At 66.0% G+C, this 92,622-nt stretch carries 79 protein-coding genes, 1 tRNA gene, 3 pseudogenes and 1 riboswitch; of the genes and pseudogenes, 41 read left to right on the plus strand and 42 right to left on the minus strand.

What is annotated here, in order from left to right:
* From ACT53M_RS17995 to ACT53M_RS18025, 7 genes and pseudogenes are all read left to right on the plus strand, one after another.
* Nucleotides 1–363: pseudogene (locus ACT53M_RS17995) on the plus strand (methyl-accepting chemotaxis protein); the annotation flags it as partial.
* Nucleotides 360–845, plus strand: a complete 486-nt coding sequence (locus ACT53M_RS18000; RefSeq protein WP_476235142.1) for a chemotaxis protein CheW — start codon at nucleotides 360–362, stop codon at nucleotides 843–845. The pseudogene ACT53M_RS17995 and the gene ACT53M_RS18000, both read left to right, overlap by 4 nt.
* Before the next feature lie 138 nt (nucleotides 846–983).
* Nucleotides 984–1,802, plus strand: coding sequence for a CheR family methyltransferase (locus tag ACT53M_RS18005; protein WP_476235143.1), 819 nt, complete (start codon nucleotides 984–986; stop codon nucleotides 1,800–1,802).
* On the plus strand, nucleotides 1,799–2,887 hold the full coding sequence (locus tag ACT53M_RS18010) for a protein-glutamate methylesterase/protein-glutamine glutaminase (protein WP_476235145.1): 1,089 nt from the start codon (nucleotides 1,799–1,801) through the stop codon (nucleotides 2,885–2,887). Before ACT53M_RS18005 ends, ACT53M_RS18010 begins: the two co-directional genes overlap by 4 nt.
* Before the next feature lie 7 nt (nucleotides 2,888–2,894).
* Nucleotides 2,895–4,634, plus strand: a complete 1,740-nt coding sequence (locus tag ACT53M_RS18015) for a hypothetical protein (protein ID WP_476235146.1) — start codon at nucleotides 2,895–2,897, stop codon at nucleotides 4,632–4,634.
* 108 nt (nucleotides 4,635–4,742) lie between these two features.
* On the plus strand, nucleotides 4,743–5,240 hold the full coding sequence (locus ACT53M_RS18020) for an Lrp/AsnC family transcriptional regulator (protein ID WP_476235148.1): 498 nt from the start codon (nucleotides 4,743–4,745) through the stop codon (nucleotides 5,238–5,240).
* 132 nt (nucleotides 5,241–5,372) lie between these two features.
* On the plus strand, nucleotides 5,373–6,488 hold the full coding sequence (locus ACT53M_RS18025; protein WP_476235150.1) for a PLP-dependent cysteine synthase family protein: 1,116 nt from the start codon (nucleotides 5,373–5,375) through the stop codon (nucleotides 6,486–6,488).
* Nucleotides 6,489–6,558: 70 nt separating this feature from the next.
* On the opposite strand, the gene ACT53M_RS18030 is transcribed toward ACT53M_RS18025, so the two are convergent.
* From ACT53M_RS18030 to ACT53M_RS18140, 23 genes are all read right to left on the minus strand, one after another.
* Entirely contained in the window at nucleotides 6,559–16,341 is a 9,783-nt protein-coding gene (locus ACT53M_RS18030; protein WP_476235152.1) for an autotransporter-associated beta strand repeat-containing protein, read from the minus strand.
* Nucleotides 16,342–16,705: 364 nt separating this feature from the next.
* Complete coding sequence (locus tag ACT53M_RS18035; protein ID WP_476235154.1) at nucleotides 16,706–17,365, minus strand: HAD family hydrolase; 660 nt, start codon at nucleotides 17,363–17,365, stop codon at nucleotides 16,706–16,708.
* Nucleotides 17,362–18,312, minus strand: coding sequence for an ATP-grasp domain-containing protein (locus ACT53M_RS18040; RefSeq protein WP_476235156.1), 951 nt, complete (start codon nucleotides 18,310–18,312; stop codon nucleotides 17,362–17,364). Before ACT53M_RS18040 ends, ACT53M_RS18035 begins: the two co-directional genes overlap by 4 nt.
* Entirely contained in the window at nucleotides 18,309–19,292 is a 984-nt protein-coding gene (locus ACT53M_RS18045) for a hypothetical protein (RefSeq protein WP_476235158.1), read from the minus strand. Before ACT53M_RS18045 ends, ACT53M_RS18040 begins: the two co-directional genes overlap by 4 nt.
* Before the next feature lie 23 nt (nucleotides 19,293–19,315).
* A complete protein-coding gene (locus ACT53M_RS18050) occupies nucleotides 19,316–20,533 on the minus strand; it encodes a DegT/DnrJ/EryC1/StrS family aminotransferase (RefSeq protein ID WP_476235160.1) in 1,218 nt (405 codons plus the stop codon).
* A gap of 122 nt (nucleotides 20,534–20,655) precedes the next feature.
* Nucleotides 20,656–21,264, minus strand: coding sequence for a sugar transferase (locus ACT53M_RS18055; RefSeq protein WP_476235161.1), 609 nt, complete (start codon nucleotides 21,262–21,264; stop codon nucleotides 20,656–20,658).
* Entirely contained in the window at nucleotides 21,261–22,412 is a 1,152-nt protein-coding gene (locus tag ACT53M_RS18060; RefSeq protein WP_476235162.1) for a glycosyltransferase, read from the minus strand. The genes ACT53M_RS18055 and ACT53M_RS18060 overlap by 4 nt, the downstream gene beginning before the upstream one ends.
* The gene (locus tag ACT53M_RS18065) at nucleotides 22,403–23,581 is read right to left on the minus strand and encodes a glycosyltransferase family 4 protein (RefSeq protein WP_476235164.1); all 1,179 of its coding nucleotides are present in this window, start codon (nucleotides 23,579–23,581) and stop codon (nucleotides 22,403–22,405) included. Before ACT53M_RS18065 ends, ACT53M_RS18060 begins: the two co-directional genes overlap by 10 nt.
* Nucleotides 23,578–24,963, minus strand: coding sequence for an O-antigen ligase family protein (locus ACT53M_RS18070; protein ID WP_476235165.1), 1,386 nt, complete (start codon nucleotides 24,961–24,963; stop codon nucleotides 23,578–23,580). The genes ACT53M_RS18065 and ACT53M_RS18070 overlap by 4 nt, the downstream gene beginning before the upstream one ends.
* Nucleotides 24,964–25,009: 46 nt before the next feature.
* Nucleotides 25,010–26,116 (minus strand): glycosyltransferase, encoded by a 1,107-nt coding sequence (locus ACT53M_RS18075; protein ID WP_476235167.1) that lies wholly within the window; start codon nucleotides 26,114–26,116, stop codon nucleotides 25,010–25,012.
* On the minus strand, nucleotides 26,113–27,444 hold the full coding sequence (locus ACT53M_RS18080) for a lipopolysaccharide biosynthesis protein (protein WP_476235169.1): 1,332 nt from the start codon (nucleotides 27,442–27,444) through the stop codon (nucleotides 26,113–26,115). Before ACT53M_RS18080 ends, ACT53M_RS18075 begins: the two co-directional genes overlap by 4 nt.
* A complete protein-coding gene (locus ACT53M_RS18085; protein ID WP_476235170.1) occupies nucleotides 27,441–28,691 on the minus strand; it encodes a glycosyltransferase family 4 protein in 1,251 nt (416 codons plus the stop codon). Before ACT53M_RS18085 ends, ACT53M_RS18080 begins: the two co-directional genes overlap by 4 nt.
* Nucleotides 28,692–28,712: 21 nt before the next feature.
* The gene (wecB, locus tag ACT53M_RS18090; protein WP_476235172.1) at nucleotides 28,713–29,858 is read right to left on the minus strand and encodes a non-hydrolyzing UDP-N-acetylglucosamine 2-epimerase; all 1,146 of its coding nucleotides are present in this window, start codon (nucleotides 29,856–29,858) and stop codon (nucleotides 28,713–28,715) included.
* The gene (locus tag ACT53M_RS18095) at nucleotides 29,855–30,991 is read right to left on the minus strand and encodes a polysaccharide biosynthesis C-terminal domain-containing protein (protein ID WP_476235173.1); all 1,137 of its coding nucleotides are present in this window, start codon (nucleotides 30,989–30,991) and stop codon (nucleotides 29,855–29,857) included. Before ACT53M_RS18095 ends, wecB begins: the two co-directional genes overlap by 4 nt.
* On the minus strand, nucleotides 30,988–32,040 hold the full coding sequence (locus ACT53M_RS18100; RefSeq protein WP_476229198.1) for an SDR family NAD(P)-dependent oxidoreductase: 1,053 nt from the start codon (nucleotides 32,038–32,040) through the stop codon (nucleotides 30,988–30,990). The genes ACT53M_RS18095 and ACT53M_RS18100 overlap by 4 nt, the downstream gene beginning before the upstream one ends.
* Nucleotides 32,041–32,076: 36 nt before the next feature.
* The gene (locus tag ACT53M_RS18105) at nucleotides 32,077–34,068 is read right to left on the minus strand and encodes a polysaccharide biosynthesis protein (protein ID WP_476235175.1); all 1,992 of its coding nucleotides are present in this window, start codon (nucleotides 34,066–34,068) and stop codon (nucleotides 32,077–32,079) included.
* Nucleotides 34,065–35,222 carry a hypothetical protein gene (locus ACT53M_RS18110; protein WP_476235176.1) on the minus strand — a complete coding sequence of 386 codons (1,158 nt, stop codon included), beginning with the start codon at nucleotides 35,220–35,222 and terminating at the stop codon, nucleotides 34,065–34,067. Before ACT53M_RS18110 ends, ACT53M_RS18105 begins: the two co-directional genes overlap by 4 nt.
* A gap of 47 nt (nucleotides 35,223–35,269) precedes the next feature.
* Nucleotides 35,270–37,459, minus strand: a complete 2,190-nt coding sequence (locus ACT53M_RS18115) for a GumC family protein (RefSeq protein ID WP_476235177.1) — start codon at nucleotides 37,457–37,459, stop codon at nucleotides 35,270–35,272.
* A gap of 31 nt (nucleotides 37,460–37,490) precedes the next feature.
* Nucleotides 37,491–38,204 carry a polysaccharide biosynthesis/export family protein gene (locus ACT53M_RS18120; protein ID WP_476235178.1) on the minus strand — a complete coding sequence of 238 codons (714 nt, stop codon included), beginning with the start codon at nucleotides 38,202–38,204 and terminating at the stop codon, nucleotides 37,491–37,493.
* A 12-nt stretch (nucleotides 38,205–38,216) separates the two neighbouring features.
* The gene (locus ACT53M_RS18125; protein ID WP_476235179.1) at nucleotides 38,217–39,635 is read right to left on the minus strand and encodes an O-antigen ligase family protein; all 1,419 of its coding nucleotides are present in this window, start codon (nucleotides 39,633–39,635) and stop codon (nucleotides 38,217–38,219) included.
* Between the two features lie 95 nt (nucleotides 39,636–39,730).
* The gene (nusG, locus tag ACT53M_RS18130; protein ID WP_476235180.1) at nucleotides 39,731–40,228 is read right to left on the minus strand and encodes a transcription termination/antitermination protein NusG; all 498 of its coding nucleotides are present in this window, start codon (nucleotides 40,226–40,228) and stop codon (nucleotides 39,731–39,733) included.
* On the minus strand, nucleotides 40,225–40,692 hold the full coding sequence (locus ACT53M_RS18135) for a hypothetical protein (RefSeq protein ID WP_476235182.1): 468 nt from the start codon (nucleotides 40,690–40,692) through the stop codon (nucleotides 40,225–40,227). Before ACT53M_RS18135 ends, nusG begins: the two co-directional genes overlap by 4 nt.
* A gap of 625 nt (nucleotides 40,693–41,317) precedes the next feature.
* Nucleotides 41,318–42,205 carry a tyrosine-type recombinase/integrase gene (locus ACT53M_RS18140; RefSeq protein WP_476235183.1) on the minus strand — a complete coding sequence of 296 codons (888 nt, stop codon included), beginning with the start codon at nucleotides 42,203–42,205 and terminating at the stop codon, nucleotides 41,318–41,320.
* 147 nt (nucleotides 42,206–42,352) lie between these two features.
* On the opposite strand from ACT53M_RS18140, the gene ACT53M_RS18145 reads away from it, so the two are divergent.
* The 8 genes from ACT53M_RS18145 to ACT53M_RS18180 all read left to right on the plus strand — a co-directional run bounded on the left by ACT53M_RS18145 (nucleotide 42,353) and on the right by ACT53M_RS18180 (nucleotide 49,002).
* A complete protein-coding gene (locus ACT53M_RS18145; protein ID WP_476235184.1) occupies nucleotides 42,353–43,645 on the plus strand; it encodes an EAL domain-containing protein in 1,293 nt (430 codons plus the stop codon).
* Nucleotides 43,632–43,847: a hypothetical protein gene (locus ACT53M_RS18150; RefSeq protein WP_476235186.1), complete on the plus strand. Its 216-nt coding sequence runs from the start codon at nucleotides 43,632–43,634 to the stop codon at nucleotides 43,845–43,847. The genes ACT53M_RS18145 and ACT53M_RS18150 overlap by 14 nt, the downstream gene beginning before the upstream one ends.
* A 57-nt stretch (nucleotides 43,848–43,904) precedes the next feature.
* Nucleotides 43,905–44,714, plus strand: coding sequence for a response regulator transcription factor (locus tag ACT53M_RS18155; protein ID WP_476235188.1), 810 nt, complete (start codon nucleotides 43,905–43,907; stop codon nucleotides 44,712–44,714).
* 18 nt (nucleotides 44,715–44,732) lie between these two features.
* Nucleotides 44,733–44,999, plus strand: a complete 267-nt coding sequence (locus ACT53M_RS18160; RefSeq protein WP_476235189.1) for a hypothetical protein — start codon at nucleotides 44,733–44,735, stop codon at nucleotides 44,997–44,999.
* Nucleotides 45,000–45,057: 58 nt separating this feature from the next.
* A riboswitch (glycine riboswitch) is annotated at nucleotides 45,058–45,146 on the plus strand.
* A gap of 101 nt (nucleotides 45,147–45,247) precedes the next feature.
* Nucleotides 45,248–46,636 (plus strand): L-serine ammonia-lyase, encoded by a 1,389-nt coding sequence (locus ACT53M_RS18165; RefSeq protein WP_476235190.1) that lies wholly within the window; start codon nucleotides 45,248–45,250, stop codon nucleotides 46,634–46,636.
* 46 nt (nucleotides 46,637–46,682) lie between these two features.
* On the plus strand, nucleotides 46,683–47,126 hold the full coding sequence (locus tag ACT53M_RS18170) for a MarR family winged helix-turn-helix transcriptional regulator (RefSeq protein WP_476229213.1): 444 nt from the start codon (nucleotides 46,683–46,685) through the stop codon (nucleotides 47,124–47,126).
* A gap of 70 nt (nucleotides 47,127–47,196) precedes the next feature.
* A complete protein-coding gene (locus tag ACT53M_RS18175) occupies nucleotides 47,197–48,273 on the plus strand; it encodes a Rieske 2Fe-2S domain-containing protein (protein ID WP_476235191.1) in 1,077 nt (358 codons plus the stop codon).
* Between the two features lie 36 nt (nucleotides 48,274–48,309).
* The gene (locus tag ACT53M_RS18180; protein WP_476235192.1) at nucleotides 48,310–49,002 is read left to right on the plus strand and encodes a GntR family transcriptional regulator; all 693 of its coding nucleotides are present in this window, start codon (nucleotides 48,310–48,312) and stop codon (nucleotides 49,000–49,002) included.
* A gap of 6 nt (nucleotides 49,003–49,008) precedes the next feature.
* Here the strand turns inward: ACT53M_RS18180 and ACT53M_RS18185 are convergent, their stop codons facing one another.
* Both ACT53M_RS18185 and ACT53M_RS18190 read right to left on the minus strand, forming a co-directional pair.
* The gene (locus ACT53M_RS18185; protein ID WP_476235194.1) at nucleotides 49,009–49,608 is read right to left on the minus strand and encodes a L,D-transpeptidase; all 600 of its coding nucleotides are present in this window, start codon (nucleotides 49,606–49,608) and stop codon (nucleotides 49,009–49,011) included.
* Nucleotides 49,605–50,213, minus strand: a complete 609-nt coding sequence (locus ACT53M_RS18190) for a PEP-CTERM sorting domain-containing protein (RefSeq protein ID WP_476235195.1) — start codon at nucleotides 50,211–50,213, stop codon at nucleotides 49,605–49,607. The genes ACT53M_RS18185 and ACT53M_RS18190 overlap by 4 nt, the downstream gene beginning before the upstream one ends.
* Before the next feature lie 229 nt (nucleotides 50,214–50,442).
* Between ACT53M_RS18190 and ACT53M_RS18195 the strand changes: the two genes are divergently transcribed.
* The 3 genes from ACT53M_RS18195 to ACT53M_RS18205 all read left to right on the plus strand — a co-directional run bounded on the left by ACT53M_RS18195 (nucleotide 50,443) and on the right by ACT53M_RS18205 (nucleotide 55,764).
* Nucleotides 50,443–52,146, plus strand: coding sequence for a histidine kinase famiy protein (locus ACT53M_RS18195; protein ID WP_476235197.1), 1,704 nt, complete (start codon nucleotides 50,443–50,445; stop codon nucleotides 52,144–52,146).
* 91 nt (nucleotides 52,147–52,237) lie between these two features.
* Nucleotides 52,238–54,847: a PAS domain-containing protein gene (locus ACT53M_RS18200; protein WP_476235199.1), complete on the plus strand. Its 2,610-nt coding sequence runs from the start codon at nucleotides 52,238–52,240 to the stop codon at nucleotides 54,845–54,847.
* 74 nt (nucleotides 54,848–54,921) lie between these two features.
* A complete protein-coding gene (locus tag ACT53M_RS18205) occupies nucleotides 54,922–55,764 on the plus strand; it encodes a fumarylacetoacetate hydrolase family protein (protein WP_476235201.1) in 843 nt (280 codons plus the stop codon).
* 2 nt (nucleotides 55,765–55,766) lie between these two features.
* On the opposite strand, the gene mnmA is transcribed toward ACT53M_RS18205, so the two are convergent.
* Entirely contained in the window at nucleotides 55,767–56,876 is a 1,110-nt protein-coding gene (gene mnmA / locus ACT53M_RS18210; protein ID WP_476235254.1) for a tRNA 2-thiouridine(34) synthase MnmA, read from the minus strand.
* Nucleotides 56,877–57,036: 160 nt separating this feature from the next.
* On the opposite strand from mnmA, the gene ACT53M_RS18215 reads away from it, so the two are divergent.
* The 3 genes from ACT53M_RS18215 to ACT53M_RS18225 all read left to right on the plus strand — a co-directional run bounded on the left by ACT53M_RS18215 (nucleotide 57,037) and on the right by ACT53M_RS18225 (nucleotide 58,122).
* A complete protein-coding gene (locus tag ACT53M_RS18215) occupies nucleotides 57,037–57,264 on the plus strand; it encodes a hypothetical protein (RefSeq protein ID WP_476235202.1) in 228 nt (75 codons plus the stop codon).
* 104 nt (nucleotides 57,265–57,368) lie between these two features.
* The gene (gene sciP / locus ACT53M_RS18220) at nucleotides 57,369–57,668 is read left to right on the plus strand and encodes a CtrA inhibitor SciP (RefSeq protein ID WP_476229224.1); all 300 of its coding nucleotides are present in this window, start codon (nucleotides 57,369–57,371) and stop codon (nucleotides 57,666–57,668) included.
* 196 nt (nucleotides 57,669–57,864) lie between these two features.
* The gene (locus ACT53M_RS18225; protein WP_476229225.1) at nucleotides 57,865–58,122 is read left to right on the plus strand and encodes a GlsB/YeaQ/YmgE family stress response membrane protein; all 258 of its coding nucleotides are present in this window, start codon (nucleotides 57,865–57,867) and stop codon (nucleotides 58,120–58,122) included.
* A gap of 76 nt (nucleotides 58,123–58,198) precedes the next feature.
* Here the strand turns inward: ACT53M_RS18225 and ACT53M_RS18230 are convergent, their stop codons facing one another.
* Entirely contained in the window at nucleotides 58,199–58,930 is a 732-nt protein-coding gene (locus ACT53M_RS18230) for an SIMPL domain-containing protein (protein WP_476235204.1), read from the minus strand.
* 286 nt (nucleotides 58,931–59,216) lie between these two features.
* On the opposite strand from ACT53M_RS18230, the gene ACT53M_RS18235 reads away from it, so the two are divergent.
* The 3 genes from ACT53M_RS18235 to ACT53M_RS18245 all read left to right on the plus strand — a co-directional run bounded on the left by ACT53M_RS18235 (nucleotide 59,217) and on the right by ACT53M_RS18245 (nucleotide 64,975).
* Complete coding sequence (locus ACT53M_RS18235) at nucleotides 59,217–60,404, plus strand: efflux RND transporter periplasmic adaptor subunit (RefSeq protein ID WP_476235205.1); 1,188 nt, start codon at nucleotides 59,217–59,219, stop codon at nucleotides 60,402–60,404.
* An 11-nt stretch (nucleotides 60,405–60,415) separates the two neighbouring features.
* Nucleotides 60,416–63,583, plus strand: coding sequence for an efflux RND transporter permease subunit (locus ACT53M_RS18240; RefSeq protein WP_476235207.1), 3,168 nt, complete (start codon nucleotides 60,416–60,418; stop codon nucleotides 63,581–63,583).
* Nucleotides 63,584–63,769: 186 nt separating this feature from the next.
* Nucleotides 63,770–64,975 carry a DUF445 domain-containing protein gene (locus tag ACT53M_RS18245; RefSeq protein WP_476229399.1) on the plus strand — a complete coding sequence of 402 codons (1,206 nt, stop codon included), beginning with the start codon at nucleotides 63,770–63,772 and terminating at the stop codon, nucleotides 64,973–64,975.
* A gap of 44 nt (nucleotides 64,976–65,019) precedes the next feature.
* Here ACT53M_RS18245 and ACT53M_RS18250 read toward each other — a convergent pair whose 3' ends face one another.
* Nucleotides 65,020–65,691, minus strand: coding sequence for an HAD family hydrolase (locus ACT53M_RS18250; protein ID WP_476235208.1), 672 nt, complete (start codon nucleotides 65,689–65,691; stop codon nucleotides 65,020–65,022).
* Nucleotides 65,692–65,752: 61 nt separating this feature from the next.
* Between ACT53M_RS18250 and ACT53M_RS18255 the strand changes: the two genes are divergently transcribed.
* The 4 genes from ACT53M_RS18255 to ACT53M_RS18270 are packed head-to-tail and all read left to right on the plus strand — an operon-like array spanning nucleotide 65,753 to nucleotide 69,243.
* Nucleotides 65,753–66,862 (plus strand): ABC transporter permease, encoded by a 1,110-nt coding sequence (locus tag ACT53M_RS18255; RefSeq protein ID WP_476235210.1) that lies wholly within the window; start codon nucleotides 65,753–65,755, stop codon nucleotides 66,860–66,862.
* The gene (locus ACT53M_RS18260; RefSeq protein ID WP_476235212.1) at nucleotides 66,859–67,665 is read left to right on the plus strand and encodes an ABC transporter ATP-binding protein; all 807 of its coding nucleotides are present in this window, start codon (nucleotides 66,859–66,861) and stop codon (nucleotides 67,663–67,665) included. Before ACT53M_RS18255 ends, ACT53M_RS18260 begins: the two co-directional genes overlap by 4 nt.
* 7 nt (nucleotides 67,666–67,672) lie before the next feature.
* Nucleotides 67,673–68,638, plus strand: coding sequence for an MlaD family protein (locus tag ACT53M_RS18265; protein WP_476235214.1), 966 nt, complete (start codon nucleotides 67,673–67,675; stop codon nucleotides 68,636–68,638).
* Between the two features lie 8 nt (nucleotides 68,639–68,646).
* Nucleotides 68,647–69,243, plus strand: coding sequence for an ABC-type transport auxiliary lipoprotein family protein (locus tag ACT53M_RS18270; protein ID WP_476235216.1), 597 nt, complete (start codon nucleotides 68,647–68,649; stop codon nucleotides 69,241–69,243).
* Between the two features lie 6 nt (nucleotides 69,244–69,249).
* Here ACT53M_RS18270 and ACT53M_RS18275 read toward each other — a convergent pair whose 3' ends face one another.
* Nucleotides 69,250–70,116, minus strand: a complete 867-nt coding sequence (locus ACT53M_RS18275) for a peptidylprolyl isomerase (RefSeq protein WP_476235218.1) — start codon at nucleotides 70,114–70,116, stop codon at nucleotides 69,250–69,252.
* Between the two features lie 83 nt (nucleotides 70,117–70,199).
* On the opposite strand from ACT53M_RS18275, the gene ACT53M_RS18280 reads away from it, so the two are divergent.
* The 5 genes from ACT53M_RS18280 (at nucleotide 70,200) to ACT53M_RS18300 (ending at nucleotide 72,679) form a co-directional block, all read left to right on the plus strand.
* Nucleotides 70,200–70,290: transfer RNA gene (locus ACT53M_RS18280), tRNA-Ser, on the plus strand.
* A 154-nt stretch (nucleotides 70,291–70,444) separates the two neighbouring features.
* A complete protein-coding gene (locus ACT53M_RS18285; RefSeq protein ID WP_476235220.1) occupies nucleotides 70,445–71,599 on the plus strand; it encodes a tyrosine-type recombinase/integrase in 1,155 nt (384 codons plus the stop codon).
* Nucleotides 71,600–71,731: 132 nt separating this feature from the next.
* A complete protein-coding gene (locus ACT53M_RS18290) occupies nucleotides 71,732–72,070 on the plus strand; it encodes a type II toxin-antitoxin system RelE/ParE family toxin (RefSeq protein WP_476235222.1) in 339 nt (112 codons plus the stop codon).
* 34 nt (nucleotides 72,071–72,104) lie between these two features.
* Nucleotides 72,105–72,398, plus strand: a complete 294-nt coding sequence (locus ACT53M_RS18295) for a helix-turn-helix domain-containing transcriptional regulator (protein ID WP_254772263.1) — start codon at nucleotides 72,105–72,107, stop codon at nucleotides 72,396–72,398.
* Complete coding sequence (locus ACT53M_RS18300; protein ID WP_476235225.1) at nucleotides 72,395–72,679, plus strand: hypothetical protein; 285 nt, start codon at nucleotides 72,395–72,397, stop codon at nucleotides 72,677–72,679. The genes ACT53M_RS18295 and ACT53M_RS18300 overlap by 4 nt, the downstream gene beginning before the upstream one ends.
* Nucleotides 72,680–72,709: 30 nt before the next feature.
* On the opposite strand, the gene ACT53M_RS18305 is transcribed toward ACT53M_RS18300, so the two are convergent.
* From ACT53M_RS18305 to ACT53M_RS18320, 4 genes are all read right to left on the minus strand, one after another.
* Nucleotides 72,710–73,381, minus strand: coding sequence for a hypothetical protein (locus ACT53M_RS18305; protein WP_476235227.1), 672 nt, complete (start codon nucleotides 73,379–73,381; stop codon nucleotides 72,710–72,712).
* On the minus strand, nucleotides 73,378–74,301 hold the full coding sequence (locus ACT53M_RS18310) for a HEPN domain-containing protein (RefSeq protein ID WP_476235228.1): 924 nt from the start codon (nucleotides 74,299–74,301) through the stop codon (nucleotides 73,378–73,380). The genes ACT53M_RS18305 and ACT53M_RS18310 overlap by 4 nt, the downstream gene beginning before the upstream one ends.
* Before the next feature lie 71 nt (nucleotides 74,302–74,372).
* Nucleotides 74,373–74,582, minus strand: a complete 210-nt coding sequence (locus ACT53M_RS18315) for a sigma factor-like helix-turn-helix DNA-binding protein (RefSeq protein ID WP_476235230.1) — start codon at nucleotides 74,580–74,582, stop codon at nucleotides 74,373–74,375.
* Entirely contained in the window at nucleotides 74,579–75,487 is a 909-nt protein-coding gene (locus tag ACT53M_RS18320; RefSeq protein ID WP_476235232.1) for an ArdC family protein, read from the minus strand. The genes ACT53M_RS18315 and ACT53M_RS18320 overlap by 4 nt, the downstream gene beginning before the upstream one ends.
* A gap of 767 nt (nucleotides 75,488–76,254) precedes the next feature.
* Between ACT53M_RS18320 and ACT53M_RS18325 the strand changes: the two genes are divergently transcribed.
* Nucleotides 76,255–76,470 (plus strand): helix-turn-helix transcriptional regulator, encoded by a 216-nt coding sequence (locus tag ACT53M_RS18325; protein WP_476235234.1) that lies wholly within the window; start codon nucleotides 76,255–76,257, stop codon nucleotides 76,468–76,470.
* Nucleotides 76,471–76,591: 121 nt separating this feature from the next.
* On the opposite strand, the gene ACT53M_RS18330 is transcribed toward ACT53M_RS18325, so the two are convergent.
* From ACT53M_RS18330 to ACT53M_RS18340, 3 genes are all read right to left on the minus strand, one after another.
* Nucleotides 76,592–77,182 carry a PIN domain-containing protein gene (locus ACT53M_RS18330; protein ID WP_476235236.1) on the minus strand — a complete coding sequence of 197 codons (591 nt, stop codon included), beginning with the start codon at nucleotides 77,180–77,182 and terminating at the stop codon, nucleotides 76,592–76,594.
* A gap of 2 nt (nucleotides 77,183–77,184) precedes the next feature.
* Entirely contained in the window at nucleotides 77,185–77,640 is a 456-nt protein-coding gene (locus ACT53M_RS18335; RefSeq protein WP_476235238.1) for an excisionase family DNA-binding protein, read from the minus strand.
* 180 nt (nucleotides 77,641–77,820) lie between these two features.
* A complete protein-coding gene (locus ACT53M_RS18340) occupies nucleotides 77,821–78,903 on the minus strand; it encodes an AraC family transcriptional regulator (RefSeq protein WP_476235239.1) in 1,083 nt (360 codons plus the stop codon).
* A gap of 164 nt (nucleotides 78,904–79,067) precedes the next feature.
* Here ACT53M_RS18340 and ACT53M_RS18345 point away from each other — a divergent pair, with 164 nt between their 5' ends.
* From ACT53M_RS18345 to ACT53M_RS18365, 5 genes are all read left to right on the plus strand, one after another.
* Nucleotides 79,068–81,719 carry a TonB-dependent receptor plug domain-containing protein gene (locus ACT53M_RS18345; protein WP_476235240.1) on the plus strand — a complete coding sequence of 884 codons (2,652 nt, stop codon included), beginning with the start codon at nucleotides 79,068–79,070 and terminating at the stop codon, nucleotides 81,717–81,719.
* Between the two features lie 74 nt (nucleotides 81,720–81,793).
* Nucleotides 81,794–83,851, plus strand: coding sequence for an acetoacetate--CoA ligase (locus tag ACT53M_RS18350; protein WP_476235242.1), 2,058 nt, complete (start codon nucleotides 81,794–81,796; stop codon nucleotides 83,849–83,851).
* Nucleotides 83,848–84,699, plus strand: a complete 852-nt coding sequence (locus ACT53M_RS18355; protein WP_476235243.1) for a 3-hydroxyacyl-CoA dehydrogenase family protein — start codon at nucleotides 83,848–83,850, stop codon at nucleotides 84,697–84,699. Before ACT53M_RS18350 ends, ACT53M_RS18355 begins: the two co-directional genes overlap by 4 nt.
* A gap of 24 nt (nucleotides 84,700–84,723) precedes the next feature.
* Nucleotides 84,724–86,043, plus strand: a complete 1,320-nt coding sequence (locus ACT53M_RS18360) for a spinster family MFS transporter (protein ID WP_476235244.1) — start codon at nucleotides 84,724–84,726, stop codon at nucleotides 86,041–86,043.
* A gap of 34 nt (nucleotides 86,044–86,077) precedes the next feature.
* Entirely contained in the window at nucleotides 86,078–87,712 is a 1,635-nt protein-coding gene (locus ACT53M_RS18365) for a tannase/feruloyl esterase family alpha/beta hydrolase (RefSeq protein WP_476235246.1), read from the plus strand.
* 396 nt (nucleotides 87,713–88,108) lie between these two features.
* Here the strand turns inward: ACT53M_RS18365 and ACT53M_RS18370 are convergent, their stop codons facing one another.
* From ACT53M_RS18370 to ACT53M_RS18390, 5 genes are all read right to left on the minus strand, one after another.
* Entirely contained in the window at nucleotides 88,109–88,657 is a 549-nt protein-coding gene (locus ACT53M_RS18370; RefSeq protein WP_476235255.1) for a hypothetical protein, read from the minus strand.
* A complete protein-coding gene (locus ACT53M_RS18375; protein WP_139216606.1) occupies nucleotides 88,645–88,785 on the minus strand; it encodes a hypothetical protein in 141 nt (46 codons plus the stop codon). Before ACT53M_RS18375 ends, ACT53M_RS18370 begins: the two co-directional genes overlap by 13 nt.
* A gap of 70 nt (nucleotides 88,786–88,855) precedes the next feature.
* Nucleotides 88,856–89,365, minus strand: a complete 510-nt coding sequence (locus ACT53M_RS18380; RefSeq protein ID WP_476235248.1) for a Ros/MucR family transcriptional regulator — start codon at nucleotides 89,363–89,365, stop codon at nucleotides 88,856–88,858.
* Between the two features lie 100 nt (nucleotides 89,366–89,465).
* Nucleotides 89,466–89,678: a conjugal transfer protein TraD gene (locus tag ACT53M_RS18385; RefSeq protein WP_476235250.1), complete on the minus strand. Its 213-nt coding sequence runs from the start codon at nucleotides 89,676–89,678 to the stop codon at nucleotides 89,466–89,468.
* A 16-nt stretch (nucleotides 89,679–89,694) separates the two neighbouring features.
* Complete coding sequence (locus ACT53M_RS18390) at nucleotides 89,695–90,018, minus strand: conjugal transfer protein TraD (protein WP_476235251.1); 324 nt, start codon at nucleotides 90,016–90,018, stop codon at nucleotides 89,695–89,697.
* Between the two features lie 171 nt (nucleotides 90,019–90,189).
* Here ACT53M_RS18390 and mobQ point away from each other — a divergent pair.
* Together mobQ and ACT53M_RS18400 are read left to right on the plus strand one after the other, a co-directional pair.
* Nucleotides 90,190–90,777: pseudogene (gene mobQ, locus ACT53M_RS18395) on the plus strand (MobQ family relaxase); the annotation flags it as partial.
* A gap of 303 nt (nucleotides 90,778–91,080) precedes the next feature.
* Nucleotides 91,081–91,443: pseudogene (locus tag ACT53M_RS18400) on the plus strand (IS5 family transposase); the annotation flags it as partial.
* 127 nt (nucleotides 91,444–91,570) lie between these two features.
* On the opposite strand, the gene ACT53M_RS18405 reads toward ACT53M_RS18400, so the two are convergent.
* A protein-coding gene (locus ACT53M_RS18405; protein ID WP_476235252.1) for an IS630 family transposase occupies nucleotides 91,571–92,517 on the minus strand; the annotation gives its coding sequence in 2 pieces (ribosomal slippage) (nucleotides 91,571–92,181 and nucleotides 92,181–92,517; 948 coding nt in all).
* Nucleotides 92,518–92,622 lie beyond the last annotated feature (105 nt).

Consider the following 92,622-nt stretch of genomic DNA (forward strand, 5'->3'; position numbering starts at 1 on the left):
CAGCAGCTCGACCAGGTGACGCAGCAGAACGCCAGCGCCTCCGAGCAGATCAGCGCCACGTCCGAGGAACTCGCCGCCCAGGCCGAGGAGCTTCAGAACAGCATCGCCTATTTCCGGATCGAATCCGCCGCGAACGGCGTACGCAAGAGCACGGCACGTCCGGCGGCATCAGCGCAGCGCAAGGCCACCCCGGCCAAGGCCGCGCCTGCGCGCGCCGCAGCAAAGCCGACCGCCAAGCCGGGTGCGCGTCCCAAGCCCAACTCGATCGCCGACCAGCAGGCACGCGTGAACGGCTTCGCGCTCGAAATGTCGACCGGTGGCCCGGACGCCGACGACGAGGCCTTTGGAGCACAGGCAGCATGAGCGAGGCGCATGACATCCAGGTGGTGACCTTCGGCCTCGGGGCCGAAGTGTTCGCCGTGCCGGTCACGCTGGTGCGCGAAATTCTCGACTATCGCGAGACGTTCCGCATCCCGAACGGCCCGGACTATCTGCTGGGCCTGACCGATATGCGCGGCCAGGGTGTCACGACCATCGACTTCCGGATGCGGCTGGGCCTGCCTCCGTTCGAGGCGACGCCCGGCACCCGCATTCTGGTAGTCGACGTGCCAGTGGCCGACCGCACCCTGATGCTGGGGCTGGTGGTCGATCGCGTGCTGGAGGTCTGCACCTTCCGCAGCGACCAGCTCGAAGCCGCGCCCGATGTCGGGGTACGCTGGCGCTCCGACTATATCGGCGGCGTGGTGAAACGCGCCGACGGGTTCGTCGTCCTTGTCGATATGAGCCGCATCTTCTCTGCCGAGGAAGCGGTGACCCTAGACCAGCCGGCCGCCCGGGCCGCCTGACCGCTACTTCCGCCTGCCACCCCCCGGGCAGGCGGAAGACCTGTTTGCCGCCGCGATCCCGGATCGCGCGAAGTGATGGAGCAACCTTTGTCCGCAGCAGCCGCCCGATCGCTCCCCCCGCAGCCCGGCCAGGATATGATGAGCACGCGCAATTTCACGCGCGTGGCGGCCTATATCTACGAAACCTCAGGCATCAAGATGCCGGCGAGCAAGAAGACGATGCTGGAGGGACGGCTCCGCCGCCGCCTGCGCGCCTGCGACGTCGACACGCTCGACGGCTATTGCGACTTAGTATTTTCCGGCAATCATCTCGACACCGAAGGCCCGCATCTGATCAATGCGGTGACGACCAACAAGACCGACTTCTTCCGCGAGCCGGCGCATTTCGACTTTCTGGTCGAACAGGCGCTGCCCGAACTGGTCGACAGCGGCGTTCGCAGCGTACGGGTGTGGAGCGCCGCCTGCTCGACGGGCCCGGAGCCCTATACGCTGGCGATGGTGCTCGACGACTATGCCGCACACCATGGCGGCCCGAACTACGGCATCCTCGCCACCGATCTGGACACCGAGGTACTGGCCACGGCCCGTGCCGGCATCTATCCCGCCGAGCTGATCGACCCGGTGCCACCGGCACTGCGCCGCGCCTATGTAATGACGCCGAACGATCCCCGGCGTAGCGAGGTGCGCATGGTACCGCGGCTGCGCAGCGCGATCGGCTTCGCCCAGTTGAACCTGATGGACGACCGCTATCCGGTAGGCTCGGCGATGCACCTGATCTTCTGCCGTAACGTGTTGATCTATTTCGACAAACAAACCCAGCGCAAGGTCGTGTCGCAGCTCGTCGACTGCCTCGCACCAGGCGGCTTCCTGTTCCTCGGCCATTCCGAGAGCATCGCCGGACAGGCGCTGCCGCTGACCCAGGTGGCGAACACCGTTTTCCAGAAGGATCGCGTATGAAGAGTGGTAAGATCCGCGTGCTGGTGGTCGACGATTCGGCCAGCGTCCGGCACACCATGACGGCGATCCTTGAGGAGGATCCCGAAATCACGGTGATGGGCACCGCCAACGACCCGTTCACGGCCGCCCGCCGCATCCAGGAGGAAGTGCCCGACGTCATCACGCTCGACGTCGAGATGCCGCGCATGGACGGCATCACCTTCCTGCGCAAGCTGATGACGCAGTGCCCGGTGCCGGTGGTGATGTGCTCGTCGCTGACCGAGGAAGGCTCCGAAACCCTGCTCCAGGCGATGGAAGCGGGCGCGGTCGACGTGATCCTGAAGCCACGGATCGGCGTGGCCGATCACCTTGCCGAGCATCATCTGCAGATCCGCGACGTCGTGAAGGGCGCCGCGCGGGCACGGGTGCAAGGGCGGCCGGCGCAGCGCTCGGTCATCGCCAGCGGTCCGCCGAAGAAGCTGACCGCCGATGCGGTGCTGCCGCCGCCCAGCGGCAAGGCAATGAGCCGCACCACCGAAATGGTGGTGTGCCTGGGCGCCTCCACCGGCGGCACCGAAGCGCTGCGCGAAGTGCTGGAGGCGCTGCCGGCCAATTCGCCGGGCATCGTCGTCGTCCAGCATATGCCGGAAAATTTCACGCGTGCCTTCGCCAACCGGCTCAACACGCTGTGCGAAGTCGATGTGAAGGAAGCCGTGGACGGCGACCCGGTGCTGCGCGGCCATGTGCTGATCGCCCCCGGCGGCAGCAAGCACATGATGCTGGAGCGGCAGGGCGCGCGCTATCACGTCTCGGTGCGCGAAGGGCCGCTGGTATCGCGCCATCGCCCGTCGGTGGACGTGCTGTTCCGATCGGCGGCGCGCGCAGCCGGATCGAACGCGGTTGGCATCATCATGACCGGCATGGGCGACGACGGGGCACGCGGGCTTCTGGAAATGAAGCAGGCCGGCGCACGCACCTTTGCGCAGGACGAAGCGAGCTCCATCGTGTTCGGCATGCCCAAAGAAGCAATTGCACGGGGGGCGGCGGACAAGGTGATTCCGCTCAACCAGATCGCCCGCGAGCTGCTGGCGGCAACGGCGCGATGAGGCCCTGATGTATATTGCTCCCCTCCCCGAGCCCACGCCGGAATCCGAACTGTCGCTGGCGGAAGTCGAATCGACGCTCGATCGCGTCGCCAGCGGCCTCGACGCGCGCTTCGTTGCGGCGGGGCAGGCGCTCGCCCAGGCCTATTCGATCGTCGAAAATCTGGTGACGGCGCTGGAAGGCGTCACCCAGGCGCTCGGCCGCGACGCCGCCGAAGCGGCGGTGGAGAACATGCGCGCGACCGCCGACCGGCTGGAGCGCCTGCCTGCGGTGCAGGCCGACCGCCAGGCGGCGCTGGTGCGCATCCAGCACAGCGCCAAGCCGCTGCGCGACAGCATCGGCCAGGTCAACCGGACGCTCGACTTCCTTCGTATCTGCGGCCTCAACATCAAGGTCGCCGCCGCCGGAGCCAACGGCTTCTCCGCCTTTGCCGACACAATGTTCGCGCGGCTGGACGTGGGCGAAGGCGAAATGTCCGGCATCGCGGGCGAGATCGACCGGCTGATGGCGGGGATTCCCGCCGTGGTCGCGATCGACCGCCAGCTTGCGCAGGAATGCGCCAAGGTGATCCCGCACGTGCCGCGCAAGCTCGCTGCCGACGCTGCCTCGCTGCAGCAGCATCAGGCAGAGGACGCCACCCGCGCCGCGCAGATCGCCACGGTCGCGCGCGATATTCGCACCAAGGTGGCGACCGCGATCGGCGCCATGCAGATCGGCGACATTACCCGCCAGCGGCTGGAACATGTCGCCGACGGGCTGCGCGCGCTCGCGGCCTGGCGCGAGAGTTGCGGCGAGGCAGACGAAGCGGTGGCGATGCAGGTCACCGGACACATGATTGCCCTGCTCGCGTCGCAGGTGGCCGACACGGTCGATGCCTTCAAGGCGGAATCGCGGGTGCTGACCGGCAGCGTGCGCGGCATTGCCCCCAGCGCGGCGGCACTGCTCGAAATCAAGGCCAAGGGCGATAGCGGGGGCGGCAACGCGCGTGCGAACGACAAGGGCGCCTTCCTCGCCGAACTGGAAAAGAGCGTGGGCGAGATCGCGACCGTCACGGCGCGCCTGCGCGAGGCCGATCTGCGCGCGCACCAGCTCGGCGCCTCGATTTCCGATACGGCCGAGCGGCTGGTCCAGCGGCTGAACACGGTGCACCGGGTCAATCAGGACGTGCACCATATGGCCTGGAACACCGATCTGCGCTGCCACCGCATGGGTACCGACGGGCGCGGACTGGCGATGGTCGCCTCCGAAATCCGCGGCTTTGCCAACACGCTGTCGAGCATATCCGCGACGATCCGCGCGGCGGTGGACGATCTGGCGGTTGCCGTGCAGGCGATCCGCGATCCCGATGGCGATGCCGGTGAGGATGTCGGCGAGGCGCTGCTCGCCTCGCTCGCCTGTATCGGCGACGGCGCGCAGCGGATGCGCGACGGACTGACCGGACTCGACCGCGACGCAGCGACCGTTGTGCAGATCCTGCAGGACACAACCAACCAAATCGACTGCGAGGCGGCCTTTGGCGCCGACCTCGATGCGGCGGTTGCGGCGCTGGCGCTGCTGGGTGCGGCCTGCCCCGAACCTGAGGAAGCCGCAGCCATGGCACTCGGCCCGCTGCTCGACCAGATGGCGCACAGCTACACCATGGCGCGCGAGCGCGAAGTCCACCGCACCTTCGCGATCGGCGGCGGCGAAGAAGCCGCAGGTATCGAAACGGGCAGCGACGACGAGGATGACGACGACGGGCTGTTCTGACCTGGACAGCGCCCGGTCCGCAGCAGCGGCCGCTTGACCCGTTTTGCCGGCCGGGCGATGCCCGGTCGCGAAGCGCGCCCAAAGCGTGCGGCAACAAAGGTCTAGCCCATGCTCTCGTCCCGCGACGCAGCCATTCTCGACATATTGCAGCGCGACAGCGACACGCCGCTCAGCGTGCTGGGCGATAAGGTCCATCTTTCCCCCTCAGCCTGCTCGCGGCGCGTCGCGCACCTGCGCGAGGCAGGCTATATCAAGCGCAACGTTGCGGTGCTCGACCGGGCGCTGGTGCGGCTACCGACCACCATTTTCGTCACAGTCAGCGCGCGGGTGCACAGTGCCGAATGGACCGAGCGCTTCCGCACCGCCGTGGCGCAGATACCGGAGATCATCGAAGTCTACCGGCTGACCGGCAGCATCGACTATCTGCTGAAGATCGTGCTGCCCAGCGTCGACGATTATGACCGCGTATATCGCGCGCTGGTCGAGCGGATCGAAATGAATGTGGTGTGCGCTTCTATCGCAATGGAGACGGTGAAGCACTCCGCGGCGCTGCCGCTGGCATTCGCCGAAGGACGTTTGCCGGTGCACGGTACCGACGGGGATTGAGGCACCCCGACATCCAGATTGCACCATTCTTCCATTCTCCGCTTCATATTTGCAGACTGCGGGCTATACGATGAAATTTTGCAAACCTTCTGCATCCTGCACTTGCTATAATGCCCGAAAGGGAGGCAACAGGTGCATCAGGCAAGACATCGGACGCAGGAAGAGGCAAGGGTCCGTAGCGGTACCCCCACCCGCTGGGCCGATTGGGCGATCGCGCGGATCGAGGCGGACTATACCCGGTCGGCCGACACCCACCTCATTCCGGTCGCGCTGCCCGCGCTGCCGCATATCGCGCTCTACCTGAAGGACGAGAGCAGCCATCCCACCGGCAGCCTGAAGCACCGCCTGGCGCGCTCGCTGTTCCTCTATGCACTCTGTAACGGCTGGATCGGCCAGGGCAGCACTGTGGTGGAAGCCTCGTCGGGATCGACCGCCGTTTCGGAAGCCTATTTTGCGCGGATGCTGGGCCTGCCCTTCGTCGCCGTTATTCCGGCGACGACCGCCGCCGAAAAAATCGCCGCGATCGAGGAGCTGGGCGGCAGGTGCCACAGGGTTACCGATCCCTCCACCGTGTATGGTGAAGCCGAACGGCTCGCCCGCACGCTGGGCGGCCATTATCTCGACCAGTTCACCTATGCCGAGCGCGCGACCGACTGGCGCGGCAACAACAATATCGCCGAGAGCATCTTCGCCCAGATGGCGCGCGAGCCTGCGCCGATTCCCGAATGGATCGTGTGCGGCGCAGGCACCGGCGGCACCTCGGCCACGCTCGGCCGGTTCGTGCGCTATCACCGGCACGCCACGCGAATCTGTGTCGCCGATCCCGAGGCGTCGGTCTTCCACCGCCACTGGCACGACCGCAGCGTGACGACGCAGTGCGGAGTGTGCAGCCGCATCGAGGGCATCGGCCGCCCGCGCGTCGAACCGTCTTTCGTGCCGCAGGTGATCGATCGGATGGAAGTGGTGCCGGACACGGCCTCGATCGCTGCTGCGCGGGTGTTGTCGCGGCATCTGGGCCGCAGCGTCGGCGGCTCGACGGGGACCAACCTGATCGCCTGCGCGCGGCTGATCACCGAAATGGCCGAGGCAGGGGCGAGCGGATCGGTCGTCTCGATCCTGTGCGATTCGGGCGAGCGCTATGCCTCGACCTATTACAACCCGGACTGGCTCGCAGCGAACGGCATCGACACCGCCGACGACGAAGCCCGCGTGAAGGCGTTCCTGACCAACGGCCGGCTGCCGGACTGAGCACCCTCCCGAAATGCAAACGGCCCGGCGGAGAAACTCTCCGCCGGGCCGTTCCTGTTTTCGGGGCCGATCAGAAGCTGAAGCGCAGCCCGCCGTTCAGATTGTAGCTGGCGTTGCTGCCGGCCCGCGCGCTGAAATCCAGCTCGAGGTTCGGCGCCAGCGCTTCCTTCAGGCCCAGCCCGGCAGTCACGCGGTCGCGCGCCAGACCCAGATTCTCGATCGTGAAGCGCGTCGTCTCCACCGCGACATTGCCGGCAACCGGGGTCCGCTCGCGACCCATTTCATGGTCGTAACCCAGCGTCGCATAGCCGACCAGTCGCTGGGTCAGGTTGGTGCCCAGGCTGGCGCTGACGCGGCCGACCCATGCCTGGCGCCGGATGTCCCCCAGCTGCATTAGGTCGAGCGTGCTCGTATTGGCACCCGCTGCGGCGGTTTCGGTGAAACCGTGCAGCACCTGCCACATGCCCAGCACTTCGCCCGACATGTCGAACAACAGCTTGCCGCCCTGGTGATAGGCAAGACCCAGCCCATAGGCCGTGGTCTGGCCCTTCACATCGCCGAACGCTGCGCCGCCGCTGTTCGTGGCGCGGGTGCCGTGGCTGCTGTAATCGCCATAGGAGAAATGGCCGATGATGCGCAGGCGCTGGCGGCCATCGACCGGCACCGACAGGCCGGCGATCACCGAGGATCCGATCGTCTTGTCCTGCAGGTTGGCGCCGGTGACGTTGCCGTCGGCATGGCCATATTGCAGGCTCAATTCGCCCAGCCGGAACTGGTGGGCAAAGCCGATCGTCGCCATGGTGTTGCGGAAGCTGTTGGTGGCATAGCCTGCCCCCTTCTGCCCATCCATGCCGCTACGGGCGATATTGCCGATCGCATAGGTGCGGCCCGGCTCGAGCTGCGCATAGCTCGACATATCGGGCAGGCTGTCGAGCGCTGCCAGCTTCATCTGGTCGACGATGCCGGCATAGGCCTCGGGCGACCAGCGGGCAATGACGGCATCGGTCGAGCCGCCCTGCGCCATCGCACCGGTGACATAGCCCATCAGGTTACCGCCATAATATTGGCTGACCCCGCCCGACGAACCGACCATCAGCGCACCCAGGATCGAGCGGGCATTGGCCGTATCGCCTACCGCCGCCGTGAAGCTCGCCGGCGTATTGCTGCCCAGACCGATCGCCGACCCGGTCGCGATATTGTACAGCACGGCGTTGTTGAAGCCGGTGGTGGAAACCGTCCCGAAGCTGCCGGAGACCTTGCCGGCGCCGAACTTGAACAACTGGATCTGCTGACCAAGCTTGAGTTCAAAGCCATTGCCCTGGTTCGACTTGCTGATCGCCAGCGTCGCGCCCGGATTGATCGTCATCGTGCCAGAAATGATGACCTGATCGTTCCCGCCGACCACCCCGGCACCCGCGGCGCCGTCGATCTGCATCTGCGCAGTCGACGACGCGCCCAGCACCAGGTTGGTGACGGTGAGCAGGCCCGGCGAGTTGCCCGGCGCCAGCGTGCCGTTGGAACCGCTGCCTACCGTGACGGTACCATTGATGGCGCCGTTGCCCGTCAGCGAGCCGCCATTGTTGACGACCAGCCCCTGCGTCGTGAGCGTGCCCAGCTGCGCGCCGTTCGCACCGATGTCGATGCCGTTGCCCAGGTGCAGCACGCCGCCGGTGCTGACGGTGGCGCTGCTGGCATTGGCCGAGCCCGCCAGATTGAGCGTGCCGCCGGCAATGTTCAGCGCCGTGGTCGTGACCGAGCCGGTGCCCGCGACATTCACGGTCGAGCCCGGGTCAACGGCGAAGCTGCCGCTGGTGTTCACCGTGTTGCTGAGCTGGAGCGAACCCGAGCTGACGGCAATGCCGCCCGATCCGGTAATGGTGCCCTGGAAGGTGCCGCCATTGGCCAGGGTGAGCGTGTTCGACCCGGTGTTGAGGGCGCCGGTGCCGGTCAGGCTATGGATCGTCTGCGCGGCCTGCAACGTCAACGTGGCGCCGGTAGCGACGCTGACATTGAGCGCCTTGTCCAGCTCGCCCGCGGTGGCGACGATCACCTGGCCGGCATTGATCGCCAGCGCCGAGGGCGAGAAGCTGTCGACGCCGCCGTTCAGCGTCAGCGTCGCCGCGCCATATTTCAGCACGGCGCCGGTGCCGGTAATCGAACCGGAGAAGGTGCCGTCGGCGGTCTGGTTGAGCACATAGGCGCTCGCATTGGCCAGGCGGATGGTACCGCCGCTACCCGATAGCGATCCCGTGGACAGGCCGTTGCTGACGGTAAGCGTGCCGGCATTCTGTACATAGGCGCCGGCGATGTTGACCAGCCCAGAAGCGGTGATGGTGCCGCTGTTGGTGAGCGTGCCGCCGGTGATGTCCGCCGCCGTGAAGCTGCCGCTGTTGTTGAGGGCACCGCTCACCTGCGTGAGCGCGGTGTTGGTGAGCGTGCCGCTATTGGCGAGCGATCCCGCACCGAAGCCGGCCGTCGACAGCGTGCCGCTGTTCACCGCTGCACCGGAAACCAGCGTCACGGCGCTGTTGGCCAGCGTACCGCCGTTGGTCAGCGAGGCCGCGGAGAGCCCGGCCAGCGTGACATTGCCGCTGTTGCTCGCGCCGTTGGCGACGAGCACCGAACCGGTGGTCGACAGCGCACCCGACTTATCGTTGTTCAGCGAACCCGCGCTGATCCCCGACGCAATGATGCCGCCATTGTTATAGACGGCGCCCGCCGCGACGATCGATCCGGCGGCGGTCACGGTGCCGCCGGTGCCGTTGGTAAGGCTGCCGACGGCATTGCTGCTGCCGTTGAGCGTCAGCGTGCCGGTATTGCCGGCATCCCCCGTGACGTTGAGCGCCGGCCACGCCGTCGCCGTACCGGCATTGGCCAGTGCACCAAGCGTGTTGGTGGCGCCGCTGGCAAGCGTCAGCGTACCGCTGGCGGCGTTGGTGAGCGTGCCGGTGACGGTGAACGGCGCGCGGACCGTCATGGTACCGCTGTTGCCGGCATTGCCGTTGACGGTCAGCGCCGTGAACGTGTCGAATGTGCCCGCATTGCTCAGTCTGGCCAGCGTGGTCGTGCCGGTATTGCCGGCGCCGAGCGTCACGGTGCCGCCCGCCTGGTTGGTCAGCGTGCCGCCCACCGACAGCGTCCCGCCCGAGCCGAGCGTGCCGCTGTTGGTGAAGTCGCCGGCGATCTGCCCGGTCGATCCCGAGGCGAAGGCGATGCGCCCCGCATTGGTGACGGCGCCAGTCGTGGTGAGCGATGCCGTCACCAGCGTGCTGCCGCCGGTCTGATTGGCCAGCGTCGCCATCTTCAGCGCCGCGTCGATCTCCACCGTGCCGCTGTTGGTGACGCTGCGGATCGTGTCGTTCGTCGCCAACAGCATGCCGGCGCCATTGGCCACAGTAACATCGAGGGTATCGGCAAGCGTGCCGCCGCCGGTGGTGTCAATCACGCCGGCACTCACCCGCAGCGGACCGGTGAAGCTGCTGGCGCCGGTCAGGACCAGCCTGCCCGCGCCCTGCTTGGTCAGGCCGCCGGCACCGGTGATCACTCCGTCATATTCGCTGTCCCCCGACTGGTTGAGCACCAGCGTATTGGCAACCGCGCCATTGCCGCCGCCCAGATTCAGCACGCCAGCGCCCGAACCGCCCCACAGGCCCGCGGTGTTGATGGTGCGCGTCGCCGGCGCCTCGGGCGTGCCGTTGCCCAGAATGTTGAGCGTACCACCGCCCACCACCGTGTTGGCGCTCAGGTTCGCCGACAGATTGGTCACGGTCTGGCCGCCGACATAGAGCGTGTCGATCGTCTGGTCGGTAAGCAGGTTGAGCGTCGGCGTGGCGCTGTTGCCAATGCCCCAGCCAGACAGAAACATGTTGCTGCTAAGCGCGTTGGCGCTCGCAACGTTCAGCGTGCCGTCCCCTACCCGGAGATAGGCAGCCGAAACGCTGCCGCTACCGCCCGCCAGCGTCAGCGCGGCCGCGCCCTGCTTGTAGATATTGGCGGCGCTGGTGCCGCCCGTCAGCGGCGCGATCGTGCCGCTATAGGTGCCTTCGCTGGTCTGGTTGATCACCCAACGGCTGGCACCGAGCTGCACCGCGCCGCCTGCCCCCGAGAAGCTGCCGGTCGAAAGCGTCAGGCCGTCGTCCAGGCTGAGCGAGCCGGCATTCTGCACATAGGCGCCGGTAACGGTGAAGCCGTCATGGACAGCGATCGTGCCAGTGTTGGTGAGGCTGCCGAACACGGGTACCGATCCGCGGTTGAGCGTCAGCGTGCCGCTGTTGTTCGCATTGCCGAGAATGGCGAGCGTGCCAGTGGCGGTGAAGATGCCGTTATTCACGAGGCTTGCCAGCTGTGTGCTGCCGCCGCCGTTGAGCGTGGTGGTCGCCCCCGCCTCGTTCGTCATCTGCCCGCCGACCAGCAGCACGCCGCCGGAGGTCACCGAACCGCTATTGTCGAACGCCGCATCGAAGGTTGCGCCTGCCTGGGCAGCAACGGTCATCGTACCCGCGTTGCTGGAGGCGCCGGTCGCATGGAGCAGACCGTTGACTTGCACGGTGCCGCTGCTCTGGTTGGTCAGCGTGGTCAGCGTGAGCGCGGCGTTGATGGTCGCGCTGCCTGCATTGCTCAGCGAGCCCACCGTATCGTTGGTGCCAGCGATGAAGGTGCCGCCCGTGCCGGTGGTGATCGCGAGCGTATCGGCCAGCGTGCCGCCGCCGGTTGTGTCGATGCCCCCGGCATTGATTACCAGCGGGCCGGTGAAGCTGTTGGCGCCGGTCAGCGTCAGCCAGCCATTGCCCTGCTTGGTAAGACCGCCGGCGCCGGAGATAACGCCTGCGAAAACCGTGTTGTCGGTCCGCTGGTTGAGCACCAGTGTGTTGGCGATGGTGCCGTCGGTGCCCCCCAGGTTGAGAATGGCGTGCGATCCGCCCGTCAGGCCCGAGGTGGAGATGGTCCGCGTCACCGGAGCTTCGGGGGTGCCGCCGCCCAGGATGTTCAGTGTACCGTCGGTATAGATATAGGCTGCGGTGGTGAGATCGCCCGACAGGTTGGTAACGGTAGCGCGATCCGTGGCAAGCAACGCAATCGACTGGTCTCCGAGCAGGTTGAGCGTCGGCGTGACGCTATTGCCGCTGCCCTGGACGACCATCGTCAAATTACCGCTGAGCGCATTCGCGTCGACGATGTTGAGCGTGCCGTCATTCACCTGGAACTGCGAGGCGGCGACGCTGCCGGCACCGCCGTTCAGCGTCAGCGCCGCGCTGCCATTTTTGTAGATCGTTGCCGCGCTGGTGCTGCCAGTCTGGGCGGCGATAATGCCGCTGAAGGTGCCGTCGCTGGTCTGGTCGATAGTCCAGACCGTGTTGCCCAGCGCCACCGTGCCCCCGCTACCGGACAGGCTGCCCGTGCCGAAACCGGTGGCATCGTCGACGCTCAACGTTCCGGCATTTTGGACATAGGCCCCGCCCACCGCGAGCGAATAATGGACGTTGACGGTGCCGCTGTTGGTCAGGCTGCCAAAATAGGGGCTGGCCCCGCTGTTCCGGTTGAGCGTCAGCGTACCGCTGTTGTTCACATTGCCGTCGACGACGAAGCTGTTGTTCGACGTCAAGGTGCCGGCATTGGCCAGGCTCGCTAGGTGCGTGCTGCCGCCGCTGGCAAGCGTGGTAGTCGCGCCGGCGCTGTTGGTCATCTGCCCGGCGACGGTCAGCGTACCGGCCGAGGTGAGCGTCCCGCTGTTGCCCAGCGCGGCGTCGAACTGGGCGACGCCCGCGCCGGCGACGGTCAGCATGCCCGCGTTGGTGGAAGCACCCGTCGCGCGGATGCCGCCATTGACTGCAGTCGTGCCGCCACTCTGGTTGGTCAGCGTCGTCACCGTCAGAGCAGCGTTAATCGTGGTGGTGCCGCTGTTGGTGAGCGAGCGGATAAGATCGTTGGTCCCCGCCGTCAGCGTCGCACCCGATTCCACCGTGACGTCCAGCGTGTCGGCCAGCGTGCCGCCGCCGGTGGTGTCGATGCCGCCCGCCTTGATGTCGAGCCCGCCGGTGAAGCTGCTGGCGCCGGTCAGTGTCAGCGTTCCAGTGCCCTGTTTGGTCAGCGACCCTGCGCCGACAAAGGTGCCCGCGTAGCTGCTGTTCCCCGACTGGGCGAGCACCAGCGTGTTGCCCGTGGTGCCGTTCACGCCACCCAGGTTCACGACGCCGGTCGCGCCACCGCCAAAGCCGGCGGTAGTGAGGGTGCGCGTGGCCGCCGCTTCCACCCCAGTCGCGGGCGACAGAGCTCCCAGAATGTTGAGCGTGCCATCATTGCTCACGCTGCCGGAAGCGGTGAGATCGGCGAACTGGTCCCAGATGCCGGCATTGCTGACGCTGGCGACGCTGGCATCGGCCAGCTGGATCAGCGTACCGCCGCTCTGATTCGTCACTGCGCCGCTCACGCTGGTAGTGCCGAACAGGCTGAGCGTACCCGAGTTGGTGATCGACGCTGCGTTCAGACCATGATTGCCGAACGTAGCCGTGCCGGCATTAGTAACGGCGCCCGCAGTAACACTGCCTTGCGCGATGAAGCTGCCTTGCGCGGCGATATTGACGCTGGTGAGCAGCTCCGCACCCCCGAGCACCAAACGGCCGCCATTGACCTGCACTGACCCGCCGTTCACGGCATCCATCAGCCGCCCGCTGGCGGTGCCGTTGGTGGTCGAGACGATGCCGGCATTGACGGTGATGCCAGAGAGGCTGTTCTGCGCTCCCAGCAACAACGAGCCGACATAGCCGGAATCGCCAACCGTCAGTGTGCCGTTGCTGATCGCGCCCCGCATCGTCGCATCGAAGCTGGTAATGCCGTCGGCAGTGCTGCCAGCATTGTGATAGACGGCAATCTGCCCGTTATGCGTGCCGAGACTGATGGCGTTGATGAAGGTCACCTTGCCAGTCGCATCAACGGCATCCGATCCGAACACCAGCGTCGAGCCCGTGTTGACAAAGCCGCCGCTACCCCAGGTGAGCGTCGGGCCATTGCCACCGTTGATCGAGCCCAGATTCACGGTCAGCCCGTCGCTGGTTGCAGCGAAGCCACCGCTGCCGTTCCACGAAATGTTGTTTGCCTGGCTGCCGACCGATCGGGCGAAGGTGCCGCCCGTCAGTATAACGCCGGCGGTGTTGAACGACAGGCTCTGGCCGATCGATCCCGACCCGTCGAGCAGGATATGGCTGAACGGATTGATGCCGACGCCGTCCTGCGTCTCCAGCGTGGCACCCGAAATCTCGGTCGTGCCCGAATAGGTATTGGTGCCGAGGAACTGGACGGTGCCGCCGCCGCCGATATGGATCGACGCACCGTTACCGGCCGCGATCGACGCGGTGCCGATGCTCGACGAGCTGTCGTCGGCGATCGAATCGTAGAAGGTGATGGTGTGGCCCTGGCCAGGGTTCAGCGTGACGGTGGAGCCCGTCATCATGAACAGGTCGCCGCCGGCCGCCTGGCCCGCCGCACCGCCATTGGTGCTCGATCCCGCGATCGCCGCGTTGTTCTGGAAGATCGCGTTGCCGTTGATTGTCAGCGCGCCGCCGCTGCGCACGAAGATCGCGCCGCCATAGCCGGAGCCGCCGCCACCGCCGGTGGTTCCGCTGGAGCCGGTGCCACCGCCAAAGCCGGCCGCGCCACCCGCGCCGTTCGCGCCGTCGACGCTCTGGCCGCCATCGCCGCCCTTGCCGCCGACGCCGCCCGAGCCACCACCGGCGCCGAAGCCGCCGGCGCCGCCACTGCCGCCATTGCCACCGGTGCCACCGTCGGTCTGAGAGAGAGCGCCCGCACCGCCCTTGCCGCCGGTACCGCCTGCACCGCCGCCATAATAATCGGAACCGGCCCCGCCATTACCGCCGACGCCCCCGGCGCCGCCATGGGCCACCGTGCCCTGCGAAAGTGCGACATTCCATGCAACCAGCGCCGCCGTATCGTTCGCCAGCGTCACGCCGTCGACCGCCGCACGCGCGATCTTGATTGCTGATTCGGCGAAATTGGGCGTGAACTGGGCGAGCGCAGCCGAAGCCTCGGCGATGTCGAATCCCAGCGTGAGGCCGTCATTGACAACGGCCAGCGTTGCCGAGGCATTGAACGGCACACCATTGCTGCCATTGCCGCCCACGCCGCCATTGCCGCCGGTACCGTTGGTCCCCGCGCCGCCATTATGCCCGTTATTGCCCGCCGAGCCTTCGCCGTCGGTGAAGATGCCCTTGAAGCTGCTGCCGGAGGCGCCGCTCGACCCGGAGGTGCCGGGGGCAGCCGAGGTCGCAAGGCCGTTCATCGAACCGCCCTTGTTCAGGTTGGCAAGCGCAGCGTTCACAACATAGGTGACCGTGTTGTTCGCGCTGTTGATGCCGGTGATGATGGCGTTATCGGGCACGCCCTGGCCGACAAGAAGACTGCCGACGCTGAGCCCCTGGGTGCTACCCAGATAAACGATATGTGCGCCGCTATCGACCTGCAGCACAGGATTGATCGTCACGATCTCCTTGCTGTTGTTGATCGCCGTCACGCCGTTCGATGCGATCGTGTTGCTCAGCGTAATCTGACTGGTGGTGCGATCGATGCTGAGGATGGTGGTGCCGTCGGGAATCCCCGTGCCGGTGATCGTCTGACCGCTCGCGAGCCCCGTAAGCGAGTTGACCTTCAATACGGCATGGCCGCTGTTCGAGATCAGCGGACTGAACGATGCCTTGATCGAATAAGCCTGGGTAACGTCGATCGCGCTGGACAACGTAATCGTGCCCGTTGCCGGATCGATATTGGTCACCGTCGTGCCGGCGGGAACGCCGTTGCCGGTAACGGTCATGCCCACCTGGAAGCCGGACATCGAAGCAACCGGCGTGATGACGGTGCTGTTGCCGGACGTGGCTGCGTGATAGCGAGACACATCGACCTGCGGTACATTTACCGCATACACGCCACCGGTGAAGTTCCTGTCGATCTGGTAGCCCGATACCTTCGGGTTCGACTGATCGGAGGTATCATAAGTGACGGATGTGATCGTAGCGGTCGTGCCATCCGCCAGATAGACGATCTGCCCCTTCTGGAGCAGCGAGGGATCGGCGCCCGAAGACAGGGTGACCTTGTTGGTGCCGTCGGTGATCAGACCTGCCAGAACGTTCGATGCGCTGAGGGTAACGGGTTGGCTGAAGGACACCTTGTTCAGGCTATTGCCGTTCGAATCCTGCCCGACATTGGTGATCGAGGCGATCGTCCCGCTGATCGGGCCGGTGACGGCGCGGCTGCCGTTGAGGCCGGCGACCGAGACATCGGCCCCGGCGGTGATCAGCGAATTGTCGCCGGTCTGGGTGACGCTGAGCAGGCTGAAGGTAACGACCCCGCCGACATTGGTCATCTGCAGATCGGACGCGCCGAGCGTCGGCCGGAAGATCTGCGCTGCCGATCCATCGGCGGTGGTGCCGGTGACGGTGAACGAGATCGGCGCGACCGAGGAGGTAGCGACGCCGCCGCCCGTGCCGCCCTTCACCGTATTGTTGGCGAAGCTGACATTGGTAAGCGTGAGATTGCCGCCATTGTCGACGAAGAAAACGCCGCCCAGGCCGGCGCCGCCGCCCGAACCCGCCCCACCCTGGGTCGCGAAGTTGGTATAGACGGTCTGGCTGTTCGCATTGCCGAGATTGGCGGTGCTGCCGACGACATTGCTGTTCGCCGATGCCAGCCCGGTGTCGCCGGAAACCACGATGCCGGTGCCGCCATTGCCGTTGATCACGGTCGGCTGCGGCGTGCCGTTCTGGGCAAGTGCCGGTGCCGCCCACAAGGTCAGCGTGCTGACTGCCAAAGCCGAAGTCGAAACCAGCAAACCCCGTCGACGCATCATGAGCTCCCCTTCGATATTTCCAACTTGATCCGCCGGCTCGCCCCTCGAGCCCGCGGCAATGATCTGGTCAGCGGAAATCGACCCCGGCCGGACAGGCGCGCGCGGGCAGGCGGCGACCGCCGGAACTCGTCCGTCCCGAACGGCAACCGCATCACGCGCTGCTGTGCTCTGCCTGGTTCTGCTCGCCGCCCCCCGCCATGCGTGCCGAAACGGCACCTCGGCGCGTCGCCTTCCCCCGGCGGCGCACCTTCATTAGCGGGACGGATGCAGTCGAACCGGCGCCGGGCGCCATATGCGCGGCAGCGGATCGGTCGATTTGAACGAATTTGAGAAGATTTGAGAAGATTCCGCCGGGCGCAGGCGCCTAAAGGATCAGCGCATCCAGCGTCGTCACGGTCGCATGCGCGGCGAACGCACCTGCCATCGGGCGCCCGGCATACTCGCCGAGCGGACGTTGGATCCGCACCGTCTGCCAGCCGCGGCGCCGCGGCGTAACGAAATCCTTCAACGGATTGTCAGCGACATACACCATCTGGTCGGGCGCCACCCCGAGCGCCCGTTCCACCGCCTCGAACGGTCGGTCATGGGGCTTGCGGAACGCAACCCCGAAGCTGTCCGACATGACGATGGCAGCAATCCGCCGGTCCAGCCCGAGCGCGCGGATCTTGGCCGACTGGCTGGCGACCGGGCCGTCGGTGATCATGCCCACAGGCCGATCGGCGGGAAGCCGCGCCAGAAATCGCGCTGCATCCGGGCACAGGGCAATCTCAGGCGCATGGGCGCGATATATTTCGACCAGTTCGGCGATCGAAACTGCCGGGGCACCGCCGAGTACCGCATCGAAAACCGTGTTGCGCAGCCCGCCCTCGAACAAGGCCCAGGCCCGCGCGGCGAAATCCTCCATCACCCCGCTTCGGGCAAGGTGCCGGCCCACTGCCGCGAAGCCGGAGCGGACATAGTCGCGTTCCAGATAAAGGGTATCGTCGAGGTCCAGAACCACTGCCTGCGGGAGGGCGACGGTCACTGGAAGACTTCGCTGTCGTATCGCAGTGCCGTCACGTCCGATCGCCAGTCGTCGCTGGCGGTGCGCGCAAGGCCCAGGACTTCCTCGATCAGCCATTGTGCGAAGCGCCCCCCGGCATGATGCGCCAGGGGATAGCCCCCGCCGAACCGCGCGTTGATTTCGAACACGACCGGCCCGCGCGCCGTCCATATCGCCTGAAAGCAGAATACGCCGCGAACGCCATCGGCGCTGCGCCCGATCTGCCGGGCAATGTCGGTAAGGGCGGCATGGCGTTCGGTGCGCCCCTTGGACATTTCGCCCCCGCGCACCTCGAGGCGGAGATGCGGAATTGCCGCGCGGAAATTGCCTTCCGCGTCGTAGAACACGTTCACCGTGTATTCGGGGCCGTCCAGATATTCCTGGACGATCGCATCCGCAGGAAATGCAAACCCGGCCAGATCGGCATCGGCCCTGAGGATGCGGAGCCCGATCGAGGAGCTGCCGCCGCGCGGCTTGACGATCACCGGCAGGTCGATTTCGGCGAGCGGCTGGGGTGGTGCGATGGTCAGCGGTGTGGCGATGCCGGCCGCACGCAGCCGCTCCGCCGTCTGCTGCTTGTCACGCGCCATGCCGACAAAGTCCGGGCTTGCGATCTGGACGCGCACGCCGGCGGCCGCGAACACATCCGCCGCCAATGCCAGCGGCAGCAATTCGGTATCGATCGTCGGCACGACCAGTTGCACGCCCTCGCGCGCGCACAGATCGAGGAGCGCCGGCACATAATCGGGGTCGGTCGCCCGCGGCACTGCATAGGCCGCGTCCGCCAACGCACAGGCGGCGCTCAGCGCCGGCTTCTGATCGGCAGCGATGATCCGCGCCTTGCGCCCCAGCGCCTGCGCTGCATCGCGAAAGGCGTTGCTGAGCCCGACCCGACGGCCCGCCGAGCAGAGTAGAATCGATATGGTCATCGGCAGGCTATCCTGTCTGTCTGATCTGATGGAATGAAGTCGCTACAGCATCGGGCAAGCGCGGTATGCCGCAGTCCATCGGGCACCAGCGCCTGGGCTTCCTCCGCACGGCCAGCACGCCGCAGCCCGTCCGCATATGCCGCCCGCGCCTTTTCCGAATCCGGCGCCAGCGACACGGCAGCGGCAAGGCGCGGCAAGGCGCCATACACTTCACCGGCATCGAGCAGCACTTCGCCGTACCAAAGCTGGGCCAGGAAGTTTTCCGGCACGAGACGCACCGCTGCATCGAATTCGATGCGGGCCGTGACAAGGTCGTGCCGTGTCCAATAGGCAAGGAAGCCGGCAATGCGGTGCGCGTCGGCGTCGCCCGGTACAAGTCCCAGCGCCCGGGCATCGGCAGCACCGGCAAGCGCCAGCGCGGTCGCGGGAGCAGTAGTGCCTAGCATGCACGCGGTCAGATACGCGTCGGCCAGACCGACAAGCGGTTTGCCGGCGTTCGGATACCGGCGCAGAATCTGTTGATAGCGCCCGATCGCACCATCGACACTGGTCGGGCGCTGGGTGGCCCACAGCGCACGCGCGGCGAGATATTGGTCCTGCCAGCGCGGGTCGGCGCCGTCCACGCTTCGCGCAACGTCAGACGCCAGCGCCCCGCGAACCGCGAGCCACGCGCCCAAACCGCCGAGAAGCAAAAGGATCGCGGCCAGTGCGCCCCACGCGTTCCGCCGTGCAGCACGTGACGGCGAGGGCGCGGGTTGCGGGGTGCTGGCTGCGACCGCCGTTTCAGCCGGCGGATTTGCTTCCCGCTGGCGGAGTTGCCAGCCGTCGAGTTCCCCGGGAAAGGCATAGACGGTCGAACCCTTCGCCGCCTGGACGACGGGCAGCCCCTGATCCTTCGCCCAGCGGATCGCCGTGCTTGGTGCCACCCCCAGATAGCCGCCGATCGATTTCCATCCGCGGATGGTGCGCCGGTCGTTCATGGCCAGAAGTCCTTCGGCACGGCTCAGGCGATGGCAGCAGCATCCGCCGGCGCGAGGCTGGCTTGCGCGAGCACCGCGTCCACGGCTTCACCCATTGCCCGGAGTTGCGCCGGCGTGATCCCCGGGTGGACAAGCAGCATGATGCTGGTTTCGCCCAGCACCTGCGCCACGGGCAACCGCGCTTCGGGCCGCCAGCCGGTGCCTTCGAAAGCCCGCTCCAGATAGACTTCGGAGCAGCCGCCCTGATAGCAGGGGACTCCGCGCGCCGTGATCGCCGCGACGATCCGGTCGCGGCTCCAGCCTTCGCGCAGGCGCTCGGGCCGCACATAGGCATAGAATTTGTAGAAGGCATGGATGCCGTCGCCCGCATCCAGCAAGGGCAGGCGCAGGCAGCCTTCAGGGCCGGTATGCGGTGCCATTGCATCCGCGAGTGCCGCCGCATTGGCACGACGTGCCGCTGTCCACTCGCCCATCCGCGCGAGCTGGATGCGGCCGATTGCGCCCTGAATCTCCGTCATCCGCCAGTTGGTGCCGAAGCCTTCGTGCACCCAGCGAAACCCCGCCGGATGGCGCCGCTCGTACACCGCCTCCCACGCCTTGCCATGGTCCTTGAACGACCACATGCGCGACCACAATGCCGGGTCGCTGGTGGTCACCATGCCGCCTTCGCCGCCGGTCGTCATGATCTTGTCCTGGCAGAAGGACCAGGCGCCGACATGGCCGATCGATCCGACGCTGCGTCCCTTGTAACGGGCGCCATGCGCCTGGGCGCAATCCTCGATCACGGCGAAGCCATGGGTTTCGGCGAGCGCCATGATCGGGTCCATGTCGGCAGGCCAGCCGGCCATATGCACGACGATCACGGCGCGCGTAGCCGGCGTCACCTTTTCGGCGATCGTCTCCGCACTGAGATTGCCGCTGTCGGGATCGACATCGGCAAACACCGGAATCGCCCCTGCGTTTACGACACAGGAGGCGGAGGCGATGAAGGTGCGCGGCGTGACGATCACTTCGTCGCCGGCACCGATGCCCAGCCCGTTCAGCGCCAGGTCGAGCGCCACCGTACCGTTGGCGAGCGCAATAGCGTGCGAGGTGCCGCACCAGTCCGCGAATTCACGCTCGAACTGGCGGCACTGGTCGCCGGTCCAGTAATTGACGCGGTTGGAGCGCAGCACGGCGGCGACCGCCTCGATCTCCTCGGGCGTGTAGGCGGGCCAGGGCGGCAGGCTGGTGTCGAGCATGATATCCCCTTGCAAGACGAGGTGCGCTGCGAGTGCGCACAGCGGTACCGGCACGCGCGCGCCGGCGTTGGAATGGCGGAGGTTTCGGGAGCGATCTGGAGGCCGGCGGCAGCACGCCGCGATCAGGCTTGCCGTTCCTGCTCCGGTTCACCCGTGAACACGGGCATTGTCGCGTGGCCGTCGGAAGCGATGCCCTGGCGCAGCAGCACCTTGGCCACCGTCTGCCACAATATCTTGAGGTCGAGCAGGAAGGTCCGATGCGTCACGTACCAGCTGTCGAGCGCGAACTTGGCCTCCCAGCTCAGCGCATTGCGGCCGCTCACCTGCGCCAGCCCGGTAAGCCCCGGCCGCACCGCATGGCGACGCGCCTGTTCGGGGGTGTAGAGCGGCAGATAGTCCATCAGCAGCGGCCTCGGCCCCACCAGGCTCATCTCGCCGCGGACGATGTTGATCAGCTCGGGCAGTTCGTCGAGGCTGGAAGCGCGCAGGAAGCGGCCGAACGGCGTGAGCCGCTGTTCGTCTGGCAGGCGGTTCCCCTCGGCATCGACCGCGTCCAGCATCGTGCGGAACTTGATGATCTCGAACGGCGCGCCGTTACGCCCGGCGCGGATCTGACGGAACAATATCGGCCGGCCGAGCCGGATGCGGACCAGCAGCGCAACCCCCAGCAGGATCGGACTGAACAGCACCAGCGCCGCCAATGCGGCGACAAGGTCGAAGGCACGCTTCATCGCACCGCCCTCCGCGATCCGGAACGTTGCTGAATCAATGCCCATTGCTGGTGCCATTTCTCTTGTGGCGAAGGATAGACGGCGGCGAAGCGGCGATGCCCGGCCTCAACCAGCTGCGTCGCCAGCCCCGGCTCTTCGACCAGCCGGGCGACGGCCGCCGCAAGACTGGCCGCATCGACGGGATCGAAATAGAGCGCTGCCGCGCCGCACGCCTCGTGCGCATAGTCGCGATCCGAGGCGAGTACCGGGCGGGCGGCACAGAACGCCTCGGGAAACACGGCGGTCGAGGATTCGATCAGGCTGGGGCAGAGAATGGCGTTGGCCTTCAGGTAGCGCGCGGCAATGGCGGCATTGTCCACCACGCCGGCAGTCGTGCACATCGCTTCTACGCCAAGTGCCGCCGCCCGTGCCGCAATCCGTCTCCAGCCGGGTCCGCGCGGATCGAGCGTGAAGACGAAGGTCACGTCGGCGCGGCCGATCCGCGCGAGATGCACCGCCGCTTCGGGCACGACATCCAGATTCTTGTGCGGATAATCGGCCGCCGGCACGAAGATGTGGAAACCGCCATCCTCGGGCGGTGCACTGCCCAGCGCGGCGCATTGCCGCAAAAAGGCGGGGCTGTAGCTGTTGCCCACCACGGCGATCCGGTCCTCGGATATGCGCGCGGCCCGGGCGAGCTTGCGGCGCACCGTTTCGGTTTCGACGACGATATGATCGGCATGGTGCCGCAGGCAGAAGAACCAGATCCGGTTCTGCATCCAGTGTCGCAGGCGGGCGACCGGGCCTGCCCCCAGCGACTGGATATCGGGATGGAGCATCAGCCCGCGCGCGAAGCCTTGCAGATTGGGCGTGCGCGAACGCCATAGCGTGGGGCCGAACACCGTGAAGGCGAAGTCCGGCTGCCAGCGTGCTTCCAGCCGACGCATCTGACGGGCCCGCACCCACTGGTTGGCGCTCAGCGTATCGCCCACCACGGCGATGTCGCCGATCTGCTGGCGCTGGCTGTCCGGCAACTGGGCGTGGAGCTGCGCCGAGCTGGCGAGTTGCACATCGATGCCGCTCGTGCGCAGCGCATTGTCGATCACGGCAAGGCCGACCTGGATCCCGCCGCCTACCTGCAGCTGGGTGCAATCCAGCATCAGGCGCATGACGGCGCCCCGTTGTTACCGGCAGCAAAAGCAGCCCCGGCGACCCGCCAGGGCGGGATGGGCGCGGGTGTGCCAAGGTCCGAGCAGGCGAGAATGTCGAGCAGATAGCTGGCGCCCGCCGGCCCGGTCACGCAATGGGCCCAGGAAGCAAGACAGCCGCGCCGCTCCGGCGATTGCTTGCCGCGCGCGACTGCCCAGCGGAGCGCCCGGTACAGGTCGCTGCGGCGGCCTGCGCGGAACAGCGCCGCAGCGCCGCTCGCCAGGGCAATGCCCCCCGCGCCGCAGCAATCGCTGCAGATCACGCCGGTGCCGGCGATCAGCGCTTCGTTGACCACCGCGCCCCAGCCATCGTGCCGGCTGGGGAGAATCAGATAGTCAGCGGCGGCCATGATGGCGGGAATGTCGCCGATCGCCCGCTGGCCCAGCCAGTTTACCCGGCTGCCGAGCCGCGCATGCGCCTGGGCGGACAGGCTGGCCTCGAGCGGGCCGGTGCCCACCACCGTCAGGCGGTAGCGCACGCCGGCAAGCGCGGTGAGGGCGGCGATCAGCAGCGGCAGGCATTTGCGGCGGATCATCTGGCCGACGAACAGAAATTCGATCGTATCGTCTGCCTCGCGCCGCGCGGTATGCGCCCGGGACGAAGGCGGCAGGAAATAGGCGAACTCGAAAATCCGGTCGCCCGGCGCGCCGCAGGAGCGCAGCCAGGCCGGCAGGCGATACCCGGCGGCGAGGAAGCCCTTCACATGCGGCGCCCAGCGCCGGAGCAGCAAATGATAGAGGATCCGTCGGGCCAATCCGCCCAGGCCGCGGTTCTCGACGGTTTCCAGCCAGATCCAGAGCCGGGCGCGGCGTCGGGCCAGTTCGGCAAGCGCAACCGGCAGCAGGCCATTGCCGCGAAGCCCGGAGACGATGTGCACCGCATCCAGCGGACAGGTCGCCGCCGTGCGCTGCATGACTCCGGGGTCGGACGCATCGACGTGGCGGACGGGGTGGAGATCGGGATCCTCCCAGCCCAGCCGCCGGCGATCCGCGTCCATCTGCGCGCACGACACCAGCGTGACTTCGATGCCCCGGCCGGCGAGCTGGCGCATCAGATCGACGGTATGCGGAGAGACATAGCGTTGCCAGAACCAGATGCGCTGGATCGGCTGCGCCGGTTGCGCGGTCATAACGGGGCTACCTTCTTGTGTTCTGTGTGAGGGCGAAGCGAGGGGAAGACTGCGGAGCGGGCCAGCGCCACGGGCGGCGCGAGGAACGGTGCGCGCAGGCGGGCCTGCGCCCAGATCGCCGTCCACAGCACCAGATTGGCGTTCATCGTCCCGAAGAACACGGCGGGTTCGACCATCGACACGACAAAGCCGCACAGGATGACGGGGGCAAAATCATAGCGCGCGCCGGCATCGCCTGCCGTTTCGCCCTGCCGTCGCGGCAACGTGATGGCCGCAAGCCGCGCGGTCAGCAGCGTGAGGGGCAACAGCATCAGCAGCCCGGATTCGGCCAGTAGCCGCAGGAAGACATTGTGGATCTGGAGATAGACGATCGAGTCGAGCCACAGCTTCGCGCCCTCCACGCCCACCCCGAAGGCGGGACTGTCACGCAGGGCCTCCCAGCCGAGCCGGTAGGTATCGAACCGCCCCGAACTGATCGCATCCACCTGCTCGCCGATGCTGTGCCCCTCACCCATGTCGCGCATCAGCTTGTCGGCGATGGCGCCGCTGCTGTCGGCGCTGATCGCACCGACGACGAGCACGCCGATCGCACCGAACAGGCACAGCTTGGCCACAAGCGGTGCGCGCCACTGGGTGACGATGAACAGGATGGTACCGGCCAGGATCGCCATCAGCCCCCCCCGCGCGCCGGTGACGGCGATGCTGAGCACGCCCGCGACCATCGCCAGGAACAGCAGGAACGTCGCCCGGGGGCCGCGGAAGAAGCTGGCGCCGTTCAGCGCCAGCAGCATCATGGTTGCGGTCGATGCCGCAGTGCCCCAGCCGGTCCGCGATCCGGCAAAGCCGCCGGTAAGAACGCTGGCCGCCGTATCGCCAAAGGCCAGGCTCTCATAATCAGGCCTGCCGAACGCCGCCGGCGCAAGCAGATTGGGCAGAACGCCGAGCGCGGCGCCCGCCGGGTAAAGGATGAAGGGCAGGAACAGCCACATCGAGCGGCGGAACAGCACCAGCGCCGGCCCGGTCTGCTCCACGGGAATGCGCGACAGGGCATAGAGCCAGATCAGCGGGCCGATGAACTGGCCCGCGGCAGCATAGGCCCCCTGCCCCCCGGCGACAATCACGCCAGACAGTGCTGCGGCCAGCATGCAGGCGAATACCGGCGTCAGGATGGCCCGGGTGTCGCGGCTCGGCTGGGCCGGCGACAACAGCGCCAGCAGCACGATGCCGCCATAGACAAGGATTTTTGCGGCCGCGATCAGCTCATAGGGCACGCCCGGCACCCAGACGATACCGGACAGAGGCAGATAGAGGGCCACACCATAAAGCTGGAGTTGCGCGACCAGGCGGCCGCGCCCTCCGATCCCGGATACGCTGGGAGACATGGATTTTACTGCCTTGGAGGGAGAAAGGGGTAACGGCCTGAGCCCGTCAGGCGGCCGGTTCTGCGCGGCAGATCGCCGCGACCACTTCAGCCATTTGTTCGGTGTTGTATTTGCGCTCGACGATATCGATCGACGCCGCCGCCATCGCATCCAGCCGCATCGTATCGTCGATCAGCCCGGCGATGGCTGCGGCAAGCCCGGCAGCATCGCCTTCCGGAAAGCTGGCCCCGGTCGACCCCTCCGAGAAGGCCGCGATCTCCGGCATATGCCGATGTCGGTCGTCATGAACGATCGCCGGCAAGCCATAGGCCATGGCGTGAATCAGGCTGAGGCCGACGCCGCCCGGATAGACAAACAGGCGACAGCGATTGGCGATGGCAGCGATCTGCGCCTCTTCGGTAATGCCGCCATGCCAGACGATCCGCCCGCTGACGCCAAGGGCCTCGGCGCGTTGCGCCAGCGCAGCCTGTTCCTCGCCGCCGCCGACCAGTTCCAACACCACGCCTTCCAGCGCAGGATCGGCCAGCGCCGCGAACAGCAACTCGACGTGCGCCTTGGCGGTCAGCCGGCCGATGAACAACAGGTTGCGCGCACGCTCGGCGGCGCGAAAGGGCAACCGCACGGCCTGTACCGGTGCGATGTCGATGCCGTTGTTCAGCGCGTGAATCGGCCGCCGGTCGCGCCACCCCAGCCGGCTGCCGCGATATTCCTCGACCTCGCGATCGGTATAGAACAGCACTTCATCCGCCAGCCGCATCAACAGCAACCGCAGCACATAGCGGTGGAAGCGACTGCTGCTGCTCCACAGATGCGACCACCAGACGATCCGCGCGCCCCGCAGCCGGCCCTTCAGCAACAGGACCAGCGTGGAGAGCGAGCGCGGATTGCCCGACAGCACCAGCACATCGCCGCGTTGTACGCGGATGCCGACCGCCCCCTGCTGCCATTCGATACCAGGTAACAAAGGGCGGATCGAACCGATCTGCCGCGCCCAGCCAGCACGGTTGAGCGCATCGCCCCTGCCTTCCAGCGCAGACGCCGAATAATATACCGCCACCCTGTCGCCCAGCTTGTCCGCGAGGCGCCGGAAGAAATCATAGCGGTAGTGCGGCAGGGCGGGCTGAAGGAACACGACCCCGGACTCACCGCTCATGCCGTCGCCATCCGCGCGTCCGAACCGGCGAAGATACGCGCCGTCATCCAAACGAGCGGGAGCACCGACAGCAAGATGGTGCAGCATGCCAGCACCAGAAACACAGCCTCCGCCCCGATCTGGCGGCCGAACAGCCCGAACAGCGCGGCGCCGGCCACACTGCGTGCGAGAATGGCGATCGATCCGCCGTCAATCTTTTCGAACGCCAGAACGAAGGAATACAGTGCCCGCTCGGCGGCGAGCGCTACGAAATATACCCCAGCCCAGATCAACATTGCCTCCCCCGGCACTATTGCCCCGTGATACCAGATGCGAAAAACCAGTTGCCCGGCCACGCTCAGCACCAGGCAGACGCCGATGCCGATGCCCAAAGTGGCCAATGTCGCGCCCCAGAACTGGCGGCGGATCCAGCGCAGGTCACCGCGCGCCCGGGCATCCGGATACGCGCCAGCGAGCGGCCCATGGATGATGGCGAAGCCCGTGGTGCACAGCACCAGCGCATTCATCAGCGCCGACAGCCGCGCGGCTTCGTCATGCTCCAGCCAGACGCCGAACAGCAGGATCGGCAGCAGATGCGCGAGAAAATGCGACAGCGTGCTGCCCGCAGACATGGCCAGCCCCTCGCGGACCAGATCGCGCATCGTCGCGCGACTGAACCGTCCGCCCAGCAGATCGGGCGTTCCGGCGAGGAACTGGAGCGCGTTGGCGCAGCGGAAGAACAGCAAGGGCGCATAGACCGCGATCAGCAGCAGCGCAGTGGAAGGCGCGAAGCGGGCGACGAGCAGCACCAGCACCGCTGCCGCAAGCGTGCCCGTCATCTGGGCAATATTGGCGCGATGCTGACGCTGAAAGGCGAGTTGCGCCTGTTCGACAATCGTCAGCGGGCTGCTGATGAGGAACAGCGCGACGACGACACCCAGCACCCGCGTCACTTCGCGACCGGCAACGCCCGCCGGTGCCGATGCCACGATGCCGGGCGCTACGAAGAACAACGCCGCGACGACCGCGCCGCACGCCAGCGACAGTATGAGCGTGGTCCACCAGGCCGTGGCGAACAGCATCGCGCTGTCGCCCGCGCGGGATTGCCCGCGGCGATAGGCCATGCGCAGCGCCATCGCCGGGCCAACGCCGATATTGGCCATCATCAGGAAACCGAGCGTCGCCGTCGCCATCGAGAAATGGACGAACCCCGCCGACCCCAGCGCGCGCGCCGCGACAGGCAGGCTGAACAATTGCAGCGCCAGCCCGGCGAACCGGCCGGCGATTGCCGTCGATCGCGCCAGGCTGAGGCTGCGGTCGCGCTGGCGGGCAAGTGCTGCCCCGCTCATGCCGGCATCCCCACCGTTCTTGCGCCATCTGGCGTGCGGGCATGGCGTTCCAGCAGCGCCAGCGTTTCCGCGACGGCATGGTCGAACCCCATATGGCGGCGATAATAGTCCGCCCCCTGCGCGCCCATCGCCGTCCGCTCGGCCGGGGACCGCTGCCCCAGTGCCACCATCGCCTCGGCCAGCGCCGGCACATCGGCGGGCGGGGCCACCAACGCCGCGCCGCTTTCCGTGAGCAGCCGCGCGGCTTCACCGCCGATCCCGGCGACCACGGGCCTGCCGACCGACAGATAATGCTGCAGCTTCGACGGGATCGTCACTTCGAACAACGGATCGTCGGCAAGGTGCAGCGCGAGCACATCGGCTGCCTCGAAAATCCGATCCATCTCCGCGCGCGGCACGGCAGGATGCACCAGCACGGCGCCGTCGGATGCCGCCGCCAGCGCCGCAATCTCGGTCAGGCGAATGCCCTTGCCGAACAGATGGAGGCGCAGCCCCGGTACCCGCGCCGCCGCCAGCCGCGTCGCCGCGACCAGATGCTCGAGCGCCTGGGCGCCGCCGATATTGCCGCCATAGACAAAGTTGATGCGGTCCTCGAACGCCCGTCGAACGGGTTCGGGCAGCGCGGCGGCTTCGCCGGCGGCAGGGTGATAGTTCGACCAGTTGTAGATGCAGCTCGTGCGTTCGCGCGGCACACCGCGCGCGACGATCCGGTCGCGCATCCCCTGCGACTGGCACACGATGTGCGCCGCCCGGCGATAGACGAAGCGGCACGCCCGATCGAGTATGGCGACCATGCGCGGATTGGCCATGCCCGACACGGCAACGCTGTCCGGCCAGAGATCCTGAATTTCGGGCACGAAAGGCACGCGGTGGACCGCACCGGCAAGCGCCGTGGCCAGTGCCGGGGTTATCGGCGGATGATAGACATAGGCGATGTCGTATCGGCGCAGATTCCACAGGCAATAGACGAGCAGCGAGAGGAAAAAGCTCAGATAATTCGCGACCCGTCCCAGCGAGGACTGGTCATGGCTGGGCCAGAGCGGCAGCCGGTCGACGGTAATGCCGTCGATCACGTCGCGCCGGAACGGCCGGATGCGATAGCCGGCATAGAGTTTGCCGCCCGGATAGTTGGGAAAGCCGGTGACGACCCGCACCTCATGCCCCGCATCGGCGAGCGCGCGCGCAAAGGCAGCGCCCTTGAAGGCAGGTTCCGGATCGAACCATTGGGTTACGTACAAAATGCGCATGCTCAACGCTCCGCGCACCGCTCAGACATAGTCGTGGAGACGGATGCCGTCCCATGCGTTGGACAGGCGCGCCGTGCCGAGGATCAGCTTCACCACCCGTTCAGAGGTATTGGTGATCGCATAATCGTCCGGGATGCGCGCTGCGCCGCCGCCCTCGCCATGCATCGCGACCGCGGCGTCAACACCGGACAGGATCGCGTCCGGCTCCACCCCGGTGACGAGGATCGCCCCGGTGTCGAGCGCTTCCGGCCGCTCGATCGCGTCGCGTGGCGTGATTGCAGGAAAGCCAAGGATCGCGCTTTCCTCGGCGATCGTGCCGCTGTCGGAAATCGCGCAGCGGGCATGCAGCTGGAGATGGTTGTAATCGTGAAAGCCGAACGGCGTCAGGTGGCGGACCAGCGGATCGAACGCGCAGTCGGCCATCGCGTCCAGCCGCCGCCGGGTGCGCGGATGCGTCGACAGCACGACCGGCAGCCCGTCGCGCGCCGCCAGCGCATTGAGCGCCGCGACCAGCGCCGCCAGGCGCGGCTTGCTGTCGACATTCTCCTCCCGGTGGAGCGAGGCGATGTAATAGCGCCCCCGTTCGAGCCCGAGCTGGGCGAGAATGTCCGCCCCCTCGATCCGGGCGCGATAATGGTCGAGCACTTCGCGCATCGGCGATCCGGTCAGATAGATGCGGCGGTGCGACAGCCCTTCCGAAAGCAAATGGCGGCGGGCATGTTCGGTATAGACCAGGTTGAAATCGGCGATGTGGTCGATCAGCCGGCGGTTCGTCTCTTCGGGCACATTGCCGTCGAAGCTGCGGTTGCCCGCCTCCATATGGTAGATCGGGATCTTCATCCGCCGCGCCATGATCGCGGCGACGGCACTGTTGGTATCGCCCAGCACGAGCAGCGCGTCGGGCCGTTCGGCGCGGAACAGCTGTTCAACGCCGATCAGGATGCCGCCCAGCACCGTACCGAGGCTGCTGGTGTCGACATTCAGGAAATGGTCCGGCCGGCGCACACCGAGATCGTTGAAGAACACGTCGCTGAGCGCATGGTCCCAGTTCTGACCGGTATGGATCAGCCGGTGATCGGTGCAGGCATCGAGCCGCGCGAGCGTGCGCGACAGGCGAATGATTTCGGGGCGCGTACCGAGCACGGTCGCGATCTTCAGTCTGCTCATCGGGAATTGCCTTCCGCCAGGACCGGATCGGCATAGGTATCGGGCCGGTCGGGATCGAACAGCCGGTGCGACCAGAAATAGGTCACGACATCGGCGTCGCCGTCATTTTCGATATGGTGGGTGTGAAATGGCGGCATGTCGATCGCGACCGGATCGTCGCCGTCCACTGCGAAGGCGTGCACCTCGTCTGTCAGCACCCGGCGGATGCGGATCGTCGCCCGGCCGCGCAGCACGACGAACCGCTCGACCAGATTGCTGTGGAAATGGTCGCCGCGGCGCTGCCCCGGCGGCGTCACCGAGACGAAGCTCTGCGAGCCGCCCATCGCGCGGGCGGTTTCGAACAGCACGCCGCGCGCATCGCGCCGGGGCGCGAGTGGCCGCCGGGCATGGGCCGGAAAGCCGCCGGTGCGATAGCTGTTGAACAGCGCCAGATCGAACGGGTCCGTCAGCGCCGGAAACACGCCGCCGATATAGCTGGCGTGGAAATCGCGCAGCCGGCGGAACAGATCCGTCACGGTGATGTCCTTGCCGGACGGCGCCACCTCGCCTTCGATCCCGTCGAGCACGCAGTCAATGGCCAGTTCGGCGGCGCTGCCGGCGTGGAGCAGCGAAACCTGCCCCGACGGATCGATTTCCGGCACTTCGGCGCGCCACAGCTTGTCGATCAGCGTCGCCGTGACATTGTTGTAATAGGGGCGGGCGCATTCGCCGAAAATGTGCGGCAGCAACAGGTTGGTATAACGGCTGCCCAGCGCCGCCAGAATCTCGCCGGCCCTTCGCTTCGATGCGCCATAGACGGTCGAGGCACGGCTGTGGATGCTGTTGGCATAGACGATGTGCGGATAGGTGCCGACCCGCTCGCACGACGCCAGCAGCGCACAGGCGATGGCGGGATTGCCTTCGCGCACCTCCGCCTCGCTGCCGCGGTTTACGCCGGCGAAGTGAAGGATCGCGTCCGCCCCCTCGATCGCACGGTCACGCGCATCGGCATCGGCAAAGCGTGCACGATCGAGCAGTTCGAGCTCAAATGGCGCCTCCTCGCCCTTGTAGCGCGCTGCGCAATTGGCGGCATGCAGCCGGGCGGCGCTGTGCCAGCCCAGCAACCCGCGGGCGCCGGTGACGACGATCTTCATGCTGCAATCGCCTGTGGCCAGTTCGACAGTTCGGCCTGGATTTCGGGCAGGGTCAGCAGCAGTTGCTGCACACCTGCGACGTCCAGCCGCTCGGTATTGTGCGAGTGGTAATCCTCGCCCTCGGCGGTCTGTTCGGTGCCTTCGCTGAAGAAGCGTGCATAATTGAGGTCGCGCGCGTCGAGCTGCAGCCGCCAATAGGCGCCCATATCCTCGGCCGTGGTCAGTTCCTGTGCGCTGGCCAGCGTCTCGTAGAGCTTCTCGGCATGGCGCCAGCCGATCACGTCGATCGGATGGTCGGGGACGCCGAACAGCTCGATCAGCGCCTGGGCGAGGTCGGCGATAGTCGACGCTGCCGCCTTCTTGATGAACAGATCGCCCTGGCGGGCATGGACAAAGGCAAAGCGGACCAGCGCCACGCTGTCGCGCAGCGGCATCAGGAAGCGCGTCATCGTCGGCTCGGTGATGGTGATAGGGCGGCCCGAGCGGATCTGGCGGATGAACAGCGGGATCACCGATCCGCGCGAGCACATCACATTGCCGTAGCGCACGCAGCTGATGGTCGTCGGTGCGTCCGGGCCGATCTCGCGCGCGGCTGACTGGGCGAGCTTTTCCATCATCGCCTTGGACAGGCCCATCGCGTTGATCGGCAGCACCGCCTTGTCGGTGGAGAGGCAGACGAGGCTGCCGACCCGCTGCTCGATGGCGGCGCGGATGACATTGTCCGACCCGACCACGTTGGTCCGTACTGCCTCCAGCGGGAAGAATTCGCAGCTCGGCACCTGTTTGAGTGCCGCGGCGTGGAACACCGCATCGGCGCCGCGCATCGCGCGGTCGACGCTCGTCCGGTCCCGCACGTCGCCGATGAAAAACTTGACGCGCGGATCGCACAGCTGGGTGCGCAGCGCGTCCTGCTTTTCCTCGTCGCGGCTGAGGATCCGGATCTCGCCCACGCCTTCGCGCAGCAGATCGTAGAGGATCGTCTTGCCGAACGATCCCGTGCCCCCGGTGATGAGCACCGTGGCGTTTGCATCCAATTGTCTGATGGTCATAGCTCGCTCGAAATGCGGGTGGATCGCAACACTCGGTCAGGCCCGCCGCGCCAGGGCGGCGGGGTACAAAAGCAGGTCCGGCTCGGGTTTCAGCGCGATGGCGGGCAGTTGTCCGGCCTCCGCCTCGCCTTCAGCAGCCGCTTCGGCCGCGAGCACCAGGTCATGAACCCGGTCGGCAGGCCGATATTCGGGAACGATCGCGCAGAGCACCGCCCGCGCCGCCGCCGGATCGCGCCGGGCGATGCAGCGCTGCAGCTCGGCCAGCCGCGCCTCCAGCTCCGGCCAGGCCAGGCTGTGTTCGCGCGCCTTGAAGATCAGCGGATGGCGGGTCGGCTCCGGATCGACGCTGATCAGCAGTTCCTCATAGAGCTTCTCGCCCGGGCGCATGCCGATCTCGATGATCTCGATGTCGCCATCGGGGTGCGCCGCATCGCGCACGGTAAGACCGCACAGCCGCACCATGTTGCACGCCAGATCGAAGATGCGGACCGGTTCGCCCATGTCGAGCAGGAACACTTCGCCCGACCGCGCCATCGCGCCGGCCTGGATCACCAGCTGCGCGGCTTCGGGGATGGTCATGAAATAGCGCGTCATGTCGCGATGGGTGACGGTGACCGGCCCGCCCTGCGCGATCTGGCGGCGGAACACCGGCACCACCGATCCGCTGGAGCCCAGCACATTGCCGAACCGCACCATCGAGAAACAGGTGGTGCGCGTCATCCCGGCCCGCGCCTGCAGGATCAGTTCGGCCACGCGCTTGGTGCAGCCCATCACATTGGTCGGCCGCACCGCCTTGTCGGTGCTGATCAGGACGAAATCGGCCACCCCATGCCGTTCCGCCTCCACCACCATCGCGAGCGTACCGAGCACATTGTTGGTGATGCCGTCGAGGCAGTTATGCTCGACCAGCGGCACATGCTTGTAGGCGGCGGCGTGGAAGATGGTCTGCGGCTGCCACGCCGCCAGGATCGAGGCGATGCGCGGCCGGTCGCACACCGAACCCAGTAGCGGCACGATGTCGACATCCGCCGCCTCTGCCATCGCCAGCAACTCGCGGTGGATTTCGTAGAGCGCGAATTCGCCATGTTCGACCAGCAGCAGCGTCGCCGGGCGGCGGCGCAGGATCTGGCGGCACAATTCGCTGCCGATCGACCCGCCAGCGCCGGTCACCAGCACCACCCGACCGGCGATGCGCGCGTCCATCAGCCCCTCGTCCGGCGCGATCATCTCGCGGCCGAGAATGTCGCCGATGTCGATGTCGTGGAGTTGCGCCGCGTCCACCTTGCCGGTCGCGATGTCCGACAGTTCCGGCAGGATGCGCACTTCCACGCCGCGCTGCCGCAGCCGCTCGGCCAGTTCCAGCCGCGCGCGCCGGCGCAGCGCGGTGGGCGCGACCAGCACCTGCGATACCGCATGGCGATCGATCAACGGATCGAGCCGCGCCGGCGGATAGACTTTTTTGCCGTTGAGGGTCCGCCCCCACAGATGACGGTCGCTGTCGACAAACCCCACTACCCGCGTCTGGCGGCGATGCGACAGCGCCAGATCGAGCTGCACACCGTCCTGATCGGCACCATAGATCAGCACCGTCTGGCGCCGCCGCGCCGCGCCCTCGCGCACGCCGCCGCGCAGCACTGCCCCCGCCAGCAGCCGGATCGCGGCGATTGCCGTGAAGAACAGAAAGGCGTGGATGATCCCTAGCGTGCGGGGAATGCCGGGCAGCCAGCCGGCCAGCGTGATCATGCCCGCCACCGCCAGATAATAGAAAAAGGCAGGGAAAAGCTGGGCGAGCGAGGCCCATCCGCTATGGCGCAGCACGGGCATATGCGCGCCGGACAGGCGAAGGGCGATGAGGTAGGTGAGGAAATAGACTGCCACCACCGGCTGGTTGCGGATCAGGTCGCCGGGCAGATATTGCAGTCGCAACGCCATCGCCGCCTCGAAGGCGATCAGGCAGGCAAGATAATCGCACAGGGCGATGACGAGCCGCTTGTGCAGGCGCGGAAGCGCAGTCAGGGACTGGATCATGGCCGTGGGGAAGGTCCAATGGGTTGGATACGGAACCGGGTGATCGCGAGGCCGGTGGCGACGGGTGCGGCCAGCGTCTCGACGGAAAGACTGAGCACGGTCAGCGCACAGCCTGCATTCTGCCAGTCGGCGCTTGCGACGGGTGCCGTCGGGGAAGGGACGAAGCGCCAGCGCGCCGAACGGGCGCTTGCGCCGTCGACCAGACAATCCAGCCGCAGCGTGACCGCGTCGGGCCGCGGGTCTGCTCCGGCGGCGAAAGCGAGCTGCAGGCGGAGCGGCCGCTGCGGCAGCGCCATCAGCCGCGAGGCGAATTCGGTCGCCCCGCCCGGCTGCGCCGCCAGCCGCAGGATATTGCCATCCTCCAGCCGGGCGACGACATCGCCGTCCTCGGAGAGCGACCAGGCAAAGGGCCGCGCGCTCCCCTCTACCGTTGCGGGCGTGAAGCCGGGCTCGGCGAGCAGCGCAGGGCCGTTGGCAACGCCCTTTGCCACCAGCGCCAGCGCTTCGGCCGGATACCCCTGCTCCAGCAAGCCGAGGAGCAAGGGCGTCGCGGGTCCATAATCCCCGCCGGGCGATAGCGGCCCCGCTGCGATCAGTCCGCGTGCGAGCGGCGCCAGATCGAGCTGTCCGCGCACGGCAATATCGACCAATGCCCTCACCCAGGGCCGTCCCTGCCGAATCCGCGCGACGAAGGGGGGCAAAACCCGCCGGTCCTCCAGCGCCGCGGCCAGCAGCGGCGCCAGCCGGTCGCCCAGCTCCGGATGTGTGGTCCATACCCGGTCCAGATGCGCCAGTGCCGCCGGGGCATCACCGGCGGCCGCAGCTTCGGCGAGCAATGCCAGCCCGATCCGTGCATCCCGGCGCGACACTGCCGCACCCAGCGCAAGCCACGCGTGGCGCTCCGGGGCGGGCGCGGCCATCGCCAGCCAGTATAACGCACCCGGATCAAGCGCGCCTGCCCGCAGTCTTGTGCGCGCCGCCACCGCCAGCGCCGCGAGCCGGGCGGGGTCGCGGCGCGCTGCCAGCGGTGCGCGGTCGGCCTCCGCCAGCAGCGCATTCACCTGCCCGTTCTGCCGTGCGGCGACGCCTTCGCCGGCGAGCGCGAGCAGGCCGCACAGCAGCGCGGCGGAGATGGCGATCACATTGCGGGACATGGTTGCTGTCGGGATCGCATGTCCGGGCCGGCCGGCCCCGACGATGCTCAGCCCCGCGCCTCCGCATAGCGCCGGCCATAGCCATAGCCGTACCCATAGCCATAGCCACCATGCCGGATTTCCAGCTTGGTCAGGATCGCGCCGAACAGCCGCGCATGAGCCATCTCCAGCCGCGCCATGGCGGCCCGGATATCCGGCACACCGACGCGGGCAGCCTCGATCACGAACACCGTTCCCTCGACCGTACGGCTGATCAGCGGCGCGTCGGACAGGCCCAGCAGTGCGGGCGCATCGACGATGAGATGGTCATATTCAGCCAGCAGCGCGTCCACCAGCAGCCCCAGCCGCTCCGTACTCAGCAGCTCGGCGGCGCTGGGCGGGATCGGCCCGCTGGTGATGACGCTGAGGCCGGTATCCGGAACCGGATGCACCAGCGCCCGCCAGTCCTCTTGCCCGGCCAGATAGTTGGCCAGGCCGGCGCGGTTGGGGAAATCGAAGAATTTGTGGACGGACGGCGCGCGAAGATCCCCGTCGATCAGGATCGTCCGCTTGCCCGTGCGCGCGAGGCCGGAGGCAAGCGCGAAGGCCGAACTGCTCTTGCCTTCAGCCGCGCGGCTGCTGGTGAGCATCAGCGAACGCGGGAAGCCGTGGCTGGTCGAGAAATCCAGGTTCGAACGAATGCTGAAATAGGCTTCGTACAAATCGGAGGTGGGATCGGCCACTTCCTCGCGGACCGGCCGTTCCACCTTCGGCACCGGACCCAGCATCGGCAGGCCCAGCATAGGCTGAACCTGGTCCGGGTCGCGGATGCCTTCGTCGATCTGTTCGAGCGCGAGCACCAGCACCATGGCCGCCGAGATGCCCAGGATCAGCGCCGTCGCCATGTTTAGCAACAGGTTGGGCGAAGAGGGCTTTCGCGGCACATCGGCCGGATCGATGATGGCGATGTTGTTGACGCCAACGCCCGCCGAAACGCCGATTTCCTTGTAGCGCTGAAGCAGCCCGTCATAGAGTTGGCGGTTGGTATCGGCTTCGCGCTGATAGATATTATACTGGATCGTGTCGTGCTGTTCGCGATCCAGCTTCGACTTCAGCGCCTCGACCTGACGGCGAAGATCGGCTTCGCGGGCGACGGCCTGGCGATATTGCTCGACCAGGCTGCTGCGGATCTGGCCCATTTCGTGCGCCAGCGCTGCATCGAGCGTATCGAGCTGCTTCGCCAGTGCGACGGCGGGAGGATAATCGGCTTTGAACTGCACCCGCACCTTGGCGTACTCGGCCGCGGTCGCCGCACGCATTTGCCGCAGATTGGCGATGGTCGGGTTCGACAGCGCATCCGATGTCACGTCGACCCGGCCGCGTTGCATCCGGCTTTCCGCCTGCACCCGGTCCGCCACGGCGCGCGCCAGTTCCTGGTCGAGCGCCACCAGATCCATCGCCGCAAGCGTGCGGCCGGTCTGGCTCTTGCCGTCATTGCCATGCGTATCTTCCAGCCGGACAATGTCGCGCCCGGTGGCGTAGGACACCGCCTCGCGCTCCGACTGTTCCAGATGCCCCTTCAGCGTCGCCAGCCGCTCCTCCAGAAACCTGCGGGCGTCGGCCGTCGAGGCAAATTCACGGTCGAGGCTGGCGGCGATGAACTGTTCCGCCCAGGCGTTGGCGATCCGCGCGGATAGGCCGGCGTCGCGGCTGGTGTACCGGATGTTGACCAGCCGCGAGTTCTTCACCGGCATGATGGAAACATGCTGAAGGAGAAGCGTGACCGCCCGCTCCTCGCGCTTTGCTGCCTGCCGGGCTGCGCTCAGATTGGCTTCGGTGCCCGTTTGCAGCTTGGCGCCGTGCGCCGCGAAAAACGCGTCGTTTTCGCCCAGCTTGAGCACGCGCGCCACCCGCTCCGCCAGCGTGCGGGCCTTGAGGAGGTTGTACTGCGTTTCGTAGAATTCGAGATCGCGGTCGGCGGCTGCCGACTGGAGCCCCGCGACGTTGGTGACGTTTTTCTGGTTGCGGTCGATCTGGACCTGCGCGGTCGCGCTATATTCGGCGGGGCTCAGAAAGGTGACGATGGCCCCAGCCACCAGAAAGCCGCCTACGACGGCGGCGACGACCCAGCGCCAGCGGAGAAATGCGCGCCAATATTGGACAAGCGCCGGGGGCAGACGGGATTCCGTGCCTGCCGCGGGCGCGATGGAAGCTGCGCCGCCCTGCGGGGCCGCGCTGATGGAAAGTGCATTGTTCATGGTCGGACCTTCCGGTTCCGGCTGCCCGCGCTCATTTGCGCAGCAGGTAGATGACGGGGGCGAGCAGCGGCGAAGCGGTCAGCAGATCCTTGAAGATCTGGCGCCCCTTCGAATGCCCGACGATGACGACGTCCTCCGGATAAAGGACCGGATCCTCGTACACACCGTCGCGGATCCGCTGGACGTCGAAGACCGCCGCCAGCCGTTCGCCATGCACCTCGCGCAGCACGATCACGTTCTTCAGCTTGGCGAACTCCGCCGTGCCGCCCGCGCGGGCGATCGCGCGCAAGAGCGTGATGCGCCCCATCACCGGATAGAGCCCGGGATTGCGAACCTCGCCGTCGACAGTGACGACGTTGCTCACGGCTTCGGAAATGTTCACCGTGACCTGCGGATCCTCGACATAGCGCGCGCTGAGGCGCTCGCGCAGCAAGGCCTCGACTTCGGCCGGGGTCAGCCCGCGAACATCGAGAATGCCGGCCAGCGGGAAAGAAATGCGACCGGTGGAATCTGCCTGGATCTCCTTGTTGCTGAGTTCGGGCACACCGAACACGTCGATCTGCAGCTTGTCGAACGGGCCGATACGATAGACGGGCGTCGCCGCATCGGCGGGATAGCCGTCTGGGGGTGGAAGCCGGGTAAGCGGTGATTTCTGCGCTGCCGTGCCGTTCTGGGCGTGGCCGGGCGCAACAGGCGCCAGCAGAAAAGCCGCCGTGCACAGCAGCGCGGCGCTTAAGCGTTGCATTACTCTACTCTCTTACGCTCGAGGACTGGGCAGTTCGGGGGGATGGGGTATCGCACCGGAAGTGCGGGCGCCGAGCCACAACCAGGCACAGGCAAGCGCAAACAGGCTCGCCAGCGCCGGCGTGCGCAGCGGATAATCGGTAACGCTGCCGAGCAGCAGGATCAGGACGATGGCCAGGCCGCATCGCCGCAGTCGACGCTGGGCGCCAGGCTCGGCCGGGCGATGGGCAAGGTGCCACAGCCGCGCGGCGAGCAGCAGCAACCCCGCCGCCATCCAGAGCACACCGGGCAGGCCCAGCGTCTCGGCAGTCTCCAGCCAGTCGTTATGCGCATGATTGGCATAGTCGGGGGACAGCAGCGCATCGGGCTCCAGCATCCGATACGCCGCGGCGAAACTGCCGGGTCCCGCGCCGATCGGCCAGAACCGGGCAAGCAGCACGGTCGAGCCCTGCCATAGTTCGATCCGCGATCCGTCGACCGCGAGGCTGCCCAGCCGCTCGAGCGTCGTTGCCCGCCCATTGGCGAAGGCGAACGCGATCAACAGCGACATCCCGCCGACCAGGCCGGCCGCCGCAAGCCCGCCGCGCCGCGAGATCCGCCCGACCCGCCGCGAGAACAGGAATGGCAAAGTCAGCAGTGCCGCCACGCTCGCCACCGCGCCGATCCGCGCGCCGCCGACCGCGATCAGCAACAGGATCCAGGCCAGGGCGATTGCCACGGCGGCCCATCCAACGGCGCGAAATACGCGATGATGCGGCAGATGGTCGGGCGCCCAGAGGAACAGCAGCGGGATCAGCAACGCCAGGAACAGCGCGAAATGGTTGCGATTGGCAAAAAAGCCGCAGGCGTCGCCAAAATTGGCGATGGTGTGGATCTGCCAGTTCGAACCGCCGACATGGCTTAATTGCAGGATCGCCAGCCCGACCGAGGTGAGGCCGAAGCCCAGCAACAGGCTCTGGACGCGCGCCTGCGCGGCCGCAGGCATGCCGATGGCGAGCAGAAAGATCGCGCATGGCAGCGGCAGATCCCACAGAAAATCACGACTTGCCGCCGGATCGACCGAAGCCGGCCGGGGCAGTGCGCCGCCAAAGGCGCGGGTATCGATTGCGGCGATCAGCCCATGCCCGGGCAGCGCGTTCGCCATGCCCGAGGGTAAGGGAAGGCAGTAGAGCGACGCCGTCAGAAACAAGGCGGCGATCCAGACGACCGGGGCGCGCGGCACCCTTGTCGCGTCGCCGGTCGCCAGCACCAGCGCGCCAACGAACAGCGCCAGGGCCAGCGGTCGCAGGAGCGGCGTGGTGATCGCATCTGCACGACTGCTGCCGCCCAGCGACAATGCGATGAGCAGCCCGCCCGCCAGCAGCGCGAAGCGAAGCGAGGCATCTGCGGACGGGGCACGCAGGCCGGTGAGGATCGAAGCGGACCGGATCATGAAGGCTACCGCACTCGGCGGGAAGCACCCGCCAAGGGCTGGATTTGTATCGCGCGGTGCAACACCGCAGCCCGAGGCACATGGCCCCGGGCGGATCAGAGCGCTTCGAGTGCGCTCCGCGAGAGGCTGACCGGCGTCACGCCGTTCAGCAATTCCATGAGGATGCGAACGCGATCACGACTTTCGAAGCGTTCGATGGTCGCAACCGTGTCGAGAAAGGGGCCGTCTGCCACGCGAACGCTCTGGCCTACGCGCAGCGGCTGTTCGGGTTCGGCGAGAACGCCGTCGACACAACGCGCGCGCAGTGAGTCGACCACGCCGTCGGGCACCCGCTGCGGGCGGAGCGCCGTCATCTGCACCAGACGCTTGACGCCGTAGCTGCCGTTGATCGACCGCCAGGGCTCCGCATCCAGATCAAGATGCACGAAGAAGTAGCGGGGAAAGACCGGAACAATCGCCGTTTCCAGCTTCCCGCGCCGCCGCGTCCGGCGCGGCAGCAGCGGATTGAAACAGGAAAAGCCCTGGCGCTCGACATTGCGCAACGCGCGCGCCTCCGACGCCGGCTGCGTTTCAACGACATACCAGTGTCTCATGCGTCGACCCGCAAATCTTCGTCGAGCGGTTCGGCCATGTCCTCGACCGGCGCGAGCCGACCGAGCAATTCAAGCACCCGGTAGCGCGCGAGGACGGACAGGCGATAGCCGGTCTTGTACAGCGGCTTGAGCTCGCCTTCGAGGCCAAGGCCGGCAAGGAAGGTGCGCAGGCGCGTCAGATAGACAGCGACGCTGCCGATCGCGCAATCGGCGAAGCGCGCCAGATCCTCCTTGCTGCAATAGCCATCGGGCGTGTTGAGCAACAGGAAGAGCATTTTCGCCAGCGCCGGCCCCGGCGCACCCAGACGCAGGATACGGTCGATCGCATCTTCGGGTGCAGGCACGGGCGGTGCGCCGCGATCATAGCCGCGGAGAAATTCTTCGATATCCTCGAGTATCGAAACGCAATCCTTCCAATAGATTACGCCTTCTTCCGCATTAATCGCAGCTTCCAGACGATGCACCGTCCGTTCCAGGAAACCGTATGTACAGAGCGGATCCATGAACAACGGAACTCCATCTTACGCGACGCCATCAGGACATTCTCGAACGCCCCGCCATTTGCGTTGTATTTAATTTATTTAGCCCGTAAATTTAAGTAACCTTTGACGCCTATACGCTATAGCCCCAAAGAGCTATGCGGCCATGCCCGTGCGGCGACCGCCTTCGCCGAACTCGGCACAGCCATTGCGCATCGCCCTGACGGAGGGGCGCACCTGTAATCATCCGGACGAGGCACTTAAGCCGCCGGTGATCTATGCGCGCATTAATCCGCGCGAGGCATCGCAATGGTTCAGGTGGCCGTCATGCACAGAATGCATGTCAGATTCGGTAATGCGCTTAATGCGCTCGTACATTGGGTGCGGCAGGATGCGCGACGTGACAGCAACGGGGCGGATGCGGATCAAATACGATCAACGCCAGGTCTGCCCTTTGCGGCGGTCTGCCTCAGACCTGCTCGGGCTCTGCTGTCAACACGGAACAGGCGATTGGGTCCGCGCGTAGGCGCAATCTTGATGCCTGCTGTACCTATCACCGGCCCGGGGGGGTCACCGGCGATTGTAAAAGGGGTTCAGGTAACGTGGGAAGTTACCGGACAACGAGGGGGAGAAACTGTATCAAAGAAGGACATTCCATTGATTCATAAGGATTTTTCACGCGACGCTTTAGCCAAAACTGTAACAACGAGCAAGTCAGCATTCGCTTGAGGCGCCCGCCAAGGCCCTTTTCGTAACTTTCTTGCTTAGCGGCAGCGCCTGCGCTTCGGCGCGAGGACACCGCCTTTTCAGGCTTGGACGACCGAATTGGCGACAAGGGAACGACCGCGTCGACAGTATAAGGGCCAAGATCGCCATCCAGATCGATGTTGGACCATAGTCGCCGCTCCCCGGCGGTCGAACTGCTCTCGCCACCGCCCCGCCACATTCTTGCAGCTATTTCACGCTCTTCAGGCCCCATCGCGCCGGTATAGATTGCGGTTGTTTTGATGTTGGCGTGCCCCAGCCAGCGCTGCACGAGCGTTAGTGGCACGCTCGACTGGATCGCCCGCACGCCAAAACCATGGCGCAGCCCTTTTGGCGTCGCGTAACTGCCGCGAATCCCCGCCTCCTCCATCACCTCGCAGATCCGGCGATAGCCCGTCATGCGCGACCAAGGCCATAGAAGATCATCTTCCGATTCTATCGTATCGAACCAACTCTCCAGCAATTTAATCAGTTCCTGTGGAATTGGTATTGCCCTGAACACCCTATCCCCACGCTTTTTCAGACACCTTATCACGATCTGCTTGGATTCGAAATCAATATTTCTGGTCGTCATAGATAAAGCTTCTGAAATTCTACATCCTGTATAAGCCATAGTTAAACAAAATGTTCTAATTTCTATCGGCCTTTTTCGAGATGTTTTCAAAAACATCTCAATTTCATTTGAAGTTAAATATTTCCTTTGTCCCTCCGAATTGTATACGTTCCATGTCATCTGACGGCTCCTTCCAATTTTCGGGTCGGAAGCAGCACCATCTGCGATCGACTCATTACCAAAACGTTTTTTGTCTCGATCTGTTACAGTTTTGGCTAGAGCGTCACACAGTATCCGACCCTGTACTGCGGAACTTTGGGGGGCGTCATGAGCCAGGTAGCCGAGGTGCGAAGCCAGCCCAGATGGGCATCCGGCCCGTCACTGCGCCCACGCGCGGGGGCCATTGATGCATCTGCGCATTCCGTTTCGCTGGCAATCGACAATCTCGCGCCGGTTCGTCAGGCATTTGGTGAATCAGCGGCCCAAGAGGCGATGCAGGGCCTGTGCCGGCTGATCGAGCAATCCTGCGGGCACCCCGGTGGCACGGCTGCGCCCGATGGCGACGGTTCGGTTGTACTACACCTTCCGCATCACAGCTGGCCGCAGGGCGGCGACATGCGCTGGGCAGACAGTTTCTGCCGGCGCCTGCCACGCCACGGTTTCGACACGCAATCGGGCACAATCCATTTCTGGGCGAGCCCCCGTCCAGCGCCAGACGAGCGCACGAGCGCCCCACCCGGCGCGCCCTTCTTTTTCGGCAACACCAATGCCAGCAACTCCGCCTGGGCAGCGCAGTATTGCGCCGATATGGCGGCTGCGGCGCGCCTGCTGCCCCATGCGCCGGAACCGGGCGTGCACGGTGCGCGCGCCAGCGGCCTTGCCTGGCAACCCATATGCGATACCGAGGCGCCAGACACGATACTGTATCAGCAAAGTCTGTTGCGCGTGGCCGGGGCAGACGGCACGCCGCAAAATGCCGGTCCGCTATCGTTCGCCATGGAGCGACTCGGCTTCGCCCGCTGGGTCGACCACCATGTGGTGCTACAGGTAATAGAAGAACTGGTCGCCGCGCCGGACGTGACCCTGGGCGTTCCCTTGTCCGTACAGAGTCTGCGCGCGGATCGCTGGTGGAACACGATCCAGGCACGGCTGGAGGCGACGCCCGGCCTGGCCAGTCGGCTCGTACTGGAAATTACGGAAACCGCGCCGTTAACCGATATATCGCCCGCCGTACAATTTGTGAGCAGCATGCGCCGCCTTGGTTGCCGCTTTGCGCTGGCCGGTTTTGGCGCGGGCCATGCCTCGCTCCGCCAGTTGCTCGCACTCACCCCGGATTTCGCGAAGATCGATCCCCTCTTCGTGCATCGCGCGACCCTGTCAGCGCAGGGAGAGGCGCTGTTGTTCCACCTGATCGGCGCTGCCTCGGCGATCGGTGCGACGGTTATCGTCGACGGCGTTGAGACACCCGAGCAGGCGGCACTGGCGCGCCAGGCGGGCGGGCGCTGGCAGCAGGGCCATCATTGGGGTTGCCCCAGCCTGATCCGCCCCTGGCGCACGCGATTGCCGGTCAGCGTCCGCCCTGGCCTCCATTGCCGGGAGGTGCAGCATGCAGATGCATGAAATCGATCGCGACGCGGGCGCAGCAACCACGCTCGCCTTCCGCACGCCGGCCGAGGATCGCGCGGCGCTCGAGGCGATAACCGTGGCACCCGAAACGGAGGAAGAGCGCGAAACGCCCCCGCCGATTCTGGGTGTTGTGCTGCTGGCTGCCGCGCTGGTCTGGATCATCGCCGGCTGGCTGGTGTGGCGGGCACTGCCATGATGCAGTCCAGTCGCCTGGCCCGCGCCATCCTGCCCCTCTTGCAGCGGTAGAGTCGCCATGCCTTTAGCCAATCTTCTGCTGAAGTCCGATCCCGCGGGCGCCCGGCCGCGGGTAGCGCCGCTCGCCTCGGCGTCAGTCCATTATTTGCGCGGACCTGCCACCGATGCTGGCCGGCGGATTGAATCGGGCAAGGCCGAAGCGGAAATCTGCCTGTTGCTGGCAGATTCAAAGCTCGCCTCCAGAGTGACACGCGCGCTGACGGAGCTGGCCGCCCGAGTGACAGCGTTCGACAACGCTATCGAATTCCAGCAAGCCTGCGAACTGCCCTTCAACGGCGTGGCCATCATCGACGCACGCCTGCCGGGTCTGGACGGCCTGTCACTCTATCGCTGGATGCGCGACCACGGCAGCACCGCCGGCGCGATCTTCATTTCGGCCAAACCCGACGTAGCGTTCACCGTGCAATGTATGAAAGCGGGTGCGGAGAATGTGTTTGCGCTGCCGCTCGACATGAACGAACTCAAGGCATCGGTTCTGTCTGCGCTGGCCAGTGCGCAGCGGCGCTGCGTGGATAACCGGGCCGCCCAGGCCAAGCAGACGGTGCTCGCAAGCCTTACCCCGGCCGAGCGCAAGGTGATGGCGTTGCTGCTCGAAGGCCATCTGACCAAGCAGATCGCGGCAATCCTGGGTCGCAGCGAATATACGATCAAGATCCATCGCGGGCGCATCCTCCGCAAGATGGGCGTTCCATCGACAGCCGCACTGATCAAATTCTTTCTCGACGACGGCTCGGCTGATCCCGGGCGCCTCGCCCTGCCGGGACGCGAAGGCCTACAGGGCAGCCACGATCACTCCATCCCCCGCTGACGAAGATGAGGTTCCACCATGCGTAAAATTGCCGCCGCGGTCACGCTGGGTCTGCTGATATCACCCCCGGTTCTGGCGCAGGCTATCCGCACCACCCCTTCCATGCGACCCCACGGCTCGGCCTATGCGGCGACAATCGGTGGCCCGCTCGGCAACCCGGACGAAGAGAGTGGCAGGCGCCTGCGCAAGCGCAAGCCCGGCTATTGGTGGGCGGGCCTCGCCGTGCTGGCCACCGCAGGCGTGATCGTGGCCGCATCGAGCGGCGGCAGCCCAAAGAGCCCCTGATCCACCGCCGGGGCGGGAAATTTGCTTTGACATGGCTCGCCGGCGCGACGACACATGTCGCGTCGGAACGGGAGAGAATCCGGTTCGCCGGATCGCCGAAGGAGCAACCGCCCCGGAAACTCTCAGGCAAAAGGACCGTCCGCACAACAGATTCTGGAGAGTAGCGCGAAGGCGCTCGCCGACGGGATAGCGATCTCAGGCACAAGGACAGAAGGGGCCCGAATCTCTCTATCGTATTAGGAGCCAGGGTGTCACTGTCGCATGCGGAAAACACGGTCGATCCGCGCATTGGATCGATCAGCATCACCGACGTGTTCAGCATTGGGATCGGGCCGTCGAGCTCGCATACCGTGGGGCCGATGCGCGCTGCCGAGCAGTTCGCGGCCTGGGCGCTGGGCGAAGGCACCGTGGTGTCGGTGGCGTGCGACCTGCACGGCTCGCTCGCGCTGACCGGCAAGGGCCACGCCACCGATCGCGCCGTGATCCTGGGCCTTGCCGGCGAACGCCCCGACGGGGTCGATCCGGATGCCGTGGAGGCGATCGTCGGGAAAGTCGCGGCCGAACAGCAGCTGCTGCTGGGCGGCCGGAGCGCCATTGCCTTCGATCCCGATGCCGATATCCGCTTTCACAAGCGCAGCTTCCTGCCTGCCCATCCCAACGGCATGCACTTCACTGCAACGCTCGACGATGGCAGCGTGCGCGAGCGCATCTATTATTCGATCGGCGGCGGCGCCATCCTGCGCGATGGTGAGGCGGCATCGGTATCGGCGCGCTCCAACCATGGCTTTGGCAGCGCCCGCGACATGCTGGCGCGCTGCGATGAGCTGGGCACCGACATTGCCGGGCTGATGCTGGCCAATGAGGCGGTGTGGCGCCCCGAGGCCGAGACGCTGGCCTTTGTCGATTCGATCCGTGCGGCGATGATGGCGTGCGTCGATCGCGGCATGGCGCAGCAAGGCGTGCTGCCCGGCGGGCTGAACGTCGCCCGGCGCGCCCGCAAGCTGCACCAGGCGCTGCTCGCCCGCGGCCCCCGGATCGAGCCGGCCTCGGTGCTCGAATGGGTCAGCCTGTGGGCGCTCGCGGTGAACGAGGAGAATGCCGCCGGCGGCAAGGTCGTCACCGCCCCCACCAACGGCGCGGCGGGCGTCATCCCGGCCGTGCTGCGATATTATGAGAGCTTTGTCGGCAACGCGACGCCGGAAGGCAGTCGCCGCCTGCTGTTGACGGCGGCGGCAATCGGCATTCTCTACAAGCTGCAGGCGTCGATCTCCGCCGCCGAAATGGGCTGTCAGGGGGAAGTGGGCGTCGCCTGTTCGATGGCGGCGGCGGGGCTCACCGCCGCGCTGGGCGGCAACAACCTCCAGATCGAGAATGCCGCCGAGATCGGCATGGAGCATAATCTGGGCCTGACCTGCGACCCGATCGGGGGGCTGGTGCAGATCCCCTGCATCGAGCGCAACACGATGGGCGCCGTGAAGGCGATCAACGCAGCGATGCTGGCGCTGCATGGCGACGGGTCGCACAAGGTGTCGCTCGACGCCGTAATCGAGACGATGCGCCAGACCGGCCGCGACATGGCCTCCCAATATAAGGAAACCAGCCTCGGCGGGCTCGCCGTAAACGTCGTCGAGTGTTGACGGCGCGCCATTTGCCCGCCCCGGCCGCGCGCGATAAGGTCGTGCGATGACTGACCTTCTGCGCGAACCCGACGGCTTCGTCGAACCCGTCTCCACTCGCCTCGGCTATTTGCTCCGTCGTGCGTCGCTGGTGATGATGGCCGATCTGGGGGCGACGCTGGCCGAACTCGACCTGCGCCCGGTGGAAGCGACGCTGCTGATCCTGATCGGCGCCAATCCGGGTTGCAGCCAGAGCGAGCTGGGGCGGCGGCTGGCAATCAAGAGCGCCAATATGGTGCCACTGATCGCCGGGCTGATCGCCAAGGATCTGGTGCAGCGCAGCCCGCTCGACGGTCGTTCGACCGCGCTGTCGCTGACCCCGGAAGGCGCGCGGATGCGGGACGCCGCCGAAGCCGCGATGGACGCGCACGAAGCGCGCTTTGCCGAGATCGTCCCGCCCGAAGAACGACCGCTGCTTGCCGCAACGCTGAAACGGATCGCCGCGCGCTGACGCTACACCTCCGTTGACGTTGGATACGATTCGTGATGAATTGGATCCAATAGCCATAATGGAGAGGCAGATGAGTCGGATTGCTGGCAGCAGCGCGCCCTGGCCGCGCAACACCTGGTATGTCGCGGCGACGCCCGACGAATTCGCCGACAAGCCGCTCGCGCGCACGATCTGCGGCCAGCCGATGGTTTTCTATCGCGGCGAAGGCGGCGCTGCAGTCGCGCTCGAGGATTTCTGCCCGCATCGCGGTGCCCCGCTCTCGCTGGGCTTCGTCCGCGATGGCGAACTGGTATGCGGCTATCACGGGCTGGTGATGGGCTGCGCCGGCCGCGCCACCTCGATGCCCGGCCAGCGCGTCGACAAATTCTCCACCATCCGCCGCTTCGCCACGATCGAACGCTATGGCTTTATCTGGGTGTGGCCCGGCGCGTTCGAAGACGCCGATCCCGCCCAGCTCCACCATCTCGAATGGGCCGAGAGCCCCGACTGGGCCTATGGCGGCGGCCGCTATCACATCCAGTGCGACTACCGGCTGATGATCGACAATCTGATGGACCTCACGCACGAGACCTATGTCCACAGCACCAGCATCGGCCAGAAGGAAATCGACGAGGCGCCGGTCGAGACGCTGATCGAGGACGATCAGGTCGTCACCCGCCGCTTCATGGAAGGCATTCTCGCGCCGCCCTTCTGGCAGATGGCGCTGCGGGCTGCAGGCCTGCCCGACGACCAGCCGGTCGACCGCTGGCAGATCTGCCGCTTCACCCCGCCCAGCCATGTGCTGATCGAAGTGGGCGTCGCGCTCGCCGGCAAGGGCGGCTACCATGCCGAGGACCGGTACAAGGCCTCCAGCATCGTCGTCGACTTCATCACCCCGGAGACGGAGACCTCGCACCATTATTTCTGGGGCATGGCGCGTCACTTCTCGGTGGACGACGCGGCGCTGACCGACGCAATCCGCACCGGCCAGGGCAAAATCTTCGGCGAGGATCTGGAGATGCTCGAACGCCAGCAGGCCAATCTGCTGCGCTATCCGGACCGCAAGCTGATGAAGCTGAACATCGACGCCGGCGGCGTCCGCTCGCGGCTGATGATCGACCGTATCATCGCCGCCGAACAGGCCGAACCGGAGAGCGTCGCCGCCTGATTCCCAGTCGCGCTTCTTTTGCCTAGAAGGCGGCGCATGGAAGATCGCATCAAGCCCGGCCAGCATGTGCTCGTGACGCTGCGCCGCATGATCGCGGACGGCACGTTCCGGCCGGGCGAGCGCATCGCCGAAATCCCCACGGCGGCAGCGCTGGGGGTGTCGCGGATGCCGGTGCGGACCGCGTTGCGTACGCTGGAACATGAAGGGCTGGTCGAGAAGCTCGGCGCGCGGGGCTATACGCCGCGGGCGGTCAACGCCGCGGCGATCACCGGGGCGATCGAAGTGCGCGGCGTGCTGGAGGGGCTGGCCGCGCGCCGGCTGGCCGAACGCCGCCCCACCCCGGCCGAGGAACAGGCGCTCGCCGCCACCCTGTCCGAAGGCGATGCGATTTTCGCCAAGGGGCATCTGGCGGACGGCGATCTCGATCTCTTCTATCGCTATAACCTCGATTTTCACGACCGGCTGATTGCCGCCAGCGGCAACCCCTCGATCGCGCTGGCGCTGGGGCGCAACAACCATCTGCCCTTCGCCTCGGCGGCGGCGCTGGCGCTCGACTGGGACGATCTGGAAGGCGAGTATCACCATCTGCTGGCCGCCCATCACCAGCACCATGCCGTGTTCGAGGCGATCCGGGTGGGCGATGCCGACCGCGCCGAGCGGCTGATGCGCGCCCATGCCGGCACCGCTGTCGCCAACCGCAAGGCGTTCCGGATGCTGGGGGCGGGCTAGCCGGCGTCAGCGATAAGGCTGGATCACCGCCAGGTCGCCGACCTGCGCCGCCTGAAACAGCAGCCGGGCGAAATCGGGCGGCACGCCGATACAGCCATGCGTCGCCGCGCCTTCGCGGACATTGCTGGCGTGGATGGCTACCCCGTCGCGCGTCAGCCAAAGCGCGTCGGGCATCGGCGCATCGAACGCACGCGACCGATAGGCTTCGCTCTTGCCCAGAATGTGGAACGTGCCGCCGGGCGTCGGGCGGCCATCGGCACCGAACAGCAGCACCGCCGTGCCGATCTCATGCCCTCCGCGAAACACCGACAGCAACTGGCGTGCGGGATCGATCCAGATCCATAACGGCCCCGGCGGCACACCCGCCGTATTCCAGGCGAAGGCACCGTGGTGGAGGCGGCCATGAACGGCGAGCAGGCTTTCGACACGCCTTGTGCTGCCATCCGGCAGACGGAGCGTCGGCGCCGCTGCGGCAGGAAAGCGGACGCGGTCACCCGAGACAACCGTCGCCGGCCGCGTTGCTGGCGGGGGTGCGGCACGCGGCGCGGACCAGCTCCAGGCGAACGGAAGAAGCAGCGCCAGCGCGATGACAGCCTTTCCCGTCATGCCCGGATGGTGGCTGCGCGGCGCTGACGGACCCGGGCGCCGACCAAGGCCGTACCCAACAGCAACAGCGCCCAGCTGAACGGTTCCGGCACCGGCGCACCCGGTGGGCCGGAGGGTCCGCCGGGACTTCCAGGCGGCACGACGCCTACCGGGCCGCCGGGGACCACAATGCCCCCGGGCGTCGGGGAGAACGGCACGGTACTACCAGTACCGGGAGGCCCGGCCCTCTCCGCGATGCCGCCCGGCGAAGGGCTGGCAGCACCGTCAGGAACCAGACCACCGCTGCCGGGCCCCGCAGCAGGGGGGCGCGGTACCCCGGCGGCGTCGGGCGTAATCGACCAGACGGGGTGCCCCGACCCCGAACCGCCATCCGATCCGCTACCCGGAACGCCGCCGCGAATGCCGTTGCGCGCCTTGCTGTCGATGGTAACGGCGCCGCGTGCGCCGGGGGACCGCGCATCCAGCAGCGCGAACAGCGCGGCGACATCGACCTTGCCGGCATGCGCTGCCGCCGGCACCGCCGGGGCCAGCGGCGTACTGACGAGCAGCGCCGGAAGGCAGATACATGCATTTCTGCGCGCGGCACCCTTTACCGGACGCGACATGGCCAGACCTCCCCGGCGCCCGCACCGTTCGGGGCGGTGCGAAAATTACGGTTATCAGATAGATAACTGCGACGACGCGATTTGGTTTCGCGATCAGGGGAGCAACCTGCTTTTCGGCTGAGCCGATCGCTTCCAGAAAATAGCCTCTCGTTACAGAAGGTTCGCAACCGAAACGGGGCCTGCGGATTATGCAGGACGGGGCCGTGCGACCATAAGGAAAGCGAACCGCGTGAACAATGAAGAAGTCGAAGTGCGAGGCGAGGCCACCGGAGAGCCTGCGACCGACCTGAGGGACGACACCTCCTACAGCCCCACCGGAACCCCGCCGCGCAACCACTGGAAACGGTCGACGATCACCAAGCCGGGCCTCGACGATCGCAGCGGCGTGTTCTTTGCCGCGCTGCAGATGACGCGGATGCCGATGATCCTGACCGACCCGCGCCAGCCGGACAATCCCATCGCCTTTGCGAACAAGGCTTTTCTCGATCTGACCGGCTATGAGGAATCGGAAATCATCGGCCGCAACTGCCGCTTCCTCCAGGGCGCGGACACCGACCGCGACACCGTGCGCGAACTGCGCGAGGCGGTGGCGGCGCGCCAGGCAATCTCGCTCGAAATCCTCAATTATCGCCGCGACGGATCGCCCTTCTGGAATGCGGTGTTCATCGCCCCCGTGCACGACGAGAACGACGAGCTCCTCTATTTCTTCGCCAGCCAGCTCGACGTCACGCGGCGGCGCGCGTCCGAACAGGCATTTCGCCAGGCGCAGAAGATGGAAGCGATCGGCCAGCTCACCGCAGGGCTCGCGCATGATTTCAACAACCTGCTGCAGGTCGTCTCCGGCAATATCGACATCGTTCTCGCGCAGGAACAGGACGAGCGGCAGCACCGGCTGCTCGGCAATGCGGCGCGCGCGGCCGAGCGCGGATCGAAGCTGACGCGGCAGTTGCTCGCCTTTGCCCGCAAGACCCGGCTCGAGCCGCGGCTGGTCGACCTCAACCAGTTGGTCCACGATTTTGGCGACCTGCTCGATAATACGGTGGGGGCGCAGATCCGGCTGGTGACGATGCTCGAACGGCGGCTGCCCTCGGTCAATATCGACCCGACCCATCTGGAAATGGCGATCCTCAACGTGCTGATCAATGCGCGCGACGCCATGCCGCGCGGCGGCACCGTCACCATTTCCACCCGGCTGTGGAAGCTGAACGGCGATGCGCCGATGCACCAGTTGCCCGAAGGCGACTATGTCGTGCTGACCGTTCAGGACGAAGGCACCGGCATGCCCGAGGAGGTGCGCCGCCGCGCGACCGAGCCCTTTTTCACCACTAAGGGCGCCGAACGCGGGACCGGGCTGGGGCTGGCGATGGTGCATGGCTTCGTCCAGCAATCACTCGGCCGGCTGGAGATCGACAGCACGCCCGGCAATGGGACCGAGATACGGCTGCTGTTCCCGGCCGCGACAGGCAGCGTCGCCCCCCGGCCAGTCAGCCGGGCGCAGCCGCAACAGGCGGTTACCGGCGGCGCGGAGACGATATTGCTGGTCGAGGACAGCGACGATGTGCGCGCGCTGGCGCAGGAGCAGCTTGGCGCGCTCGGCTACCGCGTAGTCACCGCCGCCAGTGGTGAAGAAGCGCTGCGGCGCGTGGAAAAGGAACCGGTCGACCTGCTTTTTACCGACATTGTCATGCCCGGGGGCATGAGCGGGCTGGAATTGATCGAACAGTTCCGCAAGCTCTATCCCGACACGCCGATTCTGATGACTACCGGGTATAATGAGGATCTGGTTGCAGATATTCCGCGCGGAACCAATCTGGACGTGATAGGCAAGCCGTATCGCCGCGAGGAACTGGCCGACCGGGTCCGAACGGCGCTGGAACGGCGTTCGCCTGCGGAACGGCGGACGGGCTCTCCCTTCGGCGCTGCCGAGGCATAGCAGGCGCCGGGACGACGATCGGCCGCAAGGGGGCTGGCCGGTCGAGCCGTGCGCAGCGTATCTTCCCCCGGTCCCTAGGGAGCCGAGCGATATGGACGAAGCGAGTGCGCAAGGGGAAGAGGCCGACAGGCTTCCCGTCGCGCGCCTGATCGATAACGTCGACTGGGCCGCCAGTCCGCTGGGCCCGCGCGACCGCTGGTCCGCCAATCTGCGCGCATCGCTGGGCCTGATCCTCCCCGCCGCCACCCAGATCGTGCTGTTCTGGGGTCCGGACTTCGCCGCGCTGTACAACGACCCCTATGCGCCGACGATAGGCGAAAAACACCCCCATGCGCTGGGCCGGCCGGCGCGCGAATATTGGGGCGAGCTGTGGGACGATCTGGGACCGCTGCTCGAAAATGTCCGGGCGAGCGGCGAGACCTTTGCCGCGAAGGACCGGCCTTTCTATATCGAGCGGCGGGGCTTCGGCGAAACCGTCTATTTCGACGTATCCTATTCGGCGGTGCCCGATGATGACGGGTCGGTCGGCGGCGTTCTCTGCCTGGTTTCGGAAACCACCGAGCGGGTGCTGGCCGAACGGCGGCTGCGCGAGAGCGAAGCCGCCCTGCGCGCCAGCGAGGCGGTGGCGCGCAGCCAGACGCATCAGCTGGCCGCCATTTATGACGGCTCGCCAGTGGGGCTGGCGGTGCTGGACACCGACCTGCGCTATGTCCGCATCAACGAACTGCTCGCGGCGTGGAACGGCATTCCCGCCGCCGATCATATCGGTCGCCATGTCCGCGAGATCGTGCCCGATCTGGCCGATCAGGCAATCCGCGCGTTCGAGCGGGTACTTGCCGGCGAATCCATTACCGGCCTGGAAATTCGCGGTGTAACGCCGGGGCTGCCGGAAAGTCCCCGCATCTGGCGGCAGAACTGGGTGCCGCTCTATGGCGAGTTTGGCGCGATCACCGGCATCGCCATATCGTGCGAGGACGTGACCGACGAGCGCCGCGACCAGCTTGCGCTTGAAACGCTGAATCGCGTTGGCGCGGCACTGGCCGCCGAACATGCACTCGAACGACTGGTGCAGATGCTGACCGATGCCGGCGTCGAACTGACCGGCGCGCGGCTGGGCGCCTTTTTTCACAACAGTCTCGACGAGGATGGGGAGCGGTTGCATCTGTTCACGCTGTCCGGCGGCGACAGCAGCCATTTCGCTGCGCTGGGGCGTCCCCGTGCGACCGGCGTTTTGGGGCCGATCTTCCGCAATCAGATCATCCGCTCGGACGACATCACCCGCGATCCCCGCTATGGCAAAAACGCGCCGTTCTCGGGCATGCCGCCCGGGCATCCGGCCGTGGTGAGCTATCTCGGCGTGCCGGTCGTCTCGCGCGGCGGCGGGGTACTGGGTGGGCTGTTGTTCGGCCACCCCGAGCCGGGCCGGTTCACCGCGCGGCACGAGGCGCTGGCCGTCAGCCTGGCGGCGCAGGCCGCGGTTGCGATCGACAATGCCCGGCTGCTGGCCGATGTGCGCAGCGCGCGCGATACGCTGGAACGCCGCGTCGAGGAACGCACCGCCGCGCTGAAGGAAGCCGAGGCCGCGCTTCGCCAGAGCCAGAAGATGGAAGCGATGGGCCAGCTGACCGGCGGCGTAGCGCACGACTTCAACAATCTGCTGACGCCGATCATCGGCAGCCTCGACCTGATCCTGCGCAAGGTCGGCGACGATCCCGCGCTGCGGCGGCTGATCGACGGTGCGTTACGCTCAGCAGAACGGGCAAGCACGCTGGTCCAGCGGCTGCTCGCCTTCGCCCGGCGCCAGCCGCTGCAGATTGCGCCGGTGGCGCTGGAGGCGCTGGTCGAGGACATGGTACCGCTGCTCGAAAGCACGCTGGGACCGCAGATTGCACTGGTGGTGGCGCGCGACGAGCCGCTGGCGCCGGCGCGCGCCGACCCCAACCAGATCGAAATGGCGTTGCTCAATCTGGCAGTGAATGCGCGCGATGCCATGCCTACGGGCGGCACACTCACCATTCGCGTTGCGAGCGGTGAGGCCGGTGCGGACACGCCGGAGCTGGCGCCCGGCCCATATGTGCGGCTCGCGGTGGTCGATACCGGGACCGGCATGGACGCGGAAACGCTCGCGCGCGCGGTCGAGCCGTTCTTCTCCACCAAGGGCGTTGGCCGCGGCACCGGGCTGGGCCTGTCGATGGTGCATGGCCTTGCCAGCCAGCTGGGCGGCACAATGACGCTGTCCAGCGTGCCCGGCGAGGGTACGACCGTGGAATTATGGCTGCCGGTCAGCGACGCGCCGGTGCCCGAACGCACCATCCGCCCGTCACGCGATGCTGCGCCAGGATCAGGCCGCGTGCTGCTGGTCGACGACGAGGACGGGGTGCGCGCGACCGCCGCCGAGATGCTGCGCAGCATGGGATATGAAGTCCATCAAGCCGATTCGGCGCTCGCCGCGCTGACTCTGGTCGAGCATGGCCTGAACCCGGACCTGATTGTCAGCGACCATCTGATGCCGGGCATGACGGGCACGGAACTGGCGCGGACGCTGCGCGCCCAATTTCCTTCGGCGCCGGTGCTGATCGTGTCGGGCTATGCCGACCTCGCCGGCCTGTCGAGCGAGTTCGCCCATCTGCCCAAGCCCTTCCGCCATGCCGAACTGGCCAAGGCACTCGACACGCTGGTGCAGAAGCACGCCGCGGCGTGATTTTGCGCGTGACGGCGCCGCATCCAGCCGCCAATAGCCGCACGCATATCCTCCCGTGAAAGGAACATGCGCGCATGAAACTTTGCCGTTTTGGCCAGCCCGGCCAGGAAAAGCCGGGCCTTGTCGATGCGAGCGGACAGGTCCGCGACCTCTCGGGCATCGTGCCTGATATCGGACCGGCGGAGCTGGGCGCCGACAGCCTGGCGGCGCTCGCCGCGATCGATCCCGAGACGCTGCCGCTGGTCGGTACGCCCGAACGGTTCGGCACGCCGGTGGCCGGCACGCGCCAGTTCATCGCCGTGGGCCTCAACTATAGCGACCACGCCGCCGAATCGAAAATGCCGATCCCGGCCGAACCGGTGCTGTTCACCAAGGCAGTAAGCTGCATCCAGGGGCCGAACGACCCCGTCCGCATCCCGCGCGGATCGACCAAGACCGACTGGGAAGTCGAACTGGGCGTCGTGATCGGCAACGAAGCATCCTATGTGTCCGAGGAAGACGCGCTGGCGCATGTCGCCGGCTATTGCGTGATCAACGACGTGTCGGAACGCGAATATCAGCTCGAACGCGGCGGCACCTGGGACAAGGGCAAGGGCTGCCCCACCTTCGGCCCGATCGGCCCCTGGCTTGTCACGAGCGACGAAGTCGGCGATCCGCAGACGCTGGGCATGTGGCTCGATGTCAACGGCACGCGCGTCCAGACCGGCAGTACCGCGACGATGATCTTCGGCGTCGCCCATCTGGTGTCGTATATTTCGCGCTTCGTGACGCTGCTGCCCGGCGACGTGATCACCACCGGCACCCCGCCGGGCGTGGGCATGGGGCAGAAGCCGGCTCCCTGGTATCTGAAGCCGGGCGACACGATTGCGCTGGGCATCGACAAGCTGGGCGAGCAGCACCAGAACGTCGTCGGCTGAACTCAGGCGGCGGCGATTTCGGCCCGTTCGGTTTCCGCGATCCAGCCGCCGCCCAGCACCCGGTCGCCGGCGTATAGCACCGCCGCCTGGCCGGGCGCGACGCCATATTCGGGTACCTCGAACACCACCCGGTCTTCGTCCAGCCGCGCCGGTACCGGTTTGGCGAGGCTGCGTACCTTCACGGTCATCGGCCCGCGATAGTCGCCGCCAAGCCAGTTGATTCCGGTGATCCGCGCGGCCCGCACCGCCAGCGCGCGGCGCGAACCGACGACGACGCGGTGCGTATCCGGCTCCAGACGCAACACATAATAGGGCTCGGCCGCGCCGCCGATCTCCAGCCCGCGCCGCTGGCCCACCGTGAAGTGAATCAGGCCGCGGTGCATGCCCAGCACGCGCCCGCTTTCATCGACGATCTCGCCGCCGGTTTCCGCTTCAGGCCGCAGCTTCTTCACCAGCGAGGCATAATCGCCATCGGGCACGAAGCAGATGTCCTGGCTGTCGGGCTTGGCCGCTACGCCAAGACCGAGTTCGGCGGCGAGCTCGCGCACCTGCGGCTTGGGCAGCCCGCCCAGCGGAAAGCGCAGGAAGTCGAGTTGCGCGGCGGTGGTTGCAAACAGGAAATAGCTCTGGTCGCGTGCGGGATCGGCCGCGCGGTGCAGCTCGGCCCCACCCGCCCCTACCGCGCGGCGAACATAATGGCCGGTCGCCAGGCAATCCGCCCCCAGATCGCGCGCCAGCGCGAACAGATCGGTGAATTTCGGCCCCATATTGCACTTCACGCACGGAATGGGCGTGCGACCCGCCAGATATTCGTCGGCGAAATCGTCGATTACCGTGCTGCGGAAGCTCGATTCATGGTCGAACACATAATGGGCGATGCCCAGCTTGTCGCACACTGCCCGCGCATCGCGAATATCCCGGCCGGCGCAGCAGCTGCCGGCACGGCCCACCGCTTCGCCATGGTCGTAAAGCTGCAACGTGATACCGATCGTCTCGGCACCGCTGCGCGCGGCCAGCGCCGCCACAACCGATGAATCGACGCCGCCCGACATGGCGACGACGATCCGCTTGCCGGCAAGCGGGGCCTCGAGCTGAAAATCACCAGGAACCATCGCCGCCACATAGGGTGGCTTGCGGTGAGGCGCCACCCATAGGGCTACGTCAAGCAATCGGGAACCTAGGTTAAGCTGAGGTTTGCACCGCCTTTACGGGCCTTTCAGCACTCGCCGCTAAAAGAGACATTATAGAGATACGAAGCTTGGGTGCGTGATTGTGGATTTGAGTTTTGCCCGGCTGGATCGCGACGTCACCATAACCGCCCTGCCCACTGGCCTGGCGGTGCTGATGGTCGGCATCGCCACCCGCCAGGCGGCCAGCCCCACCGCGCGCGCCCAGACCCGGCTCTCTATGCCCATTCCGGCAGCCGCGCTGCTGTCCCCTGCCCATGGTGCATTCCACCAGGCGGCAGCGGCGGCGCTCACCCGGTGGGCGCAAAAGTGAAGCGGGCGTTTACCTTGCCATTTTAGCCGATGTTCAAGGCCCGGCGATAATGGTCGTTTTCAGTGATGCGTAACAGGGGCGTCGGCCCCGATCGAGGTTGGTAGATGATTGAGAACCAGAAGATCCGTCCCGCGAAAGTCATCGGCCCGCTTGGCGAACCGCTGACTCTCGAGACGCTGCCGCCGCCGGAAACGACCCGCTGGGTCGTGCGTCGCAAGGCAGAGGTGGTCGCAGCAGTGAATGGCGGGCTTCTGACCGTGGACGAAGTCTGCGAACGCTACAATCTTACCGTCGAGGAATTCGCGGGCTGGCAGCGCGCGATCGATCGCTCAGGCATGCCGGGGCTGCGCGTGACGCGCATCCAGCATTATCGCTCGCTGTACGAACGCCAGCAAAAATACTGATTCGCGCACCCCTTGCGCCCCAACCGCGGCCCGCTTCTCGCACGAGAGGCGGGCCTTTTTGTTGCGTGTCGGCCTAGCGAGAGCAAGTTCCACAAAAGTTCCGGTAAGCAGCGTAAAATCGGTACGGAACCAACATGAGCGTTTGCGGATTTTCGCTTCTGTCGCCCGCCTAGACGGGCAAGAAGAGGAGGGACAGATGGTAGGCTTTATCGTTTGGCTCGTCATCGGCGGCGTCGTCGGTTGGCTCGCGAGCATCATCATGCGGACCGATGCCCAGCAGGGCATCTTCCTGAACATCGTCGTCGGTATTGTCGGCGCGTTTATCGGCGGCCTGTTGTTCGGCGGTAATATCAACAGCGGGATCATCACCCCGACTACCTTCCTGGTGTCGTTGCTGGGTGCCATCATCCTGCTGGCAATCGTCAATCTGGTGCGTCGCGGCGCAGTCCGCTGATTCGCAGGTTACGCTGATCCCCTTGTCAGCGTCGTACGGAAGGGCCGCCCCCAGGGGCGGCCCTTTTACTATCGGCCTATTGCAGCAGGAACCGCACCGTCAGTGTGGCGGTGATGCGCTGTTCCCCCGGCAGAACCGCCGTTTCCGCGGCCGCCTGTGCCCGCGCGACGAACATCGGCATCGGGCGCGGCGGCGCGGTGGCCTCGCCTTCGGAAATTAGCAGGATGCGATCGACCTTGAGGCCGGCCGCCTGCGCATACAGCGCAGCCCGTTCACGGGCGCGCTTCACCGCATCCCGCCGCGCCTCGTCGAGCGCGCCGTCTTCGTCGGCCAGTTCCATGACCGGACCCGAGATGCTGTTAGCACCTTGTGCCACGAGCGTATCGAGGATCGCACCGCTGCGGGCGATGTCGCGAAACCGCACCGTCACCTGATTCGACGCCTGATAACCGGTGATCACCGGCGGCTTGTTGTCCTGCTGACGATATTCGGGATTGAGACTGATCGCGGCGGTCTGGAGGTCGCGCTCCGCCACGCCCGCCTTGCGCAGCGCGGCAAGGACCGCCGCCATGCGCGTTGCGTTCTGCCGCATCGCCTCGGCCGCCGTGGCCGCGCTGGTCACCACCCCGGCCTGGATCGTCGCCATATCCGGAACGCGCGTGGTCGCGCCCTCCGCAACCACGGTCAGCACGGTACCGGTGGCTGGCAGCGCCGGCACTGCGGCCTCCTGCGCCACGGCAGGTACGGTCGACGCCAAGACGGCAGCTATCGTCAGCGGTGCTAGCGCAGGCATGAAGCAGCGGTTCATCGGTTCCTCCTTGTCGTTGCTGCCATCCGGCTGCCAGAGCCGGCCCGAACGGGGGATGAACGTAGCTTCGCGAGAACGCCAGGCCGGCGCTCCAACAAAAGCCGATATTTTGGATTTATTTGCACGGGCTTGCATTATTTCTAAATGAAAACGGTTTCGACTTGCGTAGCGCACGAATTCCCTGCCATGCCGCCTTCCGCAGCGGAATCAGCCCCCTTGTGGCGAGTGATATATTCATATAACACAGTGCCACGGATACGGCGTACTGCCGTGCAAAGGGCGGGCGATGAACTACGAGGCAGGGATGTTGGGACGGCAGGAACGGCTCGGTTACGAGGGCGACACCGCGCGGCGGGGCCGGCGCTGGCTGTGGATCGGGCTTGGTGCCTTCGTCGTCATCCTAGCGGCTGCCTTTTTGATGTTCGGCAAGCCGAAGACCACGGCCGTGCAGGCCGCCAGCGGCAACGGCGACGCAGCCCGCGCGCAAATGTCGACTGTCACCGTTGCCATCCCCGGCCGGACGACGATTTCGACGATCGTGACGGGCACGGGAAGCCTGGCGGCCAAGCGCGAAATGCCGGTCGGCGTGGCCGGCGAAGGCGGCATTGTCACGCGCGTGCTGGTCGATGCCGGCAGCTGGGTGGAAAAGGGCCAGGTGCTCGCCACCGTCGACCGGTCGGTGCAGGCGCAGACCGCCGAGTCGCTGGCAGCGCAGATCCGCGTCGCCGAGGCGGATGCCAAGCTGGCCCAGGCGAATCTCGAGCGCGCGCAGAAACTCGTGTCGAACGGCTTCATCTCGCGCGCCGATATTGACCAAAAGACTGCCGCGCGCGACCAGGCACTGGCGCGCGTTCGCGTTGCCGCTGCCCAGCTCGCCGAAACCCAGGCCCGCAACCGCCGGCTCGACATTCGCGCACCTGAGGCGGGGCTTATCCTCGCCCGCCAGATCGAACCGGGCCAGATCGTCAGCTCGGGCTCGGGCGTGCTGTTCCGCATGGCGATGGGCGGCCAGATGGAGCTGCGCACCCAGCTTTCCGAAAGCGACATCCAGAAACTGCACGTCGGCGCACCTGCCGAAGTGACGCCGGTGGGATCGCAGCAAGCCTTTAAGGGCGAAATCTGGCAGGTTTCGCCGGTGATCGACCCGACCAGCCGGCTTGGCATCGCCCGCGTCGCGCTCGCCTATAATCCGGCGCTGCGTCCGGGCGGCTTTGCCAGCGCGCGCATCGTCGCCGGCGCCGTGACGAGCGTGATACTGCCGCAATCGGCGATCCAGAGCGACCAGCAGGGCAGCTTCGTCTTCATCCTGAACGACCGGAACGAAGCCGTGCGTCGCCCGGTCAAGACCGGCGACGTTTCCGACAATGGCGTGGTGGTGACCGAAGGGCTTTCGGGCAATGAGCGGGTGGTGATGACCGCAGGCGCGTTCCTCAACCCGGGCCAGAAGGTCATTCCCCAGCTCCAGAAAAAGTAAGGTACGGCGCGATGAGCTTTCGCAACATCTCGGCCTGGGCGATCCGCAACCCGGTGCCGCCCATCGTGCTGTTCCTGTTCCTCACCATTGCGGGGCTGGTCAGCTTCAACCGCATGGATGTGAACAACAGCCCGGACATCGACTTTCCGATCGTCTGGATCTCGATCAGCCAGCCCGGCGCCGCGCCGAGCGAGCTGGAGACGCAGATCACGCAGAAGGTCGAAGCCGCCGTCCGCAGCCTGCAGGGCATCGACGAGATCAACTCGACCGTTTCCGAGGGCAATAGCCAGACGGTGGTGCAGCTGGCGATCGGCACCCCGATCGACCGCGCGGTGGAAGATGTCCGCAGCGCAATCCAGCAGATCCGCGGCAACCTGCCCGACGGCATTCTGGAACCGCAGGTTGGCCGTGTTGACAGCGCCAGCAACAACGACGTTGCCAGCTTCACGGCGACCGCCACCGACATGACCGTCGAGCAGCTCTCCTGGTATATCGACAACACCGTCTCCAAGGAGCTGCTGTCGATTTCCGGCATGGCCGCAGTGCAGCGCAACGGCGGGGTGAACCGGGAGGTCAGCGTGGTGCTCGACCCGGTGAAGCTCGCCAGCTTCGGTCTGACCGCCAGCCAAGTGAACCAGCAACTGCGCCAGGTGAACCTTAATGCCGCCGGCGGCCGCGCCCAGATTTCGGGCTTCGAACAGTCACTGCGCGTCGTCGGCAATGCCAAGGACGCCTATTCGCTGGGCCAGACCCAGATCGCGACCGGCACAGGCCGGACGGTACGGCTTGCCGACATCGCCACCGTCAAGGACGGCTTTGCCGAACGGCGCAACTTCGCGCGCTATGACGGGCATCCGGTGATCTCGTTCGACGTCCAGCGTGCCAAGGGCGCCTCCGACGTCACCATTTTCGAAGAGTCGCAAAAGAAGCTGCAGGCGCTCGAAAAGGCCAATCCCAAGGTTCATTTCGAGCTGCTCGACAATTCGAGCAAGTACGCGAAGGAACAGTTCAACACCGCGATGGAAGCGATGATCGAGGGCGCCGTGCTTGCCGTCATCGTGGTTTTCATCTTCCTGCGCGACTGGCGCGCAACGGTTATCTCGGCCCTGGCCATTCCGCTGTCGGCGATCCCCAGCTTCTGGTTCATGGACATGATGAACTTCACGCTGAACCAGATGACGCTGCTTGCGCTCAGCCTGGTCGCGGGCGTGCTGGTCGACGATGCGATCGTGGAAATCGAGAATATCGTCCGCCACATGCGGATGGGAAAATCCGCCTATCAGGCCGCAATCGATGCCGCCGACGAAATCGGGATCGCCGTGCTCGCCACTACCATGTCGATCGTCGCGGTGTTTCTGCCCGTCGGGCTGATGCCGGGCATTTCCGGCCAGTTCTTCAAGAATTTCGGCCTGACGGTGGTGGCCGCCGTGCTGATGTCGCTGGCAGTCGCGCGCATGCTCACGCCGATGATCGCGGCCTATTTCCTGAAAGCGCACGGCCATGCCGAACATGGCGGCGGCCCCGTGATGCGCCTGTACGTCCGCATGCTCGAATGGACGCTGTTGCACCGCTGGGTGGCGATTGTCGGCTATGTGCTGTCGCTGGGGGCAACAATCGCCCTGCTTGTCACCATGCCGCAGACTTTTCAGCCTGCGCAGGACGAGGACAGCGTAACTGCAACGATCGAGATGGTGCCCGGCAGCACACTCGAGCAGACCGACCGCGTCGTCCAGCAGGTCGCGGGCATCCTGCGGGCCGAACCCGGCGTCGAACACACCTATGCGCGCACCCAGGTCGGCAGCGGCCGCGTGATGGCCACACTGGCGGAAAAGAACAGCAGCGCGCGCAAGGAAACGAGCACCGAGTTCGAAAAGCGCGTGGCGCCCAAGCTGCTTGCCATTCCCGATGCGCGGGTGAACTTCCGCTCGCAGTTCGGCTGGGGCTCGTCGGGCCGCGATCTGACGATCACGCTGGGCGGCGAGGATCCGGAACTGCTCAACAAGACGGCGCTGACGCTGGTCAAGCAGATGGAAGGGCTGAAATCGGCAATCGCACCGCGCATTTCGGGTGACCTGCAACGCCCCGAGATCGTGATTGCCCCGCGCCTCGACCTCGCAGCCGATCTGGGCGTGACGACGGCCGCACTTTCCAACGCGATCCGCGTCGCGACACTGGGCGACATCGAACAGAATAGCGCGAAATTCTCGCTTTCCGATCGCCAGATCCCGATCCGCGTGGCGCTCGATCAGGATGCCCGCACCCGGCTGGACACACTCCAGAACATGCGCGTCCAGACCCAGACGGGCGGCTCGGTACCGCTATCGTCGGTGGCGGACATTCGCTTCGCCGCCGGCCCCACCAAGATCGAGCGACTGAACCTGCAGCGCCGGCTGGTAGTCGGCGCCGACCTGGCGATGAACCCGGCGACCGGCAAGCCCTATGTCTCGGGCGACGTGATGAAGGAGATTCACAACCTTCCGATCATGAAGGCCCTGCCGGTCGGCGTATCGGAAATGACCGTTGGCCAGGCCAAATGGCAGAACGAGATGATCAACAACTTCATCATTGCGCTGGCATCGGGCATTTTCCTGGTCTTTGCGGTGCTGGTGTTGCTCTATCGCCGCTTCGTCTCGCCGATCGTCAACATGGGCTCGCTGCTCAATGCGCCGCTGGGCGGGCTGATCGCACTGGCCATGCTCGGTATGCCGGTATCGCTACCCGTCTATATCGGCATGCTGATGCTGTTCGGCATCGTCGCCAAGAACTCGATCCTGCTCGTCGATTTCGCGCTGGAAGAGATGTACAAGGGTGTGCCCAAGGTCGTCGCCATTGTCGATGCCGGCCGCAAGCGCGCCCAGCCGATCGTGATGACCACGATCGCGATGGTTGCAGGCATGGTGCCGACCGCGCTTTCGCTGAACGGCGACACCTCCTTCCGCGCGCCGATGGGCGTGGTGGTGATCGGCGGCCTGATCGTATCGACCGTGCTGACGCTGGTGATCGTGCCGGCATTGTTCAGCCTGGCGGTCGGGCTGGAAGGCTGGCTGGGGCCGCGGTTGTCGCGGCGGCTGCTCACCTATCGCCCCGGCGACGATGGCAGCCGCGTGATCGGCGCGGCGCCCGGCGCAGCAGCGATTGACCACCACCCGGGTGACGACTCCGTCCAGCCGGCGGAATGACCCGCGCCTCCCCCGCTTGCGGGCACAAGCGGAGGAGGGCATGGTCGGGCGCATGACGGCCCGACCGCCCTTCCCCCTTCTTCCCGACCGGCGGCAGGGGAGCGCCGGGCGGCGCACTGCGTTTCTCCGGCGATGATCGCGCCGCTCCTGTCCCCCCGCCCGCCTGTCGCCCCCGGCCTGCGCCGCATGCGGCTGGTTGCCACCGGGCTGTTGCTGCTGATGGCGGGGACCTTCCTGCTGGCTCGCCATTTCGAGCCGGCCCATCCCGCCATTCCCTTTGTCCGCGCCTTTGCCGAGGCGGCGATGGTCGGCGGCCTTGCCGACTGGTTCGCCGTAACCGCGCTGTTCCGCCACCCGCTCCACCTGCCGATCCCGCACACCGCGATCATCCCGCGCAACAAGGACCGGATCGCCGACACGCTGGGCCAGTTCCTCCGCGCCAACTTCCTGATTCCCCGCGTCGTCGCGCGGCGGATGCAGCGGCTGGACGTCGCGGCGGCCGCCGGACGCTGGCTGGCAGCGCCTTCGCCCGGCAATGGCCGCATCGGCGCCGGGGCTTCGCGGCTGGCCGCCTATATCCTCGAATCGCTCGATCAGGAGCGGCTGGGGGGCATGGTCAAAGGCGCGATCGCGAGCCGGTTGCGCGGTATCGACATCGCCCCGCTGTTCGGCCAGGCCCTCGCCGCCGCCATCGCCAACCAGCGCCACCTGCCGCTGCTCGACGCGATGATCCGCTGGACCGCGCGCATCCTCGACGCAAACGAGCATCTGATCCGCGACATGGTCCATGCCCGCGCCGGATCGGTGCTGCGCTGGACGGGGCTAGACGAAACGCTGTCGACCAAGATCATCGAGGGACTGCACCGGCTGATCGCCGAAATGGCCGAGGATCCGCACCATCCCCTGCGGCTGAAGGCCGAAGAGGGGCTGGAACAGCTCGCCGCGCGATTGCAGGACGATCCCGAACTCCGGGCGCGGGTGGAAGCGTTCAAGGCAGAGATGCTGGAGAACCAGGCCTTCCAGCGCTGGATCGACGGCCTGTGGGAACAGAGTCGCAGCGCGATGCTGCGGCTGGCGCGCGATCCCGAGCGCGCACTCGGTGGCCGCATGGGCGAGGCGCTTCGGCAGTTCGGCGGCACGCTGCAGCAGGATGCGCGGCTGGCCGGTACCATCAACCGCTTCGTCCGCCGCACGGCCGTCGGCGCCGCTTCCGACTATGGCGACGGCATCGTCCGGCTGGTATCGGACACGATCCGCGGCTGGGACGCTGATACGGTGACCACGCGGCTGGAGAACGCCGTGGGGCGCGACCTGCAATATATCCGCATCAACGGTACGCTGGTCGGCGGCATGGTCGGCGTAGCGATCCACGCGGTGGATGTGCTGCTCTAATCGGTTTGCAAACACAGTACAGGTTTGTTTGCAAACCCGCGCGCCTATCGCCAGTCGAGCTGCGCCCAGCCCTTTTGCGCTGCCAGCCGCGCCAGCGGGCCATGCGCGTTGACGGCGAAGCCTTCGTCCGCCCAGCCGAGCAACGGTGCATCCGAAACATGGTCCGAATAGGCACGCACGTGCAGTTCCGCGCGCTCCATCCCTTCCGCCGCCAACCATTTTTCGACGCGGTGGAGCTTTACGAGCCCGTAACAGTTCTCGCCGTCGAGATCGGAGAGAATATGGCCCTCCCGCGTGTGCTTCGCATTGGTGGCGATGACGTCGTCGAACCCCAGACGGCGCGCGATAGCGTGCGCGTAATAATGGTGCGAGGCCGTGGCCATAACCAGCCGATAGCCGGCGGCGCGATCCGCAGTGATCTGCGCGCGGGCGCCGTGCAGCACACCCGTTTCCAGTTCAACATCGGCGAAGGCCTCGGCCACCGCCGCCATCTCTTCCGGCGGCAGGGTACGCCCCAGCATCAGCCGCTGTGCCAGCCGCTTGAGTCCCGCACGGTCGATCCACTTCAGGTAATAGCCGATTCCGGCGACACCCAGCACCGGCAGCCAGGCCAGCCGCCACGGCGCACGGGCACGCGCAGCATGGACCAGGAACCGCGTCCAGGTCGGCTTGAGGGTGATCGTCTTGTCCATGTCGTAAATGGCGAGGTGCTGCATTGCGGCATTTAGGCGCGGAGGAGCTTGCCGTTCCAGCCGGAATCGCAGAAAGGTGGCAGCTATGAGCAGCGCTGCCGACTTCGAGATGACCGAAACCGGGAGCGGCCCTGTACTCCGCTTCACCGGCAACCTGTCCCTCGCGTGTCTCGGCGACCTGCCGGACCGGCTGGAACAGCTCGACGGCACCGTAGCGCGAATCGACCTGAGCGATGTCGGGCGGATGGATACGGTGGGCGCCTGGGTGGTCCACCGTTTCGCCCGCGAGCGGGGGGCGGAAGTCGGCGGTCTGGGCCAGGACGAACAGCATCTGTTCGATCAGGTTGTCGCCGCAGAGCATCCCATCCAGCTCCCGCCGCCGCCGCTGGGCACGTTTACGCGCGTGCTGAGCGAAGTGGGCCACGGCGTGATCGTCGCGGGGTATACGCTCTACGGCCTGCTCGGCTTTATGGGCGCGACGCTGACCGCCTTCTGGAACGTCGTCACCCATCCCCGCCGCTTCCGCTTCAATGCGACGGTGCACCGGTTTGAGGTGGTGGGCGTATCGGCACTGAGCATCATCGGCCTGATGAGCTTCCTGATCGGCATCGTTATCGCCCAGCAAGGATCGGTACAACTGCGCCAGTTCGGTGCCGAAATCTACACGATCAACCTGCTCGGCCGCATCACGCTGCGCGAACTCGGCATCCTGATGACCGCGATCATGATCGCCGGCCGCTCGGGCTCTGCCTTTGCCGCGCAGATCGGTACGATGAAGCTGACCGAGGAAATCGACGCGATGCGCACGATCGGCGTGTCGCCGATGGAGGCGCTGGTCCTGCCGCGCGTGCTGGCAGTGGTGTTGATGCTGCCGCTGCTCGGCTTCTATTCCTCGCTCGTCTCGATCCTCGGGGGTGGCCTGCTGTGCTGGGCCAGCCTAGATATTCCGCCGGTGACGTTCATCGCGCGGATCCGCGAAGTCGTGCCGCTCACCGACCTGTGGGTGGGCCTTATCAAGGCGCCGGTATTCGGCGCGATCATCGCCATGGCGGGGTGCTTTCACGGCATGCAGGTGGAAGGCGATGCCGAACAGGTCGGCCAGCGCACGACGACGGCGGTGGTGCAGGCGATCTTCCTGGTGATCGTGCTCGACGCATTCTTCGCGGTGTTCTTCAGCGAGATCGGCTGGATATGAGCCAGACACCCCATGACGACGACGTGCTGATCCGCGTGCGCGGGCTGCGCAACGGATTCGGCGAACAGATCGTCCATGACGAACTCGACCTCGATGTGCGGCGCGGCGAGATTCTGGGCGTTGTCGGCGGATCGGGTACCGGCAAGTCGGTGCTAATGCGTTCGGTCATCGGGCTCCAGACGCCGCTTGCCGGCACCATCGAAGTGTTCGGCGAAAACACGATCGGGCGCGAGGAAACCGAGGCGGTGGAGATCCGCAAGCGCTGGGGCGTGCTGTTCCAGGGCGGCGCGCTGTTTTCGACGCTGACCGTGTCCGAGAATGTGCAGGTGCCGCTCAAGGAATTCTATCCCGGGCTCGACCAGGCGCTGCTCGAGGAAATCGCTGCCTACAAGGTGGTGATGACCGGCCTTCCGCCCGATGCCGCCCCCAAATATCCAGCCGAACTGTCCGGCGGCATGAAGAAGCGTGCAGGCCTTGCCCGCGCCCTGGCGCTCGACCCCGAGTTGCTGTTCCTCGACGAGCCCACCGCCGGGCTGGACCCGATCGGCGCGGCGGCGTTCGACGAACTGACGGCCTCGCTCCAGAAGACGCTGGGGCTAACGGTCTTCCTGATCACGCACGACCTCGACACGCTCTATGCGATTTGCGACCGCGTTGCCGTGCTGGCGGACAAGCGCGTGATCGCTGTGGGAACGATCGACGAACTTCTCGCGCTGGATCACCCCTGGATCCAGGAATATTTCAACGGGCCGCGCGGGCGCGCCGCGGTGGCCGGCGCCGAGCGCGCCGCGCAGAGGACATGACAGGCTGATGGAAACGCGATCAAATCATGTGCTCGTCGGCGCGGTAGTGCTGATCCTGCTCGCGGTGCTGGCGCTGTTCATCGTCTGGCTTGCGCGGCTGGGCGGCGGCGATGAGCGCGAATATGACATCTTCTTCAAGCAATCGGTCGACGGACTGAGCCGCGGTTCGTCGGTCAGCTTTTCCGGCGTGCCGGCAGGGCAGGTGAAGGAGATCGAATTCTGGAAGCCCGATCCCAGCCTGGTGCGCGTGCGCGTCAGCCTGAACCCCGACGTGCCGATCCTCGAAGGCACGACGGCGACCATTCAGGGCAGCTTCACCGGCCCCAGCGCCGTGCAGCTCGACGGCGCCGTGAAGGGCGCGCCGCCGATCCGCTGCCCCGACGACAATCCCCGCGCCGCCTGTCCGCTGGGCGTGCCGGTGATCCCGACCAAGCAGGGTGGCCTGGGCGCGCTGCTCAGCTCGGCCCCGAAGCTGCTCGAACGGCTGACGACGCTGACCGAGCGCGTCTCTGACCTGCTGAATGACAAGAACCAGGCCTCGATTTCGGGCATCCTCGCCAACACCAACCGGCTGACCAAGTCGCTCGCCGATCGCGGGCCGGAGATCGCCGCGACGCTGGCCGAAACGCGCGAGGCGATCGAAAAGGCCGGCACCGCCGCCCAGCAGATCGGCGAACTGGCCGCGACTACCAACGGCATGATGGCAAGCGACATCAAGCCGACCATCGCCAACCTCAACGCCACGATCACCTCCGCACGCAAGAGCGTCGAAACGCTCGACGCCGCGATTGGCGACGCACGGCCGGGGCTGCAGAGCTTCTCGAACAAGACGATGCCCGAGGTCGGGCAGCTGGTGCAGGATCTGCGCGAAATGTCGATCGCGCTCACCAATGTCGCGCGCCGGCTCGACCAGGGCGGCGCATCGAGCCTGATCTCCCCGCCGGCACTGCCGACCTACAAGGCCAAGAAGTGAGAAACCGGATGAAACAGCCAGCGATCGCCGCCATCCTGCTCGCCGCCATCCCGCTGTCGGGCTGCATCTCGTTCGGCGCCAAACCGCCCGCCTCGCTGCTGACGCTGCAGGCGGCGACGGCGCTGCCGGCGGGAGCGGAACAGAAATCCGGCGATGCCAAGGCAGTCTCGATCGCTCCGCTGGGCGCGCCGCAGGAGCTGGCGACGACGCGCGTGCCGGTCCATTCGGGTCCGGACGGGACGACCATCGCCTATCTGAAGGATGCGCAATGGGTGGAAGGGCCCGCCAGCCTGTTCGGCCGGCTGCTCGCCGACACCATTGCCGCACAGACCGGCCGCATCGTGATCAGCCGCCGCCAGTCGCTGACAACGCCCAGCGCAACGCTGGCCGGGGACGTCCGTGCCTTTGGCATTGATGCCGCACAGATGCAGGCGGTCGTGGCGGTCGACATGATGCTCGGCCGCGAGAACGCCACCGGCTTCGAACGTCGGCGTTTCGAAGCGCGCGTGCCTGTATCGCGAATCGATACCCCCGAGGCGGGGCAGGCACTCAACCAGGCCGCGAACCAGGTCGCAGGCGAAATCGCCAGCTGGCTGGGCAAATAGGCCCGATCAGGGCCGTCGCCGCACGCCCACCGGCAAATCGCACACGCTTACCCCGGTAGCCACCGTGGGCGCCGCAGGGTGTTCGCGCATCGCGATCATCGCGGCGTAACGGGGATTGTCCGCGGCGCGATACTGGAAATGCGGCCGCTCGTCCGCCGGCAGCATGCTCGCCAGCCGCACCCAGCTGATCGGCGTGCGCTCCGCAGCGGTGGCATAGACGCCCATCGGCGCGTCGCTGCGCGGCAGCGCCGATAGATACTGCATTCCCTCGATCACGCGGCCGACCACCGTGTAATTGCGGTCCAGCCGGCGCGCCGACTGGCCGATCGGGGTAAACAGCTCGCTGCCGGTGCCGGTGTCGGGCAGCTGGTCGCGCGCCACGCCGACCATGCCATAGCAATGGGTGAGCCAGGCCGCCTTGCCATCGGTGGCGACCGGCCAGCCATCGGCGGTCACGCCGGACGACGTGGAGTAGGAATCCGCCTTGGACAGGCGCTGTACGGGGGTGAAGGCGCCGATTTCGAACTCGGCCGCGGGGCGGGCAAGGATTTCAGGCGGCAGCGGCTTCTTCTCGGTCGGGTCACCCCATTGCGCGACCCAATTTTCCTGCACGCGGTAGATGCTCTCGCCATCCCACCAGCGCGCATCGGCGAGCTTGCGGATATTGCTGACATGGGCTGGCGCAAACCGGGCCGCGAGGCGAATGACCACCTGCCGTCCATCGGCCAGTGTGATGATCAGGATTTCGTCGTCAGGAATATCGTGCCAGTCGCCGGCAGCGGGATCGGACGGCAGCGGCGCAGCCTGGGGCGGCGTCTGGCCAAGCGGCTGGGCGGCGGCGAGCGCAAGCAGCGCGAACGAGGACTTGAGCATGGAAACAAGCTTGGCACGCCCATGCCCGCTTGCCTAGGGGCCGCACAGGCGGTAGGGCACCCCCCTTCCAGGCTCTTTCATGCGGAGCGGTGGCCGAGTGGTCGAAGGCGCTCGCCTGGAAAGTGAGTATACGGCAAAACCGTATCGAGGGTTCGAATCCCTCCCGCTCCGCCACCTGCGCCCTTTTTGGGCCTCCCCAAACCCGCTAAAAACTGCTAGAAAGCCGCAGAAATCAGCGGTTTTTTCGTTCCGCTGCGTTTCACTCAATCCGACACGATCTCACGCGAAGTGTGGGGAAAAGTGTGGGGAAGAATGAGGTGGAGGTGGCATGGGAAAGCTCACTGCGCTCAAGATCCGGTCGCTTACCGAACCCGGTCGCTATTCCGATGGGGATGGCCTGTTCCTCGAAATCAATGGCAAGGGAGCAGCCAGCTGGATCCTCCGGGTGCAGAATAATGGGAAGCGCCAGGATATCGGGCTGGGCTCCTCAAAGGCCGTTTCTCTCAAAGACGCTCGGGAAGCTGCCTTCGCTACCCGCCAGAAGATCGCGCAGGGGATCGATCCTGTCGCCGAAAGGAAGCACGAGCGTCAGGTCATTCCGACGTTTCGCAAGGCCGCCGAAATGGTGCACGAGGAACACGAAAAGGCTTGGAAGAACGGCAAGCATCAGAACCAGTGGATCGCGACGCTTAAAACCTACGCTTTCCCCAAGATGGGCGATCGGTTGGTCAGCGAGATCGAAGGGCCGCTGATCCGCGATGTGCTGGCGCCGATCTGGCTGTCAAAGCCGGAAACTGCGCGCCGCGTCCGGCAGCGCATCGGCACGGTTCTCGACTGGTCCTATGCGCGGGGGTTTCGAGCAACGGAAGCGCCAATGCGCTCGCTCTCCAAGGGACTGCCTCGCCAGCCGAAGAAGGACAACCATTTCGCGGCCCTGCCTTATGCTTCGGTACCGGATTTCATAGAGAAGTTGGCCGCGCGTGAATCCGTGGGCCGCGTAGCGTTGGAAGCGCTGATCCTGACAGCCGCGCGATCAGGCGAAATCCGGGGTGCGACCTGGTCTGAACTTGACCTGGAAGCGGCGTTGTGGACGATCCCGGCCGAACGGATGAAAATGGGGCGAGTGCACGTCGTGCCTTTAGCCCCCCCAGCGGTGGCAGTGTTCGAGCGCGCCAAGAAGTTCAAGGCTGGCGCTAGCGACTTGGTGTTCCCCGGTCAGAACGTGAAGAAGCCGCTCTCGGACATGACACTCCTCAAGATCCTACGGGACATGGATCTCGCGGTGACCGTGCACGGGTTCCGCTCGGCATTCCGTGATTGGGTTGCGGAGCAGACCGACTATTCTGGTGAGATTGCAGAAGCGGCGCTTGCCCACACGGTCTCGAACAAGGTCGAGGCCGCCTATCGCCGGACAGACTTTCTCGACAAGCGAAGGCTGCTCATGCGCGACTGGGCTGCCTTTTGTGCGAAGCCTTCTGTTTGATTCTCTACCAGAATCTCACGCGTCCTCGATCGTCAATGCGATACGACGATTGTTGTTGCGCTCAGTTCGAGGCTGACGGCGACATGGCGCTAGACACATGGTAACGGTTATGTTACCATTACGAGGTGATAAGTGGTCATAGAGGAATATGTTCAGGAGGACGGCGCCTGTCCCTTTCGTTGTTGGTTTGATGGGCTCGATGCGCAAGCGGCCACGAAAGTGGCGACCGCAATGTTGCGAATGGAGCTAGGCAATACGTCCAACATCAAATGGATCGGTGGCAGCCTTGGCGAATATCGAATCGATTGGGGACCAGGCTATCGGCTCTATCTGACCCAGGACGGCAATGAACTCATCGTGCTGTTCGCCGGTGGAACGAAAAGGCGGCAGCAGGCAGATATTGATCGCGCCAGCGATTTGCTGGCTGAATATAAGGCGCGGAAGGCGGCGCAGAAAAAGGCAAAGAGGTAGGACAGTGGCTCTCACTCGGAATTTTAAAGAGACGGTGAAGGAGCGCGCGGGCCGAGATCCTGCCTTTGCGAAGGCGTTGCTCGACGAGGCCGCAACCCTGTTCCTCAACGGAGAGCCGCACACGGCCCGGTTGATCCTGCGTGATCTGGTCAACGCGTCGGTCGGTTTCGAGGCACTGGCCGTTGAGACCAACAAGCCCAGCAAGAGCCTTCATCGGATGTTGTCCGAGAACGGCAACCCGAGCATGGACAATCTCGCGGCGATCTTCGGCGCCGTGCGCAAGCGCCTTGGCGTCGAGATCCAGGCCCATGCAGTCGAGGCGGCATGAGCACACGACAATATCGTTCCATTTTTTCGGGCGTGTTCGGCGCCGACGACAGCGCGAACGCGGCCAACCCGGCTCCGCACCGCGCCAAGTACGGCACAACCGTGGGCGTCATCTGGACGCCGATGGCTGCCTGCTCGGCAATCGTGCAGGGCCCGTCGTTCCAGATCGTCGATCAGCCGGAGAAGCAGGGCACCCTGCTCATCTCGCGGATGATGGTCGGTACCTGCAAGCTGCGGAGCAAGTGCTCCATCGAGCTGCGCACCGCCGCGATCCCGACCTAAGTCGGGCCCAGGGGCCCCCTCGGGAGTCCCCTATTTTTTCTTCTTTGCGACCTCGGCTTCGTATGCTTGCTGCAGTTCTTTAGGGTCAAGACCAACGGTATTCAGGACCGTTTTAACGTAAGATTCAAACGCGACCATTCCGCCCACGAAGGCTCCCAGGAGCGCCAAAAAACCGACGAGGAACCAGATTGGAGACCAATAGTCCTCATCGGCAGATTGTCCCTGTTTCTGGATAAGAGCCATCCCCTTCTTGGGGGAATTGATAGACATTCCCGAAGAATACTTCGTTGATACCCAAAACATACCACTGTCACCCTTGCGTAACAACTGGTAGGTTATCTTGAACCCTTTCCCTTCGCGTTCAATTTTTGGGATCTCCGAATTAACCTTAGACTGCTTCCCATAAGTGACGAGCTCGATTGGCTCGAAGTCACTCCGCACATTGACGGTGAGGTTATCTAAGTCATCGTTGCCGACGTTTTCAATTTGGAGAGGCATCACGCCGTGGGGTCCCGGCTTCTTCCAGAGCGACACCCAATCATCAGTTGGCTCAAACAAGTAGCCCGAAGCGATGTCATAGCTAAGCTGCTGTGCATTCGCCGCCTTCTGGGTGTTGTACCAATCCGTCACCCAGACAGAACCAAGGGCGACTATCAACCCAATCGCGCGCCGAGGCTCCAAGCCTCGGGGCGCGACGATCATGCGGCGGCAGCTTGCTCCAGCGCCGCGATACGTTCTTCGCAGATCACCTGCACCGCCTGTCCCAGCACTTCGACGCGTTCGCCCAGCCAAGCAAGTTCCTCGGCGCTGATGCGGTAGTGCTTTGAATAGCGCGCCTTCACATAGGCTTCCTTCAGCTTCTCGAACCGGGAACGGTCGACGCGCTGGTCACGTGGCCATGCGTCGATCAGCCGCGGATCAATCCGTTCAGCCTGCGTGCGGAGAAAGCCAAGATTATGGGTGTGCGGCGTGTAGAACGTGCAGACCAGCAAGACGCAGTGGTAGAGGCGCTCGGCGGTCTGATGAAGGTCGAATGCCGCATCTTTCAAGAAGCCTTTTGACAGGTCGAAACCGGCAATCTCGAAACGCTTCATCGCAGAGGGAAACCACTCGTCGAAATACTCCCGGGCCATCGCCAGCGCCTGGGGAGGCGTCTTCGGCTTCGGCTGGTGCAGTTCGGTGGGTTCGCTCTCGTACAGCGCGATGCCGTCGCGCGCGACATCCATGAAGAAATAGCGGCCATGCGCCAGCCCGTCGTTCACCTCCTGCATAGTGTGCACGATGAAATTGACCGGCGTGCGCAGCGTCTTGGTGATCGCCAGTTCGCGGTTGAGTCGGTCCTCGGCAGTCGCCCAGAACTCCACCCGATCGGTAAGTTTGTCGTTGTTGACGATCACCAGCAGATCGAAGTCCGACTGATAGCCCTTGGCCGTGTGCGGCTCGTCGACCCAGCCGCCGCGCGCATAGCTGCCGTAGAGGATGACCTTCAGGATGCGCGCCTGCTTCTTCCAATCCGAAGTGGCGATGGCGATCGCGTCGCCAAACTCCTCGAACAGGATCTGGACGACGCGCTCCAGCTCGCGCTGCTTGGCTGGGGGCAGATGGTCGAGGCTGGTCCTCATGGATCGATCCTAACGCGCTGATGCGGCGGCGTACACCTCGCCCGGTTCCCCGGGCGAGGTGTCGCGTTCCCTCACGGCTGTTTGCCCCGCGCTGCACGGTCGAGCGCGATGATTACGCGGGCGACGGTTTGCTCGACCTCCGCTACCGTGCAGCCATGCCGTTGGGCCGTTTCGATGTAGTCCAAGTCGTCGAACCGCACCGATCCGAAGATCGCCCGATCGACCTCGGGAAGCGCATGAAAGGCGCTGCGCATCCGCCGCAGCCGAAGCCAGCGCATCATTGCCCCGCCTCCTCGTCCGAGTTGAACCCGAGCAGGTAATCTGCCGCCTTGCTGGCAGCGCTCGCCGCCCGGAAGATCGCCTTTTCATCCTCGCGCAGCACGGCCAGCCAGCTACCGACATAATCGGCGTGCCGCACTGTCGGCCGGATCGCCAGCGAAGCGCAGGTGAAGGCGCTTGCCATTTCGGCGACCAGTTCCTCCCGGCTGTAGGCAGCGCTGCCGAATGCGCCGGACTGGTTACGGTCGAGGCGGGAGCGATGCCCGGTCCAGTGCCCCAATTCGTGCAGCACGGTGCGATACCAGTTGATGTGATTGTAGAATGCCAGCTGCGGTGGCACCGCGACATAGTCGCCGCCCGGGCTGTAATATGCGTCACCACCGCCGATCCGAATATCCGCGCCACATGCTTCCATCAGCGCATGCGCGGCGGGGATGCGGTCGACCTCCGCTACAGGCTCGCCCTGCGCCACCGCCGTCAACCGCTCGGGCAGCCCCTCGCATTGATCGACGTTGAACACGGTGAACCGCTTGAGAAACGCCAGTTGCCGCGCCTCGCGATCCTCGTCCCGCGCCCGCTCGGCCTCGTCCTTCGGCGTGAAGCGATCCGCATAACAGATGGTCGTCCCCCGCTCGCCGCGCCGCACGCTGCCCCCCACGGCCTGCGCCTGCCGAAAGGTCAGCCAGCGCTGCGAAGCATAGCGCCCCTCGATCACCGCCGCCCAGAGGATCAGCACATTGATCCCCGAATAGCGCCGCCCGGTCACGGCATTGGCCGGCATTGCACAGCCACACGCCGCAGCATCCCAAGGCTGCACCCAGGGCAGCCGCCCCTGCTCCAGCTCGGCTATCACCCGTCCGGTCACCTCGGCATAGAGGCTCGCCCGGTTCTCGCGTCCAACACCCATGGTCCTGCTCCTTCCAAAACACCGCAACCGGCGCCGGAAGGGCGTGGGGAGCGGCAGGAGCGAACCGGCAGTCCTGCCGTCAGAGGCAGGCCGCACCCGGAGGGCCGCAACGAAGTGGAGGAGCCGGGCACCGCCCGGCTTGCGGCATGCCGCGGCAGGACTAGAGGCGAGCGACGCTCCCCCCGCCCTTTCCGCGTGCCGGCGCACCAACGCCGCCGCGCCTCAGCGCGGCGACCATCCTGTCAGCGCAACCGCGCTGCCGGGTGCCACCGGCGCCCGAACCAAACCCGCACCCTTGCAACCGGGCGGGCCCGCGCGGGCGGCGTGCGCGCGCCAGCCCGTGCGCCAGCCGCCGCCCGTGCCTCCCGCCCGGGCAAGTGTGCCACGCGGGCACCAGCAACCCGCGCGCCCTGGTGTCGCCGCAGGCGTGCGCCAGCGCGCGCACCGCACCCGCGTTCCGCTGCCGGCACCTGCCGGCTGCCGGTCCGCAGGATCGGCCAGCGTCCGCGATCAAAACCCGTAGGGCGGAGACGGCCAGGCCGACTCGGCGCCGCGCCAGCGGCGTGCGAGCGCAGTCACGCCGAAGGCGTGAGACGCCCTGGCACGCCTGCCTTGAACCTCAGATGTTTCTTGCTCGACGATAAGGGGGGCGGGAGTCCCCAGGTTGCCCCATCTGAGCCCAACCAGGCTCTTTTCCAGACCCACCACTCGGCGCAACCTTGCCCCGGAGCGCTCCACCAACCCTCACACGATGCAAGGTGATCGCAATGCAATCCCAACACCCAGACCGCATCCTCCGGATCAAGGCTGTCCTGGCACTGACCGGTCTCACCCGCTCCACTCTCTATCGCAAGATGGAAGCCGGCACTTTCCCCAAGAACACCCGGATCAGCACCCGCTGCATGGGCTGGCGCGAGTCCGCGGTCTCTGAATGGCTGGACAGCCTCAAGGCACAGGAGACTGCCGTCCGCCCGCGAGCCTGACGATTCCCTCCCACACGTCCGACTGCACCAATCCTATGAGGTGAAACGGCCTCGGCCCATCGAAAGATCTCCGAGCCCACCGTTTCACCTCACCGCCGCGATCCGCCGGACATGCTCGCCATTACAGCGACAGCACGTGCGCCCGCAGCACGTCGACGGTCTCGGTCAGTCCATCGGCTTCCATATCGAGCAGCAGCACTTCGGCCGTCTTCTCCGGACGCTTGAACCGCTCACGCATCCGTCGAATGGCCGCCACGGCTCTGCCCGGATCGAGCGCAATGGTGTCGGCGATGAACTGATCCGCCGACCGGGCCTCCATGTTCAGGCCGGCAAGAATTGCTTCGGGGAAGTCCTTCAAATTCTCGGTGACGATGGTCGCAGCTTGGGTCTTCAGCGCTGCCGCGACGACATGTGCATCGTTCGGATCGGGCAACCCGACACAAGCACCCAGGAAGACGTCATACTCCTCCACGGCTGCATCTTCGAACGCCGCTTCCATGCTCGCCCGAGCGCGCGCGGCACGATCCTCGGCATCCGCCACGCCCTTGCCGCCGAGGATTCTGGCGATCGCCGCCTCGGTTTCATCCATCACCCGTTCGGACCAGCGGACGCGGAAAAACTCGGCCTCCGCGAGCGTCAGCAACAGATTGCGCTTGAGCGTGCCCGCCAGCGTACAGGCGTCGATGAACGCGGTGTACCGGTTGGCGAACAATTCTACAGGTGCTCCGCGTCCAGCTCGGCGAGCGCCGATAGCGCGCTGCCGCGCTTTTCATCGCGCGCGCGCTTGTAGGCGAACAGATCCTCGGCCCTGATCCGACGATGCCGGCCAACGGTATCGAACGCAATCTCGCCCTTCTCCAGCAACGAAATGAAGAAGGGACGGGAGACGTTCAGGATGTCCGCCGCCTGCTGGGTGGTCAACATCTGACTGACCGGCACCAGCGTCACCGCATCACCCCGTCCGACGTGCCGCAGCAACTCCATCAGCAGCCGCGATAGGCCTGGGGTCAGCGTGATCTCGGTCGAGATCTTGTCATCGTCCAGAACCCTGAGGGTCGCATCGCCGGAGGCGTGCGACGCCAGGATCTGACGAAGCTGATTGGCCGCCGCCTTTTCGCTCGCGGAAGGCAGGCGGCTGCCGAGTTCCTCGGCAAAGGCTGGCATGGTCATGGGGCTCTCCGTTAGCCAATCCGCTATTCGATATTCGCATTAAACGCAATAAGCGAAATAATCGTAAGCGAGATATGTTCCAATCTGTAGAGGCATCATCTCTCAAGCATCGTGCCGCGCTCATTGGCTGCCGAGACAGTGATGGGGGCACGAACATGCACCTCGTGCCTCCTCCGGCGTTCAGGCGGGTTCCGCTTTGCTCGCGCGGATGCCTGCGACGGTCTTGCCGGTCCAGCGCCGGATCGCACGTCGCAGGTTCGCGCCGTCGCTAAAGCCTACCTTCCACGCAACATCGTCGACGCTCATCCGGGTCGTCTGGAGATATTCGATCGCCAATCGGCGGCGGACATCGTCGACGATCGCGCCGTAGCTCGAGTCCTCGGCGGCGAGGCGGCGGCGAAGCGTCCGCTCCTGCAAGCCTAGATGCGCCGCGACCGCTTCCATCGAGGGGAAGCGGCTGGGGGCGTTCAACAGGATCTGGTACACCTCGCCTGAGAGGCCCGAGGATGTCCTGGACTGGCCGATCAGCCGCTCGCAGGTCTCCTCCAGCATGATCCGGGTCAGGCGATTGCCCAGCTCGGGCGTCTGCTCGAGAATGCCGATCCGGTAATGCAGTTCGTTCGCCGCCGCGTCATAGGTGCAGGGGCAGGAAAGTTCGCGTGCGTCTTCCGCGGCATGCGCGTCCCGCGGCAAGGCGAAGAGCGCGCGAACGGGCAGGTTGTCGGTCCCCGCCGTGTCGCGGATGTGCGTGAAAGTCATCTTCATCTGCTGCCGCACGAGGAAGGTGCGAACCTCGCTGCTCATCACGTCACGATAGATCTCGCGGAACTGCCAAACCGCCACGTCGCCGTCCGCCCGCCATTCTAGGCGCACGGTCGGCGTGGCGAGGGGCTGGTAGCGGACGGCGAAGTCGAAGAAGTCGCGCATCGTCGGCGAACACATCAGCGCGTAGCCGTACATGCCATAGGCGGAGAGATGCAGCCGCGCGCCGATCGCGAAGGCGTCGGCCGGCGCTGCGCCGGCAGCAACGATATTCTCGCAGGCGACCAGATATTGGCCGATCGACGTCAGCGTGTGGGGATCGTGCACATCTGCCGGCGTCAGCCCGGTGCGCGCCAGTACCGTCTCCGGCGTCATGCCGCGACGCGCCACCGCATCGATGACCGTCGCGATCTTGAACGGTGCGAAGATGCGCTGGTTGAGCGACGGGAACCCGGCGCGGCCGCTGCGCATCCTGGCCGCATCGTCCTCCTCGACCGGCATGGCTCTCCCTCTCCATTTTCTGCCCGACATGTCCGCTAAAGACACTGCGATGTCCGCCGGTGCGCTTACCCGCCTGTCTTCCAGACCATAAGCAAGGGATCAAGCCGACAAAGTGCGGCAGCGGCGAAGTCCGCATCCAAGAAGAGCCCATGCGGGGAGAGGAAATGATGTCGTATCCAGCAGGATCTGCGCGTTCGCGTGCGCGTCTGTGCCGCCGGTCCGCACTCGTGGCGGTGATGCTCAGTCTGCCGGCGCTTGCGCATGCCCAGAGCACGGAAGCAGCGAATCAGACCGAGGAAGGCAGCAACGAGGCGGAGCCGGTGATCGTGGTCACCGGCACCAGCATCCGCGGCGTTCCGCCGACCGGATCGGGCCTGATCAGCGTGTCGCGGGAAGATGCCAAGATCATCGGCGCGGCGAGCACCCCCGAACTGCTCGCGACGGTGCCGCAGCTCAACAGCTTCAACACCGCCCCGCGCGTGAGCAATGGCGGCCTCGGCTCCTTCGCGCCCGGCCTGCGCGGCCTGCCGAGCGCGGCCACCCTGCCGTTGATGAACGGCCACCGCCTGATTTCCGGCAGCACCCAGCAGACCAACCCCGACTATCCGTTCATCCCCGAACTGGCGATCGAACGGGTCGAGATCGTCGCCGACGGCGCCTCGGCGGTCTACGGGTCGGATGCCGTGGCCGGGGTGGTCAACTTCATCACCCGCACGCGCGTCTCCGGGCTGGAGGCGAACGTCCGCTATGGCATGGCGGACGATTACCACGCGTTCAACGCCGGGGCGATCACGGGCAAGGACTGGGGCAGCGGATCGATCGTCGCCGCCTATCAATATCAGGAAAACAGCAACATCAAAGGCGCGAACCGCGACTATCGCTCGCTCGATTTCCGCGCCGTCGGCGGCGTCGATACGCGCTCTACGGTGTGCCCCGACGCGAACGTCAATTTGTTCACCGGTACGATCTACGCCGCGCCCAGCCTAGCGCCAGGCATCAACACTTGCGATCCGCGCGGGGCAGTCGATCTGCTGCCGGAGAACCGGACGCACAGCGTGCTCGTCTCGGGGCGACAGAAATTGTCGAGCCGCGTCACCGCCTGGGCCGATCTCCTCTATTCGGACCGTCGCGACATCGTGCAGGCGGCGCTGCCCGGACAGACCTTCGTGCTGCTCACCGCCGCCAATCCCTTCTTCCGCGCGCCGCCGGGCACGAATACCCTCTTCGAATATGTCGACTTCCGGCCGGACCGGCTGGTCGGCGCCGACCACTTCGATCAGCGCTTCCGGGTGCGCGCCGGGAACGCGACCGCCGGCATCGACGTCGATCTGCCCGGCGACTTCAAGGCGACCGCCTTCGGCACGATCAACTGGTCCCGCAACGATACCTTCCAGCCCGGGATCAACACGACGGCGCTGACCGCTGCCGCAGCCGGCACCACGACCGCCACGGCGCTCGATCCGTTCGGTACGCGAACGAGCCCCGCCGTTGTGGCGGCGATCCTCGACAATCCCACCGATTTCACCAACCATCAGCGCCTCGAGATCGGCGCGGTGAAGATCGACGGCCCGCTTGCCAGCCTGCCCGGGGGCAAGCTCAAGGTGGCGCTGGGCGCCGAATATCGTCGCGAAACCTATACCCAGCGCGGATCGAGCGGCGGCGTCGGCTTCCCCGAAAACCTGGGGCGGAACGTCCAATCGGTGTTCGGCGAACTCTTCGTGCCGTTGTTCGGCGAGGGCAACGCCGCGCCGCTCGCCCGCAGCCTCACCCTGTCGCTCTCGGGGCGCTACGATCACTATAGCGACTTCGGCTCGACGACCAATCCGAAGCTGGGCGTCACCTGGGAGCCGATCGTCGGCGTGAACCTGCGCGGCAGCTATGGACGATCGTTCCGCGCGCCCGGGCTGCGTGATCTCGGCTCGACCGTCGGCTCCTATTACTCCGCAGCGGCGCTGGTGGACGCGTTCGGAGCGCGCGATCCGGCGCGCGGCGCGACCCAGGTCAACACCATCCTCCTGTACGGCGGCAACGGGAATCTGGAGCCCGAAACCGCGCGAACCTGGTCGCTCGGCGTCGACTTGCAGCCGAGGTTCGTGCCCAATCTGAGCGCCAGCGTCACCTTCTACGACATCAAATATGACGACGTGATCGGGACGCCTTCGGGGCTCGGCGCGCTGCTGTTCAGCGATCCCACCTTCGCCTCCCGGGTGATCCGCAACCCCACGCCGGCGCAGGTGGGCGCGGCGATCGCCGATACCGTGCCCTTCTTCTACACCTTCGCGGCCGTCCCGACGATCGGCAACATCCTCGACCTGCGGCAGGGCAATTTCGGCGTTCGCAAGACCAACGGCCTGGATTTTGACGTGCGGTACCGGCATGCCACCGGCTTCGGGACGATCTTCGGCGGCATCGCCGGAAACTACATCCTGAACTACACGAACCGGCTGTCGCCCACTTCCCCTGAAAGTGACTCGCTCGACGCGGGAATCCCGCGGACCACGCTGCGCACCACGCTCGGGTTCACCGCCGGGCCGGTGACGTTCGTCAACTTCGTCAACCACCGCTCGGGCGTGACCGCATCCTACGCCACGCCCACCGGCTCGAGCCTCTATACGGCCGGTGGCTACACCACTGTCGACCTGCGCCTGACGGTGCGGTTGCCCGATGTCGCGTTCGCCAAACGGACCGAGCTCGCGCTGCAGGTGAACGACCTGTTCGACGCCACGCCGCCCTTCTTCCCCGGCACTGACGGCATCGGCGGCGCCTACAACCCCATCGGACGCTATGCCGCGATGAGCCTGCGGACGTCCTTCTAGCCCGCCCGAGCGGCGCTGCCTACCGCGCGCAGCGCCGCTCGCGATCTCACCAACAGCCAAGGTTTGCCACCTCGATGACCCCTCCCGGTACCAGCGTGCACGTCCCGGCTCCGATCCCGCAGATCCGCCTTTACCGCGACTGGTTGAAGGCGGCGCGGGGACGGGACTTCGCCACCTACGAGGATCTGCGCCGCTGGTCGGTCGACGATCTCGACGGGTTCTGGCGCAGCATCTGGGACTATGACGGCATCGAATCACCGACGCCGTTCGCCGCTGTGCTGAGCGCCGATTCCATGCCCGGCACGCGCTGGTTTGACGGGGCGCAGCTAAACTATGCGCGACACGTGTTCCGCCATGCCGCCGCCGCGGACGCCGCGGACCAGCCAGCGATCATCGCCATGGACGAGAGCGGCGGCAGCGTCGCGATCGGATGGGGAGAATTGCGGCGGCAGGTGGCGTCGCTCGCGCTCACGCTCCGCGGACGCGGCATCGTGCCGGGCGACCGTGTCGCCGCCTATCTGCCCAACATTCCCGCGGCGGTGGTGGGGCTGCTCGCCTGCGCCAGCCTGGGCGCGATCTGGACCTTGTGCTCGCCCGACATGGGCACCGCTGCCGTGCTCGACCGCTGGCGCCAGACCGCGCCCAAGGCGCTGATCGCGATCGACGGCGTCTTCTATGCGGGCAAGGCGCTCGATCGGAGCGCCGCCGTGGCCGCCATTCGCGAACAGCTACCGTGCATCGAAACGGTGTTGCTTGTGTCCACCGGATGCGGCGCGAACGACGTGTACGACGCCATCGACTTCGCCGCTGCAACGGCGCGCGAAGACGCGACCGTCGCTGCGTTCGAGCCGCTATGGCTGCCCTTCGACCATCCGCTGTGGATCCTCTATTCGAGCGGCACGACCGGACTGCCCAAGGCGATCGTCCACGGCCATGGCGGCGTCGTGCTCGCGACCGCCGCAGGTCGGCTGCATTTCGACCTTGGCCCGAGCTACGAAGCCAACACGCGCGGGGATCGCTTCCACTGGTACAGCGCGAGCGGCTGGGTGATGTGGAACATCCAAGTTGGCGGGCTGCTCAGCGGCACGACGATCTGCCTGTTCGATGGCTCGCCGAGCGGTACCAAGGCCGCTCCCGACTGGACCCGGCTCTGGGACTTCGCGGTGCGCAGCGGCGTCACCTGGTTTGGCGCGGGCGCCGCCTTCTTCGCCCAGTGCCGCAAGGCAGGGATCGAGCTGGCGCGCATTCCCGGCCTGAGCCGCATCCGCGCGCTCGGCAGCACCGGATCGCCGCTGCCGCCCGATGTGCAACGCTGGGGAACGGCGCAGTTCGCCGCCATCGGACGACCCGGCATCTGGTGGTGCAACGTCAGCGGGGGCACCGAGATCGCCGCCGCATTCCTGGCCGGCAATCCCGAACTCCCGGACACGCCCGGCCGGCTGCAATGCCGCCATCTGGGTGCCGCGATCGAAGCCTGGGACGAGGCGGGCAGGCCGGTCATCGACACGGTCGGCGAGATGGTGTGCACGCGTCCGTTTCCGAGCATGCCGCTCCATTTCTGGGGCGATGCGGACGGCAGTCGCTACCGCGATTCCTATTTCGCCGCATGGCCGGGCGTGTGGCGGCACGGCGACTGGCTGACGATCGGCAGCGACGGCAGCTGCACGATCTCGGGCCGCAGCGACGCGACGATCAATCGCCATGGGGTGCGCATGGGGACCGCGGAAATCTATGCCGCGGTCGAGCACCTGCCCGAGATCGCCGACACCATGATCATCGATGTCGAGGATGCGGAGGGCGACAGCCAGCTGCTCCTGTTCGTCGTACCCGCGGCGAACCAGCCGGTCGACACGCGCATGGAAGCGGCGATCGCCGCAGCGATCCGCTCCAGCCTGTCGCCCCGCTTCGTGCCCGATCTGCTGATCGCCGCACCCGGCATCCCGCGCACGCTTTCCGGCAAGAAGCAGGAGCTTCCGATCAAGCGGCTGTTCGCCGGATGGGCCGCCGCCAAGGTGGTGCATGCCGACGCGACGGCCACGCCCGAGCTTCTGTCCTGGTACATCGAACAGGCGCAGCGCTGGCAACGCGAGCGTCGCTCCGGCGCCTCATCTGACATGGGAGACGCATCATGAAGGTTGGCGTTGTCGGCGCCGGGCTGATGGGCGCGGAGATCGCGCTCGTCTTCGCCTTGGCCGGGCACGCGGTCCTGCTGCACGATGCCAGCGAGAGTGCACTGGCCGGCGCCCTGGCTCGGCTGGGTGGCATCCTCGAGAAGGGTGTCGCGCGGCAGATCTACGCCGCCGATGTGGCTCAGGCTGCGCTTGCCCGGATCGTTCCGGTCGATGGCGTTGCGGCAATGGCCGACTGCGCGATGGTCACCGAGGCGGTGTACGAGTCGCTCGACGCCAAGGCCGCGGTGTTGCGCGCGCTGGACGAAGCCTGCGCCCCGACGTGCATCCTTGCATCGAACACGTCGACGCTGCCGATCTCGACGCTTGCAGCGTCCCTGACGCCGGCGCGTCGGGCGCGCTTCCTCGGCACCCATTATTTCTCGCCGGTCTCGCGCATGACGCTGGTCGAGGTGATCCCCGGTTTCGCATCGGACGATGCAATCGTGGACGAGGTCACCGCCGTACTCGCCGGGCTCGGCAAGCAGCCCGTGCGGATCAAGGATGTTGCCGGCTTCGCGGTGAACCGGATGCTGCATGCGCTGCTGATCGAGGCGGTCAAGCTGGTCGAGGAGGGCGTGGCCACTCCGGCCGACCTGGACGTCGCGTGTCGGCTGGGCCTGGGGCATCCGATCGGCCCGTTCGCGCTGATGGACATCGTCACGTCGGACCTCTGCCTGCAGGTGCAGCAGATCCTGCACGACGCCTATGGTGAGCGCTTCCGCCCGCCGGCATTGCTCAAACAGCGCGTCGCCGCGGGCTGTGGTGGCGGTACGAAGCGACCCGGCTGGCTGGCGACGGACCGGACATAGACGATGCTGGAGAGGAAAAAGCGGATGATCGACGCGCAAGCCATGGGGGCAGCGCCCGGCGGCGGCTCCACGCCGGTGCGGGGCGCGCGGATCACGCTTGCCATGCTGTGCTTCGTCTATGTGCTCAACTTCCTCGACCGGCAGCTGATCTCGATCCTGGCAAAGCCGATCCAGGAGGGGCTGGGCATCACCGACGGCCAGCTTGGCCTGCTCACCGGCTTCTATTTCGCGCTTTTCTATTGCTTCATCGCGATTCCGATCGGCTGGCTCGCCGATCGCACCAGTCGCGTGAAGGTGCTCGCAGCGGCCTGCGCCATCTGGAGCGCGGCGACCGCCGCCTGCGGCATGGCGGGCAGCTACCCGCAGCTCGTGGTGGCGCGGATGATGGTCGGCGTCGGCGAGGCCGGCGGCGTGCCGCCATCCTATGCGATCATCTCGGACAGCTTTCCGCGCACGCGGCGGACGACGGCGATGGCGATCTTCAATCTGGGCCCGCCGATCGGCTCGGCGCTCGGCGTTGCCTTCGGTGCCTCGCTGGCAGCCGCTTTCAACTGGCGCATTCCCTTCTACGCGATCGGTGCGGTGGGCGTGGCGGCAGCGCTGGCGGTGTATTGGCTCGTCCGCGAGCCGCAGCGCGGCGCTACCGACGGTCGTCCTGGAGCTTCTGCGCCGACGCCGGTGCCCGAAAGCTTTGCCGCGACGATCGCGCGGTTCTTCCGCAATCCGCTGCTGCTGATGGCGTCGCTCGCCAGCGGCGCCGGCAACTTCATCACCTATGGCCTGCTCAATTTCACCGTGCTGTTCCTGATGCGCGAAAAGGGGATGACGCTGCAGGAAGTGGCGCTCTGGTATGCGCTCGTCGTCGGCATCGGGATGAGCGCGGGCATCTATGCCTCGGGGCGCATCGTCGATCGGTTCGCGCGGCGCAGCAAGACCGCCTACGCCAACGTGCCCGCCGCTTCCCTCGTCCTGGCGCTGCCCTTCTTCCTCGCCTTCACCTGGGCGCCGAGCTGGCAGGTCGCACTGGCCTTTCTGGCGGTGCCGATGTTCCTCAACTCCTTCTTCCTCTCGGCGACCGTCACCTTCGTCCAGAGTGAAGTGGCCCCTGAGCGCCGCGTCATCTCGGGTGCGCTGCTGCTCCTCGTGATGAACTTCATCGGCCTCGGCCTCGGACCGACCTATGTCGGCCTCGCCAGCGACCTTTTCCGCCCCACCTATGGCGATCATGCCCTGCAGGCGGCCTATTTCGCGCTGGCGCCAATGTATCTCGTCGCCGCCGCGCTGTTCCTGTGGCTCGCGCGGCTGATCCGCCGATCATCCCCCGCCGGTGCAGCATGCGTCTAGCCGAAGCAACAGATCGGAATCTTTGGAGAGGATCATGAAACCCAAGCACTGCCTCGCCCTTCTAGCCGCGAGCGCGATCGGCGCGCTGGCCCCTCACCTTGCGTGGGCGGAAGCGGGTGATCCTCTCTCCGACGGCGGCATCCGCTGCGCGGCAATGATGCGCCTCAAGCTGGCTGACACGACCATCTTGAGCGCGGCCATGGTGCCCGCCAAGCCCACCGAGTCCACGGCCGCCGGCGACGTGCCCGGCTATCGAAGCTTTTGCCGCGTCGTCGCCCGTGTGCGCGCTGAACCCGGCTCGGATGTGGGGGTGGAGCTGTGGCTTCCCGCGCAGGGCTGGAACGGCGTGTTCCACGGCAATGGCAGCGGCGGGTTCGGCGGCAACTTCGTGCTGGGCTATCCGGGGATGGTCGAGGGGCTAAGGCGCGGCTTCGCGACGGCGACCACCGATACGGGTACCGCGCCCGCCACGCCGCTCGAGGGCGAGGCCCTCGCCGGTCAGCCGCGCAAGTGGCGCGACTGGGGGCGGCTTTCCACCCATGTGATGACCGTCGCCGGCAAGGCGATCACCAAGGCCTTCTACGGGAAGGCGCCGCGGAAGGCGTATTACACCGGCTGCTCGACGGGCGGGCAGATGGGACTGATCGAGGCGCTCTACTATCCCGGCGACTATGACGGCATCCTGGTGGGCGCACCGGTGATGAACCGGACCTGGGGTCACGCCGCCGTTCTGTGGGACTATGCGGCGGCCAATCGCGCGCCGGGGCATCTGCTCTCCGACGCCAAGCTCAAGCTTCTCCACAAGACAGCGATCGCAAGTTGCTGGCGGCAGGGCCGCGGGCTGGCCGGCGACCCGTTCGTTTCCGATCCCCTGCGCTGCACGTTCGATCCACAGGTGCTGCTGTGCAACGGCGCGGCGTCCGACACCTGCCTGACCGAGGGCGAGGTTGCCACCGCGCGCGCTTTCTATGCCGGCCCCACCGGCCGCGACGGCAAGCCCGCCTATTTCGGCTGGCTGCCGGGGAGCGAGATGCCTGGCACGTTCGGCTGGTCCTTTCTGCAAAAGCCGATCAATGGCCAGCCCCCCTTCGGTGCGCTGTTCCAATGGGTGTTCGGCCCCGACTGGGACTGGCGGCGCTTCGACGTTGACCGCGACATGCCGATTGTCGACACGCGGCTGGATCCCATTGTCAATGACGCGATGCGAGGAAGCCTGGAGGCATTTGCGAGCCGCGGCGGCAAGCTAATCGTGTTTCATGGCCTTGCCGACACGCTCGTCCCACCCGGGCAGTCGGTTGCCTTCTTCGATCGCCATGCCGAACAGATGGGTGGAGTCGCGAAGCTGGCCGGCAGCGCGCGCCTGTTCCTGGTTCCCGGCATGATGCATTGCGGCGGCGGTACCGGACCGGTTGCCTTCAACACCGCGTCGGGCATCCCGCAGCGGCCGCCCTGTGACGACGCGCAGCACGACATGTTCTCGGCACTGATCGCTTGGACGGAAGGAGGGGAGGCGCCCGCCAGGATCGTCGCGACACGATATTCCGATGACGATGGCGACGTGATCGCGATGCAGCGTCCGCTTTGCCCTTATCCGGCGCGAACTGTGTATCGGGGCACGGGATCTACTGCGGCGGCCAACAGCTTCCGGTGCGAACTTTCTCAGCAGTGAGTAGATACTTCATGGTCGCGCCGTCAGGCATACTGCGATCAGGTGTCAGTGCGAGGATCTCCGCATCGGCCAAGGGCGTGAGCAGCGGACCGACCCGCCCCGTTGTCTGCGCTGCGCCGATGGATGGCTTCCCGTAGCCCCTGCTGTTGCAGTCGTCTCGCACCCTAAAGCGAAATCTCAGTCTGACCAGATTGGCCCCCTTCGTCCTGGTCACCATCCGCACCCACTGCATGGGCTGGCGCGAGTCCGCTGTCTCCGAATGGCTCGATAGCCTCAAGGCACAGGAGACTGCCGTCAGCCCGCGAGCCTGACGATTCCCCTCAGCACATCCGTAATGCAACAATCGCGCGAGGTGAAACGACCGCGGCCCATCAGATGATCTCAGAGCACACCGTTTCACCTCACCCCGGCGATCCGCCGGACATGCGCACCGTCACAGCGAAGCATATACGCCCGCAACACGTTGACGGTCTCGGTCAGCCCATCGGCTTCCATATCCAGCAGCAGCACCTCGGCCGCTTGACCCGCCCGCGCGTCCGTCGAATGGCCGCCAAGGCCTTGGCCGATGGTCAGCCGGTGCGGCGTTGCCAGAACGGCGCGTCCGGCCACCGCCGCTCCATCGCATAATAGGTTCGGTGGTGCGCATGATAGGCGTGCCATGTAGTCGCGCGCGGTCTCGGGGAGGTCCTCGAATGCGAAGGCCCACACGATCTTGACGCTCACCGAGGTGGTGAAGCGGAACGTGCGGTCGGTCTTGTTGTAGAGCGCCAGGCCTTTCGGGGGGGGGCGGCGGGTCAGATAGTCGTCCGTCGGGCCCATCCCCTCGATCTTGAGGGCGCCCTCGGGGCCCAGGATGATCCCGTCGGTATCCGGCAAGAGCGGATAGTTCTCGTCGGTGTTGAAGTTGAAGCCGCGCGAGAAGACCCGTCGGGTCATGCTCTGCAGGCGGGGGCTCTTGCGACGGACACATCCCTGATGCCAGTAACGGACAGGGTGTTCACTGGGGCCTGACCGATGCTCATCAGCATCTCGTTGACGGCTTCCAGCTCCGTCATCGCGGAGATAATGGGCATAGGTGAAGCTCCAGGGGGAAGGTTTTAGCGGCCAACATGAAAGCGTTTTTGATAACGGTGATTGGCGGCTTCAGGCAGCCGGTGCCGCCTTCGCGCGCGGCTTGCGCGCGGGCTTCGGGGCGGGCGCTTCGGCAGGCGCATTGCGCGCTGCGCGGCCCTTGGCGCCCAGGCCAATCTTGTGCGCCATCGCGCGGCGCTGCTCCGAATAGGTCGGCGCCACCATTGGGTAATCCGCCTTCAGATTGTAGCGCGCGCGATATTCCTCAGGCGTCAGACCGTGTGTGCTCAGATGCCGGCGCAGCGTCCGATACGGCTTGCCGTCGATCAGCGAGATGATGTGGTCTTTCGAGGCCAGTGATTTGCGGACTGAAACGGCCGGCGTGAATTCTTCCGACGCAGGTTCTTCGCTGGCAACTTCCGCGCTGGCGACACCACCTGAAAGTTCAATCACATCTGCATGCATCTTCCGCAGAAACGTGGAGACATCGTCCATCGTCGCGCGATTGTTCGGGTTCGATAACCAGGCAATGGTGAGGTCGCTTGCGAGTTCAACGGGGTCGGTATTGCTCTGCTCAGACATTCTGCGTCCCTGCTCCTTGTTTTTCGGCATGCTGCCGACCTTTTGATTATAGGAGCGTGCGTACTCCGTCTGCTAAAATATGTTGGAAGATGCCGCGACATTACTCATTCTGCAGTTGCTCAAATGCGCGACGCCCACGTCTTCGCCATAGCGCCAGCGCCTGATCGCGTTGTTCGCCTTTGAGCGTGGCGGCAGCATCGATCATCACACCGAACAATACGGCGCGATCATCGTCGGTAAGTTCGACCAGTCCGGCCTTCGCAACCAGGCCGCCCAGCTCGATCAGCTGGCGCGTTCGCTCGCGTCGCTTCACCACCCATTCCCGGGTGTCATTCCGCGCCCGCTGCGCTTCCAGCTGGTGTCGCGCCGCCGTCAGCTGCCGCAGCCGATGCTGCACGCGAACGAGCGCGACAGCGCGCTTTTCCCTGTCGCTGAAAGAAGGCCGCGCCACGCTGGCGCCAGTCCTCCCGTGCGATCATGTCGGACGCGCTGACAATGGCGAGCAGTGCGCCCGCCAGCTGCTCGACCGGCAGCGCATCGGCACCGGTCGCGACTACCAGCTCGCCAAGCTGCCGGAGCTTGGCTTGTTTGAGCTGCCTCGCCTTACTGTCGAGCGCCTTCAGTTCCGAATCAAAGTCACGTGGTTTGCGCATCGAACCCTCCGCAGTTGATGGCTGATGTTCGGTGATTTAGGAACTGCATCGATCAGCGCAAATGTCGTGAAACATCTTGGGATGATCACGTCGCGAAAAAGATGAAATCTTTTGAGGGCGCGCTTATACGTCGTGCCGACGTCGCTTGTTTGGTGTAAATGGATTGCCGCTATGGCGATCTACCATTTCTCGGCCAAGATCATCAGCCGCGCCAGCGGATCGTCCGCGCTGGCCGCTGCTGCCTATCGCTCGGCGTCGCGGCTCCATGATCAGCGGCTCGACCGGCATCACGACTTCTCCAACAAGGCCGGCGTTGTGCATTCGGAAGTGCTGCTGCCGGACGGCGCCCCCGAGCATCTCACCGATCGGGAGAGTCTGTGGAATGCGGTCGAGGCCGTCGAGCTGCGCAAGGACGCACAGCTGGCCCGCGAGATCGAATTCGCGATCCCGCGCGAGCTGGACCAGGCTGAGGGCATTCGGCTCGCACGGGCGTTCGTCGAACGGGAATTTGTCGCGCGCGGCATGATCGCTGATCTCAATGTGCACTGGGATGTCGGCGCCGATGGCGAAGCCAAGCCGCACGCGCATGTTATGCTGGCGTTGCGCGAGGTGGATGCCGAAGGGTTCGGCAAGAAGAACCGCGACTGGAACCGCACCGACCTTCTGGAGAAATGGCGCGAGCGCTGGGCCGGGCACGTCAATGCGCGGCTGGCCGAGCTGGATATCGATGCACGGGTCGATCACCGCTCGCTGGAAGCGCAGGGCATCGATCTCGAACCGCAGCACAAGATCGGCCCGGCAGCGGCCCGAATGGCCGAACAGGGCCTCACCTCCGAGCGGCTGGAAGAGCATCACGAGATCGCCCGCGCCAATGGTGAGATGCTGCTCGCCAATCCGGCGCTAGCGCTCGACGCTATCACCCGCACCCAGGCGACCTTCACCACCCGAGATCTGGCGATGTTCGTGCATCGCCATAGCGAAGGGAAGGAGCAGTTCGACCAGGTGATGGCGGCGGTGCGTGCATCGCCCGAGCTGGTGAAGCTGGACAAAGACGGTCGCGGCGATGCGAACGGTCGCCCCTTGAGCTTCTTCATGACCGCCGGCCAGATCAGCGACTATATCGGCGCAGCGGCCCTGCTCGATGAACTGCCCAGAGCACAATGGCTGCTCGCCGACCGGGGCTATGATGCCGACTGGTTCAGGGATGCGCTGGAGGAAAAGGGCATCAAGCCCTGCATCCCGGGCCGAAAATCCCGCAACGAGCCCATCAAATACGACAAACGCCGCTACAGGCGACGCAACCGGATCGAGATCATGTTCGGCCGTCTGAAGGACTGGCGCCGCGTCGCCACCCGCTACGACCGCTGCCCGACCGTCTTCTTCTCGGCGATTGCACTCGCTGCCACCGTCATCTTCTGGCTCTGATCAGTGAGTCCTGAACCTAGGTATGATTGCAACCGCACGATGATCCATGCCTTTACGGTCCGTGATTGATCTTCAGTTTTATGTGAGGGCCGGGGCAGCCGTTGGCGAGTGTTAGAGCGGTTTCCGTTCATTCCGGTTCGTATCCGCAAGAACTGAAGTAGTTGGCGCACTCGGCGGGCTTGAAGATATCGACGAGCCTGCCGATGAGGTCCCAGAGGCCGGAGACGGTTCGCTCGCCGGCTTTTCGCAGCATGGCCTTGAGGCGTGCGAAGGCTTTCTCGATCGGGTTGAAGTCGGGGCTGTAGGGCGGGAGGAAGCGCAGGGTTGCTCCTGCGGCCTCGATGAGCACCTGCACCGATGCGCGCCTATGGCTCGACAGATTGTCCATGATGACGACGTCGCCGGGCCGCAGTTCCGGGACGAGGACCTGGTCGACATAGGCTTCGAACCAGTCGCCGTTGATCGGCCCATCGAGCACCATGGGCGCGACCATGCCGGTCATGCGCAGGCCGGCGACCAAGGTGGTGGTCTTGCGGTGGCCGTGCGGGAAGCCCATCCGCAGCCGCTCGCCTTTCGGGCAGCGGCCGTGGCTGCGGGTCATGTTGGTGGCGGTCCACGTTTCGTCGATGAACACCAGGCGTTCCGGGGCCAGATCGAGCTGGCCGTCGAACCAATGCCGGCGTTGCCTCAGGACGTCGGGGCGGTCTTGCTCGACCGCGTGCCCGGTCTTTTTTTCCGCGTGATCGCGTGGCGCACGAAGAAGCGATGCAGCGTGCCGATCCCGACCGACACGCCCCGTTCGACGAGCCGCGCCTGGATCTCAACCAAGGTCATGTCGCCCTGCTCGGCAACCAGCTCCTGGATGAAGCCGCCATGCGCCTCGATCCTGCCGGAATGCCGGTCTCCTCCGCGCGGCTTGGCGACGGCCTGGCCATGTCGAAGGGCAAGTTGCCGCCAGCGGATCGCACTCGACGCGCTGACACCAAAGCGATCGGCCGCTGCGCGGCAGCTCAACCCACCATCAATCGCCGCGATGACCCTGTCCCGAAGGTCCTGCGAAAGCGTTCGCGCCATCCATGCTGGCCTCCTCCAACCAGCAGAAAGCGTGATGATGTGGACGCCCCCGCACCGGGCGGCAGCTATGCTGTTGCCCGGCATCTGCAGAGGAGTGTTCACGAT

Source organism: Sphingomonas sp. DMC6 (genome assembly GCF_056314225.1).

Bases quoted from the DNA above. Each gene is read 5' to 3' on its own strand.
- mnmA (WP_476235254.1), bottom strand. From the start codon at position 56,876: ATGGTTCCTGGTGATTTTCAGCTCGAGGCCCCGCTTGCCGGCAAGCGG.
- ACT53M_RS18095 (WP_476235173.1), bottom strand. From the start codon at position 30,991: ATGAAGATCGTCGTCACCGGCGCCCGCGGGTTGCTGGGCTGGCACAGC.
- ACT53M_RS18085 (WP_476235170.1), bottom strand. From the start codon at position 28,691: ATGCGCATTTTGTACGTAACCCAATGGTTCGATCCGGAACCTGCCTTC.
- ACT53M_RS18150 (WP_476235186.1), top strand. From the start codon at position 43,632: ATGCAGATGCATGAAATCGATCGCGACGCGGGCGCAGCAACCACGCTC.
- ACT53M_RS18140 (WP_476235183.1), bottom strand. From the start codon at position 42,205: ATGACATGGAACGTATACAATTCGGAGGGACAAAGGAAATATTTAACT.
- ACT53M_RS18305 (WP_476235227.1), bottom strand. From the start codon at position 73,381: ATGATCGTCGCGCCCCGAGGCTTGGAGCCTCGGCGCGCGATTGGGTTG.
- ACT53M_RS18230 (WP_476235204.1), bottom strand. From the start codon at position 58,930: ATGAACCGCTGCTTCATGCCTGCGCTAGCACCGCTGACGATAGCTGCC.
- ACT53M_RS18245 (WP_476229399.1), top strand. From the start codon at position 63,770: ATGCGGCTGGTTGCCACCGGGCTGTTGCTGCTGATGGCGGGGACCTTC.
- ACT53M_RS18160 (WP_476235189.1), top strand. From the start codon at position 44,733: ATGCGTAAAATTGCCGCCGCGGTCACGCTGGGTCTGCTGATATCACCC.
- ACT53M_RS18120 (WP_476235178.1), bottom strand. From the start codon at position 38,204: ATGCAACGCTTAAGCGCCGCGCTGCTGTGCACGGCGGCTTTTCTGCTG.
- ACT53M_RS18190 (WP_476235195.1), bottom strand. From the start codon at position 50,213: ATGTCGCGTCCGGTAAAGGGTGCCGCGCGCAGAAATGCATGTATCTGC.
- ACT53M_RS18010 (WP_476235145.1), top strand. From the start codon at position 1,799: ATGAAGAGTGGTAAGATCCGCGTGCTGGTGGTCGACGATTCGGCCAGC.
- ACT53M_RS18285 (WP_476235220.1), top strand. From the start codon at position 70,445: ATGGGAAAGCTCACTGCGCTCAAGATCCGGTCGCTTACCGAACCCGGT.
- ACT53M_RS18170 (WP_476229213.1), top strand. From the start codon at position 46,683: ATGACTGACCTTCTGCGCGAACCCGACGGCTTCGTCGAACCCGTCTCC.
- ACT53M_RS18250 (WP_476235208.1), bottom strand. From the start codon at position 65,691: ATGCAGCACCTCGCCATTTACGACATGGACAAGACGATCACCCTCAAG.
- ACT53M_RS18275 (WP_476235218.1), bottom strand. From the start codon at position 70,116: ATGCTCAAGTCCTCGTTCGCGCTGCTTGCGCTCGCCGCCGCCCAGCCG.
- ACT53M_RS18240 (WP_476235207.1), top strand. From the start codon at position 60,416: ATGAGCTTTCGCAACATCTCGGCCTGGGCGATCCGCAACCCGGTGCCG.
- ACT53M_RS18040 (WP_476235156.1), bottom strand. From the start codon at position 18,312: ATGACCATATCGATTCTACTCTGCTCGGCGGGCCGTCGGGTCGGGCTC.
- ACT53M_RS18310 (WP_476235228.1), bottom strand. From the start codon at position 74,301: ATGAGGACCAGCCTCGACCATCTGCCCCCAGCCAAGCAGCGCGAGCTG.
- ACT53M_RS18020 (WP_476235148.1), top strand. From the start codon at position 4,743: ATGCTCTCGTCCCGCGACGCAGCCATTCTCGACATATTGCAGCGCGAC.
- ACT53M_RS18080 (WP_476235169.1), bottom strand. From the start codon at position 27,444: ATGAGCGGGGCAGCACTTGCCCGCCAGCGCGACCGCAGCCTCAGCCTG.
- nusG (WP_476235180.1), bottom strand. From the start codon at position 40,228: ATGAGACACTGGTATGTCGTTGAAACGCAGCCGGCGTCGGAGGCGCGC.
- ACT53M_RS18260 (WP_476235212.1), top strand. From the start codon at position 66,859: ATGAGCCAGACACCCCATGACGACGACGTGCTGATCCGCGTGCGCGGG.
- sciP (WP_476229224.1), top strand. From the start codon at position 57,369: ATGATTGAGAACCAGAAGATCCGTCCCGCGAAAGTCATCGGCCCGCTT.
- ACT53M_RS18060 (WP_476235162.1), bottom strand. From the start codon at position 22,412: ATGCGCCTGATGCTGGATTGCACCCAGCTGCAGGTAGGCGGCGGGATC.
- ACT53M_RS18000 (WP_476235142.1), top strand. From the start codon at position 360: ATGAGCGAGGCGCATGACATCCAGGTGGTGACCTTCGGCCTCGGGGCC.
- ACT53M_RS18300 (WP_476235225.1), top strand. From the start codon at position 72,395: ATGAGCACACGACAATATCGTTCCATTTTTTCGGGCGTGTTCGGCGCC.
- ACT53M_RS18225 (WP_476229225.1), top strand. From the start codon at position 57,865: ATGGTAGGCTTTATCGTTTGGCTCGTCATCGGCGGCGTCGTCGGTTGG.
- ACT53M_RS18205 (WP_476235201.1), top strand. From the start codon at position 54,922: ATGAAACTTTGCCGTTTTGGCCAGCCCGGCCAGGAAAAGCCGGGCCTT.
- ACT53M_RS18360 (WP_476235244.1), top strand. From the start codon at position 84,724: ATGATCGACGCGCAAGCCATGGGGGCAGCGCCCGGCGGCGGCTCCACG.
- ACT53M_RS18325 (WP_476235234.1), top strand. From the start codon at position 76,255: ATGCAATCCCAACACCCAGACCGCATCCTCCGGATCAAGGCTGTCCTG.
- ACT53M_RS18185 (WP_476235194.1), bottom strand. From the start codon at position 49,608: ATGACGGGAAAGGCTGTCATCGCGCTGGCGCTGCTTCTTCCGTTCGCC.
- ACT53M_RS18070 (WP_476235165.1), bottom strand. From the start codon at position 24,963: ATGTCTCCCAGCGTATCCGGGATCGGAGGGCGCGGCCGCCTGGTCGCG.
- ACT53M_RS18355 (WP_476235243.1), top strand. From the start codon at position 83,848: ATGAAGGTTGGCGTTGTCGGCGCCGGGCTGATGGGCGCGGAGATCGCG.
- ACT53M_RS18265 (WP_476235214.1), top strand. From the start codon at position 67,673: ATGGAAACGCGATCAAATCATGTGCTCGTCGGCGCGGTAGTGCTGATC.
- ACT53M_RS18270 (WP_476235216.1), top strand. From the start codon at position 68,647: ATGAAACAGCCAGCGATCGCCGCCATCCTGCTCGCCGCCATCCCGCTG.
- ACT53M_RS18110 (WP_476235176.1), bottom strand. From the start codon at position 35,222: ATGTCCCGCAATGTGATCGCCATCTCCGCCGCGCTGCTGTGCGGCCTG.
- ACT53M_RS18180 (WP_476235192.1), top strand. From the start codon at position 48,310: ATGGAAGATCGCATCAAGCCCGGCCAGCATGTGCTCGTGACGCTGCGC.
- ACT53M_RS18005 (WP_476235143.1), top strand. From the start codon at position 984: ATGAGCACGCGCAATTTCACGCGCGTGGCGGCCTATATCTACGAAACC.
- ACT53M_RS18050 (WP_476235160.1), bottom strand. From the start codon at position 20,533: ATGCTCGACACCAGCCTGCCGCCCTGGCCCGCCTACACGCCCGAGGAG.
- ACT53M_RS18340 (WP_476235239.1), bottom strand. From the start codon at position 78,903: ATGCCGGTCGAGGAGGACGATGCGGCCAGGATGCGCAGCGGCCGCGCC.
- ACT53M_RS18375 (WP_139216606.1), bottom strand. From the start codon at position 88,785: ATGCCCATTATCTCCGCGATGACGGAGCTGGAAGCCGTCAACGAGATG.
- wecB (WP_476235172.1), bottom strand. From the start codon at position 29,858: ATGAGCAGACTGAAGATCGCGACCGTGCTCGGTACGCGCCCCGAAATC.
- ACT53M_RS18380 (WP_476235248.1), bottom strand. From the start codon at position 89,365: ATGTCTGAGCAGAGCAATACCGACCCCGTTGAACTCGCAAGCGACCTC.
- ACT53M_RS18365 (WP_476235246.1), top strand. From the start codon at position 86,078: ATGAAACCCAAGCACTGCCTCGCCCTTCTAGCCGCGAGCGCGATCGGC.
- ACT53M_RS18320 (WP_476235232.1), bottom strand. From the start codon at position 75,487: ATGGGTGTTGGACGCGAGAACCGGGCGAGCCTCTATGCCGAGGTGACC.
- ACT53M_RS18030 (WP_476235152.1), bottom strand. From the start codon at position 16,341: ATGATGCGTCGACGGGGTTTGCTGGTTTCGACTTCGGCTTTGGCAGTC.
- ACT53M_RS18200 (WP_476235199.1), top strand. From the start codon at position 52,238: ATGGACGAAGCGAGTGCGCAAGGGGAAGAGGCCGACAGGCTTCCCGTC.
- ACT53M_RS18350 (WP_476235242.1), top strand. From the start codon at position 81,794: ATGACCCCTCCCGGTACCAGCGTGCACGTCCCGGCTCCGATCCCGCAG.
- ACT53M_RS18100 (WP_476229198.1), bottom strand. From the start codon at position 32,040: ATGACCATCAGACAATTGGATGCAAACGCCACGGTGCTCATCACCGGG.
- ACT53M_RS18145 (WP_476235184.1), top strand. From the start codon at position 42,353: ATGAGCCAGGTAGCCGAGGTGCGAAGCCAGCCCAGATGGGCATCCGGC.
- ACT53M_RS18315 (WP_476235230.1), bottom strand. From the start codon at position 74,582: ATGATGCGCTGGCTTCGGCTGCGGCGGATGCGCAGCGCCTTTCATGCG.
- ACT53M_RS18175 (WP_476235191.1), top strand. From the start codon at position 47,197: ATGAGTCGGATTGCTGGCAGCAGCGCGCCCTGGCCGCGCAACACCTGG.
- ACT53M_RS18045 (WP_476235158.1), bottom strand. From the start codon at position 19,292: ATGAACGACCGGCGCACCATCCGCGGATGGAAATCGATCGGCGGCTAT.
- ACT53M_RS18345 (WP_476235240.1), top strand. From the start codon at position 79,068: ATGATGTCGTATCCAGCAGGATCTGCGCGTTCGCGTGCGCGTCTGTGC.
- ACT53M_RS18075 (WP_476235167.1), bottom strand. From the start codon at position 26,116: ATGAGCGGTGAGTCCGGGGTCGTGTTCCTTCAGCCCGCCCTGCCGCAC.
- ACT53M_RS18235 (WP_476235205.1), top strand. From the start codon at position 59,217: ATGAACTACGAGGCAGGGATGTTGGGACGGCAGGAACGGCTCGGTTAC.
- ACT53M_RS18255 (WP_476235210.1), top strand. From the start codon at position 65,753: ATGAGCAGCGCTGCCGACTTCGAGATGACCGAAACCGGGAGCGGCCCT.
- ACT53M_RS18065 (WP_476235164.1), bottom strand. From the start codon at position 23,581: ATGACCGCGCAACCGGCGCAGCCGATCCAGCGCATCTGGTTCTGGCAA.
- ACT53M_RS18115 (WP_476235177.1), bottom strand. From the start codon at position 37,459: ATGAACAATGCACTTTCCATCAGCGCGGCCCCGCAGGGCGGCGCAGCT.
- ACT53M_RS18015 (WP_476235146.1), top strand. From the start codon at position 2,895: ATGTATATTGCTCCCCTCCCCGAGCCCACGCCGGAATCCGAACTGTCG.
- ACT53M_RS18155 (WP_476235188.1), top strand. From the start codon at position 43,905: ATGCCTTTAGCCAATCTTCTGCTGAAGTCCGATCCCGCGGGCGCCCGG.
- ACT53M_RS18335 (WP_476235238.1), bottom strand. From the start codon at position 77,640: ATGACCATGCCAGCCTTTGCCGAGGAACTCGGCAGCCGCCTGCCTTCC.
- ACT53M_RS18125 (WP_476235179.1), bottom strand. From the start codon at position 39,635: ATGATCCGGTCCGCTTCGATCCTCACCGGCCTGCGTGCCCCGTCCGCA.
- ACT53M_RS18055 (WP_476235161.1), bottom strand. From the start codon at position 21,264: ATGAAGCGTGCCTTCGACCTTGTCGCCGCATTGGCGGCGCTGGTGCTG.
- ACT53M_RS18105 (WP_476235175.1), bottom strand. From the start codon at position 34,068: ATGATCCAGTCCCTGACTGCGCTTCCGCGCCTGCACAAGCGGCTCGTC.
- ACT53M_RS18390 (WP_476235251.1), bottom strand. From the start codon at position 90,018: ATGCGCAAACCACGTGACTTTGATTCGGAACTGAAGGCGCTCGACAGT.